Consider the following 105,439-nt stretch of genomic DNA (forward strand, 5'->3'; position numbering starts at 1 on the left):
GCAGGATTCATTTTAGAACCAATTGTACAAGGTGCAGGTGGTATGAGAATTTATAATCCATTATTCTTAAAAAAAGCTAGAGAATTATGTACTAAGTATGATATTTTATTAATAGCTGATGAAATTGCTACTGGATTTGGACATACTGGAAAAATGTTTGCTTGCCAATGGGCAGGTATAAAACCAGATATTATGACTGTTGGAAAAGGTTTAACTGGTGGTTATATGACAATGGCTGCTATGATTACTTCAAAAGAAGTATCAGACACTATTTCTAATTCAAACTTAGGTATTTTAATGCATGGACCAACTTTTATGGGAAATCCTTTAGCTTGTAGCGTTGCAATTGAGAGTTTAAATTTATTAGAAGATAATTCTTGGAAAAAAAATGTAGATAAAATTGAAGAAATTTTCACATATGAATTAGAGAAAGCAAAGCAATTAGAATTAGTAAAAGATATACGAAATATAGGTGCAATTGGAGTAATAGAATTAAAAGATGAATCTTATGCTCAAAGAATACAAGATTATTGTGTTAAAAATGGAGTTTGGATTAGGCCTTTTGGGAAACTTATATATTCAATTGTTTCATATAATATAAAAGAAGATGATTTAAGAAAAATAGTAAAAACAATGATTGATGCAATTAAAGAAATAAAGACAAAATAATGAAAAAAGAAAATTTAAAAAAATTATCAAATAACTTACCAAAAACTCCAGGTGTATTAGGACGAAAAAGATTTTTTAATTCAGCAGTTTTAATCCCACTTATTAAAATAAAAGGTGAGTATTATTTACTTTTTCAAAAAAGAGCAGCGCATATAAGACAAGGTGGTGATATTTGTTTTCCTGGTGGTGGTTTTGAACAAGAACTTGATAAAAATTTTGAAGATACAGCACTTAGAGAAACTTATGAAGAACTAGGGATAAAAGCAGAAGATATAAAAATTATAGGAAGACTTGACACATATGTAGCACCAATTGGTGCAGTAATTGAACCTTTTGTTGCAAAGATAAAAAAAAACGTACTAAAAACTATGGTAATTGATAAAAATGAGGTTGAAAAAACACTTCTAATTCCAGTTTCTTTTTTTAAAAATACCGATCCTGTTGAATATACATTAGCACATGAAATTCAGCCATATAAAATAAATGAAGAAGGGAAAAAAGAGATTCTTTTTCCTGCTGATGATTTAGGTTTACCTGATACTTATAAAAAACCTTGGGGAAATAAAAGACATAAAGTTTGGGTTTACAAATATGAAGATGAAATTATTTGGGGTATTACTTCTGTAATTATTAATGACTTATTAGAAAAATATTAAACCAAGATTGACTACACAGTAACTAAATATTCTTTGTATATACTTTGAAATATTAAATAACACAAGGATAAGTTATGATTAACAAAATCAACAATATTTCACAGAAGTTTTTAGAGAACTTCCAAAGTTTTTTTCTTCTACTAGCTAGACTTACTATTGCATATGGATTTTTAGATCCAGCATTAAATAAATGGAATGCAATTGAAGATACTGCGTCTTGGTATGAAAGTTTAGGAATTCCCTTTCCTTTATTAAATGTTTATATTTCAGCATCTGTTGAGTCTTTAGGTGTGGTTTTATTAGCACTAGGTTTATTAACTAGAGTTATTAGTTTACCTTTAATTGGAACAATGGTGGTGGCTATTTTAACAGTACATATTGGAAATGGGTTTAGTTCAGGTGATAATGGCTTTGAAATACCATTATATTTCTTACTACTTTTAGGAATTTTTGCTTCATTTGGTGCGGGAAAATTCTCACTTGATAATTATTTTTCAAAAAAATAATCTATTTTAGAGTTTAACTCTTATTAATAATGACAATTTTGATAAAATAGTCAAAATTAATTTAAAGGGTTAAACTTGAAACTTATATACACATTATTACTAACAACACTTATTTTTACAGGTTGTTCTCAAAGTAATTTAAATCAAACAACAAAATCTTCTAATGTATCTACTTGTAAAGCATTAACAGATGAGAAAGAAAAATTTAATTGTCATTTAGAAAAAGCAGAAGATGGTAATATAACTTCTCAATCATGGGTTGCATACTATTATAATGTTGGAAAAATAGTTCCAAAAAATAAAGAAAAAGCAGACTTTTGGTTTACAAAAGCAGCAATGCAAAATGACAAATATTCTCAAAGAGAATTAGGGCTTAATTATTTAGAAAAAAAAGATTATAAAAACTCTTTTTTATGGCTTGAAAAAGCTGCAAAGCAAGATGATAAAATTGCACTAAGAGAGCTAGGTTATTTTTATGATCGTGCTTATGGTGTAAAAAAAGATTACAAAAAAGCTTTTAATTTATTTGAAAGAGCTGCTTTTCAAGATGATGTTTTTGCTCAAAATGAAATTGGATATTATTATGAACAAGGTTGGGGTGTAGAAAAAGATTATAAAAAAGCAATGCACTGGTATAGAAAAACGGCAAGTAAAAATAATACTTATGGTTTAGAAAAAGTTGGTTATCTTTACGCTAAAGGTTATGGTGTTGCTAAAGATTATAAAGAATCGTACAAATGGTTTAAAAAATCTGCACTAAAAGGCAGTAAATATGCAATGTCATGGTTAGGATATCAATTTGAAATGGGCTATGGAGTTGAAAGAAACTATGAAAAAGCGAAGACTTTTTATGAAAAATCAGGAAGTGATTATTCAAAAAGTAGATTAGAATTAATGAGAAAAAAGAGATTAATAAAATAGATGAATAAAATATTAATTGAAAATAAAGAAATAATTCCATCAAAAGTTTTTTGTATTGGAAGAAATTATACTGAACATATTGCAGAGTTAAACAATGAAACACCAGATGAGATGGTTTTTTTTATTAAACCAAATTCAGCTATTAGTGATACTTTGGTTTTCCCAAAAGGAAATGAATCTTGCCACTATGAAGCAGAAATTTCTTTTGTAATAGAGCAAAATAAGATCACTGCTGTTGGTTTTGGTTTAGATTTAACACTAAGAGAAGTTCAATCAAAACTAAAAGGCAAAGGTTTACCGTGGGAGAGAGCTAAGTCATTTGATAAGGCAGCAGTTTTTTCAGAATTTAAAGCCTTTGAAGGTGATATTAATGAGCTTCAAGTTCAATTATTCATCAATGATGAATTAAAACAAGATGGTAATGTCTCTATGATGATAAATAAACCAAATGATATTATAAAAGAAGCAAATACTTTTTTAAGTTTTGAAGATGGAGATATTATAATGTCAGGAACACCAAAGGGTGTTGGAAAATTTGAAATTGGTGATAAATTTATTGGAAAGATATTATACAAAAATGAAGTATTAATTCAAAAAGAATTTATAGCTTCATAAAGGAAATAAAATGGAATTTAATAAATTAAGTGATGAAGAAATAAGAGTTATTGAAAAAAAAGGTACAGAAAGACCATTTTCTGGAAAATTTAACGATTTTTATGAAAAAGGTATTTTTACTTGTAGAAAATGTAATACTGCATTGTATAAATCAGATAGTAAATTTTCATCAGGTTGTGGTTGGCCAAGTTTTGATGATAATTTAGAAGGTGCAGTAAAAAGAGTACCTGATGCAGATGGAAGAAGAATAGAAATAGTATGTAATAATTGTGGTGGTCATTTAGGTCATGTTTTTGAAGGTGAAGGGTTAACTTCAAAAAATACAAGACACTGTGTAAACTCAGTTTCTATAGATTTTGAAAAAGAAAAATAATATATCAGATAATTTTAAATATTAAAGACACCAAAAGGTGTCTTAATTATTATAGTTATAAAAAATATTTTAAACTGTTCCTAAAATATAATAAATAGGTTTTTTATCTAATTGTTGAAGTTTTACATTGTATTTATCTGCCCAGTGTGAAACTTCATCATGAAACTCTTTTAAAATAGCATCCGCATCATTCTCATCACATTTAATTTTTAGATAGTCTGTTTTATTTGATAAACCAACATAAGCGTTCATCTTTTTTAAATGATCATTTAGTGAAAAAATATGTTTAGAAAATTTATCAAAATTATCTGTAGATGAAATCATCTTTTCTGCTTGTTGTACTGAAGAATCACTTTTTGAATAACCAAGTTGAGATAGTATTACCTCAGGTGATACATTTAATTGCATTTATATTCCTTTTAATTTTTATGTATATATTTTATCAAATTTTCTTAAAAAATAGTTGAAATTAACTCTTATAATTTATACAATCATATACACTTTTATATATATTAATGTTAAAATAATTATAAAAGATTTATTTAAAATATTAGGAGAATTATGGTTAAAAATTTGTTTCTTTTATTAACTCTTACATTTACTTTTTTATTCTCAAATGAATTATCATTAACAAAACTTGAAAAAGAATACCTATTAAATAAAAAGTCATTAAATCTTTGTGTTGATCCTAACTGGATGCCTTATGAAATGATTAAGGATACTAAGCATATTGGAATGACAGCTGATTATATTAAGATATTAGAAAAGAATATTAATATTGAAATAAAACTTGTTCAAAGTAAAACATGGAGTCAATCTTTAGAGTTAGGGAAAAAAAGGAAATGTGATATGTTCTCTTTAATAATGCCTACTAAATCACGTTTAAAATATTTAGATTTCACAAAAGCTTATTTCGATATTCCTTTAGTAATAAGTACCCAAATTCATGAATTATTTATAGATGATATTTCGCATTTAAAGGGTAAAAAGATTGGGATTGTAAAAGATTATGCTTACACAGAAATTATCAAAACAAAATATCCCTTTATTAATCTTGTATATGTAGAAAATGTAAAGGATGGATTAACAAAATTACAAAATAATGATTTTTTTGGTTTTATTGGAACTTTATATACAGTAGGATATCAGATTCAAAATGACTTTGTAGGTAAGCTTAAAATTGCAGGTAAATTTGATGAAAGATGGGAATTAGGAATTGCTACAAGAAATGATGAACCCTTATTAAAATCAATTTTAGATAAGGCAATTTTAACAGTTCCAAAAAAAGAAAAGCAGGAAATTTTTAATAAATGGCTTTCTATTGTATATGAAAAGAGTTATTTCTCCTCAATGCTAAGCATACTTGTGATTTCTTTCTTTATTATAATATTTGTACTGTTAATTAATAGAAAACTAAATTCAGAAATTAGAAAAAGAAAAGAAGCTAAGAAACTTTTAAACCTTACAATTTCAAGTGCAAAACTTGGAACTTGGAGTTGGAACCCAAAAACAAATAAAAATGAAACAAATGATATTTGGGCACAAATCATAGGATATAAAAAAGATGATATCAAAGATTTATCTGATTTTTTTACTTTAATACATAGTGAAGATATACCTTTAATAAATGAGGAATTTAAAAAACATGAAAATAGAGAAAAATCACAATATGAAGTAGAATTTAGAATGCTTTGTAAAGATGGTAATTATAAATGGATATATAGTAATGGCTCAATTGTAAAAAGAGATAAAGATGATAAACCTACATTAGTTGTAGGAATTCATCAAGATATAGATCAAAGAAAAAAATTAGAACAAGAAGTATTAAAACAAAAAGATTTATTTATTCAAAAATCAAGACAAGCTGCAATGGGTGAAATGTTAGAAAATATTGCACATCAATGGAGACAGCCTTTATCAGTTATCACAACAGTAGCAAGTGGATTAAAAATTTCAAATAATTTAAATATGACAAAAAAAGAAGATATAGATGATTCAATGGAACAGATTATCAAAAGTGGTATGTATTTATCTCAGACCATTGAAGACTTTAGAAACTTTTTAAATAAAGACAGAGTAAAAAGCAAAGTTAATATTAAAAAATTAATACATAGTGCAACATATTTTTTTAAATCACAAGTCCAAAATAAAAAAATTGATTTAGTATTAAATATTGATGATATTATCATTGAAGTTTATGAAAATGAATTACTTCAGTCTTTACTAAATATTATAAACAATGCTTTTGATGCATTAAATGAAAAAGATATTGAAAAGAAATGTATTATTATTGATGCTTATAAGGATGAAGAAAACTGTATTATTTGCATTAAAGATAATGCTTTTGGAATAGAAAAAGAAAATTTATTAAAAATATTTGAGCCTTATTTTACAACTAAGCACAAATCAGTTGGAACTGGTATTGGATTATATATGACTCATGAAATTATTACAAAACATTTATTTGGAAAAATTGAAGCTTCAAATGTAGATTTTAAATATTTAGGAAAAGATGTAAAAGGTGCTTGCTTTAAAATTACCTTAGCAAAAAAGATGAAAAAGAACTAAAATAAGTTCTTTTGAACACCAATTTTTTCTTCACCTAAAGCTTTTAATCTAAATGTGTATCTGTGCTCAGAGCATCTTCCAAACTCTTTAATTTTTTCTACGTGAGCTTTTGTACCATAGCCTTTGTGTTTATCAAAATCATAGTTTGGATATAAAGGTGCAATTTTTTTCATATATCTATCTCTAGACACTTTGGCTAAAATTGAAGCTGCACTAACTTCTTTTACTGTTGCATCGGCTTTTATTTTATGTTGTAAGGTATTTATTCCAAAAGATGTATTCCCATCCATTAAATATTCATCTGCTTTTACATTTTGCATGATTTCTTCAATTGCTGTTTTTAGACAATAACTTAAGCCTTTTTCATCAATTTGCTTTGCACTTTTAAAAACTATATGATAATCACTGTCTTCAATTATAAGTGGAAATAGTTCTTCTCTTTTTTTTTCACTTAATTTTTTTGAATCATTTAATTCTTTAATCTCTTTTTTAAGTCTTAATCCAGCAACAACTAAAGGCCCACTCAAAGGCCCACGACCTGCTTCATCAATACCACATAACATATATAATCCAATCTTTTTTCAAATAGTATATTATCTTTAATAAAAAGAGGCTTTATAATTTCTTTTTCAAATTACTTGACAAACATACACTCAAGGTGCTATAATTTTATTAGCAGTTAAACTAAAGGAGTGCTAATATGAATAAATTATTTGAAAAACTAACAAACCAACTAAGTGAAACAATAGATTCGTCTGTTGCATTAGCTTTACATAATAAAAATCAGGAAGTAGAAGTAATACATTTACTTTGGGCTTTATTAACAAATACAAACTCGGTATTAAACCAGTTATTAAATAAGATGAATATTGATAAAGCTGCAATTGAATTAGAAGCTAAATCATACGCAGGAAAATTGCCAGCAGTTTCATCAGTAACAAAAGAGAATATAAAATTATCAAGAAACGTAGTTCAAAGTCTAGAAAAAGCAGAAGGACAAGCAGCAAAACAAGGAGATAAGTTTATTGCTATTGATACTTGGCTTATTTCAAATTTTGACTCAAAAGAGTTAAAAGAAGTATTAGGTAAATATATTAATCTAAGAGATGCTACAAAAGAACTAGAAGCTATGAGAGCTGGAAGTACAATTGATTCAGCAAGTAGCGATGATAATCTTGAAGCTTTAGGAAAATATGGAATTGATTTAAACAAAATGGCTATTGATGGGGAACTAGATCCAGTAATTGGAAGAGATGAGCAAATTAATAGAATGATGCAAATTCTAATAAGAAAAACAAAAAACAATCCAATACTTCTAGGAGAACCAGGAACTGGTAAAACAGCAATTGCCGAAGGACTAGCTCAAAGAATTGTAAACAAAGATGTTCCAACTTCTTTACTTAATAAAAAAGTAATAAGCTTAGATATGAGTTCTCTAATAGCAGGTGCAAAATATAGAGGTGAATTTGAAGATAGATTAAAATCAGTAATTGATGAAGTAAAAAAAGCAGGAAATATAATACTATTTATTGATGAAATCCACACAATCATTGGAGCTGGTGCATCTGAAGGCTCTATGGATGCAGCAAATATTTTAAAACCTAGTCTTGCAAGGGGAGAATTACATACAATAGGTGCAACAACATTAAAAGAGTATAGAAAGTATTTTGAAAAAGATACAGCAATGCAAAGAAGGTTCCAACCTGTAAATGTTGATGAACCAACAGTAAATGAAGCATTATCAATTCTTAGAGGAATAAAAGAAAAACTAGAAACGCATCATAATGTTACTATTAATGATTCAGCACTAATAAGTGCAGCAAAGTTATCAAATAGATATATAACAGATAGATTTCTACCTGATAAAGCAATTGATTTAATTGATGAAGCAGCAGCTGAACTTAAAATGCAAATAGAATCAGAACCAACTGTTCTTTCAACATTAAAAAGAGAAATTCAAACTATTAATGTAGAAAAAGAAGCTTTAAAAATGGAAAAAAGCAAAAAGAATGAGGATAGATTAGAAGAAATTGAAAAAGAACTAGCTAATTTAACAGAAGAAAAACAAAACCTTGAAGCTAGATTTGAAAATGAAAAAGAGACTTTTAATGCTACAAGTGAATTAAAAGCAAAAATTGATGAATTAAAAACAAAAGCAGAACGTGCAAAAAGAGAATCTAAATTTGAAGAAGCAGCATCTATTGAATATGGTGAAATTCCAGCATTAGAAACAAAAATAAAAGAAAATGAAGAAAAATGGAATAGAATGCAAAAAGAAGGAACACTTCTTCGAAATTCTGTAGATGAAGACGCAATTGCAGGAATAGTTTCAAGATGGACAGGAATTCCTGTTAATAAAATGATGGATTCAGAAAAACAAAAAGTATTACAAGTTGAGTCTGTGTTAAAAGAAGATGTAGTAGGGCAAGATGAAGCTTTAAAAGCTATATCTAGAGCTATTAAAAGAAATAAAGCAGGATTAAGTGATGATTCACGTCCTATTGGTTCTTTTATGTTCTTAGGACCAACAGGAGTTGGTAAAACAGAAGCTGCAAAAACTCTTGCTAAGTTTTTATTTGATGATCCAAAATCACTAATTAGATTTGATATGAGTGAGTATATGGAGAAACATGCAGTATCTAGACTTATAGGAGCTGCACCTGGATATGTTGGATATGATGAAGGTGGACAGTTAACTGAAGCAGTTAGAAGAAAACCTTATTCTGTAATATTATTTGATGAAATTGAAAAAGCTCATCCTGATGTATTTAATATTTTATTACAAGTATTAGATGATGGACGATTAACTGATAATAAAGGTGTTACAATTGATTTTAAAAATACTATTATAATTTTAACATCTAATATTGGTAGTGCTAAAATTATTGATATATCAGATAAAGAACAAAGAAGAAAAGAAGTATTAGATGATCTAAAAGCATACTTTAAACCAGAGTTTTTAAATAGACTTGATGATATTGTAATATTTGAGCAACTTGGACTTGAAGCAATTACAAATATTGTTGATATTATGTTTAATACTATAAAAGAGAAATTAGAGCAAAAAGATATACATATTTCATTAAGCGAAAACGCAAAAGCTTATGTAGCTAAAGCTGGATATGATCCAGTATATGGGGCAAGACCATTAAAAAGAGCTATTTATGAAATAGTTGAAGATAAACTTGCAGATTTAATATTAGAAGATAAAATTTTTGAAGGTTCAAAAGTAGAGTTTGATGTAGTAAATGATGAGGTAATTGTTAATATTTCTTAAATAAGTATATAAAACTAAAGAAATTTTAAGCTTGGTTTAACTATAATCCCCAACTTAATTAGTGAATATAGAGGAATAACTAACATGAAAAGAACATATCAACCACATAACACTCCTAGAAAGAGAACGCATGGTTTTAGAATCAGAATGGCTACTAAAAATGGTAGAAAAGTTATTAAAGCAAGAAGAGCTAAAGGTAGAAAAAGATTAGCTGTTTAAGCAAAAGACATCGACTAAATAGCTCGAAAGATTTTAATAAACTATATAAAAGCGGCAAAAGATGGCATACGTCATCATTTGTCGCTTTTTTTGGTTCTAACGATACATTAAACGCTGCTTTTGTAACTTCAAAGAAGGTAGGAAACGCAGTATTAAGAAATAAAGCAAGACGTAGAATGAGAGCTTTATTTGCTACTTACGAAAATCAAATCAAATCCGGTAAATATATTTTTGTTGTTAAAAATACAATACACGATAAAAGCTTCTCACAGCTAAAAAAAGATTTTGATTTTGCATTAAAAAGACTTGAATTACTACAATGAAAACAATTTTTAAATACTTTATTAGGTTTTACCAGAGGTATTTGAGTGTGATTTCATTTGGATCGTGTAGATATTATCCAACTTGTTCGCAATATGCCCTATGGCAACTAGATAATAATACGTTTTTTAAGGCGATTTATTTTACAATATCACGCGTATTAAAATGTAATCAACTTTTTTCTGGTGGAATAGATTATCCAGTTATAAAGTTAAAAAAACTTCAAAATGTAAATTTTGAAAAAATCAAAATAGTTTATTGGTATGTTCCAACAAAAAACAATAAATATTTTGTAGTTAAAAACCGACAGTGGAAAAACAAGGATGAACAATATGAATCAAAATAACGGAATGCAAAAACGAATGCTTATAATGACAGTAGTCGTTTTTGTATTTTTTATAGCTTATGAGTTTTTAGTATTAAAACCACAGCAAGAAGCTAAAGCTGCTCAAGCTAAAGTAGAGCAAACAACACAAGAAAACAGTGCTCCAGATGTAAAAACGTCTACTACGCAAATGGTATCAACAGATGTAAATGGCAATCCAATTGATATGTCGAACCAAGTTGCAGCCTTATCTCCAAAAACAATTGCAAGTTCACAAATAGTTTCTGTTATTAAAACAGCAAAAAATATTATTGAAATTGATACTTTAGGTAGAGTTGCGCAAGTTACTTTAACTCAAGAAAAATATAAAGATGAAGATTTAAATCAAATCAAATTATTTGAAGTTAATCAATTAAGACCTTTAGAAGTTAGATTTGCAGATGCAAACTTAAATGCTGAAGCTTTCAAAGTTGCAACTGTTGCAAGTTCTGCTAATATTGATGCTACAAGTAATGTTCAAGAATTAGTATTAACTCAGACATTAAGTAATACAGTTTTAACTAAAAAGTTTACAATCTATCCTGATGGACACTATGATTTAAAAGTTTCTTCTACAAACAATCAGCAATTTTTTATTACAAATGGATACAGACCAAATGTTTTAGCTGATATGTATGCAGTTCATGGTTTTATCGCAAAATTAAATGACAGTACTTTAGAAACAATTGAAGATGGTGATTTAGATAAAAATAAAGACATAATTGGTGCAAAATTTATTTCTAGTTTTGATAGATATTATACAAGTTTAATTTATAATTTTGAAAAGTCATTAAGTGTTTCTTTAATGCCTGACTCAAATTCTGATGTTCAAGCTTTTGTTCATGGTGGAAGTAATATCTCTTTCTCAGGTTTCATGGGTCCTAAAAATCATAGAGATTTAGAAGCCTTAAATCCTGAATTAATTGATGTAATTGATTATGGTTGGTTTACATTTATTGCAAAACCTATGTTCTTATTACTTCAATTTATTCAAAGTTATGTTGGAAACTGGGGTTGGACAATTGTTATATTAACTATTTTAATTAAATTAGTACTTTATCCTTTATCATACAAAGGTATGGTATCTATGCAAAAATTAAAAGATTTAGCACCAAAAATGAAAGATATTCAAGCTAAATATAAAGATGATAAACAAAAACAATCTATGCATATGATGGAATTATATAAAAAACATGGTGCAAACCCAATGGGTGGATGTTTACCATTAATTTTACAAATTCCTGTATTCTTCGCAATATATAGAGTTTTATTAAATGCTATTGAGTTAAAAGGTGCACCATGGATGCTATGGGTACATGATTTAGCTGAAATGGATCCATACTTTGTATTACCAATTTTAATGGGTGCTTCAATGTACTTACAACAAAAAATTACGCCAAATACAATGCAAGATGAAATGCAAAAGAAAATATTCCAAATGTTACCAATTATTTTCACATTCTTCTTCTTATGGTTCCCTGCAGGACTTACATTATACTGGTTCGTAAATAACGTGTTTACAATTTCACAACAGTATTACATTAATAAAATGTTTGAAAGAAAAAGAGCGGAAAAACAAAAAGCAGAATAATAGGGATTTACAATGAAAAAATTTGAAGCTAAATGTTTAGAAGAAGTTTACGAATTAGCAACAGCTGATTTTAAGTGTTCAATTACAGATTTAGAAATTGATGTAATTCAACAGCCAAGCAAGGGTTTCCTTGGGCTTGGTAAAAAAACTGCTATTATTCAAGTTTGTTATAAAGATAATTGTAATAAATATGAAAAAAAATCAGCATCACAAACATTTAGAAAAAAAGATGTAAAAATTGAAGATGTTTCTAAAAGAATTGAAGATTCAAATAAAAGTGATGAAATAGTAAAAAAAGCTAAAGAGTTAAAAGAAGAGCCTATTTTAAATGAAGTTCCAAAAGATACTTCAAAAGATAAAATTTTTGATAACTTTTACAATGAAGATGAAGCTTCAAATGAACTTTCTTCTTTAGTGGTAAAAAAAGATAAACAAGATATTATCAACGAAATAAAAGCTGGAATGGATTTACTTTTTTCAAATACTTGTTATAAAATCGATAATATTAAAGTAGATTTCTATGATGAAGAAACTTTATATGTTGAATTTACAGGTGATGATTCTGCTTTATTAATTGGAAAAGAAGGTTATAGATATAAAGCCTTATCTTATATTTTATTTAATTGGATAAATGAAAAGTATGGATTAATGCTAAGATTAGAAGTAGCAGAGTTTTTAAAAAATCAAGAAGCTTCAATCTATACTTATTTAGAACCTGTAATAGAAGTAATTAAAGAAAAAGGTACTTTTAAAACTAAACCTTTAGATGGTATTTTAGTTCATATTGCACTTAAAAAACTAAGAGATGAATTTCCAAATAAATATGTTGCTGTAAAAACAAATGTAAGAGGCGACAAATATGTACTTGTAAATGAGTACAGAAGCAAAGACTAATAAAGTGTTTGATGATAATACTATTGTTGCAATAGCAACAGCCAATGGAATTGGTTCAATCTCAATAGTTAGACTTTCAGGAGTAAATGCTCTTGAAATCGCTCTAAAAATTTCTAAAAAATCAAACTTTCAACCACGATTAGCAACACTTTCTTCTTTATATTCTAAAAAAGATGAAGTTATTGATGAAGCTTTAGTTCTATATTTTAAAGCACCATTTTCTTTTACAGGTGAAGATGTAATTGAATTTCAATGTCATGGTGGAGTTGCAATTGCAAATATGATTGTAAATGAAACTATTAATCATGGAGCTAGGTTTGCAAGCCCTGGTGAGTTTTCAAAAAGAGCTTTTTTAAATAATAAAATAGATTTATCAAAAGCTGAAGCAATTTCTAAAATTATTGAAGCTAGAAGCGAAGATGCAGTTAAATTATTAGCAAGACAATTAAAAGGTGAACTAACATCTTTTGTAAATGATATTAGAGAAGATTTACTATTCATGCTAGCTTATACAGAAGTTTCAATTGATTATGCTGAAGATGATTTGCCATCAGATATTTTTGAGCAAATCAAAAATAAAATGGATAAAATTATTGTAAAACTATCAAATACTCTTGATGCTAGTAAAAGACGTGAGGGAATGATAGAAGGCTTTAAAGTGGCAATCATTGGAAAACCTAATGTTGGAAAGTCATCGCTACTTAACAAGCTTCTAAACTATGATAGAGCGATTATATCAGATATTGCAGGAACTACACGGGATACTATTGAAGAGTCTGTAAAAATTGGTACTCATATAATTAAAATAGTTGATACTGCAGGAATTAGAGATGCAAGTGATGTTATTGAAAAAATAGGAATTGAAAAATCAATTGAAGCGATTAACGAAGCTGATATTGTAATTGCATTATTTGATAATAGTAAAACTTGTGATAGTGAAGATGAAAAAATTATAGATTTAATATCTTCAAATAAAGAAAAAGAGATCATAAAAGTTTTAAATAAATCTGATTTAGAAAATAGCTTTGATAAATCTTTAATAAGTGATTTTATTGAATTATCTACAAAACAAGATATAAATCCACTTATAAAAAATATTGAAACAATATTAGATTCAAATACACATAGTGATGAAATGACTCTTGTTTCAAAAAGACAAGTATCATCAGTTGAATTAACGCTATCTCATATAGAGCAATCTATTATGCCACTTGATAGTGGCGAGTTAGAATTCTTTGCTCATCATATAACAGAAGCTTTAGAAAATATATCAAATATTACAAGACCATATGAAAATGACCAAATGTTAGATGTAATGTTTGGAGAGTTTTGTTTAGGTAAATAGTTTTAAAGATTTGAGATAAAAGTAAATTTACTTTTATCTTTTGTTTTATTCTTCAGGATATATATAAGAAACCAATTTTGCATTTTCTTTTGATATATCAATCCATGAATTGCAATCAAACTCAATTTCCATAATTCCACCTATTTCAAATTTCTCTTTAAAATCTACAAGAGTAATTGCAAGCGCAGTTAAAGATGGGTTGTGTCCAATTAATATCATATTTTCAACTGTATCAAATGTATAAGATATTGTCTCAAGAAGTTCATTTACAAATGCCATATATAAAACTTCATTATACATTATTGATTTATCATAATTTAGCACTTCTGCAAATATTTCAGCTGTTTGCTTAGTTCTGTGTGCAGGACTTGATACAATTAAATCAGTAGTAACATTTTTATCTACAAACTTTTGAGCTATTTTTCTAGCTTCTTCAATACCTTTTTGACTTAATTCTCTATCATAATCATCTTGACCAGGTTTTTCATTAGCTTTGTTAGTGTGTCTTACAATATATAGTTTTTTCATTTATTACTCTTTATTCTTATTAATTATGATTTTAAAAGAAAAATCCTTTTTTTATTATAAAATTATAACCTTATTGTATATAATCAATATCAATGTGTAATTTTTACAAGTTTTTATTAAAAAATATCAATATTATTTTATTATTTACAAATAATATTTTTATTGCTTTTAAATAGGGCTCTTAAAAATTAAATAATTATTATGTCGTTAAACATATAAAATATCAATATTTTGAATTTTTCTTTTGTATTTTATAGAAAAAATTTATTTTATAGTTTAATATTTGTATAATAGAAAAAAATTAAGGTTAATTAAAGTGGGATATGATTTAAACAAAAAATTAGTAATTGCAATTTCTTCAAGAGCATTATTTAATTTAGAAGATGAAAATAAAATATTTGAAGAAAAAGGTTTAGATGATTATTATAAATATCAAATTGAAAATGAAGATAAACAAATAGATGAAGGTACAGGTTTTAGACTAGTAAAAAATCTATTAAAAATAAATGAAGATTTTCCTGATGATAAACAAGTTGAAGTTATTATCATGTCTAGAAATAATTCAGCAACTTCATTACGAATTACAAAATCAATAGAAAAATACAAACTAGATATTCAACGTTCAGCTTGGACAGGAGGAAACGATATTGCAAAATATTTAAAACCTTTTAAAGTAGATTTATTTTTATCAGCAAATGAACATGATGTTCAAAATGCAATTAATGAAGGAATAGCCTCTGCTAGAATTTTACCATATGAAAATAAAAATAATGAATTTTCAAACCAAGTAAAAATTGCCTTTGATGGGGATGCAGTTTTATTTTCAGAAGAATCAGAAGTTATATATAAAACTCAAGGTTTAGAAGCCTTTTTAGAGCATGAAAAAGCAAATGTATCAAATGCAATGCAAGATGGGCCTTTTGCTCAGCTATTAAGAGTAATATCAAATATTCAAGCAAAATATCAAGAAGAGCAAACACCAATTAGAACAGCGCTAATAACTGCAAGAAATTCACCTGCACATGAAAGAGTAATTAGAACACTTTCTCATTGGAATGTAAGACTTGATGAAGCATTTTTCCTAGGGGGAGTTGATAAATATGAAGTAGTAAAAGCTTTTGGTGCTGATATTTTCTTTGATGATCAAGATGTTCATTTAGAGAGTACTTCAAAGCAAACACCAAGTGCAAAAGTTTTATATAAAGAAGAATCAATTTTAAATAGAATTTAGTTTAATATTTATTAACTATTTTTTTATATAATTACTAAAATTATGAAAGGAATATTATGGAACAAGCAAAAACAGTATTTTTATTAACTTCTTTAACAGTTTTATTTGTGTTTATTGGTTTTTCTTTTGGAGGAACAACCGGTATGTTAATCGCATTTTTAATAGCAGGTGGTATGAACTTTTATGCATATTATTATTCAGACCAACAAGTATTAAAGCATTATGATGCAACACCTCTTGAAGATAAAAGACATCCTGTTTATCAAATTACTCAAAAACTTGTACAAAAAGCTGGATTACCAATGCCAAAAGTATATTTAATTCCAGATCATACTCCAAATGCATTCGCAACTGGAAGAAATCATGAAAATGCAGCAGTTGCAGTTACAATGGGTTTATATGAAATGTTAAATGAAAAAGAGCTTGAAGGTGTAATTGCACATGAATTATCTCATATAAAGCATTATGATATTTTAGTGGGAACCATTGCAGCTGTTTTTGCAGGTGCAATAGCAATGATAGCAAATATGATGCAATTTGGTGCAATGTTTGGAAGTAATAGACAAAATTCAAATCCAATAATGATGATATTAATGGCACTTTTATTACCTCTTGCAGCTTCAATTATTCAAATGACAGTAAGTCGTAGTCGTGAGTTTATGGCTGATGAGGGAGCTGCTAGAATGACAGGTGATGCAAGTGGCTTGCAATCTGCATTATCAAAATTAGAAAATTATGCTAGAAATGGTCATCAAGTTCATAATGCAACAGAACAAACAGCACATATGTTTATAATAAATCCATTTTCAGGTTTAAAGTCTACGTTTGGAGGATTGTTTAGAACTCATCCTACAACTGAAGATAGAATTGCAAGACTTGAAGAATTAAAAAGTGAACTTTAAAAAATAAGTAAATTTAAAAGAGTAAAAGTTTACTCTTTTATTTTGAGTAAACTTTTTTTACATTTTCTATTTTAGATGACATATTAAGTAATGCCATATCAGCTAATACTAAAGCCATCATAGACTCAGCAACAACAGAACCACGAACTGCAACACAAGGATCATGCCTTCCTTTTAGTTCGCAATCAACTTCATCATTGTGAATATCAACTGTTTCTTGTTTAATAAAAATAGATGGAGTTGATTTAAAATAAACTTTCACATTAATATCATCGCCATTTGAAATTCCACCAAGAATTCCACCACTATGATTTGTTTTAAAGCCATCTTTTCTTATTTGGTCATTATTATCATAACCTTTAACTTTTGAGCTTAGTGTTCCATCTCCAATTTCAACAGCTTTAACTGCGTTTATACTCATCATCGCATTTGCAATTTGTGAATCAAGTTTAAAATATAATGGTTCACCTAAACCTATTGGAGCATTTTTAACATTTACAAGAGCAACACCACCAACAGAGTTATGCTTATTTTTTGCAGCTAGTATTGCATCTTTTTGTGCTTGCTCAACATTTTTATCTAGGGCAAATATTTCAGAGTCACTTACACTTGAAAAGTCATATTCACTAGCTTCAACTCCATCAATTGCACAAATACCACTTTGAACTTCAATCTCAAGCTCTTTTAGCATTAATTTTGCAATTGCTCCAGCTGCTACTCTAGCAGCTGTTTCTCTAGCACTTGAACGTCCACCACCTCTATAATCTCTTGTTCCATATTTATTAAAGTAAGTAAAATCTGCATGACCTGGTCTAAATAGATCTTTTACATTAGTATAGTCTTTAGATTTTTGGTTTTCATTAAAAATTACCATTGAAATTGAAGTACCTGTTGTAATTCCTTCAAATACACCTGAAAGTATTTCTACTTTATCGCCTTCTTTTCTAGCAGTTGCGTATTTGTTTTTTCCAGGTTTTCTTCTATCCATTTCATTTTGAATAAACTCTTCATCAATTTTTATTCCAGCAGGAACTCCATCTACAATACATCCAAGAGCTTTTCCATGACTTTCACCAAAAGTTGAAAATCTAAATCTATGTCCAAATGTATTCATTATTCGCTACCTTTTAAAATATCAATTGCAATTTTTGCAACTGCTTGTTGAGCTAATTTTTTACTTTTACCTTTTGCTTTTCCATAAGTTTTATCATCAATCCAAATTGATACTTCAAACTCTTTTTTATGGTCAGGACCAAATGAAGCTTCAATTTTATACTCAGGAATTGAACCAAATCTAGCTTGTGTAATTTCTTGAAGAGCAGTTTTATAATCAGAGAATAAAACATCTAGATTAATTTTGTCATATGATTCATCTAGAAGTTTTAGAATAATTGGCTTTAAAGCTTCAAGTCCTGATTCTAAATAAATAGCACCCATTATTGCTTCAAAAGCATCTGAAAGAATAGAAGCTTTTGTTCTTCCTTTGTTTCTTTCTTCTGCACTTGATATAAAAATAAAATCACCTAATTTAATATCATTTGCTAATCTAGTAAAGCCAGTTTCATTTACTAATGATGCTCTTATCTTTGATAGTTCACCTTCATTAGATTTTGGAAATTTTAAAAATAAAAATTCTCCTACTATTAGGTTTAAAACTGCATCTCCTAAAAATTCTAATCTTTCATTATTATATGGTTTTTTAAAACTTTTATGTGTAAGTGCTTCGATTATCAGGTTTTTATCTTTAAACTGATAATCCAAACACTTTTCTAACTTTGAATAATCACTCATTATCTTACTTTCCTTAAAATTTTTACATTAATATAATTATTTATAATTAATGCACGAGATTATATCACATCTTTTATTATTGTAAAGATTGTGTAGCTTGGTCTAAAGATTTACTTAGTGTATGACTAACATTAAATGTTAATATACTATGACAATGTGGACATCTATTGTCATAAATTGGATGTGAATGTTTACAAGATGAACAAATAAATTCAAAATCTAAAGTTGCATTTACCTCTTTTGAATATTTATGAAGTAATATTAAAATATTAAAAACAAAGTCTTCACTATGTTCTAAATTATCTAAGTAGCCTTTTGCATTATATAATTCAAGCAAAAATTCATTTGAAGCAACTTTCTCAAAATGAATATCGTCAAAATTTAAATACCACATTAAATCAATAAACGATTTGGCATCAAATTTTTCTACATTTTCCCAAAAAAAGTCTTTATTAAATTGTAATAAAAACTGTACAAACAATCTTTGAATACTTTTATCTTTTTTATAAATTTCATTTAGAAGTTGGGTTCTTTTCTCATAAGAATAAATTGGATCGTTTAATATAATAAGTGCATCTAGATAAGTTTGATCTTTGCTAACGTTTTTATTTAATTCTTCTAAACAAGTTGTTATTTCTTTAGCTTTTTTAAAGTCTTTAAGTTTTTCATGAATTATTAATAAATATGTTAAAGCTTGTTTGTTTCTAGGTGAGAATTTAAGTATTCTCATAAATACATCTTTTGATCTTTGTAAAAAACCACCTTTAAAATAAGTAGTTCCTAAAAGTTCTAATAACTCTTCTTTTTTTACTCTATCACTTACATGTTCAAGTAGTGTTAAGTATACATTTATTGCTTTATTATAATCACCTTTATGTAAAAAAGATGAGGCTAATAAAAGTATTGAATCAAAAGGTAGATTATATGTTTTATATAAATGAACATAGTCGTCTTCTTTTAGTTTCCCAAGTTCAAACCTACGTGATAATTTTCTATAATCTTTTCGTGCAAGTCTTTCTCTATATATTCCATAAGAATAAGCGATAAAAGATATCACAAATACAAGTGCTACAAGTATTATAATACTAAACAACGGGTCTCTATACTCTAAAACTATATTATCCACTTTTGGCCTTGTTTATATCTTGAAATAGACAATAATATTATCATAAAAGTTCATATAAAAAAATAAAGTGCTATAATCGCAAATGATTAAAAAAGAGTCGATTGAAAATTTAAAAAACAACCTTGATATTGTTGATGTAATTTCACAGTTTTTAGAAGTTAAAAAATCAGGTGCTAACTTTAAAGCTTGTTGTCCTTTTCATGGAGAATCAACTCCTTCTTTTGTAGTAAGTCCTGCAAAGCAAATATATCATTGTTTCGGCTGTTTAGCTCCTAATGAAGAAATCAGAACAAAAGATGGTATAAAAGAAATTCAAAATATAGAAGTTGGAGATTACGTATATGCCTCTAATGGAAAAGAAACAAAAGTAATTGAATCCTTATCTCATAAACCTCAATATGGAATGTTGAAATTTAAAACTGATTTGTTTGATGAATGGTCATATTTTACTCAAAATCATGACATGATAGTTTTAACTCAAGATGATGTAAAAAAGAATTTGCCTTATATTCGAGTTGAGAAAAATAGACCTCTTAAATTTTATGGAAGAATTAAGAAAAATAAAAAAGAAATTAATATCAAGACTCAAGTCTTATTTGCAAAAGAAGTTAAAAAAGGTGATTATTTCTTATATCCAATAGATAGGGAAATAATTACAAAAAAAACATTTGATTTTTCTGAATTTTGGGAAAAGAATAAATTGGGTCCTTCTGTAGATATTATAAAAAAAGTAAAAATCACAAAGGATTTAATGTGGTTATTTGGTATGTACATAGCAGAAGGAAGTACATATCGAGGGGGAATTAAATTTTCATTACATTCTAAAGAAATTAATTATGCTGAGAAAATAATTGAAACATTAAAGAAATCTTTTAAAAAAGAAGCCTCTTTATTTTATCCAAAAAATAGAAAAAATTCTTTAGAAGTTACTTGCTCAAGTACTAATTTAGAATATATTTTTAAAAAGCTTTTTGCAAGTGGTGCTCAAAATAAAGAGTATCCATATTATTTTAACTACTTAAAAAAATCATTTAAGAGTTCACTTTTTGAAGGATTGATGGATGGAGATGGTTGTTATTCTAGAAGAACTTATAAAACAATAAGTAAAAAATTATCTTATCTTTTATTTGATTTAGCAATAAGTTTAGAACTTATCCCTTCTCTTTATAAAGGAAAAACATATAAAGATAAAAAAAATGTTAATCATAAAAAATGTTATACAATTCTTTTTCATAAAAGAGAGTCCTTAAAAGCTTTTTTTGAGAATATTAATGATGTTAAGTATCTTTTTATGAGAGTAAAAAGTATTAAAGAATCAGAAGATGAAGAATTGGTATATGATATTACTGTAGAAGATAGAAGTCATACTTTTTTAACAAAAAATTTCATTGTAGGTAATTGTGGAGTAGGTGGCGATTCCATAAAATTTATGATGGAATATGAAAAACTTTCATATCCAGAAGCTATTGAAAAACTAGCATCTATGAATAATGTTACTTTAGAATACGATAATGTAAATACAAAAAAACAAGATATAAGAATATTAGAAGATGTTAATAAATTTTATCAAAGACTTTATGTAAATAATAATACTACAAAAGAATATATTGCAAGTAGGGGAATTTCAGAATTTTCAGTTGAAAAATTTGAAATTGGTTATGCACCAAGTTCAGGTGATACAATTAATTTTCTAAAATCAAATCATTATAATTTAAGTGATGCAATAGATTTAGGTGTAATTGATACAGGAACTAATGGTTTATACTCGAGGTTTATTGAAAGAATTACTTTTCCAATTTATGGAATAAATGGGAAAATGGTTGGTTTTGGTGGACGAACAATTACAGGACATAATGCAAAATATGTAAACTCACCGCAAACAAAAGTATTTAATAAATCAAGACTACTATATGGATATCATTTAGCAAAAGAGCATATTTATAAAAAAAATCAATTAATTGTTTGTGAGGGTTATTTAGATGTAATAATGCTACATCAAGCAGGATTTAATACAGCAGTTGCAACATTAGGAACTGCACTTACAAAAGATCACTTGCCACTTATAAGAAGAGGTGAACCTAAGATTATTTTAGCCTATGATGGAGATAAAGCAGGTCTTGCTGCTGCTTTTAAAGCTTCTGTTATGTTATCTCAGAGTGAATTTGAAGGTGGAGTTGTTATTTTTGGTGAAGGCATTGATCCTGCTGATATGGTTAAAGATGGAAAAACTGAAGAGTTAAATAAGATATTTGCAAGTCCAATGTCTTTTATTCCTTATGCAATTGATTATATTATTTCAAAATATGAAATAAATAACCCAGCCCAAAAACAAAAAGCATTAATTGAAGCAAATGATTATTTAAAATCTTTAGGAGTAATTTATCAAGATGAATATAAAAGATATATTGCTCAAAAATTAAATATACGTGAAAACTTAGTAAAAGTAAGTGCTGATATACAAAAAAGACCAGAAGAATCTAATTTATCAAAAATAGATATAGCTGAACTATGTATAATCAAATCAATTTTAGAAAAGCCTTCAAGATTAGATTCAGTTTTAGACATAGTTGACTCATCTATGTTTGAAGCACACAAATATGAATTTGAACTATTATTAAATGATATTACAAATATTTCATTAAATTCAATTACTTTAAATGAGAAACTAGAAAATTATGATGATGAGAGATTAAATAAAGAGTTATTAACTTTACTTTACAAATTTTATACAAATAAATTAACATCAACAAAATTTAATGACAAGCTGTCTTTAAAAGAGAAAAGTTTAAATCTTAGAAAAATACAAGATGCCTTAAGACAGTTAAAAAGCGGAAAACTAGTTAGCTATAATTTATAATTGGAAATTAATTTTAATGTTTAATTTTTATTCTAGATTATTTCTTGTAGAATACAAAAAAAGTTTTATAGATTATAAAGAGGAAAAAAAATGAAATTAATACAAAGTGATAATTTACCAGCAGCAATTGGTCCATATTCGCCTGCTGTGAAAATAAATGGTTTAGTTTATACATCTGCACAGGTTCCTATTACTCTTGATGGTACTATGGTTGAAAGAGATATTAAAGTTCAAACAAGACAAGTATTATCAAACTTAAGAACATTATTAGAAGATGCTGAAAGTGGAATGGAACAAGTTATTAAAGTATCTGTATACTTAGAAAATATTGAAGACTTCGGTGTTGTAAATGTTTTATTTGCAGAAGCATTTGGTGAACACAAGCCTGCTAGAAGCACTATATCAACTAATGGATTGCCAATTGGTGCAATGATTATGGTTGATTGTATTGCAACTGCATCAGATTATAGATAAAAAACTTATTGTCTTAAAGAAAGTTTAAACTAACTTTAGATAATATTCCCGTTCAAAATAAAGTTAGCATTAATAAAATGAAGTTAACACAAGAGAAGTTAATTTAGAGGAATAAAAATGTACGCAATTATCAAATGTGGTGGAAAACAGTATAAAGTTTCTGAGGGTGATATCTTAGACATTGATTATACTGGTAAAGCTGCAAAAGAAACATTAGAGATTACTGATGTATTAGCTGTAAATAATGGTGAATTAGTTACAGGTGATGCTGTATCAAAAGCAACTGTTCAAGCAGAAGTAGTATTAGATGGTACAGGTGTAAATAGAGACAAAAAAGTTATCATTTACAAAAAAAGAAGAAGAAAAGATTCTAAGTTAAAAAGAGGTTTTAGAAAAAGCTTCACTAAAATTAGAATTACTAAAATCGCTGCATAAGCACAACACAGTTAAGGAGATAAACTATGGCACATAAGAAAGGTCAAGGTAGTACACAGAATAATAGAGATTCAGCTGGTAAAAGACTTGGTGTAAAGAAATATGGTGGTGAAGTAGTTAGATCTGGTAATATTATTATCAGACAAAGAGGTACTAAGATCCATGTTGGACAAAATGTTGGTATCGGAAAAGATCACACAATTTATGCTTTAATTGACGGTGTTGTTAAATTTGAAGTTAAAGATAAAAAAAGAAAAAAAGTTTCAGTTTACGCTTCGTAATTCTGGACTTATTTAGTTTTTTAAGAAGGGTGTTGGCAAATTTGCTAGCACCCTTTTTTTATTTATACAAAATGGAAAATAAAAAGTTAATATAGAGTTGATTTTTTATTTTTCACAAAAGTGAGGTTAAAATGTTTATAGATAGTGCTAGATTTGTAGTTTATTCTGGAAAAGGTGGACAAGGTTGTTCATCTTTTAGAAGAGAAAAATTTGTTGTTAAAGGTGGTCCTGATGGTGGAGATGGTGGAAAAGGTGGAGATGTTTACTTTTTAGTAGATTCTAATACTGATACATTATCTAACTATAAAGGTAGAAAAGTTTTCAAAGCTGATAATGGAAAGCAAGGAATGGCATCAAGAATGACTGGAAAGTCTGCGGATGAGCTTGTATTAATTGTACCTCCAGGAACTCAAGTTATTGATGATGATTCAGGTGAAATTTTACTTGATTTAGTAACAGAAGGCCAAAAAGTAAAAATTCTTGAAGGTGGAAAAGGTGGACTTGGAAATGTTCACTTTAAAAATTCAAGAAACCAAAGACCAACATATTTTCAACCAGGTCTTCCAGGTCTTAGTAAAAATATTAGATTAGAGTTAAAATTAATTGCAGATGTTGGACTTGTTGGATATCCAAATGTTGGAAAATCAACATTGATTTCAACTACATCAAATGCAAACCCAGAAATTGCAAATTATGAATTCACAACTTTAACACCAAAATTAGGTGTTGTTGAAGTTGGAGATTATAACTCTTTTGTTATGGCTGATATTCCAGGAATTATTGATGGAGCGGCAGATGGTAGAGGTTTAGGACTAGAATTCTTAAAACATATTGAAAGAACAAAAACTTTACTATTTATGGTTGATGTTGCTAATTATAGAACTATGATTGATCAATATAATGTTTTAAAAGAAGAAGTTTCAAAATTCTCTGGTGAGTTAGCTGGAAGAAATTATGCAATTGCATTAAGTAAAATTGATGGATATTATGGTGAAGATTTAGAAGCTGATATTAAACAATTTATTACTGATATTGGATTAGAATGTTCATCTTCTAACGAATTTGGATTTGAAAAAGAGTATCCATATTATGTTCAAGACTTAACTTATTCAAGATTTGATAATTCTAAACCATTTTTTGTATTACCAATTTCTTCTGTTACTAGAAAAAATACAAAATCTATTACTTTTGCACTTTACAATTTATTGGAGCAAAAATAGTGAAACGTTTGGTTATAAAAGTTGGTAGTGCAGTACTTAGAGAAGGTACTGATTTAGCTATTAATAGACTAAATAATCTAGTTGATTTTATAGCTAAACTTAAACAGGAAAAAAACCTTCAAGTAATTTTAGTATCTTCAGGAGCAGTTGCTGCTGGAAATACAAAATTAAACTTAGATAGAACAAACATTTCAAATAGGCAAGCTCTTGCTGCAATTGGGCAACCATTATTAATGAAGTATTATAAAAAAAGATTTGCAGAATATAATATGACTTGTGCTCAAATACTTTTAGTTGCAGAAGATTTTGACTCAAGAAAACGTTCGCAAAATGCAAAAGAAGTTATGGAAATATTACTTCAAAATGATGTAGTTCCAATAATAAATGAAAATGATGTAATTGCAAATGATGAGCTATTATTTGGTGATAATGACCAAATGGCAGCACATGCAGCTTTCTTTTTTGATGCAGATATGTTAGCAATATTAAGTGATATTGATGGTTTTTATAATTCAAATCCTCATGAGAACCCTGATGCAAAAATGTTAAAATTTGTAAATGAAATTGATGAAGAAGAACTTCAAATGAAACATACTCCTAATTCAGAATTTGCAACAGGTGGAATTGTTACAAAATTAAAAGCAGCAAGTTTTTTAATGAAACGAAATAAACCAATGTACTTAACATCTGGTTTTGATTTAAAAAATGCATATGATTTCTTACTTTATGATAATCATAAAAGTGGAACAATCTTTCAATCAAATAAATAAAATAAAGGTAAGCTTATGAGTAAAAAAATACTTTTTATGGGAACTCCTGATTATGCGACAAGAATTTTTGAAGAATTATTAAATAGCCCTTATGAAATAGTAGGTCTTTTTACTCAACCTGATAAACCAGTTGGACGAAAACAAGTTCTAACTGCACCTCATATTAAACAATTTTGTCTTGATAAAGATTTAGATTTTCCAATTTTTCAACCAGAGAAACTAAGAGGAAATGAGGAAGCTGCATCTGATATTAAAAAATTAAATCCAGATTTTATAATTGTTGCAGCTTATGGTCAAATATTACCAAAAGAAATTTTAGATATTGCACCTTGTATTAATCTTCATGCTTCTCTTCTTCCAAAATATAGGGGTGCCTCTCCAATTCAAGAATCACTTTTAAATGATGATTATTTTACAGGTGTTACATCTATGTTTATGGAAGAAGGTTTAGATTCAGGTGATATTTTAGCTTGGCAATATTTAAAAATCACTCCTACAATGGAAGTTGCACAGGCCTTTGATGCATTATCTGATATTGCTGCAAAATTAACTATTACAACTTTAGATAATTTTGAAAATATAAATCCTAAAAAACAAAATGAAAGTGAAGTAAGCTTTTGTAAAAAAATAAAAAAAGATGATGGTTTAGTTGATTTTAAATCTGCAAAAAGTTTATTTTTAAAATATAAAGCATATTCATATTGGCCAGGAGTGTTTCTCTCTTCTGGATTAAAACTTAAAGATATTGAATTGATTGAAAATACTTCAAATAATAAAGAAGGAACTATTTTAGAAATTGATGATAATTTTATTTTAATTGGATGTAAAAAGGGAAGTATAAAAATAAAAACACTACAAGCCCCATCAAAGAAAGCATTAGATTCATCTATTTATATCAGAGGGCAAAGATTAGAAAAAGGTGATACTTTAAAATAACTTATGATATCATGACTAAAAATTATTAAAGTTGGGACTATGGCTAGTGATGATTTAAAACATATATATGATATAAGTTTGTTTAATATAAGTGATCTAGATGTATTGTTGCACGAAATACTTAAGTATACTAGAGAATTACTCCAAGCAGAAGCTGGAACAATTTATATAAAAGATAAAAACTATCTTAAGTTTCATGTTTTCCAAAATGATGCCTTGTCTTATGAAAATATTTATAGATTCTACCACTCTACAAATGAATATAAACTCTCTTTAGATGAAAAAGACAAATACTTAGCTGTCGATTCATTTTTAACAAAAAAAATTATTATGATTGATGATGTTTACGATGCTCCTGAATATGAGTTTATTGGTGCAAAAGAGTTTGACAAAAAATTCAATTATAAAACTCATTCTACTATTTCAGTTCCCTTAATACACCCTATTAATCAAAAAGTTATTGGTGTGGTTCAACTATTAAATAAAAAAGAAAATGATAAATATTCTATATTTACTGTTAAAGATAAAGAAGTGATTTCAACTATTAGTGCTTTTATTTCCTTGTCAGTTTCCAAAGCACAAGATGACGTATTAAAACTTCAAGAACTAAATAAAAAACTAGAGGAATCAAATGAAGAACTAGAAAGAAGAATTGAAGAAAAAATTATTGAAAATCAAAATAAATCTGCAATTATTTTTCATCAATCAAAAATGGCTTCAATGGGTGAGATGATTGGTAATATTGCACATCAATGGAGACAACCACTTTCTACTATTTCAACACTGGCAAGTGGAGTTTCAATTAATTTAGAAGTTGGTGAACCTGATATTAAAAGGGATATTACTCAACTAAGACAAATTGTTGATACAACAAAAGTATTATCAAAAACTATAGACGATTTTAGAGACTTTTATAACGTAGATACAATGGATGAAAATTTTAACATAGCAGATTCGATTAAAAAAAGTATTGAAATAGCAGAAACTGAAATAACAATTAATGATATCAATGTTGTAATGAATTTAGATAGTAGTTTATATATTTATGGTTTAAAGAATGAATTTACACAATGTATTTTAAACTTGTTAACAAATGCTAAAGATACTTTAATAACAAAAGTTCCAATGTCAGAGCAAAGATATATATTTATAGATTTATTTGAAGAAGAGAATAATCAAATCACTTTACATATAAAAGATAATGGAAGAGGTGTAGATTCTTCTTTCAAAAAGAGTATTTTTGAAGAGCATTATTCTTCAAATAAAAAGAAAGAAGCTTCTGGAGTTGGATTATATTTAACAAAACTCATTATTGAAAAACATATGAAAGGTTCTTTATGTGTAAAAAATAAAGAGTTTATTTATAGAGATAAACATTATTTTGGAGCATTTTTTACAATAAACTTACCAGGCTAAATTAGCCTAAATAAGTTGTATATGCTGTAATTGTAAATAAACTTAATAAAACTCCAAGTACTAAGGAGTTAATTGCAACTTTCTCATCTAATCCACCTTTAATTGCTAAAACAGTTGCCATAGTCATTGGTGGCATTGCAACTTCAATTATTGTAACTTTAACCCAAGTTTCATTAATGCCATAAAAAATCTGAAACCCAATTAGTATAATAATTGGAACAATCACCATTTTTAAAATCATAGCCATTGAAACTATATGAAATTTGACAAAAATATGTTTAAGTTCAAGTTTCATACCAATTGCAATCATAGCAATTGGAACTAAAGTTGCTCCTAATGTTTGGCTTGTTAAAAGCATAAAATTTGGAACTTCAAAGTTTTTAGCAACTATTGTAATAAAAAACATTAAACTTGGTGGAAATAAAAATACACTTTTAAATATAGATTTTGTATCGTTTTTTCTTCCACTTCCCCAAGTAATTATAAACATACCCAAAGAAACTAAAAGTAAAAAAGAACCAAATAAATCATAAATTAATCCATAAACAATAAAGTCTTGTCCATAAAAGGCATCAATATAAGAAAAACCAATAAAAGATGTATTTCCAAAAGTAGCCATAATCATAAACGTAGCAAGTAAAAGTTTATTTAATTTCATCATTCTACCAATGAAATATGCAAGTGCTAAGTTAAAAAGTATAAATCCAATAAACATAATAATAAGACCAAATATTTTTGCATCTAAAGTTAATGGATATATTTTGGAAAATACAATTGCAGGAAGTGAAAAATATATTACAAATTCAATTAATTGTTTTGAATTATCATGATATATAATTTTGAATAAATATCCTAATAAAAGATATATAGCAATTGGTAAAACTGGATCTAACATAATGACCTTTTTAAAAAGATTATATTTAATATAATCTTGTAAAGTAATTATGTATACTTCGATTATGAGAATAATAAAACTAGACGAAGTTGATTCAACACATACATATTTAAAAGATTATATAAAAACAAATGGATATAGCGAAGCTATTTGTATAACAAGTGATTATCAGACTAATGGTATAGGAAGTCGTGGAAATTCTTGGACAGGAACAAAAGGAAATTTATTTTTCTCTTTTGTTTTAAATAAAAATGAATTACCAAAAGATTTACCAATGCAAAGTGCCTCAATATATTTTTCATTTATTTTAAAAGGCATTTTAAAAACTATTGGTTCAGAAATTTGGCTTAAATGGCCAAATGACTTTTATATTAGTGATAAAAAAATTGGTGGTACAATTACAACAGTTTCAAATGATTTAATTTATTGTGGAATAGGATTAAATTTAATAAATGTAAATGAAGAATTTGGAAAACTTGATATTTCAATAACTAGCGATAATATTTTAAAAAGTTACTTTAATAAATTAAAACTAAAAGATTCATGGAAGCAAATTTTTAGTGAATTTAAGATAGAATTTCAAAATAGTCGAAAGTTCCAAGCTAGCGTTGGTGATGAAAAAGTTTCACTTGAAAACGCTTTATTAAATGATGATGGTTCTATACAAGTTAACAATAAAAAGGTATTTAGTTTAAGATGACAGAGATAATAGCAATAGCTAATCAAAAAGGCGGAGTAGGGAAAACTACTACTGCTGTTAATTTAAGTGCTGCATTAGCAATAGAAGGTAAAAGAGTATTATTAATTGATGCTGACCCACAAGCTAATGCTACAACATCTTTAGGTTTCCATAGAGATACTTATGAATACAATATCTATCATGTAATGTTAGGAACTAAAGAGTTAAATGAAATTATTTTAGATTCAGAAATTGAAAACTTAAAAGTTGCTCCCTCAAATATTGGATTAGTTGGAATTGAAAAAGAGTTTTACAAAAATACTAAAGAGCGAGAATTAGTTTTAAAAAGAAAAATCGACCCAATAAAAAAAGATTTTGATTATATTATTATTGATTCACCACCAGCACTAGGTCCTATTACTATTAATACATTAAGTGCTTCAAATTCAGTACTAATACCAATTCAATGTGAATTCTTTGCACTTGAAGGTTTAGCACAATTACTAAGCACTATTAAATTAGTAAAACAAACAATTAATAAAGGCCTTTTAATTAGAGGTTTTCTTCCTACAATGTACTCATCACAAAATAATTTGTCAAAGCAAGTATTTGCAGATTTAGCACAACATTTTGAAAATAAATTATTCAAAATTGATGAAAGTTCTTATGTAGTAATTCCAAGAAATATTAAACTTGCAGAAAGTCCAAGTTTTGGAAAACCAATTATGTTATATGACGCAAGTGCTAGTGGTACTAAAGCATATACAAATCTTGCACGTGCAATAACTGCATAATTTACACAAAATATATATTATAACTAGGAAAACTTATGGCATTAGGTAGAGGATTAGGAGAATTATTAGGTGAAGTTGAATCAGCTTATGAAAGCAATAATACAGATGATTATAATTCAAAAGTTGTAGATTTAGACCTTTCTTTAATACAAGCTAATCCAAATCAACCTAGAAAAATCTTTGATGAAGAAAAACTACAAGAATTAAGCTCTTCAATTGTTGAGCATGGATTATTACAACCTATAAGTGTAATACAAAATGAAGACGATACTTTTACTCTAATTTCAGGAGAAAGAAGATTAAGAGCACATAAATTAGCTAATTTAAAAACGGTAAAATCAATTGTTTTAGATATTGATACTTTAAAATTAAGAGAATTAGCTTTAATTGAAAATATTCAAAGAGATGACTTAAATGTAATTGAATTAGCATATTCATATGCACAATTAATTAACGAACATAATCTTACACATGAAGAATTATCAAAAAAAGTGTTTAAAAGCAGAACATCAATTACAAATACTCTAAGATTATTACAGCTAAGCTCTTATGTTCAACAATCGCTTGCAAGTAATAAAATTTCAGCAGGTCATGCTAAAATTATGTTAGGTTTGAGTGACAATGAACAGAAAATGGTATGTGATTCAATAATTGGACAAAAACTGTCAGTTAGAGAAACTGAAAAGCTTGTAAAAGACTTAAAAGAAAAGATTAATCCTAAAGTTAAAACAAGTAAAAAGCCTACAGATTTTGATTTCAAACCTTTATCAAACTTACTAACACAACTACAGTCAAGTGACCTAAAAGTCAAGGCTGAGAAGAATTATTTTAAAATTGAAATCAACTCACAAGAAGATATAGAAAAAATTTCTTCTTACTTTAAGTTACAATAGTAACAAAATCTAAAAATTATCAATCTAATTTTTTCTTTTAATATAATTTTATAGTTAACTTTGCTAAAATATATGAGTTTTAGTTAAACTAAACTGTAAAAAATATGGAGGAATGAATGTTAGACATAAGTCCTGTATTATTGCTTAGCTCTGGTGTTATCTTTCTATTAGTTCTTGCTAGACTAAACAGCTGTTTATTCAAGCCATTACTTAAGCACATGGATGATAGATCAGCTTCTATTTCTAAAGATTTAGAAGATGCAAAATCAAACGGTGCGAACGTTGATGGAATGATTGCAGAAGCAAACAATGCGATTGCCCAAGCAAAAAAAGAAGCAACTGCTATTAGGGAACAAGCCTATAAGGAAGCCAAAGAGAGTGCTGATGCAAAACTTGCGAGTGCTAAATCTAATTTAGAAGCAAAATCTGAAGAATTTGCTAAAAACTTACAAGATGAAACTAAAGCTCTAAGAGATTCTTTAGTATCTACAATGCCTCAATTTAATGAGAGCCTAAAAGCTAAGCTTAGCTCAATTTAAAAGGGAAATGGATATATGAAAAGAATTGTATTACTTGGATTAGCTTTAGCTCCTCTTGCATTATTTGCAAGTAGCGAAGGTGCGGTAGAAACAGATATTGTTCAAAGAACCGTTAACTTTATTATATTTGCTGGAATTTTATGGTATTTACTTGCCGATAAAGTTAAAGCATTTTTCGCCGATAGATCTTTATCTATTCAAGCAGAACTTGACAAAGTACAAGATGCTTTAAAAGCTTCTGAAGATAAAGTAAATGCGGCTAAAAAACAATTAGAAGATGCAAATAAACTTGCAGCTGAAATTGTAGAAAACGCGAAAGCTGATATTGATTCTGTAAAAGAAAAAGTATCTGCAGCTGTTAATTCTGATATCACTAACTTAGAGAGAAATCTTGAAGAAATGATTAAAGTTGAAACATCAAAAGCGAAAAGAGAAGTTGTTGCAGAAGTTCTTGAAGAGTTATTAAAATCTGACAATATTAAATTATCTCAAGATGAGTTAGTAAATATTGTTTTAAAGAAGGTAGCTTAATATGAATGATTTAGTAGCAAAAAAATATGTTAAAGCATTAGTTGACGGAAGAGATGCTAAGAGTATTGCTGTAATTAGTAATAATCTTAATAGTATTTCTTCAGCATTTTCTAATGAAAAATTTAACTCAATTATTTCTTCACCTGAAGTTAATGATAGTAAAAAAGTTGAATTAGTAATTTCATTAGTGAAAAAAGCTGATCAAACTTTAACAAACTTCATCAACTTACTTGGTGAAAAAAGAAGACTAGAAATATTACCATTTATCGCATCAGAACTTAATGTTCAAATTGCAAAAATGAATAATACTTATGTTGGAGTTGTTTACACAAACGAAGAATTATCGAAAGATTACGTTTCTTCAATTGAAAAACAATTTAGTAAAAAATTTGATGTTAAATTATCGTTATCACAAAATGTTTGTGATTATGATGGTATCAAAGTAGATATTGATGGATTAGGTGTTGAAATTTCTTTCTCTAAAGAAAGATTAAAAACGCAAATGATTGATCATATTCTACAAGCAGTTTAGAACTTAACAAAGGAGAAATTGAATGGGTACAAAAATTCAAGCTGATGAAATCAGTTCGATCATAAAAGAAAGAATTGATAACTTTGAATTAAACGTAGATGTAAATGAAACTGGTAAAATCATCTCTTATGCAGATGGTGTTGCTCAAGTTTACGGTCTAAAAAATGTTATGGCTGGAGAGATTGTTGAGTTTGAAAATGGAGACAAAGGTCTTACATTAAACTTAGAAGAATCTTCTGTTGGTGTTGTTGTTCTTGGAAAAGGTAATGGTTTAAGAGAAGGAAGTTCTTGTAAAAGACTTGGTTCTTTATTATCTACTCCTGTAGGTCCTGCAATGGCTGGTAGAGTTGTTAATGCTCTTGGTGAACCAATTGATGGTAAAGGTGCTATTGAAGCAACTGATACTAAATTAGTTGAAGAAAAAGCACCAGGAATCATGGCTAGAAAATCAGTTCATGAACCATTACAAACTGGTATTAAAGCAATTGATGCACTTGTTCCAATCGGAAGAGGGCAAAGAGAACTTATTATTGGTGATAGACAAACTGGTAAAACTACAGTTGCTATTGATACTATTCTTAACCAAAAAGGTGAGAATGTTCAATGTATTTATGTAGCAATCGGACAAAAAGCATCAACTGTTGCAACAGTTGTTAGAACATTAGAAGAAGCTGGAGCAATGGAATATACTACTATTGTAAATGCTGGCGCTGCTGATTCTTCTGCATTACAATTCTTAGCACCATATACAGGTGTTACAATTGGTGAGTACTTTAGAGATAATGGTCAACATGCGTTAATCGTATATGATGATTTAACTAAACATGCCGTTGCATATAGAGAAATGTCATTATTATTAAGAAGACCTCCAGGTCGAGAAGCATTCCCAGGGGATGTATTCTACCTACACTCAAGATTACTTGAGAGAGCTGCTAAAATGTCAGATGAAAATGGTGCTGGGTCTATGACTGCATTACCAATCATTGAAACACAAGCAGGGGATGTTGCTGCATATATTCCAACAAACGTAATTTCAATTACTGATGGACAAATCTTCTTAGAAACTAACCTGTTTAACTCAGGAATTAGACCTGCAATTAATGTTGGTTTATCAGTATCTAGAGTTGGTGGAGCTGCACAAATTAAAGCTACTAAGCAAGTTGCTGGTACTTTAAAATTATCTTTAGCACAATTTAGAGAGCTTGAAGCATTCGCACAGTTTGCATCAGATCTTGATGAAGCTACAAGAAAAGAGCTTGAGCTTGGTCAAAGAATGGTTGAAGTATTAAAGCAAGGTGTTAGTGCTCCTTTAGTAATTCAAAAACAAATTGTTATTCTTTATGCTGGTGTAAAAGGTTATTTAAATGATGTTGCTGTTGGTGACGTTGTTAGATTCGAAGCTGAATTACATGCATTCTTTGAACAAAAATATACTAATATTTTAGATGCAATTAAATCTAAGAAAAAATTAGACGATGAAACTGAAGCAGAATTAAAAGCTGCATTAGAAGAATTTAAAACTGTATTTAGTGCAAACTAAGGATTAGTTAATGGCTAACTTAAAAGAGATTAAATTACAAATTGGTAGTGTGAAAAACACTCAGAAGACAACTAAAGCTATGAAGCTTGTATCTTCTGCAAAACTTACTCGAACTAGACAACTGTCTGATCAAGCGAAAAGTTATGCAGGTAAGATAAATGATGTTCTTTCTGATATCGCTACTAGAGTTAGCAAAGTTCAAGACGACGGAAACATCGGTAAAGCATTTATCGCCAACGATAATCCAAAAACAGTGGATATTGTTTTTGTAACTGCTGACAAAGGACTTTGTGGTGGTTTTAATATGGCAACAATTAAGACTGTTAGTAAAATGATGGATGAATATAGTGCAAAAGGAACAACAGTTAGATTAAGAGCTGCTGGAAGAAAAGGTGTTGATTACTTTAACTTCCAAGGTGTAGATTTACATCAATCAGTTTCAGATTTATCTTCAGCTCCTGAGTACGATAGAGCAGCAGATTTTATTAATGATGTTGTAGAAGACTTTAATAATGGTACTACTGATAAAGTAGTAGTTGTTTATAATGGATTCTTAAACATGCTAACTCAAGAAATTAGAGTTAGAGAATTGTTACCAATTAGCTTAGAAAATGCGGATTTAAGTGAAGCAAGTTCTATGTTAAATATTGAACCAGATGATGATGAAGAAGTATTAAATGAATTAACAGGTAAATATATTGATTTCAATATGTATTACGCTCTTATTGACTCTTTAGCTGCTGAACATTCTGCAAGAATGCAAGCAATGGAAGCTGCAACTAAAAATGCAAAAGAGAAAGTTGATTCTTTAACAGTAGAATATAACAAAGCTAGACAAGCTGCAATTACAACAGAGTTAATCGAAATTATCTCTGGTGTAGAATCATTAAAATAATTTAAAGGAGCATCGCGTATGAAAGGTAAAGTTATTCAGGTAATGGGTCCTGTTGTTGATGTAGAATTCGACGGATACCTACCAGAAATAAATGAAGCTATTGACGTAGTATTAGCAGACGCTAATGCTGACAGATTAGTATTAGAAGTTGCTGCACACATTGGTGATAGTAGAGTAAGAACTATTGCAATGGATATGACTGAAGGTTTAACTAGAGGTCAAGAATGTAACGCAACAGGAGGTCCTATTAAGGTTCCTGTTGGTGAAGCTGTATTAGGAAGAATCTTTAACGTAATTGGAGACCCTGTTGATGAGGGTGCTGCTGTTGCTGAAGATACTCCAAGATGGTCTATTCACAGAGACGCTCCTGCATTTGAAGAGCAATCAACTAAAACAGAAATGTTTGAAACTGGAATCAAGGTTGTTGATTTATTAGCTCCTTATTCAAAAGGTGGAAAAGTTGGACTGTTCGGTGGTGCCGGTGTTGGTAAAACAGTTATTATCATGGAATTAATCCATAACGTTGCTTTCAAACATTCAGGATACTCAGTATTCGCAGGTGTTGGTGAAAGAACAAGAGAAGGTAATGACCTTTACTTCGAAATGAAAGATTCTAACGTACTGGACAAAGTTGCATTATGTTATGGTCAAATGAGTGAGCCTCCAGGAGCAAGAAATAGAATTGCATTAACTGGTCTTACAATGGCAGAATACTTCAGAGATGAACAAGGTCTTGACGTATTAATGTTCGTTGATAATATCTTTAGATTTGCACAATCAGGTTCTGAGATGTCAGCATTATTAGGTAGAATTCCTTCAGCTGTTGGTTACCAACCAACACTTGCTTCAGAAATGGGTAAATTACAAGAAAGAATTACATCTACTAATAAAGGTTCAATTACATCTGTACAAGCTGTATATGTTCCTGCGGATGACTTAACAGATCCAGCTCCTGCTTCTGTTTTTGCTCACTTAGATGCAACTACAGTACTTAACAGAAAAATTGCTGAAAAAGGTATTTACCCAGCAGTTGATCCATTAGATTCTACATCAAGAATTTTAAGTGCAGAAGTTTTAGGACAAGAGCATTACGATACTGCAAGAGGTGTTCAATCAGTTCTTCAAAAATACAAAGATTTACAAGATATTATTGCAATTCTTGGTATGGATGAATTATCTGAAGCTGACAAACTTGTTGTTTCTAGAGCTAGAAAAATTGAGAGATATTTATCTCAACCATTCTTCGTTGCAGAAGTATTCACAGGTTCACCAGGTAAATATGTTGAATTAAAAGATACTATTGCTGGATTCCAAGGAATCTTAGAAGGTAAATACGATGATATCCCAGAAATGGCATTCTATATGGTTGGTGGAATCGACGAAGTTTTAGCTAAAGCTGAAAGCTTAAAATAATTAACCATTAAGGCATAACATGGATACAATTAAATTATCAATAGTTACACCTAATGGAGAAATCTTTAACGATGATGTAAAAACCGTAACTCTTCCTGGAAAAGAGGGAGAGTTCGGAGTTTTACCTGGACACTCATCGTTAGTTTCTTCTCTAACAGTTGGCGTAATTATTATTGAAAAAGCTGATTCTACTGAAGCTGTTGCCATAAATTGGGGACATGTTAAAGTTGATGAAAAGTCAGTTGACGTTTTAGCTGATGGTGCAATTGCACTTACAGCTGGACAAGATTCTGAAATTGCTAAAAATATTGAAGCTGCAAAAGATTTAGTTAACTCTGTTAAAGATTCTAAAGTCTCTGTTGCCTCAGTTGAAGCAAGAATTAACTCATTCGCATAATAGCTTATGACTGATACAATACTAAATTATTTGACGAATAGTAGTGCTATAACTTATATAGTTTTAGCGCTATTGTCAATCTACTTAATCATTACGATATGGATTTTCTTATATAGATATTTTTCTATAGTTGCTTTAATTAGAAATGAAGAAAAATCATTAGAATCTTTAACTTCAAGAGAAGCTACATTTTCACCATTATCTGCACTTAATAAATGTGCAAATAGTACGAACTCAAAAGAATTACTTTATGCTTGCGAAATTAATATTATTAAAGAAGCTAGTTCTGGAATTTCTTGGTTAGCTATTATCTCATCTACATCACCATTTATTGGTTTATTTGGAACAGTTGTAGGAATACTAGAATCTTTTGCAAAATTTTCAACTCATTCTAAAGTTGCTTTTTCAGTGATTGCACCAGCGATTAGTGAAGCATTAGTTGCAACAGCTGCAGGTATTTTTGTAGCAATTTTTGCATATACTTTTCACCAAATTTTAGTTAGAAAAGTTTATGAGTTAAATACTTATATCAAGGCTCAATCTCAAATATTAATTGCTAAAGGGTAATTAAAATGTATGATTTTAATCAAAAACCAGATTTAAATATTACTCCTTTAGTTGATATTATGTTAGTACTTTTAGCAATATTAATGGTAACTGCACCAGTAATAGAATTTGAAGAACCTATAAATCTTCCAAGTGGAAGCAAATCAAAACAAGTTTCAGATTTCAAAAAAATTGATATTTTAATTAATAAAGATAGAATTGTTTTTATTAATAAAAAGAAATATGAAATTAACAATTTCCCAGATAGTTTTTTATTATTTGTTAATGGTAAAGATAAAAATACACCAGTACATATACGAGCTGATAAAACATTAAAATATGATGATATTATATTTGTTTTAAAATCAGTAAAAGAGTCTGGATTTTTTAAAGTTGCTTTAGTAACAGATGGTTAATTTATGCAAAATAAATCCTCTTTTTTAATTTCAGGAATAATATCTTTTTCTTTTTACATTTTTATTTGTGCTTTAGTAGTTTACTATGTTACAAAACCACCAGTGAAAAAATATACTACAAAAACAACAGCAACAGTTTTAGAACTTGATGTAATAGTTGAAAAAAGTGATAAAAAAAGAATAGAAAAAAAAGAAGATAAAAGAATAGAAAAAAAAGAAGAAGTTGTAGTTGAAAAAGCTGCATCTAAAGCTGCTGAAAAAAAACCTGATTTAAAATCATTATTTGCAAATGTTAAAACAAAAAGCAAAACAGTTGCAAAAAAAGAAGTTAACAAAGTTGTAAAATCTATTGACCCAAAAAGATTTAAATCAAAATTCGAAAAACAAAAAAAATCATCAAATGTAAAACTTGATAAATTATTGAATGATAAAAAAACTACAACAAATGTTAGAAGTTCAAGCAAAAGTAAAAGTAAAGAAAGTAATGAATACTTTTCACAAGTTTCTGCCTTACTTGATGCTTGGGTTCCACTAATTAGACAAGATAATTTAACTGCTACTGTTCTTGTAATTATAAGTCCAAATGGAAACTTTGATTATAGATTTTCAAAATATTCAGGAAATAGTGATTTTGATATTTCTTTAAAAGCTTTTTTAGAAGAACAAAAAAGTATAATGTACCCAAAACCTAAAAGAGGTAAAAAAGTTCAAATAAATGTTGACTTTAAATCAAAAGGATAAATATGAAAAAAATATTACTAATAACACTACTAATAATAAGCACAGCTTTTGCAGCAGTAGATGCAAAACTTGAAATTGTAAAAAATGCAAACACACTACCAAAAATTTTAATATCAGTTGCAAGTGACACTGTAGAAATATCTACACTTTCAAAAATAAAAGATTTACTTTCTAAAGATTTAGAAATAAGTGGACATTTTGAAGTTTTAAATATTCAAAATATTATTAAATATGAAGAACTACCTGATATAAATACATTATCAACTCAAGGTGTTGATTTATATTTAAACTTATCAGCTGTTAAAAATATTTCAGGTGGATATTCACTTCTTACAAAGCTATATGATATAAATGCACAAGCTATGATTTTAGAAAAAAGTTTTACAACTTCAAGAGAGAATAGGTATCCATTTTTAGCGCATAGAACAGCAATATCTATTAATGATCATTTCAAGGCTCCAAGTATTAAATGGATGGATAAATTTGTGATTTACTCTGTATATCAAGGTGCTGGAAAAGCAAATATTATGATTGGTGATTATACTTTAACTTATAGAAAAACTATTGTTCAAGGTGGATTAAATATTTTCCCAAAATGGGCAAGTTCTGATCAAAAAAGTATTTATTACACATCTTATAACTATGCAAAACCTACACTTGTAAAATTAAATATTTTTACAAGAGAAAAGAAAGTTATTATGAATTCAGATGGTATGATTGCAGCTTCAGATGTTAGTAATGATGCATCAAAAGTATTAATAACAGCATCTCCATCAGGACAACCTGATATTTATTCTTATAATGTAAATACAGGATCTAAAACTAGAGTTACAACTTACAGTGGTATTGATGTTGGTGGACAATATATAGAAGATGATAGTAGAATTGTATTTGTTTCAGATAGACTTGGAAGTCCAAATATTTTTGCAAAAAGTATTAATTCTCGTGGTGTTGAAAAATTAGTTTACCATAGTAAAAACAACTCTTCAGCAACTGCATTTAAAGATAATATTGTTTATGCAAGTAAAGATAAAAATAATGAATTAGGAACAAGAGCTTTTAATTTATATTTAATGTCAACAAAATCTGATGATTTAAAAAGATTAACTTCTAGTGGAACAAACCAATTTCCAAAGTTTTCACCAGATGGTGAATCACTTTTATTTATAAAAAACTATAATGGTGTAAGTTCAATAGGAATTATTAGATTAAATTTCAATAAGTCTTATTTATTTCCATCTAAAAATGGTAGAATTCAATCAATTGATTGGTAATTAAGTTTTGATTTTGTAAAATCAAGGTAATTTTTAATTTAAGGATAAATTTATGAAAAAAATTAGTATTTACTCTTTTCTAGTAGCATCTGTTTTATTTACAACAGGTTGTAGTGAAAAAAATGTTGACATGACTGTTGACAATACGCCAAAGCAAGTTGTTGATAATTCAGAATCAGCGTTAAACACAATTCCAGATACAACTATCAATGAAATTACTGACGGTTCTTTCTCAATGGCTGGTGAAGCTGATAATGGTGTTTATTACATTATTAATGGTAAAAAAGTATTAATTGAAAATGTATACTTTGGATTTAATAAATATGACTTAACATCTTCAATGAAAGATGTAGTAATGTCAAATGCAAATAAATTATCAGCAGTTAATCCTACTTCAACTATTAAAGTTACAGGTAATACTGATGAGTGGGGAACTGATGAGTATAACTATGCTTTAGGTTTAAAAAGAGCAAAAGTTGTTAAAGATGTATTAGTAAACAATGGTGTTGCTGCAAATGTTTCTTTAGTTACATTAGGTGAAAGTAATCCAACTTGTACTTCTAAAACTACAGCTTGTTGGCAAAAAAACAGAAGAGTTGAACACGCTCTTAGTAAATAGTTCTTATGAATAAATATATTTTATCTTTTTTAATCACAAGCACTTTAGCTGTAGCCCAAGAGGTTTCAGTTTTTGGTGCAGGTGATTTAAATGCTAAAAATCCTTATGGATTAAACTCTTCTGAAAAACACATTTTAAAGAATCAAAAAAATTTAAATTCTCTAACTTCAAAAGTAAGCGATGTAAAATTGTTAATTGATTCTTTAAATAAAAGAATAGAAGGTTTAGAATCTATTTATGAAGGTGATTCTTCAAAGTTAAATTCAACAGTTTTAAAAATGAATCAATTGATGCAAAAAGTTGATATGTCTTCTGATGTAGCTTCTAAAAATAGTGCAGATACTGAAGAAATTAAAAATGTTTCAGAACAACTTCTAAATATGAAAGAAGAGACTGATAAAGAAGTTAAAAAAAGTATTTCTACTTTAAAACGAGCAGTTTCTAAACTTTCTAAATTAGTTAACAAAATTAATTCTCAGTATGTTTCTGAAAATGAATTAAAAACTAATATGAATCAGTTTGTTACAAGAGCAGAATTTGAAGCTTTAAAAAAAGCTGTAGGTGTTAAATCTACTAGTTCTTCTAAAGTATCTTCAACTCCTGTAACTGTAGCTAAGGTTGAAAAAAAAAATAAGAAATTAACTGCAACAGATAGAAAAAATTTATCTGCTAGCGCAAAAGAAGATTACAAAAATAGAAACTTTACAAAAGCTATTCCAAAATTCGAACAGCTTGTAGAGTTAAACTATAAACCAGCTGAGGGTAATTATTACCTTGCTGAAATGTGGTATGTAAGAAAGAAATATGATCTTGCAATAAGTCATTTTAAAAAATCTGCGATTCTTTATGATCAAGCAGCTTATATGCCTACATTATTATTGCACAGTGCTATCTCATTTGAGAAAACAAACGATAAAGAAAATGCAAAAAGCTTTTACAGTACTTTAATAGATCTTTATCCTAGTTCATCTGAGTCTAAAACAGCAAAGAAAAATTTATCAAAATTATAAAAAAATTATAAAAAAGGAAGACTTATGTCAAAAGTTATAGGTATTGAATATAATTTAAAAGATGCAAAGACAGGTGAGCAATTAGACTCAAATGTTGGTGCTGCACCTTTAGAATTTATCACTGGAAAAGGTCAAATCATTCCAGGTTTAGAAGCAAAAGTAGAAACAATGGCTGCAAATGAATCTGCAGACGTTTTAGTTGAGCCAAAAGATGGTTATGGAGAATATAACGAAGAAGCAATTCAAACTTTACCAACTGAGCAATTTGCTGGTATTGAGTTAGCTGAAGGTATGTCTTTATACGGAACTGGTGAACAAGGTGAAACTGTTCAAGTTCTAGTTAAATCATTCAATGATCAAGAAGTTACAATTGATTACAATCACCCAATGGCTGGAAGATCTTTAATGTTCTCAGTTACGATTCTTTCATTAAGAGACGCAAGTGAAGAAGAAGTTCAAACTGGTGTTGTTGGTGGAATGGCTGCTATGAGTGGTGGTGGATGTTGTGGTGGTGGTTCTTCTGAAGCTGCACCTCAGTCTGGTGGATGTGGTTGTAATTAATAGTTGCTAGGTTAGCAAAATGTTTAGATAAACATACGATTTATATTACAACTTGCCCAAGTGTATTCTTACACTTGGGCAAAACTATTTTTTAGGGTTATGAATTTTAACTTTAAAAAATAGTTTTAAAATTTAATTATAAGAAGGTATTACAATGAAAAAAGTTGCTTTTATTTTTCCAGGACAAGGTTCTCAAACTGTTGGAATGGGAAAAGATTTTTTTGAAAATAGCGATATAGCAAAAGAGATGATTTCTAAAGCAAGTGAGCGATTAGGAGTTAATTTTGAAGAGTTATTATTTACAGAAAATGACAACTTAGGTAAAACTGAATTTACACAGCCTGCAATTTTATTAGTTTCTTCAATTGCAAATGCAATCTTTAAAGAAAAATGTGATGTTCAAGCAGAATTTGTTTTAGGCCACTCACTAGGTGAATTTTCTGCATTAGTTGCAGCTGGTGCAATTGATTATTTAGATGCAATTGAATTAGTTCATAGACGTGGATTATTTATGGTTGATGCTTGTTCTGGTGGAGGTGCTGGAATGATGGCACTAGTTGGAATGGAAGATAAACTTGTAGAAGATATTTGTGAAGAGCAAAGAAATGCTGGAAAACAAGTTTGGCCAGCAAACTATAATATGGATGGACAATTAGTATTAGCAGGTCTTAAAGCTGATTTAGAATCACTTGTAGATACATTTAAAGATGCAGGTGCAAAAAGAGCTATTGTTTTAGATATGTCTGTTGCTTCTCATTGTGAGTTATTAACAGCTGCTGTTGAGAACTTAAAACCATATTTAGAAGAGTATTTAAAAGATGAATTCTCACCTGTTATTTCAAATGTAACAACTGAAAGTTATACTACAAAAGATGAAGCAATTGAATTATTGTCTTCACAACTTACTTCACCTGTTAAATATAAACAATCAATATTAGCTCACAATAATGTAGATGCATTTATTGAGTTTGGAAATGGAATCGTTTTAAAAGGTTTAAATAGAAAAATTTGTAAATCAATCCCAACATTAAATGTAAGTGATTTTGCATCACTAGAAAAAACAATTGAGGCTTTAAATGACTAAATTAGCAATAATGGGAGCAATGGAAGAGGAAATAGAACCTCTTTTATCTCACTTTGAAAACATAAATATTGTAGAGTTTGCAAATAACAAATACTATGAAGTAAATCATAATGGTTTAGATATCGTAATAGCTTATTCTAAGATAGGAAAAGTTTTTGCTAGCTTAACTGCTACAACTATGATTGAAAAGTTCGGTTGTGATACTTTACTTTTTTCAGGAGTAGCAGGTGCAATAAATCCAGATCTTAAGATTGGTGATTTGATTATTGCTGATAAATTATGTCAACACGATTTAGATATTACAGCTTTTGGTCATCCACATGGTTTTGTTCCAGGTGGAAGTGTTTTTGTTGAAACATCAGAAGAATTAAGGGCAGCAGCTAGACAAGTAGCTGATGAAAATGATTTAAAAGTAATTGTTGGAACTATTGCAACAGGTGATCAATTTGTTCACTCTACGCAGCGAAAAGATTTCATCGAATCAACTTTTAAAGCAGATGCCCTAGAAATGGAAGGTGCAAGTGTAGCAGTTGTTTGTGATGCTTTAGATATTCCATTTTTTGTATTACGTGCTATTTCTGATAGTGCTGATATGGATGCAGGTTTTGATTTTGATGAGTTTTTAAAATCAAGCGCAGTTAATTCTGCAAACTATTTAATTAAAATAGTTGATAAGTTAAATAAATAAGTTCAATTAATTCTTTAAAGTAGAAGCTAATGAATTAATATCTAATATTAGCTTTTACTTTATTCTCTTCAGAACTATTTACTTTTTAGTTTGTCTTTTAGAATGATTTTACCTGCTTCAACGCCAGGCTGATCGTAGGTATTAATTTGTACGAAGCTTCCAACTATTGAAGTTAGTAATTCATAAGAATACATTAATTTTCCTATATTATATTCATCTTGTGCTTCTATTGTGATAATATCACATGGAATATCTTTCAGATTTTGTATAGCTTCTATTGTTGCATCTGCTTGTTCATTTATTATATTCTTAAATTTAATATTATTTATATAATCAAGTTCTTCAAGTCCAGGAAGTGTAATATCTGGAATAGTAAGTTCATTCTCAAAATCTTCTACTTTTATAAAAGTAACAGTCTTATCTCTTTTACCTTCCATTATTAGTTGCAAGAATGAGTGTTGATCTATTGGTCCTGTTAAGCCTACAGGAGTTAGTCCTTGTTTTGTAAGGTTTATATTTTTTTTACCAAGTGATTCACCCCAAAGTTGAACATACCATTTATTAAAACCTTCAAGTAATGAAGAGTAAGAGAAAACTACATTTATATTAAATCTATTTTTATTCTCTACGATAAATCTAGCTTTTTCCATAATAGAAAGGTAGTAGTCACCTTTATTAAAGTAGTCATTGTAAATAGTCTTACATCCTGTTAAAATCTCATCGATATTTAAACCCATAATAGCCATAGGTACTAATCCTACAGCTGTAAATACAGAAAATCTTCCACCTACGTTTTGTGGTATTTCGAAAGTTTTCATTTCATTTGTTTGCGCGTATGTATTTAGTTTACTATCACTTTCTGTGATACAGATAGTATTTGATTTATCAAGAGTAGTGATACTAGATAAATATTTTAAAATACTTACAGTTTCTATTGTAGTACCTGATTTAGAGATGATTATAAAAAGGGTATCATTTAAGTCTACTTTACTTATACGTCTTTCTAAATCTAGTGGATCAGTTGATTCTAAGAAGTGAAGCTTTTTCATATTTTCTTTATGTTGTAAAAACTTATGAATAGCATAAGTTCCTAAAGAACTCCCACCAATACCAACTACAACAATATCTTGCTGACGTACAGTCTTAGCATACTCTTTTATCTCTTCTGTGTCTTGAAAAGGAAGGTTATAGTAACCTACAGTTTCTTTTTCTCTTGATATCTTATAAAAGATATCTTCATTTGATTTGATTTGATAAAAGTTTTTTGAATAGTCCATTACTTCTTACTCTCTTTTTTAGCATTCTCTTTTGATTTTGCTTGTGATTTATTATAAAAGTGATTAGTAGCTTGAACAAAGCCATCAATACTACCACAATCAAATCTCTCTCCATCAAACTTAAAAGCTAATACCATACCTTTTTTTGCTTGTGTAAGAAGTGCATCAGTGATTTGAACCTCTCCACCTTTTCCTGGTTTTGTATCTTTGATAATTTCAAAAATATCAGGAGTTAAAATATATCTTCCAATAATAGCAAGATTTGAAGGAGCATCTTTAGGATCTGGTTTTTCTACCATATCTTTGATCATAAAAATACCAGGTTCGATTTCATTTCCATCAATTACACCGTATTTATATGTTTCTTCTTTTGGAACTTCTTCTATAGCTACGATTGAACATTGGTATTTTTTATAAAGCTCACACATTTGTGAAAGTACACCTTTTTTTGCATCACATAAATCATCTGCAAGAATTACAGCAAATGGCTCATGACCTATTAGTGTTTCACCACCTGTTAAGATTGCATGACCAAGACCTTTCATTTCTATTTGCCTAGTATATGAAAAAGTACATTTTGTAATAACATCTCTAATCTCTTTTAAAAGTGGTTCTTTACTACTTCCTTGGATTTGATGCTCTAACTCATAAGAGATATCAAAGTGATCTTCAATAGCACGTTTACCACGACCTGTAACTATTGCCATAGTAGTCATACCAGCTTCGATAGCTTCTTCTACTCCATACTGAATAAGTGGTTTAGTAAGTACTGGTAACATCTCTTTAGGTGTTGCTTTAGTTGCTGGTAAAAATCTTGTACCATATCCTGCTGCTGGGAATAAACATTTTTTAATCATTTTAATTTTCTCCTTGGTTTTTTAGTAGTTTTATTAACATTTCTTCATATTTTTTTGCGTTTTCTTTTGTATTTGCTTCAAATCTTGTTACAAGTTTTGGAGTAGTATTACTAGCTCTTACTAATCCCCAACCTTTATCAAAAATTACTCTTACACCATCTACTTCTATTATGTCTTTAATAGGTTCAAAATATGATGGAGGATTTTTTAAAGCTTCTTTTAAATCATTAATGATTTGAAATTTAGTCTCTTCAGTTACTGTTATATTTATCTCAGGTGTTGAGAAAACTTTTGGAAGTGCTTCATACTCTTTATCATAATCAAAGCCATTATCTATAAGCTCTAAAGCTCTAAATGTCGCATAAATAGCATCGTCATATCCAAAATATCTGTCATTAAAAAACAGATGCCCAGATACTTCAGCAGCAAAAGATGCATTTTCTTCTTTGATTTTTACTTTTAAGTTTGAGTGACCTGTCTTATACATGATAGCTTTTCCGTAAGAATTGATAGTATCATACATAACTTGACTACATTTTACTTCACCAATTACTGTAGGATTTTTTATAAATCTTGAAAAGAATATTGCTAAAATATCACCTTTAAAATTGTTTTCTTTTGAAAGTAGGGCGATTCTATCTGCATCTCCATCATAAGCAAAACCAAAATCAAACTCACCAGAAGAGAGCTCTTTTTTAATATCTTCTAAAGTATGCTCATCACTTGGATCTGGGTGGTGATTTGGAAAGTTTCCATCAGGTTGTTCAAAAAGAATATGATGTTTGATATTTAATTTATCAAGAATCTCTCTTATTACAACTCCCGCTACACCATTTCCACAATCAAATACAAACTTTTTATCCTCAAGTTTTAAGTCTTTAAAATGATTTACAATATAGTCAATATACTTAGCTCTAGCATCTATTTCAATAGTTGTAGTATTATCAGGAATAATACTTTCATCTTTTAGTATATCTCTACCCATTGAATATATTTGTTCACCAAAAAATGGATCTTTGTTTATAGTGATTTTAAAACCATTATATTCAGGTGGATTATGTGAACCTGTAATCATAATAGAACCATCACACTCTAAACCATCAAAATTAACAAAATTAGAGAAATAATTCACAGGAGTAGGAACAAGTCCCATATCAAGTACTTCTAATCCTGCATGATTAATTCCAGAAGCTAACCAATATTTAAGTTGTGGAGAGTGAAGTCTAGCATCGTATCCTACAGAAACAAATGTAGCATCAGGAATTTTTACTAAAAGTTCTTTTGCAAAATAGTAACCAATCTTTTTTACGATGTTCTCATTTAATTCTTTTTCAAAAATACCACGTATGTCATACTCTCTAAATATAGATGCACTCATTAAATCTTTTTTTCCCATTCTAATGCTGTTTTACAAATAAGTTCCAAATCATTGTATTTAGGAACCCAATTCATTTTTGTCTTTATTTTTGTATTATCAGAGATAAGTGTAGAGGGATCACCCGCACGTCTTGGAACTATATCTACATGAAAATCAACACCAGATACTTTTTTCATAGTTTCAATTACTTCTTTAACACTATATCCATAACCATAACCACAGTTAAAAGTATCACTAGGATTTAATTCTAAATATTCTAAAGCTTTTAAGTGTGCATCAGCTAAATCTTGAACATGAATATAATCTCTAATACAAGTACCATCTTCTGTATCATAATCATCACCAAAAATAGCCATTTTTTCTCTTTTGCCTAGTGCAGCTTCAGCCGCAACTTTTATTAAATGAGTAGCATTTAATGTAGATTGTCCGATTTTTTCTCTTACATCAGCACCTGCAACATTAAAATATCTAAGTATTACGAACTTAAAGTCTTCATTTGCAAAAGCCGTATCTTTTATAACTGATTCTGAAAATAGTTTAGAATTCCCATAAGGATTTATAGGACTAGTAGGACAAGTTTCATTTACAGGAATAAACTTTTTATCAGGCTCCCCATAAGTAGCAGCAGTAGAAGAGAATATAAACTTCTTAATACCATATTTAACAGCTAAACTTACAAGGTTAGAAGTATTAGCAGTATTATTAAGATAATACTTCAAAGGCAACTCAACAGATTCGGGAACAACTAAAGATGCAGCAAAATGAATAATTTCTTTTATTTCGTTTTCTTTAAATACTTCTTCAACTTCATTCCAAATAGATAAATCTTGATTATAAAACTTTATTCTTTTATGATTAGCATCTAAACTATTTAGTGTTTTAATAGTGTCTTCAAAACCAGTACATAAATTATCAATAATAATTATTTCATAATTTGTTTCTTCTATTAATTGCTTTACTACATGAGATCCAATGTATCCTGCAGCTCCAGTTATAAGTATTTGCATTATTTTCCTTGTTGCATAAAATTTATCAAAAAATTATAATATAAACTTTCTTATTCTATTGTAAAAAAGTAATTTATAGATTTCTAACTGTATAAAAATTAACCAGTAGTATAAGTTTAATACTAAAGAATAAAACCCAAAGAAAAGCTAGTAATAACATATAAAATGGGAAACTTTCCAAATTTAAGCCAGATATAAGAAAAACCCCTTGACAAGAGTAGAATAATACCCTATAATTCCCGTCCAAAAACAGAGGAACGACATCAAAAACAAATGATGGAAGACCGATGAACTGGATGATCTTTAACAATGTAATGAAGTTTGTAAAGTAATCTTTATAAACTGAATATAATACTCTAATATATAATCTAAATAAAATAGATTTAAAAAAAATAAAATATTATAACAAGAATTAATTCTTGTCTATAAATTTGAGTGATAATTTTGTATAACAATACAAATTTGTCAGTATCAAACAACGTGTATGTAAAACTTAACTTAGGTTAACTTTGTATCACACTTCATTTATGGAGAGTTTGATCCTGGCTCAGAGTGAACGCTGGCGGCGTGCTTAACACATGCAAGTCGAACGAGAACGGATTAAAGCTTGCTTTAATTGTCAGCTAAGTGGCGCACGGGTGAGTAATATATAGGTAACGTGCCTTCAAGAAGGGGATAACAATTGGAAACGATTGCTAATACCCTATATGCCTTTAAGACTTAAGTCTGCAAGGGAAATATTTATAGCTTGAAGATCGGCCTGTACAGTATCAGTTAGTTGGTGAGGTAATGGCTCACCAAGACAATGACGCTTAACTGGTTTGAGAGGATGATCAGTCACACTGGAACTGAGACACGGTCCAGACTCCTACGGGAGGCAGCAGTGGGGAATATTGCACAATGGACGAAAGTCTGATGCAGCAACGCCGCGTGGAGGATGACACATTTCGGTGCGTAAACTCCTTTTATATAGGAAGATAATGACGGTACTATATGAATAAGCACCGGCTAACTCCGTGCCAGCAGCCGCGGTAATACGGAGGGTGCAAGCGTTACTCGGAATCACTGGGCGTAAAGAGAATGTAGGCGGATAGAAAAGTCAGAAGTGAAATCCAATAGCTCAACTATTGAACTGCTTTTGAAACTTTCTATCTAGAATATGGGAGAGGTAGATGGAATTTCTGGTGTAGGGGTAAAATCCGTAGAGATCAGAAGGAATACCGATTGCGAAGGCGATCTACTGGAACATTATTGACGCTGAGATTCGAAAGCGTGGGGAGCAAACAGGATTAGATACCCTGGTAGTCCACGCCCTAAACGATGCACACTAGTTGTTGTGAGGCTAGACCTTGCAGTAATGCAGTTAACACATTAAGTGTGCCGCCTGGGGAGTACGGTCGCAAGATTAAAACTCAAAGGAATAGACGGGGACCCGCACAAGCGGTGGAGCATGTGGTTTAATTCGACGATACGCGAAGAACCTTACCTGGACTTGACATAGATAGAATATAACAGAGATGTAATAGTGCTAGCTTGCTAGAACTATCATACAGGTGCTGCACGGCTGTCGTCAGCTCGTGTCGTGAGATGTTGGGTTAAGTCCCGCAACGAGCGCAACCCTCGTCATTAGTTGCTAACAGTTCGGCTGAGAACTCTAATGAGACTGCCTGGGTAACCAGGAGGAAGGTGAGGACGACGTCAAGTCATCATGGCCCTTACGTCCAGGGCTACACACGTGCTACAATGGGGTATACAAAGAGCAGCAATACCGTGAGGTGGAGCAAATCTCAAAAATATCTCCCAGTTCGGATAGCAGTCTGCAACTCGACTGCTTGAAGTTGGAATCGCTAGTAATCGTAGATCAGCAATGCTACGGTGAATACGTTCCCGGGTCTTGTACTCACCGCCCGTCACACCATGGGAATTGAACTCATTCGAAGCGGGAATGCTAAAGTAGCTACCCTCCACAGTGGATTCAGTAACTGGGGTGAAGTCGTAACAAGGTAACCGTAGGAGAACCTGCGGTTGGATCACCTCCTTTCAGAGATATGAACTTAGATTCGTTTCTAAGTTCGTCAAGAAAAACAATAAAGAGTATTATGTTCGGTTTATAAAGATTATTTATTTAATAGGTAATAGGGGCCTATAGCTCAGCTGGCTAGAGCGCTCGACTGATAATCGTGAGGTCCCAGGTTCAAGTCCTGGTAGGCCCACCATTCTTAAATAATCTATAACTTAATAAAATAATATACTACGATGGGGAATTAGCTCAGCTGGGAGAGCGCCTGCCTTGCACGTAGGAGGTCAGCGGTTCGATCCCGCTATTCTCCACCATCATATAAACCAAATTACACTGATAAATGTTTGCTATTCAAACTAAATATAAGTACTTATTAAAAGTATTTATATTTGGTTTAATTACCAATACGATATTTAAAAATATAATGTTAAAGTCTTTTAATTTTTTCATTAATGAAAACTGATTTGTCAGTTATTAATTAATAAACAATTTAAAAAACTATCTAAGAGATTAGATAGAACACAATTTATTATTTTAATAGATATACAGAGATGTATGTTTAATAAGATAGTAGCCAAAGAATAATTATCAAATGCGATAGATTAAATTCTATTTATTATAAGCTATTAAGGGCTAATGGTGGATGCCTAGACTGTAAGAGGCGATGAAGGACGTACTAGACTGCGATAAGCTACGGGGAACTGTCAAGAAGTTTTGATCCGTAGATTTCCGAATGGGACAACCCAGCATGGAGTGATTCATGTTACACGAAAGTGGGCAAACCTGGTGAAGTGAAACATCTCAGTAACCAGAGGAAGAGAAATCAAAAGAGATTCCCAAAGTAGCGGCGAGCGAAATGGGATTAGGACAAACCCTATGCTTGCATAGGGGGTTGTAGGACCAAGATGTGAGACTAGAGAATATAGATGAAATAGCTGGAAAGCTGTAGCGTAGAAGGTGATACTCCTGTAATCGAAATGTTCAATAGCTCTATTGGTATCCTGAGTAGGACGGAACACGTGATATTTTGTCTGAATCTAGGGGGACCACCCTCTAATCCTAAATACTACTTACAGATCGATAGTGAACAAGTACCGTGAGGGAAAGGTGAAAAGTACTCCAGCGAGGAGAGTGAAATAGAACCTGAAACCATTAGCTTACAATCATTCGGAGCCCTATGATTTATCAGGGTGACGGACTGCCTTTTGCATAATGAGCCTGCGAGTTGTGGTGTCTGGCAAGGTTAAGCCAAGTGCGAAGCCGTAGCGAAAGCGAGTCTTAATAGGGCGACTTAGTCAGATGCTGCAGACCCGAAACGAAGTGATCTATCCATGAGCAGGTTGAAGCTGGTGTAAGAGCCAGTGGAGGACCGAACCGGTGTGCGTTGAAAAGTGCTCGGATGACTTGTGGATAGGGGTGAAAGGCCAATCAAACTTCGTGATAGCTGGTTCTCTCCGAAATATATTTAGGTATAGCCTTGCGTAGTAGCATATAGGGGTAGAGCACTGAATGGGCTAGGGCTGCTTACCGCGGTACCAAACCCTATCAAACTATGAATACTATATGTGTAATCGCAGGAGTCAGGCGTAGGGTGATAAAATCCTATGTCGAGAGGGGAACAACCCAGACTAACAGCTAAGGTCCCAAAGTCATATCTAAGTGGAAAACGATGTGGAGTTACTGTGACAACCAGGAGGTTGGCTTAGAAGCAGCCATCCTTTAAAGAAAGCGTAACAGCTCACTGGTCTAGTGATTCTGCGCGGAAAATATAACGGGGCTAAGATATGCACCGAAGCTTTAGATTCAATATTTATATTGAGTGGTAGGAGAGCGTTCTATTCAGCGTTGAAGATGTACCGGTAAGGAGCGTTGGAGCGGATAGAAGTGAGCATGCAGGCATGAGTAGCGATAATTGAGGTGAGAATCCTCAACGCCGAAAACCCAAGGTTTCCTACGCGATGCTCGTCATCGTAGGGTTAGTCGGGTCCTAAGTCGAGTCCGAAAGGGGTAGACGATGGCAAATTGATTAATATTTCAATACCAACAAACAAGCGTGATGTGGGGACGCATAGAGTTAATCGAGCTCACTGATGGAATAGTGGGTCGAAGGACGTAGGTCGTAATTTAGGCAAATCCGGATTACATGAGACCGAGATCTTACAGGCTCCTGACACTCTTCGGAGGAGATGGAGAATCGATGATACTGTCGTGCCAAGAAAAGCCACTAAGCATATTGTTTGTTGCCCGTACCGTAAACCGACACAGGTGGGTGGGATGAGTATTCTAAGGCGCGTGGAAGAACCCTGGTTAAGGAACTCTGCAAACTAGCACCGTATCTTCGGTATAAGGTGTGCCTACTTTGGTATAGGAATTTACTTCCGAAAGCTAGAGAGGTTGCAACAAAGAGTCCCTCCCGACTGTTTACCAAAAACACAGCACTTTGCTAACTCGTAAGAGGATGTATAAGGTGTGACGCCTGCCCGGTGCTCGAAGGTTAACTGATGATGTTAGATTTATCGAAGCATTTGATTGAAGCCCGAGTAAACGGCGGCCGTAACTATAACGGTCCTAAGGTAGCGAAATTCCTTGTCGGTTAAATACCGACCTGCATGAATGGCGTAACGAGATGGGAGCTGTCTCAACCAGGGATCCAGTGAAATTGTAGTGGAGGTGAAAATTCCTCCTACCCGCGGAAAGACGGAAAGACCCCGTGCACCTTTACTACAGCTTGACACTGTAGCTTGGATATTCATGTGCAGGATAGGTGGGAGGCTATGAAACTAGGATGCTAATTCTAGTGGAGCCATCCTTGAGATACCACCCTTGAATATTTGAGTTACTAACTGGGACGAGTTATCCTCGTTCAGGACAATGTCTGGTGGGTAGTTTGACTGGGGCGGTCGCCTCCTAAAAAGTAACGGAGGCTTACAAAGGTTAGTTCATGGCGGATGGAAATCGCCAGTTGAGTATAATGGCATAAACTAGCTTGACTGTGAGACATACAAGTCGAACAGAGACGAAAGTCGGTCATAGTGATCCGGTGGTTCTGTGTGGAAGGGCCATCGCTCAAAGGATAAAAGGTACGCCGGGGATAACAGGCTGATCTCCCCCAAGAGCTCACATCGACGGGGAGGTTTGGCACCTCGATGTCGGCTCATCGCATCCTGGGGCTGAAGCAGGTCCCAAGGGTATGGCTGTTCGCCATTTAAAGCGGTACGCGAGCTGGGTTCAGAACGTCGTGAGACAGTTCGGTCCCTATCTTCCGTGGGCGTAGGAAAGTTGAGGAGATTTGTCCCTAGTACGAGAGGACCGGGATGAACGTACCACTAGTGTACCAATTGTTCTGCCAAGAGCATCGTTGGGTAGCTACGTACGGATGAGATAAGCGCTGAAAGCATCTAAGCACGAAGCCAACTCCAAGATTAACTTTCCCTGAAGATCCCAGCAAGACTAGCTGGTTGATAGGCTAGATGTGTAAGCGTTGTAAGACGTTTAGCTGACTAGTACTAATAGATCGTTTGGCTTATTTATAATTCAAATTTAGTATTCTTTGGTTTACTATCTTATTAAGTGTACGCAATGTATGAATAAAAAATAAAATGTGTTGACTTTAACATTATTAATATCTTTACTCACAGATTAAGTTGAGTAATGAGTATACTTCTATAGTATATTGATTACTCAGTTTTGCTGGTGGTTATAGAGAAGAGGAAATACCCAGCTCCATTTCGAACCTGGAAGTCAAGCTCTTCATCGCTGATAATACTGCAGGGTCCCCTTGTGGAAACGTAGGCCGCTGCCAGCTCTTGAGTATTTATTCAATTAGCTTATCAACTAACAATCTTTATTGTTATTTGGTAAGCTTTTTTTTTAGCCTCTTTTTCGGGTTTTAGCTTTTTACTCTAATTATATGAACTCTTATTAAAATATATCCCTAAATTAAATCTTATTGCGTATCTTGGTTTAAAATTATTATCATAGCTATAATAATTCTCAGGAATTGTATCTACGTATAACCATTTCTTTATAAAGTGTCTATAATGGATTTGTAGTGTATTTCTTTTTATTCTTAGGTTTGTATCTTGATTATCTATATTTGTTGATACAGTATATATAAGATAGTTCTTTGAATTGATTTGTTGGTTTAAATAAGTTGAGTTAATTATTTGACTATTTCTACTTTCTTCTGACTGCCAATAGTATTCACTATAATTATGTAATGAATAGTAATCATTTAGACTTTTATCAAATCTCATATATGAAGTAGATTCAAGTTTCTTAATAACTGATTGCTTTAATGTTTGACCTAAAGTATAATCTACATCATAATAAATATCTTCCCATGTTCTGTTTAAACTAAGTTTTAAAAATGGGTCAAGTTTACTTCTTAATTTTAATCCAACTTTTGCTTTAAATTTATAATCTTTCTTTAAAGCCTCATAAGATAAACCTAAATTAAAATCATCATTATTATTAGTTTTATGGTCTTCAACAAAATCTTTATTTTCATCTATTTCATCACTTTCAAATACTAATCTAAATCTATCTTTTAGTTTTGGAAGTTTTAATTTTAATTTAACTTTTTGATCAAATTTTACACTTCCATGTTGGTCTTGAAATGCTGAAAACTGAATTAACCCATAAGTTGAAGAGTACTGGTTCATATCAATTTTGCTATTATCAACATAATTATCTAAGTTAGTTGATATAGCAATTAAATAGTTGTGAATATCTTTTCTTTGATCATTTGTACTTGTAAGAAAATTCTCTAAATATGAGTTGTTATCTTGTGCAAATAGATTTACACTATTTGCTAGAAGTAAAGGTAATAATACTCTTTTCATAATTGATTTGCCTTTTTGTTTAAGATTGCTTTTAAATTTAGTTTATGACACATTTTTATTCCATATAAATAAATAATCCAAGAAATATAAATCCAAAAAAATGTAAATAGTAGTGTTGCTAGTGAGCCATAAATTGTTGTGTATGTTTTATTATAAATTACATAGTATATAAAGAGATTTTTTGTAAGAGAAAGACTTAGAAGTGTTACTAAAGAAGATATTAGTGCTGCTTTATTATCTATTTTACGATTCACGCTAAATTTGAATAGAGCATAAAAAATTAACCATGAAAATAAATATGATATAAATTTATCAAATATAGTATTATTATAAAAAGATACAATTATATTAAGTGCTATAAAAATTATAGGAATTAATACTAAAAAAATTGAATAAAAGATAAAAGAAATATGAATTGATTTTCTTTTTGTTTTATGAATTTTATTTACTATATATTCGTAATCTTTAAAAAACATTATAAATACAAAAAGCATATATACAATTCCAATGGTTCCTAATTCATTAGAGTTTGAAATATAATTTTTTAGTGAACTTATAATATCTTCTGAGTGCGTTGGGTTTATAATATCAAATATATATGAAGTAAATATTTCGAGATAGCTTTCAAATTCTTGAAAGTTAGATATTATTGCTATTAATAATGCAATTATAGGCAGAATTGAAAATATAGTAAAAAAGCTTAATGATGCTGCATAATATGTTGTATCATCATTGAAAAAAGAATCTAATAAATCTAGAGTCTTTTTTGCTAAACTTTTTTCACTATTGTTTTCATTCATATTTACATTATAATCCCATTTTATTTGGGTTTAAAATATTCTTTGGATCGAAAGCCTTTTTAATACTTCTAAATAGATTCATTTCTTCATCATTAAATGCAATTGACATAAATGGTGCTTTTGAAGTACCAATACCATGCTCACCACTTAAAGTTCCACCCATATCTACAACAAATTGGAAAATATCTTCAATGGCTTTATGACCATCTTCCATTTCTTTTTCATTGTCTTTATCTTTTACCATAACATTAACATGGATATTACCATCTCCTGCATGACCAAAACAAGGAACTTGGAAACCATATTTTTCACCAATTTCATAAATACCTGCTAAGGCTTCTGGAAGTTTTGATCGTGGAACTGAAATATCTTCATTAAGTTTTTTTGTTCCATAAATTGTAACTGCTGGTGATGCATTTCTTCTTGCAAACCAAAGTTTATTACCTTCTTCTTCATTTTCTGCAATTATAAAATCAGTAGAACCATTTTCTAAAAAAGATTCTTTTAGAGTATCTAATTGAAAAATTACTTCATCTTCTAAGTTACCATCTACATCACCAATTAAAATAGCACCTGCTTCTTCTGGTAAATCAACATTTAACTTATCTCTTAAGGCTTTAATTACAAGTGAATCTAAAAATTCCATAGCAACAGGATTTGCGCCTTTTGCAAGTGATTTAAATACTGCATTCATAGCATTTTCAACACTTGGAAAAATTCCCATATAAGTTTTTTTATGTCTTGGTTTTGGAATTAATTTTAGAGTAATTTCAGTAATAACAGCTAGTGTTCCTTCACTTGCTATTAAAATTCCTGCAGTGTTATAACCTGCAACATCTTTAATAGTTTTTTTACCAGCTTTTATAATATCACCATTTGGTAAAACAGCTCTTAATGCCATTACATAATCTTTTGTAATTCCATATTTAGCAGCTCTCATTCCACCAGCATTTTCAGAAACATTTCCACCTAAAGTAGAGTAGTTTTCACTAGCTGGATCTGGCGGATAAAATAATCCAACAGCTTCAACAGCTTTTTGAAAATCCATATTAATAAGACCTGGTTGAACAACTCCAACCATATTTTCCATATCAATTTCTAAAAGCTTATCCATATGTCTCTCTAGTGAAAGTGAAATCCCACCATTTGCAGGTAAAGCTCCACCTGTAAAGCCTGAACCTGCACCTCTTGGAACAATTACTACTTCATGTTCATTACAATATTTTAATATCTGTGAGATATCTTCTTCATGTCTTGGAAATACAACAGCATCTGGTTCAAATCTAGTTTTAGTTGCGTCATAAGAATAAGCAATTAAGTGTGCTTTATCACTTTTTATATTTTCACTTCCTACAATATTTGTAATGAAGTCTAAATGTCTTTGTTCTATCATTATTTTAACCCTAATAATTGTTTGTAGTATTGATCATAACTTAGGTTTTCTTTACTAGTAAATACATTAAAATCTATATCTAAATTAGATTTTTCAATATCAGTAACTCTTGTATAAAATGGCATCTCAGTTTTACTTGTGTCATAAGCAATATCGTAACTTGTTAATATTTTTAAAGTTTTTGTATCTAATACATTAACTTTTTGATTGGCAACTAAAAATATAGTTCCTAAATTTTGATTAATAGCATAGTTTTGAATATATTTTTTTGTTAAAAAAGGCATATTATCTATTTTTAATTTAGTAGCAAAAATGTCTGAATGTAAAAAGTTATTGTATTTAAAGCTTCCTCTTACAGTTTGGAATGTTTCTAAATTAGGAGCAATTAGTAATGATGCTGTATATAAATAGTTTAAAACTAAAATATCATCTTTTTGTACAGTTCTATTTGATGTAGGAATTGCATCTTGTTTTATATCTTTAAATTCAGAAAATTTAACAACAGATGATGTTTCATTTGATTCGATAACTTCTGCATTTGCTACAATTAATCTTTTGTCATTATCATAAATATGAATAACTATACCACTTTGACCAATAATTAAATTACCAATATCAATAGTAGTTTTGTTATCTTTTACATCAACAATTTTTGCACCAATTGCTTTAAATGATAATTGATTATTTGTATTTGAAGCAACTTTTACTTCTTGAGTGCTGTTTGTATTGATTGCATCATTTGTTAAAAGATACTGATAACTTAAATTATTTTCAGAAGAATCTATTTTAATATCTAATACATTCCATCCCATATCTTTCATTTGTTTTATTGAATATTTACTTGCACATTCTCCACCATCTAATGAAGTTGTTTCAATTGTAGAAGGAGAATTCCAATCTTTTTTATAACATACTGTAGTTTTTGCATTAGCAATTGTCATTGATAGTAATGTTGTTACTGCAATTAGTAAAAATTTATTCATTTTTTAGTCCTTAGTTTGCTTGTAGTTCTTGAAGTTTTTCTTTTACTTCATTTACGTGTAAGATTTCTATTTTCTCACCTTTTACAGTTTTCTTCTTTCGTACACTTACTTTTTCCCAAACAGCAGCAATTTTACCCTCAGGTGATATTATAAAAGTACTTCTAACAACTCCCATATATTCTTTACCCATGAATTTTTTTAGTTGCCAAACACCATAATCTTCACACATTTTTTTATTTTCATCTGCTAATAGCGTGATTGATAAATCATGTTTTTCAATAAATTTTCTATGCTTTGCTGCATCATCAGGTGAAACACCTAAAATAACTGCATCTAAGTCGTCAAACTCTAAATGTGAACTTGTAAAATCACAAGCTTGAGTAGTACATCCTGGAGTTAAATCTTTTGGATAAAAATATAATACTATCCATTTACCGTCTAAATCTCTTGAACAAATCTCAACATCATCTTGATTTGGTGCACAAAAATCTGGTGCTTTATTTCCTATTTCTAACATATAATTAAATCCTTCATCTTCTATTTTATTGCAATAAATGTGGCAAAATTTACCCATTTAAAAATTGTCTCACAATGTGAGAATCCTGCATCTAATATCATTTTTCTATTTTCTTCTTCTGTATATGGTATTAAAACGTTTTCTAAAGCTTCTCTTTTTTGAGAAATTTCAAACTCAGAATAGCCCTGTGTTTTTTTAAATTCATAATATTCGTCTATACTTTGTTTGTTTAATTTTGAATTTGAAGATATTACTTTTTCACTAAAAATAAAAATACCTTCTTCTTTTAATGAATCAAAAACTTTTTTTACTAATTTTTCTCTTTGTAAGGGTCTTATAAATTGTAATGTATAGTTTGAGAGAATTAGTTTTGCATTTGCGTATTCGACATCGTGTAAGTCTGCATTTATTAGTTCTATATCAACACCAAAAGCTTTTGCTTTTTTAGCTGCTCTATTTAACATAGCACTTGAGTTATCAATACCAATTAACTCTAAGTTATGTTCACAGTGTTTACTTAATTCAATTAAAGTTGAAGCTGTTGAACAACCTAAGTCATATACTTTATCATTTTCTTCTAAAAAATTACATGCAAAATTTATTGATAATCTTTGCATCTCTTTATAAAAAGGAACTGATCTATTTAACATATCATCAAATACTGATGCAACTTCTTCATCAAATTCAAATTGTTTTATTATTGATTTTTCAAATACTTTATCTACCATAAGTATTATTTTATCTAAATGCTTATTAATATGTATTAATTAATTAAACAAAGTAGTAAATTTTATTTTTTAAGAATTATAAAATTATAACTTGTAAAATATATAATTTTTTTATGTTTTATTACAATTAATATGTAAATAATAAATAAATATAAGTTTTACAGATAAAACATAGTAAATAAAGCTTATTTTAAGTGAGAATAATAAGCTTAATTATGTAATAATTATGTAGTTTTATTATAACAAATAATTATAATTAAGGAGAAAGTATGAATAAAAGTGTAAAAAATGTTGTCTTATCGACTGTTGCTGCAACTTTGCTTGTAGGTTGTTTTGGTTCAGGTAGTGGAACGTCTTCTAGTTCTTTAAGTGGGTTAAGTGGATCTGTAATTGATGGGTATATTAAAAATTCAAAAGTTTTTCTTGACCTTGACTTAGATGGTTCTTTTACTTCTGATTTAGAACCTTTTGCGATAACAGATGAAAAGGGTAGTTATTCTATTTCTCTTACTTCTGAACAAAGAAGTCACACGAATTTTAATATTGCACCATTAATTGCGACTGGAGGTATTGATACTGACACTAATCAAGCCTTTGAAGGAAAACTTGAAGCACCTAATAATGGTTCAAGTAATAATCTTACTCCTATGACTACAGTTGTATCTAAAATGGTTCAAGCTGAAGATCTATCAAATAAAACTGAATCAGAAATTAAAGATATTGTTAACACTAAAAAAGAAACATTGAAAAAAGTACTTGGTATTTCTTCTGATGTAGATATTTCTGATGACTTTATTTCGAAGAAAAATACAGAATTGAATAAAGTAGCTTTACAAGTTCAAAAAACGGTTGAGCTTATTTCTAAGGCCTTAGATGATGGTTCAACTTCAAATGATGAAATTCAAGAGAAAGTAATCCAAACACTTGCAAAAAAAGTTGAAGCATTAAAAGATGACACAACTGCTAATATTGAAAAAGTTGTTGACGAGACAACTAAAGAAGCAGAAAATAATACTTCTGAATTATTTACATTAACAGGAAAAATTCTAACTACAGAAGTTACAAAAAGTATTAAAACTGTATCAGATAATATTGATAAAGCCTTTGAGCAAATTGATTTAAATAAAGAATCTGGCGAAACTTTTGAGGATATTGTTGAAAAAGTAATTATTGTAGTTGAAGAGCAAACTTCAAAACTAGAAGAAGCAATAGAAAAAGATGAAGTAACTGATGGTTATGTAGAAGTTTTAGATGAAAACTCAGCTATTTTAAAAAAATCTAAAAGTGAATTAAGAAAAATAGGTATTGTAAATGAATTAGATATTCTAGGTGTGAGTGGAGATATTGATACAATTGCAAATGAATTAGTAGCTATTACTGATCCTGTAATTGAATTTAACAATTTTTATGAAGTTATAAATTCAGATTTTATTACTACTTATCCTAAGTACTCAGAAATTCTAGCAAAAATTAATGAAAGAAAAGTTTCGAAAGTTTCAATTCCTAAAGTAAATGTATATCAAGGTATGAAAATAGAATTATCTTTATCAGATGCTTTTAATAATATAGAAGGAAGTGAAGATTTTATTTATTCAGTTACAGGTTTGCCTACTTGGGTTTTTGATGATAGCGAAGAAAAAGAACTTGTTTTTGACAATCCATCAAATTCAGATGTAGGCTCTTTTACTTTTGATATAGAAGTAAACAGTGGAAATACTACTCTTGGAACTAAAAAAGTATTTGTTGAAGTATTAAATATAAATGATGCTCCTACTGTTTCAAGTGAAATTAAAGATGCCTCAATTAATCAAGGAGATAATACTCTTTCAATTGATGTAAAACCAAACTTTGCAGATATAGATATAGACGACGAATTAACTTATTCTGCAACTTTAGAAGATGGAACAATATTACCTTCTTGGGTAAGTTTTGAAAATGGAGTACTAAGTGCAACTCCTACAAATACAAATGTTGGAAATATAAGTTTAAAAGTTACTGCAAGTGATATAAAAGGTTTAATGGTTAGTGATATTTTTACATTAACTGTAAATAATCTAAATGATGCACCAAAAGTTAAGACACCTATTTTGGATACAGCGGCAGAACAAACTGTATTATTTAGTCTTGACATAAAGTCAAATTTTGAAGATATAGATGCAAATGATACTTTAACTTATACAGCTACACTTGAAGGGGGAGCTTCTCTTCCTTCTTGGTTAAGTTTTGAAGATGGAATATTTAATGGTACACCAGGTAATGCAGATATTAATATGTTAACAATTGTAGTAATTGCTAGTGATGGTTTAATTGATATCTCTGATACATTTACATTAGACGTTAGAGATAGAAACGATTCTCCTACAGTATCTACACCTACAATCCCTGGAAATATTACTTTTATAGAAGATACTCCAACTAATATCAATTTAAATGACTATTTTGCAGATGTAGATGCAAATGATACTTTATCATTTAAAGCTACTTTATCGGATGGAAGTGTTTTACCTACATGGATTACATTAAACGAAAATATTCTTAGCGTAGTAGGAGAAAATGAGAATGTTGGTGAGATTGATATTAAAGTAATAGCAACAGATAAATTAGGATTAAGCGTTTCTAATACATTTGAAATTGTTATTGAAAATTCAAATGATGCACCAACATCATCAAATCAATCATTTAACTTAGATTCATCTACTTCATTAACTTTAAATGGAACATTAACTGGAAATGATATTGATGTTGGAGATACTATTACTTTTGAATTTGGAGCAATTAATGGTGGAACATTAACATCTAATCTTGATGGAACATTTACGTATACAACTGATGAAGGATTTACAGGAACTGATACTTTTGAGTTTAGTGTTAAAGATACTGCTGGTGCATCTTCTCAAATGTACACAGCTAGTATAAATGTTACTGATGGAAGTCTTCCTTTAAATAAAGATGTAGATGATGCTATTGAAAAAATTAAATCAATTGATCTAGAAACAGAAAATATTGATATTAAATTAAATGAAGCAAAAGATTTATTAAATGAAAATACAAATCCTGAAGCTGAAATTGTAAGATTATCCATTTCACTTGCAGAAATTGCAAATGATGATGATATTGCTTCTTTATTAAATTTAGATGATGGTTCAGCTATTAGCTCACTTTCTACACTTAATACAATTGTAAGATCAACTGTAATGAACACAGTTACTGTATCGGTTAAAGATGATGCTACAAACTTAAGTTCAGTATCAACACAAAAATTAAATAAAGTTGCTGATGAATTAAAGAAAATTAGTGATGAATTTGGAAACTTATTTAGTTCAGATGATGATGTATATACTTACGATGGTGAAAATATGAATTATAATGATTCTTTAGCCTTAAGAGCGGGTATTTTAAGTTTCGCTGCACAGTTAAAACAGCAATCATCTTATCAGTGGGGAAGTAATGCTGATATTGAAATAAGAGATTATGAAGGTAACGAATATAGAAATATTAATGTTGATCTAGCAGCTGTTTTAAACGAAGGGACTGTTTATAAATTAACTTCAGATGCAAGTTCTAGATTACCAGAAGCAAAAGCATTTCTATCTCAAGCTGCTGATTTATTATTAGAATTACCTCTTGGTTATGATGGTGATATTGAAGATGAAGAAACAGGTTTAACTCAAGAAGATAAAGATGAGATAACTTCAATTAAATTATCATTAGCTGGTACAACTGCATATACTTTAGAAGTAGATGATGATGAAGATATTAAGGAAGTGAAAGTTGATTTATCTAAGATGTATGATGTATCAACAGCTTTAGATATTACAAGTTTTGGAACAAACTGGCAAAACTTATGTTATGAAGGTGATATTATAAGTGTTGAAGAAGCTAAAATTGAAGGTACTTTAGATTGTAAAGTAGTTGATTGGTATGATTCATATTCAGGAGTAACTTATGCACATTTTGAAAGTGCAGAAGCAGAACCTCAAACTATGCCAACTGCTGATAATTCAAAAATTGATGATATTGTTTTAAGTATTACAAAAATTGATGATACTATTTTAACAGGGCAAGAAATGATTGATTTTGTGCTTGAAGATGAAACAAAAGTTGAAGCACTAGGTACAACATGGGGGAATAGTAAATATTCTAGTGATTATTTAGTAAATGGAAATGATGTAAAGGTTAGTGAAGAATATGGTACTTTAAAAGTTAATGCTTATAAAGCAGATGGGATTTCTTCTAAAGCTCAAGCTAAAAGAAGTTTTAATATACCTAAATCAGAAATTAAAGCAAAAATTAGATTACGAGATGTTGATGAGGTAGATTCAACTACAAGTAGAGGTTCTTTCCAAGCTGTAATGAATAATATTAATTCAGCTGATGAAAGAATTTATGCACATATTCAACTTAGAAATAATCGAATACAATATTATGTAGGAAGATATGATTCAACAGGGAATACAGAGGCAGAAGATTATACTGATTATACAAATGGCAATCATAAATTTGCAGAAACTTCAACTGCAAATGATGATGCTTCTGTGAAGTTTGCTGTAAGCATTGCAACAAGTGGAGCAGATATTATTTTTAATGTAAGTAAAATTGATGGTTCAGGTGCGGTAATTGAGAATTATGATGAAAAAGTTATTACAACTGATTCTTCTTTTGATTTAGGTATTGATGAAGCTAGATTTAGAGCTGAAGTTAGACTAAGTGATGATGATGGTACATTATATGATCAAATTACAACTCCAACAAAATTAAGAGTTCATTCATTTAGTACTGTTAACGCATATCCTATTGCTTCTTTAGCTACACTATCAGTTGGTGACACAGCAATATTAACAGGTAAGAATCCATGGTATGATATTATGACGGTTAATAATGGTTCTATTACATTAAAAATGTATGATAATGATGATGGTACTTATGCTTACTCTGAATCTGAAACATTTAGTACAGATTTAACTACAACATCTAGTACTTTTAATATTACTCAAGCAGGGGAAGAAGGTAGTGCTGAAATAATGAATACAGTACAAGTAGGAGAAAATTTATTTAAAAGTGATATTAAGTTTACAAATACTGTTGAAACAAATGAGTCTGATACATGGGGCTGGGATGATCATGGTGCTACAGATATTGATGAATTAGTTACACTATTTACAAATGGTGGCACATATTTTCAAACTGCAAATACTACATTTATGTTGAAGCCAAATGGTATTGTGGTTAAAGGTATGTTTAGTGGTTCAGATGAGTATGGGGATCACTTCAGCTATGGTGCAGAAGTATCAAGTGCAAGTTGGGAAAAAAAGGATGGTAAAATTAATGTTAATTTATCAACTGATTACAAAGTACTAATGTCATTTGAGCTTAATGGGAATAATGAAATTGTTGAATCTGAAATTAATCAAATTGGATATGAAGATTCTGATTATTTATATACAGGTAGTGGTGCATTACAATATTTTGAAAATCAAACGGGTATAAATCCAAATGATTAATATAAAAAGAGAGGCTTAACTCTCTTTTTATAAAATAATAAAAAATTAGGTCTTAAATGTACAAGAAAATTATATTCTTCTTACTTCTCTCTTTTTCAATTTTAAACTCTAGAACAATTAACTTATATGATATAAAAGAATATAAAATTACAGAAGAAAAAATCGCATATAAAATTACTGCAGAATCAAAGAACATAAATCTAAAAAAATTAAAGAAATTCAAATTCTATAATAAAGAAAAAGTAATAGCTGAATCTTCTTATTATCTAAATGGTAATTTATCAACTAAAGAATTAGAAATAGATTTTAATAAAGGCTATTTCTTAGAAGGAAATTTTATTATGTATGCTTTGATTGGTAGATATAAAAACATAAAGTTTAAAGCAGAAAAAGCAATTTTTACAAAAAAAAGATTAAAACTTGATAAGGTATTTATTATTTCTAATCATAAAAAATATAGAAAAATAAGATATACTTTCGAAATAAATAATTAATTTAAAAAGTAATCTTTAGCCTCATTAATATCTGATAATATTTGCTGTTTTAGTCCTTCAAAAGATTCGAATTTTTTATTATCACGAATTTTTTTAAAAAACTTAATTTGAATCTCATATTCATCATCTTTTATATCACTATAGAGAATATGTGTTTCAATTGCATAAGAGCCATCAGTTGTAACTCTATGACCTAGAAATGTAATAGAATCATATTCTTTTTCATCTAAAATAGTCTTAGTAATATAAACACCAGCTTGTGGTAATAAAAAATCATCAACTTTTAAATTTATTGTTGGTACAAAACTTTTAGAACCTAAACCTTGACCTTTGATTTGTGTTCCATAAATTTTATATTCTTTATTTAATAGTTTATTTGCAATTGTTAACTCACCATTTGATATATATTCTCTAATTGTTCTAGAATGAACAGGAATATTATCAATTTTAAACTCATCAACTACAACTACCTCTCCTTCAAATATCTCTTTTAATTGAGGAATACAATATCCTCTATTTTTACCAAAACAAAAATCAAAACCTACAACTATTTTTTGAAGTTTTGGGTATTGCTCTTTTAAAAGTTTTATAAACTCATCACCTGCAAGATGTTTTATATCTTTTAAAACATAATAATAAATAGGATATTTAGAATACTCTTGTCTATATTTTTTAGGAGTTAATGTAGCATATCCTGATTCAATAGATAAAATTGCCCCGTTTTCATCTAGATGTTTAAATAATTCTTGATGTGCACAATGCATTCCATCAAAACCACCAATAGCAAGTGATGTTATTGTATTTTTACTTACTAAAGTAGAAAAGTTCTTCTTCATTTCCATCTTTTCCTTGTAGTTTACTCATTGAGTTATATTTTAGTTCCCAGTTTAAAAATTGTGTTTTATCAAGAAAAATATTTCTTGCTCTTGTAATAGCTTTTTTATCTTTTACTACACCTTTTTTATCTCTTTTGACATTTGTTCCAACCTCAAATTGAGGTTTGAATAAAATAATTATTTCTTTTGAAGATAGTCTATTTATATCTTCAATGATATTTAATATAGAAATAAAAGAAACATCACAAGTTACTATTTCAAAAGGTTCTTTGCTTTTAAAAATTCTAATATCAGTATTTTCAAAAAAAGTTATTTTATTATTATCTTTAATTCTTTCATGTAACTGATTAGAACCTACATCAACACATGTAACACTGTTAATATTTTTTTCTAAAAGTATTTGTGTAAAACCACCTGTACTACTTCCAATATCAAGTGCTTCTTTACTTTTAAAGTCTAAGTTTGTTATTTCATCTAAAAAGTATTTTAGCTTATAAGCTGCTCTTGAAACATAGAAATCTTCTTCTAATATTTCAACATTATTTTCATCATTAACTTCAAATGATGCTTTAGTAATTATTTTATTATTTACTTTTATTTTATTTGCTTTTATAAGCTCATTTGCTTTATTTCTACTTTGAATATTAAAGTGCTCTTTTACGTATTGATCTAATCTCATGGCGGAATTATAGTAAAAGTTTTATCAAAAACTAATTATTAAATTTTTTATAAAAATTATTTTTTTGATATTTATTTAAAAAAAATCTTTATAGAATTGTGATACTCAGTATTCTTAAGTCAGATTATGTTATTATAAAGTATATAACACTATTACAAAGAGGATAAACAAGTGGCAACTAAAGATTCTAAGTTTGTTAAATATTTAAACAAAAAAGTAGCAATAAAAGGTAAACCTGAAAACGGCGACAATATAGCCGTTTATGTAAGGCCTGGAGATAAAATTGATTTTGAATTATTAGGGTTTGATTTAGAAAACGCTAATTTTAAATTAGTAGGAGGAGATATTGTATTAGAAATACCAGATGCTGGTTCTTATACTTTTGTATCAATGGCTTTAATGGCCTATGGTGATACACCTCCATCATTTTTAACAGGAGGCAAAACAATTTCTTTATCAAATATTCTATCAAATATTGATGAAGTAAATGCCCTACCTATAACTTCTGTTGCTACAAATGAATTTATTAATATCCCTGACGCCACATCAGATGAAGAAAAAAAGAATAAAACTACAGAAGAAAACGAAGATAAAGCCCCTCAAGTAATAGTTATAGAAAATGAATCAGTTGCCGAGAATGATTTTATTAGTGAAAGTATAAGTGAAAGTGAAAGTACAGGAGAATTTGATACACCAGCTGAAAATATCGATGTCGTAGAAGTCGAATTTACTTCAAATGATTCAGATAGCTCTTCAAGTTCTAGTTCTGAAGAATCAGTTATTGAAGGTGCAACTCCCACTTTAAGTTTTGATATTGATATTCAACATATAGGAATTTCTTCTGATACTTCAGTTTCAAACGCAGGTATTAAAACTCTTACAGTTGAAGGTGGTGGAGGTAGTGGATATAGTAATATTTATCCTGAAACAAATACTACTGTAGATAGAACTGAAATTATAAAACAAACAGATTCTGAACTTATTGATTATTCTACAGTAACAAGTATCCAAGCCTCAAGTGTTGTTATTAATGCAGATAATAGTGAATATTTTGATGAAAATACTATCGGTAGAACAATTACAATTAGTCCAGAACAGCCTGAAGGTTATGCAGTTGAATCAGTTACTTTAAGCGCTAGTGATAATATAGATGATTTTGTTGCAAATTATGGAACAGTTGAAAATAATCAATGGGTAATCCAAAAAGATAATCCTGATACAGATGAAATTGATGGGTTTACTTTTGATTCGGAAGGAAATATTCAAATTGAATTTTCTATGAATAGATCTCAAACTAATCCAAATCTTGAGATTAATATTCAAGCACAATCTGAATTTAATATTGATAATGTTTCAGAAGAAAATAAAGCAACTGTAGAAATTCCTGTTGAAACAACATTAGAATTTGAAAAAAGCTATGGAATAAATGTCAAAGAAGTTGGGAATATAAATGATCCTGATGAATATCTTTTTGAATCATTTACTAATTCAGAAGGTCAACTTGTAGAATCTGGTTTTGTAGTAACTACAAATATAAATGATAATATTATTTATGGATCAGAAACGGTTGAAAATACTATTAATGGTGGTTTTTCTAATGATACAGTTATATCAGGAATAGAAAATGACACAATTTATGGAAATTCTGGTGATGATATTATTACTTCAGGTCTTGGTGATGATACAGTTGATGGTGGAGTTGGAAATGATACTTTAGACTTTTCAACAATTGATGACCAAGATAACATAGGTATAGATGCTAATTTAATAAGTGGAACTGTAACAGGTGATGGAACAGATACTGTTTCTAATATTGAAAATATAACTGGAACACAAGATGATGATATCTTAACAGGAAACTCAGAAGTAAATATTTTAATTGGTGAATCTGGAGCTGATACTCTTTATGGTAATGAAGGTGATGATACATTAGAAGGTGGAGATTTTAATGATATATTAGAAGGTGGATTAGGAGAAGATTTACTTAAAGGTGATTCAGGAATAGATACAGTTTCTTATGAAAATGCAGTAAGTTCTGATAATAATGGTGTTGTAGTAACTTTAGAAGACGATCCTAATATTTCTGGATTAGGAAGTGCTACTGGAATTGATGGTACTGATGTTTTATGGGACTTTGAAAATGTTACAGGTTCTAACTATGATGACATTATTGAAGGTGATTCAAATGCCAATATTGTTAATGCTTTAGATGGTGATGATTTAATTATTGGGAATACTGGGAATGATACAATTGATGGAGGAGAAGGTACTGATACTGTAGATTTTTCGGATGCTTCTTCTGCTGAAGAAATTGATTTATCTATTAATCGTGCTAAAGGTGGAGATGGAATTGACAGACTTTACAATGTTGAAAATGTAATAGCTTCAAATTTTGATGATGAGATTATTGGAGACTCTAATAACAACGTTCTAGATGGTAATGAAGGAAATGACGTTATTGATGGAGCTGCAGGAGATGACACATTACTTGGTGGATTAGATGATGATACTTTAACTGGTGGATTAGGTGATGATACTATTGATGGTGGTGAAGGTGAAGATATTGCCAATTATAGTGATGCTTTAGGTGGAGTTGCTGTTTCTTTACTTGAACAAGAGGCTCAAGACACTGTAAATGCCGGTATTGATACTATTACAGGAATTGAAAATGTTATTGGTTCTGCATTTGATGATACACTTAGTGGTGATGTTAATGACAATACCTTATTAGGTGGAAGTGGAAATGATACTCTAACATCAAATGGAAGTAGTGTTCTTGGAAGTGACTACTTAGATGGTGGTTCTGGAAGTGATGATTTATTAACTTTTAAAGATGAAACAGAAAGTATTACGGTTGATTTAGATGATGATGAAGAACAAAATACTGGATTAGGAAATATTCAAATTAAGAATATTGAAAACTTAGAAGGTGGTTTAGGAAGTGATGTATTAACAGGTTCATCTTTAAAAGATAATGAATTATATGGACTTGCAGGTGATGATATTCTTTCAGGGCGTTCTGGTAATGATTCTTTATTTGGTGGTGAAGATTCTGATACTTTAATTGGTGGAGAAGGAAACGACCTTTTAGATGGGGAAGAAGGTATTGATACAGTTGATTATAGTGATTCAGATGCAGTTAAATTAATACTTGCTGATACTGGTTTAGAAGCTATTTCAACAATTGGAATTGAAGAAGATACTGTAAAAAATATAGAAAATATTACAGGATCTGAATATTCAGATACTTTTGGTGGAAATAATGAGGATAATATTCTTGATGGAAACCTTGGAGATGATACATTATTAGCAAGTGATGGAAGTGATACCTTAATAGGAAATACTGGAACTGATACTATTGATTATAGTCTAAGATCTAATTCTATTGATGTTACTTTAGATGAAAATAATTCATCAATATTAAAAGAATCTGGAATAGAAAAAGATACTATCTTTGAAGTTGAAAATGTAATAGGGTCGCAAGCTGATGATACAATTAGTGGAGATTCAAATAGTAATGTATTAAAAGGTCAAGAAGGTGATGATACTTTATCAGGTGGTAAAGGAAATGACTATATTGATGGTGGTGAAGGCAATGAAACAAAGGGTGATACAGTTGACTACTCTTATATAGATGAGGTATTAACAGATAGTAAGGGTGTTAATGTAGATTTATCAGCTAATAGTGGAATAGATTTAAATAATAATAACACAGATTATATTGAGAATATTGAAAATGTAATTGGTACTAAAAATGCAGATACAATCAGTGGTGATTCACAAGATAATATTTTAGATTCTGGATTTGGGAATGATACCTTAAAAGGTGGAGCAGGTGATGATACTTTCTTAGGTGGAGATGGAACAGATTCTGTAGATTATAGTGATGTTTCAGAAGATTTATATGTTGATTTAAAATCTTTAACGCCAACAGAAGTTGCAACTGGCCAAGGAACTGATACTTTTGATTCAATCGAAGGTGTAATTGGTGGTAGTGGAGATGATACTTTAATTGGTACAACAGATGCAAATATCATCAGTGCAGAAGCAGGTGATGATACACTAATTGGCTATGGAGGAGATGATACATTAGATGGTGGAACAGGTAACGATTTAGTTAGTTTTGGATTTACTTCAAATGATATTACTCTAGATTTATCTGACTCTAATTCTCAAACTAGTGGTATTGGTGAAATTGTTGTTACAAATGTTGAAAATATTGATGGTGGATTCGGTGATGATATTTTAACTGGTGATGATAATGATAATATTTTAAAAGGTGGATTTGGTTCAGATACTCTTATTGGAAATGGAGGAAATGATACTTTAGATGGAGGAAAAGACTCTCAATCTCATAGAGTAAATATTTCTAACACAGCTAGTACTTTCACTGTTGTTGTAGGAACAATAATTTTATCAACTACAAATGCAAGTGCCAATGATGAAACTGCAATGCTTGATGAAATACTTACTCAATTTAATGAAAATAATTTAGATGGAAGTTTAGGTTCTTTAGTTGTAGATGGAAATGAATTATTAATTCAATCAGAAGAAACAATATCTATTACAAATGGTACTGATACTGTTTCTAATTTTATTGATGTTGTTGATTACTCATCTTTATCAGATGAATCAATAGATGTTGATTTAACAAAAAATGAAGAACAAGTAAATCTTGAAGATGGTTCTAAAGATACATTAAATGATATTGAAAAAATTATAGCAACAAATCAAGATGATAATATTGTTGGAGATTCTAATGATAATATTTTTGAAGGTAGAGAAGGTGATGACACTTTAATTGGTGCTGCTGGGGATGATACTATTTTTGGAGAAGCTGGAAATGACATTATCGATGGTGGAGAAGGTAGTGATATATTAGATGGTGGAACTGGAAACGACACTTTTATCTCTTCACTAAATGATGGAATTGATACTATAGATGGTGGTGCTGATAATGATACTATTGATTATAGTACAGAAAATGATTCTGTTGTAGTAACTTTAGATAGTACAGCTCAAACAAGAGTTCAAATAGATGGCACTGATAATGATTATATAGAGAATATTGAAAATATTATATCAGGTAGCGGTGATGATATTTTAACAGGTGATAATAATGACAACACATTTGTTTCAAATGATGGAGATGATACTTTATCTGGTGGTTCAGGAAATGATTATCTAGATGGTGGAGATAACACAAGTGTAGGTGATAGTGTTGATTATACTTATATAAATAATGAAGCTACATATGACAAAGGTGTTAATGTAGATTTAGAAAATGAAACTGCAAATGATATGACGGATGGAACCTTAGTTGGTCTTGATATTCTTAAAGATATAGAAAATGTTACAGGTACTAAGAATGATGATTCAATAGTAGGTAATACATCAGATAATTCTCTTCATGGTGAAGCTGGAAATGATATTTTAGAAGGTGCGGAAGGTGATGACTTATTAGATGCTGGTTTAGGAGATGATACACTAAAAGGTGGAGCTGGAGATGATATATTAGATGGTGGTGATGGAATTGATACTGCTGATTTCTCTGATGCTAATGCCTCTGTAAATATTGATCTTTCTTCTACTTCTACAACTCCTATTTCTATAGGAGCAGGATTAGGAAATGATACTTTTATTTCAATTGAAGGTGCTATTGGTGGAAATTATAATGATAGTATTACTGGTACAGACGAAGCAAATACTTTAATAGGTAATGCCGGAGATGACACTTTAGCTGGAGGGGGAACAACTACTGGTTATGATTATCTAGATGGTGGAACTGGTGAGGATTTTGTAAGTTATAAAGATGAAACTGGTGATGTAAATATTAATTTAGGACTTACTTATACTGACACTGATAATGGACATTTATATAATGATGAAGATGGTTCAGTAGATACTTATCAAGATGCTGGTGCTGCTGGAAATATCCAAATTGTAAATATTGAAAATATTGAAACAGGCGCAGGAAATGACACTTTAATAGGTAATACTTCTTCAAATACACTTTTATCAGGAAGTGGAGATGATTGGCTAATAGGAAAAGCTCAAAGTAATGTCTTAGATGGAGAAAGTGGAATTGATACTGCCGATTATTCTCATATTACAAGTGGAGTAGGTCTTGTTGCCAATATGAATGCAGGGACTGATGGAAGTGATTTACTTGGTGAAGTTACTTACGAAGCAAATTTCGTTGATGATTTAAAAAATATTGAAAATATTAGAGCTACTAAAAATGATGATGAAATAATTGGTGATACTGATGATAATGTTGATAACTTATTTGAAGGTATGGCTGGTGCTGATACTATAGATGGTGGTTCTGGGAATGATACTTTATATGGTAATAACATTACTAATAATAATTCTTCAGATGATGGTGCTGATACTTTAAGTGGTGGATTAGGTGATGATAGTCTTTATGGACAAAGTGGGAATGACACTCTTATTGGAAATGAAGGAATTGACACACTAGATGGTGGAGCAGGAAGTGATACTGCTGATTACTCATACTTAAATACTCAAGCTAATGGTGTAACAGTTGATTTTAATTCATCAACAGCAAATGATAGTACAGATACAGATATATTAGTAAGTATAGAAAATGCAATAGGAAGTTTAAACAGCGATACTTTTATTATGAAAGAAGAAAATATTTCTAATACTGTTGATGGAAAAGCTGGAGTTGATACTGTTGATTATTCAAATTATACTGCTTCAACTGATATAACAGTTGATTTAAGTGACTCTTCTTCTCAGGAAATTACAAGTGGCGATAATGATACTCTATTAAATATTGAAAACTTAACAGCAGGGTTAGGTGATGATAAGATTACAGGTTCATCAGAAGATAATATATTAGATGGAAATGAAGGAAGTGATACTTTCTTTTCAAGTGATGGAGATGATACTATAAAAGGTGGAGTTGATGCAACTTCAAATGATATAGATTTAGTTGATTATTCAAATGAATCACAAAAAATTGTTCTTACTACAAATTCTGGGACAAATGAATATACTGTAAATAAACTTGCTTCAGGAAAAACAGATTCTTTATCAGAAATTGAAGAGGTTCAAGGTTCTGATTTTGCTGATACTATGACAGGTGATAGCCAAAAAGATGTATTTAAAGGTGGAAACTCTGATGATATATTAAGTGGTGCTGCAGGTGAAGATTCTTTATATGGTGAAGAAGGAAACGACACTTTAAGTGGTGGTTTAGGTAATGACATAATTGATGGTGGAGATAATACGGCAAGTGGAGATTATGTTGATTACTCTTCACGAACAGATGGTGTAAATATTGATCTATCTAATAGCCAAGCAATTGTTGATATAGATAATAATGATACTTTTGATGCAAATGATGAAATAGATAGTATTTTAAATATTGAAAATGCCAAAGGGTCTGAAGATAATGATGATATTAAAGGTTCTAGCTTAGTAAATACATTATATGGAAATACAGGAGATGATACACTTGATGGTGGAGCAGAAGATGATTATCTTCGAGGTGAAGATGGTGATGATACTTTAATAGGTGGAACTGGCTCGGATAACTTATATGGAGATGCAGGAGATGATACTTTTAAGTTTGGAAGTGTTGCTAATGAATCAAAAGATGATTTTATTGATGGTGGAGAAAGTAGTGAAATAAATGGTGATACTGTAGATTATAGTTCATTAACTTCTGCTATAAATGTAGATCTTGATGATACAGATTCTGTTTATGTTGAAGTTGGTTCTAGTAATGAAAACCATCAGATTAAAGATATTGAAAATATAATTGGTACTGATTTAGTTGATAGTATAACAGGAAATAGTGATAAAAATACTCTTGAGGGTAGAGATGGAAATGACGTTTTATCTGGAGAGTCTGGAAATGATGAACTTATTGGTGGAAGTGGAAATGATACACTAAAAGGTGGAAGTGGAGATGATGTACTAAAAGGTGGAAGTGGAACTGATACTGTTGACTATAGCGAAGCTAGTGAAGATTTAACTGTAGATATTTCTGATGGAATTAAGACTATTAGTGCTTCACAAGGTACAGATACTTTTGAATCAATTGAAGGAGTTATTGGTGGAAGTGGAGATGATGAACTAACTGGAAATAGTAGCGAAAATACACTAATTGGTAATGCAGGTGATGATACTTTAGATTCAGGTGGAACAACTAATTCTGGTGAAATTGATTATCTTGATGGTGGAGAGGGTAGTGATTTTATTAGTTTTAAAAATAACACAAATGATATTACTATTGATTTATCAAATTTAAATGAACAAAATACTGATAATGCTAATGGTAATGATTTAATAATCAAAGATATTGAGAATGCTGAAGGTGGAACAGGTGATGATAAGATTACAGGTAATAGCTCAGATAATATACTAAAAGGTGGAGAAGGTAACGATATCTTTGTAGGATCATTAGGGGATGATACCATAGATGGAGAAGGTCATAGCACAGGAGATAGTGTAGATTATTCAAAACTAACAGCAGGTGTAACAATAACAGCAACAGGAGCTAGTGCATATACTGTAGAAAAAGAAGATGGTACAGATAGTTTAACAAATATAGAAAATATAAACGCAACAGACTTTGATGATATATTATATGGTGATGCCTCAAGTAATACATTATATGGTGGAAATGGTGATGATTATATCGATGGAAAAGCAGGAGATGATTTTCTATATGGTGAAGCAGATGATGATATATTAATAGGTGGAGCAGGAAATGACCTGCTTGATGGTGGAACAGGGAATGATACAGCTGATTATAGTGATGCTTTAAGTGAAGGTGTAACAGTTGACTTAAATACAGCAGGCTACAATGATGGAAGTACAGGACAAATAGTAAGTACAGAGTTAGGAACAGATACATTAAACTCTATTGAAAATATAAAAGGTAGTGACTTTGCTGATGTGTTAACAGGTGACTCAAATGCAAATATTATTAATGCAGGATCAGGTGATGATGAAATCACAGGAAATGGTGGAGCAGATACTTTAAGTGGTGAAGATGGAGATGATACATTTAAAGGTGATGAATTCACAGATTCAAAAATAGATGGTGGCTCAAATACAAGTGTTGGAGATACAGTTGATTATTCAACATTAGGAGCAACAGAAAATATTAAAGTTACTCTAAATGATATAGGCTTTGCAGATGTTGAGATTAATGATACACAAGATCATGAAATTGCAAATATTGAAAATATTATAGCAGGATCAGGAGCTGATATTATTCAAGGGAATTCTTCTGATAATACACTTGATGGTAATGGTGGAGAAGATACTATTTCATTTGAAGACTCTACAAATAGTGTATATGTAAACCTAGGTAATGCAATATCTAATATAGATATAGATGGTGATAATGATGCAGATATAAGTGAAGATGATATAGATGCACAAACAGCAAGAGGATCTGATATTGGTACAGATACTTTATACGGCTTTGAAAATATATTAGGTGGAAATGCAGCAGATACACTAGTTGGAAATGAACAAGATAATATTATTGATGGTTCTTCTGGAGATGATATCCTCGTAGGTGGAGATGGATCAGATGCAATAATTGGTGGAAGTGGAAATAATACAGTTTCATATGCTACAGATAGTTCAGGGATAAATGTAAGTTTAGATCAAGGTAATGGAATAGATGGATATGGGAAAACAGATACATATACTGATATAGATAATGTATTAGGAAGCTCAGAAAATGATATTATAGAAGGTGATAGTAATGATAATATTCTAGATGGATCAGCTGGAATAGATACTTTAACTTATGAAAATTCAAATGCAGGTGTAACAGTAGATTTATCAATAACAACACAACAGAATACTGTAAATGAAGGCCTAGATACTATTAGTAATTTTGAGAACTTAACAGGTTCGGGTGGAAATGATTCATTAACAGGTGATGATAATGTAAATGTTATAACAGGAAATGTAGGTAACGATTATATAGAAGGAAAAGCTGGAGCAGATTTATTATATGGTGGAGTAGGTAATGATACTTTTATAATAAATGAAGGTGATGGAAATGATACTATTGATGGATATATTGATGGCCAAGATGATGGGAATACAGACGGAAGTTTAAATAGTGATACAGTAGATTTTTCTTCATTAAACTCAACAGTAACAGTAGATTTAGAAACAAATAATAATGCAGTAATTTCAGATGGAACAACAGTATCAATAGCAAATATAGAGAATATAATAGGTACAGATGGAAATGATGTATTAATAGGGAATGATGAGATAAATACCTTAACAGGTGGAACAGGTGATGATGAGATCACAGGTAATAGTGGAGCAGACAAACTTGAGGGTGATGAAGGAGATGACACTTTTAAAGGTAATGACTTTACAGGAGATGACATTGATGGTGGTACTGGAGAAGAATCTCTTGGGGATACTGTAAATTATCAAGATATTACATCTTCAGTAATTGTTGACTTAGAAGATAATGGTACAACTACAACTGTTCAAATTGGAAGTAATTCTACAGATCATACAATAACAAATATAGAAAATATTACTGGTGGAACAGGTGATGATAAGATTACAGGTAATAGCTCAGATAATATACTAAAAGGTGGAGAAGGTAACGATATCTTTGTAGGATCATTAGGGGATGATACCATAGATGGAGAAGGTCATAGCACAGGAGATAGTGTAGATTATTCAAAACTAACAGCAGGTGTAACAATAACAGCAACAGGAGCTAGTGCATATACTGTAGAAAAAGAAGATGGTACAGATAGTTTAACAAATATAGAAAATATAAACGCAACAGACTTTGATGATATATTATATGGTGATGCCTCAAGTAATACATTATATGGTGGAAATGGTGATGATTATATCGATGGAAAAGCAGGAGATGATTTTCTATATGGTGAAGCAGATGATGATATATTAATAGGTGGAGCAGGAAATGACCTGCTTGATGGTGGAACAGGGAATGATACAGCTGATTATAGTGATGCCTTAAGTGAAGGTGTAACAGTTGACTTAAATACAGCAGGCTATAATGATGGAAGTACAGGACAAATAGTAAGTACAGAGTTAGGAACAGATACATTAAACTCTATTGAAAATATAAAAGGTAGTGACTTTGCTGATGTGTTAACAGGTGACTCAAATGCAAATATTATTAATGCAGGATCAGGTGATGATGAAATCACAGGAAATGGTGGAGCAGATACTTTAAGTGGTGAAGATGGAGATGATACATTTAAAGGTGATGAATTCACAGATTCAAAAATAGATGGTGGCTCAAATACAAGTGTTGGAGATACAGTTGATTATTCAACATTAGGAGCAACAGAAAATATTAAAGTTACTCTAAATGATATAGGCTTTGCAGATGTTGAGATTAATGATACACAAGATCATGAAATTGCAAATATTGAAAATATTATAGCAGGATCAGGAGCTGATATTATTCAAGGGAATTCTTCTGATAATACACTTGATGGTAATGGTGGAGAAGATACTATTTCATTTGAAGACTCTACAAATAGTGTATATGTAAACCTAGGTAATACAATATCTAATATAGATATAGATGGTGATAATGATGCAGATATAAGTGAAGATGATATAGATGCACAAACAGCAAGAGGATCTGATATTGGTACAGATACTTTATACGGCTTTGAAAATATATTAGGTGGAAATGCAGCAGATACACTAGTTGGAAATGAACAAGATAATATTATTGATGGTTCTTCTGGAGATGATATCCTCGTAGGTGGAGATGGATCAGATGCAATAATTGGTGGAAGTGGAAATAATACAGTTTCATATGCTACAGATAGTTCAGGGATAAATGTAAGTTTAGATCAAGGTAATGGAATAGATGGATATGGGAAAACAGATACATATACTGATATAGATAATGTATTAGGAAGTTCAGAAAATGATATTATAGAAGGTGATAGTAATGATAATATTCTAGATGGATCAGCTGGAATAGATACTTTAACTTATGAAAATTCAAATGCAGGTGTAACAGTAGATTTATCAATAACAACACAACAGAATACTGTAAATGAAGGCCTAGATACTATTAGTAATTTTGAGAACTTAACAGGTTCGGGTGGAAATGATTCATTAACAGGTGATGATAATGTAAATGTTATAACAGGAAATGTAGGTAACGATTATATAGAAGGAAAAGCTGGAGCAGATTTATTATATGGTGGAGTAGGTAATGATACTTTTATAATAAATGAAGGTGATGGAAATGATACTATTGATGGATATATTGATGGCCAAGATGATGGGAATACAGACGGAAGTTTAAATAGTGATACAGTAGATTTTTCTTCATTAAACTCAACAGTAACAGTAGATTTAGAAACAAATAATAATGCAGTAATTTCAGATGGAACAACAGTATCAATAGCAAATATAGAGAATATAATAGGTACAGATGGGAATGATGTATTAATAGGGAATGATGAGATAAATACCTTAACAGGTGGAACAGGTGATGATGAGATCACAGGTAATAGTGGAGCAGACAAACTTGAGGGTGATGAAGGAGATGACACTTTTAAAGGTAATGACTTTACAGGAGATGACATTGATGGTGGTACTGGAGAAGAATCTCTTGGGGATACAATAGATTATACTAATTTAGTAACTACAAATATAAATGTAATTTTAGGTGAAAATGGTGCAAGAACTGATGTTACAGTTGGAAATCAAATTGCTGACCATTCAATAGCTAATATAGAAAATATTACTAGTAGTGATGTAGGAAATGACTCTATTATAGGAAACAGTTCTATTAATACTATAAAAGGTATGGGTGGAGATGACATTATTGATGGTGGAGATGGTGATGATAATTTAGATGGAGGAACTGGAAATAATACTTTAGAATTTAATGAAGTAAGTTCTGGTGTAAATGTAAATTTATCTGGGACTGATTACACATATAACACAACAACAATAGCATCAAATAGTGCTATATCTGTTTCAACAGATACTGATTTAGATGGTACAAATGATACAGATACTATTACAAATTTTAGTAATATTTCTGGTTCATTATATAAAGATATACTAATTGGTGATCTTAATTCTAATACTATAAATGGTGGCGATGATAGTGATACTATTGATGGACTAGATGGAAATGATAATCTTCAAGGTGGAGCAGGAAATGACTTATTCATTATGGGTGCTTCTGATGGCGATGATACTGTTGATGGTGGAAGTGGAAGTGGAGATACTATCTCTTACGAAAATAATGCATCAAATCAGGCTATTAACGTAACTTTAAATGCAGATACAAATGCCCAAGTAACAATTGCAAATGGGACTAATGATTCAAATATTAAAAATGTTGAAAATGTAATTGGTGGTGCTGGTAATGATATTGTTGATGGAGATATTTATAAAAATATTTTAACTGGAAATGATGGTGATGATCAGTTCTCAGGTAATGTAGGAAATGATACACTTTATGGAAATTCAGGAGAAGATACATTAAAAGGTGATTCAGGTGATGATGAATTATTTGGAGGAGCTGATGATGATTTACTACGAGGTGGAGATGATAATGATATCCTTTATGGTGGTGATTTAAGTAATATCGAAGCAGATGCGGATACAGGCGAAACTGGAACTGGAAATGATGAATTAAAAGGTGAATCAGGAGAAGATACTTTATACGGAAGAGATGGCGATGACATCTTAGAAGGTGGAGATGATAATGATGAACTTTATGGTGGAACTGGAGATGATGAGTTAAGTGGTGGAGATGGTGATGATATTATTGATGGTGGAGAAGGATCTGAAGTAGATGGAGATACCGTAGATTATTCTTCAAAAACAGGGTCTATTTACTTAGATGTAAATCTTATGAATCAAGATAGCTCAGGTTATGCAAGTGCTACTATTGGATCAGAAGAAGATAGTTTAAAAAATATAGAAAATATTACAGGAACAACAGGTGCTGATTATATTGGTGGAGATAATGACAACAATTTAATTGATGGTTTCCAAGGTGATGATACAATTGTTGGAGCAGGTGGAAGTGATACTTTAAAAGGTGGAGATGGAGATGATACTTTTAAAGCAGGACTTGATGATGATACAAGCACATTACAAGATAAAATACTTGAAGATGGAGATGATGGTGTTGATTATATTGTTGGTGGTGAAGGTCAAGAAGATGGCATTGGAGATACTGTTGATTACTCTGCTTTTGGAACAAGTCATAATATAAGTATTGATTTAAATGAAACACCTGATACAAATGGCTATGTTACTGTTAATGTTGCTAATACAAGTTCAAATGATTTATTAAAAGAAATAGAAAATATTACAGGTTCAAAAGGTGATGATATTATCAAAGGTGATGATGATAATAATATACTTGATGGAGATGAAGGTGATGATACTTTAAGTGGTGCCGATGGAATTGATACTATTAAAGGTGGTTTAGGACAAGATACAATTACTTTCATTGATTCTACTAATGCAGTAACTGTAGACTTAAGTGATACTGATGGAGATGGTTACGAAGTTTCAAATGATGGGTTTGGAAATAAAGATGATTTATCAAGTATAGAAATTGTAATTGGTTCTACACATGATGATAGTTTAACTGGTTCAAGTAATACTGATACTTTAATTGGTGACCTTGGTGATGACAAATTTTATGCAACTGCAGGAAGTGATGATATTTATGCAGGAAGTATTGATAGTAATGGAATTCATTCAGTAGAAAATGGTGAATATAATAAAGTATATTATGATAATGCTTCAAAAGTATATGTAGATTTAAGCACTACTCTTACAGATGCACAGGGAAATGTATATTCAGAAGCATTAAAATCAAATACAATTTTAGATGATGGTTTTACAAATCTTGAATCAACAGATCATTTATATGGAATGATAAATGTTGCAGGTTCTAGTAGTTTTGATACATTAATTGGTGATTCACAAGGAAATAAACTTGAAGGAAAAGCAGGAAATGATTTAATTCAAGGAAATGACGGTATAGATATTCTAGAAGGTGGTTCTGGAAATGATACTTTTATTGCAACGAGTGCAAGTGATGGGGCTGATATAATTTATGGAGCTTATGAAGAAAGTACTTCTTCTGATGGTAGTGATACAGTAGATTATAGTGCTTTATCTTCATCAAATCAAATTACTGCATCTCTTGAAGATGGGATTACTTCATCTAATATATTAGTTAACGACGGAGATACAGATTGGGTTACAAATATAGAAAATATAATTGCAACGCAAGGTGATGATAATGTTACTGGTAATAGCAGTTCAAATATATTAAGTGGACAAGCAGGAAATGATATATTAAGTGGACAAGCAGGAGATGACATTCTTTATGGTGAAATAGGTGATGATATTTTATCTGGAGGATTAGGTAATGATTCTCTTTATGGTGGAGATGAAGATGGGAATGATACTTCAACTTCTGATACTGTTACTTATGAAGATTCAGCAACAGCTGTAATTGTTAACTTAGAAGATGGTACAGCAACGGGTGAAGGTAGTGATACTTTAATTGGAATTGAAAATGCTATTGGTTCTGATCTTGATGATACTTTCAAATCAAAATTTGATACAGATAACTCTTTTGATGGTGGAGCACATAATTTAGGAGATACAGTTGATTATAGTGATTTAACTGTAAATGTCATAACAGAAGATAAAATCGTTTCAGATGGTTCAAGTGTTCAAGTATATCAAGGTGGAAATGTAACTGCAACTGATACTTTAATAGATATTGAGAATATTATAGCAACAGATGGAAATGATACATTAACTGGGGATAATAGTGACAATACTCTAAAGGGTTTAGATGGAGATGACTTATTAGAAGGTAAATCAGGAAATGACTATCTTGATGGTGGAACTGATGGTGAAACTAATGGTGATACTGCAAATTATTCATATTCTAATAGCTCAGTTACAGTTGATTTAGAAGCTGGAACTGGAATAGTAGATGCAAATGATAGTGATACTTTAGTAAATATAGAAAATGTAATTGGTTCAACACAAGCAGATAGTTTTAAAGGTGATAATGCAGTTTCAAATATTTTTAATGGGGGAACTACTAGTTTAGATGATGCTTTAAATTCAACAATTGGTGAGCATGCTAATGATGAAGATGATACAGTAAGTTATGAAGATTCTTCAAATGCAATAGTTGCGAATTTAGATACAAATCAAGTAGTAATAAATGGTTTAGTTACAGATTATTTATATAATATTGAACATGTAACTGGTAGTGATGAAGATGATGAGTTTACTGGAAATAGTGATGATAATTCACTTGTAGGTGGTTCTGGTAATGATACTTTCTATATCATCGATGTAGATAATGGGAATGATGTTATAGAAGGTGATACAAGTGCTGGTAATGATGGTTTAAGAGATACTATTGATTATAGTGCAATTTCTAATTCATATAATCTAAATGCAAATTTAATAGATAATACATTAGATATTAGAAATGCTAGTGATAATTCTCTTGCTGATAGTGATACTGTTAGAAATATAGAAGATATTACTGGAACAGCAGGTGAGGACACAATTAGAGGTAATTCTGATAAGAATATTCTAAGTGGTGCAGATGATACTGATACAATATATGGTGAAGCTGGTAATGATGAAATATATGGTGGTTCAAACACTGTTACAGACACTACAGAATATGAATTATTAGATGGTGGTTCAGGTAATGACACTATTTATGGTGGTTCTGGGAATGATTCTATTCTTGGTGCTGGAGACCTTGATACCTTATATGGTGAAGAAGGTAATGACCGTATAGAAGGTGGTTCAGGAGCTGACTCTATTTATGGTGGGATAGGAGTTGATACTATAAAAGGTGGAAGTGAAGCTGATATTATTCATGGAGATGATGAAGCACATTCTACAAGTGATGGTAATGATTACTTAGAAGGTAATGATGGTACTGATACTTTATATGGTGGAGCAGGTGATGATACTATAAGTGGTGGAGCTAATGATGATAAAATCTATGGTGGAGATCAAGCTGGAACAGATTCATCAAATAATGACACAGTAACTTATGAAGGTGCAATAAATGGAGTTACTGTAGATTTTGTTAATGATGTAGCAACAGGTGAAGGTACTGATGAGTTAGATGGTATTGAAAATGCTATAGGTTCAACTTATGATGATACTTTTATCTCAAAACTAACTGTTTCAAATAAATTTGATGGAAATGAAGGCAATGAGACAAATGGAGATAGTATCTCTTATGTTGGAGTAAATGTTGACAGTTCTCAAGAAGATCAAGATAATGTAGTTATTGACTTATCAAGCGCAGCGGATGCAGATGGCTATTATGAAGCTAATATATATCAAGATGGAGTAATAGTAACAACTGATTATTTAAAAGATATAGAAAACTTAACAGGTTCTGCTGGAAATGATGTTTTAACTGGTGACTCTGATGTAAATACATTAACAGGTCTTGATGGAGATGATATCTTAAGTGGTCAAGGTGGAAGTGATGTTTTAGTCGGTGGTGAAGGTTCTGATACTGCATCATATGTTGAAAAAACAATCGGAGTAACAGTAGATTTCACTAATAATACAGCAACAGTTGGTTCTGGTCCAGAAGTTGATACTTTAGATTCTATTGAAAATGCAATTGGTGGTACAGGAAAAGACATCTTTATTATGAATGAAGATGGAGTAGAAAACAAGATTGATGGATCAGGTGATGATGATACTATTTCTTATGAAAATTATACTTCAAACGCTGTTAGAGTGAATCTAAGTTATGAAGATGAACAAGATGTAGTAACAAATGATGGTGATACTATTATTTCAGTAGAAAATGCAATTGGTTCAACAAAAGACGATACTTTTATTGGTTCTGACTCAACAAACTCTTTTGAAGGTGGAGCAGGAAATGATACCTTTATAGCAGGGACAGATACTAATAATGATGATTCTATTGAGAATGTAGATGATGGTGCAGATTATTTTGATGGTGGTGTAGGTACAGCAGATTGGGCAGATTATTCTGTTATAGAAGATGATGGTATTGAATCAACAAAAGGTATTGAAGTTACACTTGATGGTGCAAATGAAACTACTGTTACTGTAAATGGACAAACAGGAACAGATACAGTATTAAATGTAGAACATATAAAAGGTACTGCTGATAGTGATAGTATACAAGGTGATGTTCAAAATAATTCGCTTGTAGGTAATGCTGGAGATGATGTATTATCAGGTGAAGATGGAAAAGATATCCTTCTTGGTGGTTTAGGTAATGATAGTTTACTTGGTGGAGCTGGTGATGATACTCTTCAAGGAAATGAAGGAGATGATTATTTAACTGGAAGTTTAGGAAATGATAAAATCTATGGAGGAACATTTGATGGAACTACTCATGTGGATGATGCATTAGATATTGATACTGTTGATTATACAAATGCCTTAGAATCACTTACAATAGATTTAGATTTAGCTGCTGCTGGTGGATTAGCTGTTGATGGGACGATAGAAGGTAAACTTGTTGGTTCTACAGGTGATGATGGGCAAGGTATTGATGAATTATATGGAATTGAAAATATTATAGGTTCTAACTTTACAGGTGATATTATTTATGCTAATTCTTCAACAAATGTTATTGATTCTCAAAGTGGAAATGATGAAATTGAAGCTAGAGAAGGTGATGATACTGTATTAGCAGGAAGTGGTGATGATACAATTATTGCTTCAAGCGCTACAGATGGAGCTGATTATATTGATGCAGATACAGGAAATGACACTTTAGATTATTCAGTACTTACTTCTTCTAATAATATTGAAGTAGATTTAAGTCAAGTTGCAACACATGATTTTGATGGAAGTGGCGGAAATGACTCTTGGGAAGTTAATATTACAGGAACAACTGGAAATAACGATATTGTAAAAGGTATTGAGAATATTATTGGTGGAGCGGGAACTGATACTATTATTGCTAATGCTCAAGAAAATGTAATTCAAGGTGGAGCGGGAACTGATACTTTATCTGGTGGAGATGGTATTGATACTATTTATGGATTTAAAAAAGGTGAAACTGAAAGCTCAGTAGAGTTTGATACAGTGTCTTATTCTTATCTTACATCAAAAGCTGTAAGTGTTGATTTAGAAGCAGGAACTGCAACAGTTGATTCAAATGATAGTGATACTTTAGTTTCTATTGAAAATGTAATCGGTGGAGATTTAAATGATGAAATTACAGGAAGTTCTCAAGTAAATTCATTAGAAGGTGGAGATGGTAATGATACATTTATAAGTTCTCTTGGTGATGATTTCCTTTATGGTGGAAATGTTACAAGTGGGACTCATACTGATTCTCATACAACAGGTGATACAGCTGATTATAGTAATAGTATTAACACAGATAATAATTTAGTAGTAAATTTAAGTAATACTTTAAATGATGGAAATGATTATACAAGTGCACAAGTACGTCTTAATAGTGATAATTCAACTGTTTATACTGATAAGTTATATGCAATTGAAAATATTTCAGCTACTGCAAATGATGATACCTTAACAGGTAGTGATTTATCAAATACATTAAGTGGGAATGATGGTAATGATATTCTTCAAGGTTTAGAAGGTGCTGATAAACTTGATGGTGGAGATGGTGATGATATATTTATAGTTGATGAAAATGATATTAGTGACACTGGTAATGATGTTATCATAGGTGGAGATGGATCTGATACAATTAATTACAATGGTATTACGTCAAGTGGTGTAACAATTGACTTTGGAACTGGTAGTACAGCAACTGTTAATATTGGTTCATATTCTCATACTTTAGAAGAAGTTGAAAATATTATAGGTACCGAACAAAATGATGATTTAACTGGAAATTCAAGTGTTAATACTATCCAAGGTATGGGTGGTGATGACTCAATTTATGGTCAAGAAGGTGCTGATTTCCTTTATGGTGGAAATGATCAAGTAGATGCAACATCATCTGGTAATGACTATATCGATGGAAAAGAAGGTGATGATAAAATCTATGGTGGAGATGGAACTGATGAACTAATTGGTGGATCAGGAAAAGATACTATTTATGGAGAAGACGGCGCAGATATTATCAAAGGTGAAAATGATGATGATATTATTTATGGTGGAGATGGAGCTGATGATATAAATGGTGGTTTAGGTGCAGATACAATTTATTCAGGAGCTGGAGATGATGTAATCACATTTGAACAAGCTGATAATAAAACTGACATTGTTTATGGTGGTGATGCATCAGCAGATAGTGGTATTGATACAGTTGATTATACTCAAGCAATTAAAGGTATGACTGTAAACTTAGCAAATGGAAATGCTCAAGGAACTGCAACTAGTGCTGATCAAGGAACAGACAGTTTATATGGAATAGAAAATATTATTGGCTCTGATTTAGAAAAAGATGTAATTACTGGAAATGATGATGTAAATACACTAAGTGGACAAGGTGGTAATGATACATTATACGGTGGAGCAGAAGCTGATACACTTTTAGGTGGAGCTGATGATGATGAACTTCATGGTGGAACTGAAAATGACTCAATTGATGGTGGAATTGGAGATGATGTAATTTATGGAGATGAAGGTTCAGATACTCTAGTAGGAAATGGAGGTTCAGATACATTTATTGCTACAAGCGCAAATGATGGAATCGATACTATTACAGGTGGAACTGGTAGTGATACAATTGATTATAGCGTTATAACTGATACTTCAAATAGTGTTACAGCTACACTATTAGCAAGTGGAGATTCAACTGTAACTTTAGCAAGTGGAGATAATGATACTATTAATACAATTAATAATATTATTGGAACTTCAGGTGATGATGTATTCACAGGTAGTTCTTTAGTAAACACTTTTGAAGGTGGAGATGGTATTGATGAAGTACGATATGACTATGATAATACATCTGGAGTTGATGTAGATTTAGAAGCTGGAACTGCAAGTGAAAATGGTGGAAGTGTAGATACATTAACAACTATAGAAAATATTGTAGGATCTTCATATGATGACTCTTTTGTAACTTCAAGTACAGTTTCAAATGTAATAGATGGTGGAGAGAGTGATGTAAATGGAACAGAATCAAAAGGTGATACTATTGATTATAGTTCAAGAAACGATGCTATTACAGTAACCTTAAATGGTGGAGTAGATACTACAGTTGATATAGCTGATACTACATTTGATGATACAATCAGTAATATTGAAAATGTTATCGGAAGTACTGTTGCTGATAATATTACTGGTGATAGTGATGAAAATACATTATTTGGAATGTCAGGGGCTGATATTTTAGATGGTGGAGCTGGTGATGATTATATTAAAGGTGGAGATAATGATGACCAAATCACAGGTGGACTTGGAGCTGATAAGTTATTTGGAGATGCTGGTAATGAAACTTTTACAGGTACAGAATTATTAGACTTTACAGGTGATGAAATAGATGGTGGAGATGACACAGATACAGTTGATTATAGTTTAGTTACAGGTATAACAGCAGGTGTAAATGTTACATTAAATGATGCAACTATTGCTCAAGTTAATTTAGATGCAAATGCAAATAATCATACTATTGTAAATATAGAAAATATCACAGGTACAAATTTTGTTGATACTATTACAGGTGATTTAAATAATAATACACTATTTGGAAATGATGGAACAGATGAAATATCTGGTGGTGCAGGTGACGATTATATTGATGGTGGAGATAATAGTGATAATGATGAAAATTCTACTGTATATGAAATATTAGATGGTGGAACTGGTGCTGATACTATTTACGGAAGAGCTGGAAATGATTCAATAATTGGTGGAGATGATTCAGATAAGTTATATGGTGGAACTGGAAATGATATTCTTGATGGTGGAGCTGGTGAAGATACTTTAACTGGTAATGCTGGAGATGATACATTCTTCGGTGGCGCAGGTAATGACCAGTTTATAGGTGGTTCAGGTAGTGATACTGCTGATTATACTGGTGTAGCTTCTGATATTATTGCAAATGTTTCTACAAATGCTACAGGTACAGATATTGGTATAGATATTTATTCTGGAATTGAAAATATTACAGGTGGTGTAGGTAAAGATACATTAACAGGATCAGATGGTGAAAACACTTTATTAGGTAGTGAAGGTGATGACACTATCTCTGAGTTAGCTGGAAACGATGTTGTTGAAGGTGGAGATGGAAATGATTATATTTACGCTGGAGAAGGTGATGATACTATTGATGGAGATGGCGGAACTATAGATGGAACATCAGATACTTTAGATTATAGTTCAATAGATGTTAATGATGATAGTAGAATATATAATACACAAGCAATTACAGGTATTTCAGTAGATTTAAATGATAATAATGGCCAATATATTCATAACGAATTTGGAACAGATACTATTACTAATATAGAAAATATTGTAGGTTCAAATAAAGCTGATTATATATTAGGAAATACAGGTGACAATACTTTAGATGGTGGAAATGGTAATGATTATCTTGTAGGTGGAGAAGGTTCTGATAAATTAATAGGTGGAAATGGAACAGATACTGTTAATTTCACAGATGCTAGTGGAACTGTAATTGTTGATATGACAAAATCTCAAACAGATGGAAGTGAAGATACATATAAGATTGAAAATGACGGATATGGAAACAAAGAGTTTTTAGATGGTGTTGAAAATATTTTAACAGGAGATGGTGCTGATACAATTTATGGAGATGCACAAGCTAATATTATTGAAACAGGTGCCGGTAATGATACAATCCGAGGTGGAGAAGATGCAGATGTTATTGACGGTGGAGCTGATGAAGATACAGCTGATTTCTCAGATTTAGCTTATGGTGTAACAGTTGATTTAGATACTAATGATGATGGTTCAAAATCTGGAACTGCTTCTTCAAACTCTAAAGTTGATACTTTAAGAGATATTGAAAATGTTATAGGAACTAATAGGTCTGATAATATCTCAGGAGATGAATATTCAAATACATTATTTGGTGGAGCTGAAAACGACATCTTAAAAGGTTTAGATGGACAAGATTATATTGATGGTGGAGAAGGAACATCTGATACTATAGATTTTAGTGATGGTACAGAAGGAATAATTGTTGATTTATCAACTACACAAACATTGGATACAGAAAGTACATATAGAGTACAAAATGATGGATTTGATAATAAAGAGTTTGTTACAGGTATAGAAAATATTACTGGTACAGACTATGCTGATGATATTACAGGTGATGATGAAAATAATTTACTTGATGGTGGAGCTAATGATGATATTATCAAAGGTGGAGCTGGAAGTGATATTCTTATTGGGCAAACAGGAGCAGATATATTCTCAGGTGGTTCAGGAGATGATTATATTTATGGTAATGAAGAAAATATATTAAGTGAAGATTCTAGTAGAGATGTTGTTGATTATTCGAATGCTTCAAATATAATCTCATTAAATCTTTCTTCTTCAGATAGTACAATTGAGTTATCTGAAGAATCTTCAACAACACTTAGCACTCAAACTGCTGTTGGTGAAGGAACAGATAAATTATATGATATTCAAGATGTAATAGGTTCAAATCTTGCAGATACTTTAATAGGTGATGAAAATATAAATTCAATTTCTGGAAATGGTGGAAATGACTTATTAAGCGGTGGATTAGGAGCAGATGTTCTACAAGGTCAAGGAGATAATGACACTATTTTAGGTGGCTTAGATGGAGATTATATTTATGGTGGAACATATGATGGTTCTACTCATATTGACAGTGGAATCGATACTGCTGATTATAGTTATATCACAGACACAACTGCTATTAATGCAGATTTATCATTAAGTGCAGAGCAAGTTAAAGATAGTGTAACTACTACAAATGCTGATAATTTATTTGGAATAGAAAATGTTAAAGGTACTAAAAATATTGATACTCTTAAAGGAAGTGATGACTTCACTGAAATAAATGTTTTAGATGGTTATAAAGGAAATGATACTTTCTATGCTTCAAAAGGAGTTGATACATTTATAGGTGGAGATGGAACGGATACTTTAGATTTTAGTACTATTGATGTCGCAAATGCAGATGAAAATAGAGTTATTGTTGATTTAGGTTTAGAACAAGTAACTGATGATGGATATCAAAATTCATCTGTTGCGGTTATTGATGTAGTAAAAAGTATTGAAATTGTTTTAGGTACTAACGGTGATGACCAATTAAGAGGAAGTAGTGAGGCTAATACTTTAATAGGTGGAGATGGTAATGATACAATTACAGGTATCGCAGGAAGTAACTTACTTCAAGGTGAAGCAGATAATGATTCTATTTTAGGAGGATCAGAAACTGATACTATTGAAGGTGGAACAGGTGATGACATTCTTGATGGTGCTGTTGGAGATGATAGCATTAGTGGTGGAGATGGTGTTGATACTATCAATAAAAGTGCTGGTGAAGGAAATGATTCTATAGATGCTGGAATTGGAAATGATATTATTTATTCTGGAGTAGGAAGTAATCTTATTACAGGTGGAGATGATAGTGATACTTTAACTTACGAACAAATTACTAGCTCAAAAATTATTGCAAACCTTGGAAGTGGAGTAGATGGAGATTTTGGAACAGTAACTATAGGAAGTAATATAGATACTTTAGAAGACCACATCGAGATTTTAAAAGGTTCTGCAAGTACTGATACAATTTATGGATTTAATGATTCTATTAATACTTTAGCTGGAGCTGATTATAGTGACACTTTATATGGGCAATCAAATAATGATAGCATTTATGGTGGTATTGGAAATGATACTATTTATGGTGGAAGTGGAAATGATACTATTAGTGGACAAGCTGGTGATGATGAAATAGATGGTGGAACAGGAACTGATACTTTAGATTTCAATGATGCTTTAAAAGCTGTTGAGGTTTATTTAGATGCTAAAGATGAAGATGGTAATGATACTGTAAATTCTGTTGAAGTTGTACAAGATGGATTTGATGGGCAAGACCAAGTTGTATCTATATCAAATATTATAGGTTCAGAATATGGAGATACAATTAAAGGAAATTCTTCTTCTAATAATATAAAATCAGGAGAAGGTGACGATACTATATTTGCAACTTCTGGTACAGATATTATTGATGGAGGGAATCATAATTCAGGTAGTGGAGGAGGAGACTGGTTAGATTATCGAACATTTACTTCTGGAATTGATGTAGTTGTAAATGGAACAAATATTTCAAATATAGAAAACCTATTTGGAACAATAGAAAATGATAGTTTAACAGGAGATAGTCTTAATAATACTCTTGATGGTAATGAAGGTAACGATGAATTAAATGGAGGAGATGGTAATGATCATCTTCTTGGTAATGATGGTATTGATATATTAATAGGTGGCGATGGTATTGATACTTATGATGGTGGAGCTGACGATGATTCAATTAGTTTCTTTGATGTAGAAGCTAGTGTTGATGTTGATTTATCTACATCATCAGTAAATGAAGATGGATATGGAAACGAAGAATTATCTTCAATAACAGATATTGAGAATATTATTGGTACTTCAGTTTATGGTGATACATTAAGTGGAGATGATGATACTAACACTATTTTTGGACATGGTGGAGGTGATACTCTAGATGGTAATGGTGGAACTGATACTTTATATGGTGGAACAGGTGAAGATACATTAATCGGTGGAGCTGGTGTTGATGAGTTAGATGGTGGCGAAGATAATGATACTTTATACGGTGGAGATGGTGCAGATATTATTAATGGTGGAGATACAGGTATTGATACTATAGCTTTTGATAATACTTGGGGTGATGCTGCATTTGATGATACAGTAAATAAAATTGATGTAGATTTAACAAATAATATTGTAAATAATGATGGATATGGGAATATTGATACTTTAACTAATATTGATCAAGTATTAGGTTCAAATCAAGATGATATTATAAGAGGTGATGATGCTGCTAATGATACTTTATATGGTGAAGAAGGTGACGATACAATTTACTTATCAAGTACAGGAACAGATTACTTAGATGGTGGAACTGGTGGTGAAACTAATGGTGACTGGCTAAGCTTAGAATATGCATATATTTCTACAGTAGATTTAAATTCTAGTACAGATAATTTACATAATTTTGAAAATGTATCAGGAAGAGAAAGTTCTGCAAGAAATGAATCTGTTTGGGGAACTACAGGTGATAACACATTTATTATGTATGATGGAAATGATACAGTTTTAGGTAGAAATGGAAATGATGTATATGACTTAGGTGATGGTGCTGATAGGGCATATGCTGGTGATGGAAATGATACTTTAATTGGTGGAGTAGGAGAAGATATTCTAGATTATCGAGGATATTCTACTGGGTCAAGTACTAATATTATTTTACAAGATGCGAATATTGATACAAATGATGATGGAACAGCAGATACTTCTGTAACTAGTACAACACAAACAGTAACAATAAGTGGTTTAAAAACACTTAGCGATGGAGATTATACTTTCTTTAGTGTTACTGACTCAAGAGGAGATACTGATCTTATTTATCAAGAAGATGATGGAACAGCTGATTTTGAAAGATTTTCATTAAGTAATGTTGCTGATGTATTTGTGGGAGATAATGCAAATAATACAGTAAATGGAAATGAAGGAGCAGATACACTTCTTGGAATGGATGGAAATGATACCTTAAATGGTGGATCTGATAATGATTTAATATACGGTGGAATTGGAGATGATGTTATTGCTGGTTCTTCTGGAGATGATAGATTATATGGTGAAGCTGGTGATGATGATATTGATGCTGGTGATAATGATGATACTATTTGGGGTGGAGCTGGAACGAATAACTTATCAGGAGATTCTGGAGAAGATACTATTCATGATGAAGAAGGTACTGATACTATAGATGGTGGAGCAGCAGAAGATACTGTTATTTTTAAAGAAGGAACACAAGGTGTTGTTGTTGATTTAGGAAGTAATACAAGTACTGATGCATTTGCAAATGATCAAACAATTACAAATGTAGAAAATATTACAGCAACATCATTAGATGATGTAATTATTGGAGAAGATGGAGTTACAAATATTCTTTATGGTTTAGATGGTGATGATACTTTTACTGTTACTACAAATGAATCTGGAGATTCTGATTATATTTATGGTGGTGATGGTGATGCAGATAAAATAATCTTAAGCAGTAATGTTGATGGTACAGTAAATGATGCAAATAGTGACATTTTAATTAACCCAGATTCTAGTCCAGCTACATATGAAAATACAGTTGATATGACAACTGATAATAATATCGAGTTTATTTCTTCAGGGGCAAGTAATTCAACTAAGTTTTATGATATTGAGAATATTGATGGAAGCGATAAAGATGATTATATTAAAGCTGATGGAGAGAATAATACTATTGATAGTGGTGCTGGTAATGATTATATTCAAGGTTTAGGTGGAGATGATGAATTAACATTAGGTGCTGGTGATGATATAGTTGAAGGTGGAACAGGAGATGATATCTTAGATGGTGGATTAGATATTGATACTTTAGTTTATTCTTCTTCGACTTCAGGAGTTACTGTAAACTTAGAAACAGCAGTTTCTACAGGGGTAAATATTGGTACAGATACAATTTCTAATTTTGAGAATATTGTAGGAAGTGCTTCAGGGGATACTTTAACAGGAGATACGAGTACAAGTATTGGTAATACTATTTATGGTCAAGGTGGAGCAGACTTTATTTATGGTTTAGACGGAGATGATGAACTTCATGGTGGAGATAATGATGACTATATAGATGGTGGAGTTGGTGCAGATGTTATGTATGGTGACGCAGGAAATGATATTTTTATTACTAGTGCGGGAGATGATACTATTGATGGTGGAGCAGATGATAGCGATACTGTTGATTATAGTACGGCAACTGGACCATTAAATGTAACATTAGTAGATGGAGCTGCAACTGTTACTATTGATGGAACAGATACTTTAACAAATATTGAAAACCTTACTGGAACTAGTTCAGCTGATTTAATCACTGGTGATTCAAATAATAATACACTTATAGGAAATGCAGGAGATGACATCTTAACTGGTAATGCAGGAGATGATGACCTTCAAGGTGGAGCAGGTGATGATAGAATCTTTGCAGGACTTGGAACAAATACTATTGATGGTGGAGAAAGTAGTGAATCAACTGGAGATTGGCTAGATTATTCTGATTTATCATCTACTGATGTAACAATTAATTTAACAGCAGGAACTGCTACGGCAACAGGTCTTAGTGATACTATTTCAAATATTGAACATGTAAAAATGGGTGATGGAAATGATAATGTTCAAGGAGATATTTACAATAATAGTTTAATAGGTGGAGAAGGAAGTGATACCTTAGATGTATCTCAAGCAACAAGTAGTGTAATTATTGATTTGACAGATACAACAAATAAAAATGGTACAACATCAGGTTCAAATATTGGTACAGATACTTTTGAAAGTTTTGAAAACTTTATTGGTTCTTCACAAGCTGATACTTTAAATACAACTGATGTAAGTGGTATTTCTTTTGATGGTTTAGGCGATACGGATAAAATTGATTATACTACAATGACAACGGCTGTTACTGTTGATATTAATGGTATAAATGATATAACTATAGATGACACAAGTTCTATTGATACTCTTTCAAATGTAGAGCATATTATTACAGGAAGTGGAGATGATACATTTAATTATACTGGAAGTTCAAATGTAACAACTCTAGATGCAGGAGCAGGAACTGATACATTAAGTTTAAGTGGAACAGTTGATTTATCTGGAGTTACACTACTTAATTTTGAAACAATTATTGTTCCTGAAAATGAAACAGCAACTTTAAGTGCGGCAAACTTAGATGATGAAGATTTTGAAATTCAGATTTTAAATGGTGGAACTTTAATTATAGAAACAACTTCTGATGAAAATGACCATGACTTTGATAATATTACATTTAATAAAACAGGAACAGGAAGTGTTCAATTAGATGTAATAACAACAGTAGATTTAACATCACATGATATTCATGGTACAGGTAATATTGATGTAATAAATGTAAGTGGTGATGTAACATTAACTGAAACACAAGCTACAACGGCAACTTCTATTACAGGAAGTGGAACAGCAACAATAGAAGTTAGTACAAATAGTAGTACTGATTTTGCAACACTATTAGATGATTCAATAGAATCTGATACAACAGTTCAGTTTACAGCTGATTCTACTTTTGATGGAGATTTTGGTAATTCAAGTATTTTAGTTGATTCAAGTGTTACTTTAACTACAACTTTTGATAAATTAGATAGTAAAACTTCTAATTTAAGTGGTGCAGGAAATATTACATTAACTGATACAAATGTAGATGCTAGTGATGTAGATGATGTTGCTACTGCTATTAGTGGAACTTTAACTGCAACTATTACAACAGGAGCAGTCGATACAACATTAGCAACAATAACAAATGTAAATGCAAGTGATGATATAACATTTACAACAAATGATCCAAGTGCAGATGCTTCAGATATAGTTGATTTAAAAGTAAAAGTAGATAACTTTAATGTAGATACAATTGATTTAATAACGGAAAATGCTACTAATATTGGAGCAAATGCCACAACTGTTACACAAGCCTTAACAATAACTGGCGGAACAGAAGCTGTAACAATAACAGGAGCTATTAGTGCAAGTGATACAAACACAATAGCAAACGCAACAAGTGGAGTAGTAACAGCAACAATCACAGCAGGAGCAGTAAAAGCAACATTAGATGCAATTACAGATGTAGATGTAGGCGTAGATGATGTAATAACATTTACAACAACAGATACAAGTGTAAATGCGAGTGATTTAGTTAATTTAAATGCAAAAGTTAATAACTTTACAGTATCAACAATTGAAGAAGTAACACAAGATGATGGAACAATTACAGATGTAGTAACAGGTTTAGTATTGTTAGATGGAGATGAAGATGTAACAATAACAGGTGGAGATATTTCAGTAACAGATATAAATACAATATCTTCAACAAGTGGAGTAGTAACTGCAACAGCAAATACAGGGGTTGCTGGAACATTAACTGGATTATCAACAGATGATAATGATGACATCACAGTAAATATGGCAGCGGCAGATACATCAGCATCAGATTTAAAAACAATCGATTCAAAAACAGGAATAGCAATAAATGCAACAGTAATTACAAAATTAACTGGTAATGCAACAGATGTAAAAGATGTACTAGCAACAGATTCAACAATCACAACAGTAACAGATGGAAGTTTAGCAGTAGATGTAAGTGGAAGTGTAAGTGTTGCAGATATAAATACAATAAATGCAGACTCTGCAACAGGTGTAGTAACAGTAGGAACAGTAGATACAGGAAATGCAACAACGTTAGCAGGATTAACAACAAGTAATACAGATATGATTACAGTTGAATTAGAAGCAGCAAGTACAGATGCTGCAAATATAAATATAATTAACGGTGCAACAGGTGTTGCAGTAGATGCAGGCAGTATTACTGAATTAACAGGAACAGCAACATCTATACAGACAGCACTAGCTGCAAATACAGCAGGAACAATAACAGGACTTGGAACAAAAGCAATAAATGTAGATGATACAGTAGCAGCTTCAGTAATAAATGATATAGCTGGAGATACAAGTGGAGTAGTAACAGCAACAATCACAGCAGGAGCAGTAAAAGCAACATTAGATGCAATTACAGATGTAGATGTAGGCGTAGATGATGTAATAACATTTACAACAACAGATACAAGTGTAAATGCGAGTGATTTAGTTAATTTAAATGCAAAAGTTAATAACTTTACAGTATCAACAATTGAAGAAGTAACACAAGATGATGGAACAATTACAGATGTAGTAACAGGTTTAGTATTGTTAGATGGAGATGAAGATGTAACAATAACAGGTGGAGATATTTCAGTAACAGATATAAATACAATATCTTCAACAAGTGGAGTAGTAACTGCAACAGCAAATACAGGGGTTGCTGGAACATTAACTGGATTATCAACAGATGATAATGATGACATCACAGTAAATATGGCAGCGGCAGATACATCAGCATCAGATTTAAAAACAATCGATTCAAAAACAGGAATAGCAATAAATGCAACAGTAATTACAAAATTAACTGGTAATGCAACAGATGTAAAAGATGTACTAGCAACAGATTCAACAATCACAACAGTAACAGATGGAAGTTTAGCAGTAGATGTAAGTGGAAGTGTAAGTGTTGCAGATATAAATACAATAAATGCAGACTCTGCAACAGGTGTAGTAACAGTAGGAACAGTAGATACAGGAAATGCAACAACGTTAGCAGGATTAACAACAAGTAATACAGATATGATTACAGTTGAATTAGAAGCAGCAAGTACAGATGCTGCAAATATAAATATAATTAACGGTGCAACAGGTGTTGCAGTAGATGCAGGCAGTATTACTGAATTAACAGGAACAGCAACATCTATACAGACAGCACTAGCTGCAAATACAGCAGGAACAATAACAGGACTTGGAACAAAAGCAATAAATGTAGATGATACAGTAGCAGCTTCAGTAATAAATGATATAGCTGGAGATACAAGTGGAGTAGTAACAGCAACAATCACAGCAGGAGCAGTAAAAGCAACATTAGATGCAATTACAGATGTAGATGTAGGCGTAGATGATGTAATAACATTTACAACAACAGATACAAGTGTAAATGCGAGTGATTTAGTTAATTTAAATGCAAAAGTTAATAACTTTACAGTATCAACAATTGAAGAAGTAACACAAGATGATGGAACAATTACAGATGTAGTAACAGGTTTAGTATTGTTAGATGGAGATGAAGATGTAACAATAACAGGTGGAGATATTTCAGTAACAGATATAAATACAATATCTTCAACAAGTGGAGTAGTAACTGCAACAGCAAATACAGGGGTTGCTGGAACATTAACTGGATTATCAACAGATGATAATGATGACATCACAGTAAATATGGCAGCGGCAGATACATCAGCATCAGATTTAAAAACAATCGATTCAAAAACAGGAATAGCAATAAATGCAACAGTAATTACAAAATTAACTGGTAATGCAACAGATGTAAAAGATGTACTAGCAACAGATTCAACAATCACAACAGTAACAGATGGAAGTTTAGCAGTAGATGTAAGTGGAAGTGTAAGTGTTGCAGATATAAATACAATAAATGCAGACTCTGCAACAGGTGTAGTAACAGTAGGAACAGTAGATACAGGAAATGCAACAACGTTAGCAGGATTAACAACAAGTAATACAGATATGATTACAGTTGAATTAGAAGCAGCAAGTACAGATGCTGCAAATATAAATATAATTAACGGTGCAACAGGTGTTGCAGTAGATGCAGGCAGTATTACTGAATTAACAGGAACAGCAACATCTATACAGACAGCACTAGCTGCAAATACAGCAGGAACAATAACAGGACTTGGAACAAAAGCAATAAATGTAGATGATACAGTAGCAGCTTCAGTAATAAATGATATAGCTGGAGATACAAGTGGAGTAGTAACAGCAACAATCACAGCAGGAGCAGTAAAAGCAACATTAGATGCAATTACAGATGTAGATGTAGGCGTAGATGATGTAATAACATTTACAACAACAGATACAAGTGTAAATGCGAGTGATTTAGTTAATTTAAATGCAAAAGTTAATAACTTTACAGTATCAACAATTGAAGAAGTAACACAAGATGATGGAACAATTACAGATGTAGTAACAGGTTTAGTATTGTTAGATGGAGATGAAGATGTAACAATAACAGGTGGAGATATTTCAGTAACAGATATAAATACAATATCTTCAACAAGTGGAGTAGTAACTGCAACAGCAAATACAGGGGTTGCTGGAACATTAACTGGATTATCAACAGATGATAATGATGACATCACAGTAAATATGGCAGCGGCAGATACATCAGCATCAGATTTAAAAACAATCGATTCAAAAACAGGAATAGCAATAAATGCAACAGTAATTACAAAATTAACTGGTAATGCAACAGATGTAAAAGATGTACTAGCAACAGATTCAACAATCACAACAGTAACAGATGGAAGTTTAGCAGTAGATGTAAGTGGAAGTGTAAGTGTTGCAGATATAAATACAATAAATGCAGACTCTGCAACAGGTGTAGTAACAGTAGGAACAGTAGATACAGGAAATGCAACAACGTTAGCAGGATTAACAACAAGTAATACAGATATGATTACAGTTGAATTAGAAGCAGCAAGTACAGATGCTGCAAATATAAATATAATTAACGGTGCAACAGGTGTTGCAGTAGATGCAGGCAGTATTACTGAATTAACAGGAACAGCAACATCTATACAGACAGCACTAGCTGCAAATACAGCAGGAACAATAACAGGACTTGGAACAAAAGCAATAAATGTAGATGATACAGTAGCAGCTTCAGTAATAAATGATATAGCTGGAGATACAAGTGGAGTAGTAACAGCAACAATCACAGCAGGAGCAGTAAAAGCAACATTAGATGCAATTACAGATGTAGATGTAGGCGTAGATGATGTAATAACATTTACAACAACAGATACAAGTGTAAATGCGAGTGATTTAGTTAATTTAAATGCAAAAGTTAATAACTTTACAGTATCAACAATTGAAGAAGTAACACAAGATGATGGAACAATTACAGATGTAGTAACAGGTTTAGTATTGTTAGATGGAGATGAAGATGTAACAATAACAGGTGGAGATATTTCAGTAACAGATATAAATACAATATCTTCAACAAGTGGAGTAGTAACTGCAACAGCAAATACAGGGGTTGCTGGAACATTAACTGGATTATCAACAGATGATAATGATGACATCACAGTAAATATGGCAGCGGCAGATACATCAGCATCAGATTTAAAAACAATCGATTCAAAAACAGGAATAGCAATAAATGCAACAGTAATTACAAAATTAACTGGTAATGCAACAGATGTAAAAGATGTACTAGCAACAGATTCAACAATCACAACAGTAACAGATGGAAGTTTAGCAGTAGATGTAAGTGGAAGTGTAAGTGTTGCAGATATAAATACAATAAATGCAGACTCTGCAAACAGGTGTAGTAACAGTAGGAACAGTAGATACAGGAAATGCAACAACGTTAGCAGGATTAACAACAAGTAATACAGATATGATTACAGTTGAATTAGAAGCAGCAAGTACAGATGCTGCAAATATAAATATAATTAACGGTGCAACAGGTGTTGCAGTAGATGCAGGCAGTATTACTGAATTAACAGGAACAGCAACATCTATACAGACAGCACTAGCTGCAAATACAGCAGGAACAATAACAGGACTTGGAACAAAAGCAATAAATGTAGATGATACAGTAGCAGCTTCAGTAATAAATGATATAGCTGGAGATACAAGTGGAGTAGTAACAGCAACAATCACAGCAGGAGCAGTAAAAGCAACATTAGATGCAATTACAGATGTAGATGTAGGCGTAGATGATGTAATAACATTTACAACAACAGATACAAGTGTAAATGCGAGTGATTTAGTTAATTTAAATGCAAAAGTTAATAACTTTACAGTATCAACAATTGAAGAAGTAACACAAGATGATGGAACAATTACAGATGTAGTAACAGGTTTAGTATTGTTAGATGGAGATGAAGATGTAACAATAACAGGTGGAGATATTTCAGTAACAGATATAAATACAATATCTTCAACAAGTGGAGTAGTAACTGCAACAGCAAATACAGGGGTTGCTGGAACATTAACTGGATTATCAACAGATGATAATGATGACATCACAGTAAATATGGCAGCGGCAGATACATCAGCATCAGATTTAAAAACAATCGATTCAAAAACAGGAATAGCAATAAATGCAACAGTAATTACAAAATTAACTGGTAATGCAACAGATGTAAAAGATGTACTAGCAACAGATTCAACAATCACAACAGTAACAGATGGAAGTTTAGCAGTAGATGTAAGTGGAAGTGTAAGTGTTGCAGATATAAATACAATAAATGCAGACTCTGCAACAGGTGTAGTAACAGTAGGAACAGTAGATACAGGAAATGCAACAACGTTAGCAGGATTAACAACAAGTAATACAGATATGATTACAGTTGAATTAGAAGCAGCAAGTACAGATGCTGCAAATATAAATATAATTAACGGTGCAACAGGTGTTGCAGTAGATGCAGGCAGTATTACTGAATTAACAGGAACAGCAACATCTATACAGACAGCACTAGCTGCAAATACAGCAGGAACAATAACAGGACTTGGAACAAAAGCAATAAATGTAGATGATACAGTAGCAGCTTCAGTAATAAATGATATAGCTGGAGATACAAGTGGAGTAGTAACAGCAACAATCACAGCAGGAGCAGTAAAAGCAACATTAGATGCAATTACAGATGTAGATGTAGGCGTAGATGATGTAATAACATTTACAACAACAGATACAAGTGTAAATGCGAGTGATTTAGTTAATTTAAATGCAAAAGTTAATAACTTTACAGTATCAACAATTGAAGAAGTAACACAAGATATGTCATCATTATCATCTGTTGATAATCCAGTTAATGTTCCAGCAACCCCTGTATTTGCATGTATGAAGATGTAACTAACTAACAGTTGTGGAGATATTGTCATTTAATCTGTATACTGACAATATCTCCAACCTGTTATTGTTACATCTTCACATCATCCATGCTAAACATACTAAACCTGTTACTACATCGATGATAATTGTTGCATCATCTTGTGTTACTTCTTCAATTGTTGATACTGTAAAGTTATTAACTTTTGCATTTAAATTAACTAAATCACTCGCATTTACACTTGTATCTGTTGTTGTAAATGTTATTACATCATCTACGCCTACATCTACATCTGTAATTGCATCTAATGTTGCTTTTACTGCTCCTGCTGTGATTGTTGCTGTTACTACTCCACTTGTATCTCCAGCTATATCATTTATTACTGAAGCTGCTACTGTATCATCTACATTTATTGCTTTTGTTCCAAGTCCTGTTATTGTTCCTGCTGTATTTGCAGCTAGTGCTGTCTGTATAGATGTTGCTGTTCCTGTTAATTCAGTAATACTGCCTGCATCTACTGCAACACCTGTTGCACCGTTAATTATATTTATATTTGCAGCATCTGTACTTGCTGCTTCTAATTCAACTGTAATCATATCTGTATTACTTGTTGTTAATCCTGCTAACGTTGTTGCATTTCCTGTATCTACTGTTCCTACTGTTACTACACCTGTTGCAGAGTCTGCATTTATTGTATTTATATCTGCAACACTTACACTTCCACTTACATCTACTGCTAAACTTCCATCTGTTACTGTTGTGATTGTTGAATCTGTTGCTAGTACATCTTTTACATCTGTTGCATTACCAGTTAATTTTGTAATTACTGTTGCATTTATTGCTATTCCTGTTTTTGAATCGATTGTTTTTAAATCTGATGCTGATGTATCTGCCGCTGCCATATTTACTGTGATGTCATCATTATCATCTGTTGATAATCCAGTTAATGTTCCAGCAACCCCTGTATTTGCTGTTGCAGTTACTACTCCACTTGTTGAAGATATTGTATTTATATCTGTTACTGAAATATCTCCACCTGTTATTGTTACATCTTCATCTCCATCTAACAATACTAAACCTGTTACTACATCTGTAATTGTTCCATCATCTTGTGTTACTTCTTCAATTGTTGATACTGTAAAGTTATTAACTTTTGCATTTAAATTAACTAAATCACTCGCATTTACACTTGTATCTGTTGTTGTAAATGTTATTACATCATCTACGCCTACATCTACATCTGTAATTGCATCTAATGTTGCTTTTACTGCTCCTGCTGTGATTGTTGCTGTTACTACTCCACTTGTATCTCCAGCTATATCATTTATTACTGAAGCTGCTACTGTATCATCTACATTTATTGCTTTTGTTCCAAGTCCTGTTATTGTTCCTGCTGTATTTGCAGCTAGTGCTGTCTGTATAGATGTTGCTGTTCCTGTTAATTCAGTAATACTGCCCTGCATCTACTGCAACACCTGTTGCACCGTTAATTATATTTATATTTGCAGCATCTGTACTTGCTGCTTCTAATTCAACTGTAATCATATCTGTATTACTTGTTGTTAATCCTGCTAACGTTGTTGCATTTCCTGTATCTACTGTTCCTACTGTTACTACACCTGTTGCAGAGTCTGCATTTATTGTATTTATATCTGCAACACTTACACTTCCACTTACATCTACTGCTAAACTTCCATCTGTTACTGTTGTGATTGTTGAATCTGTTGCTAGTACATCTTTTACATCTGTTGCATTACCAGTTAATTTTGTAATTACTGTTGCATTTATTGCTATTCCTGTTTTGAATCGATTGTTTTTAAATCTGATGCTGATGTATCTGCCGCTGCCATATTTACTGTGATGTCATCATTATCATCTGTTGATAATCCAGTTAATGTTCCAGCAACCCCTGTATTTGCTGTTGCAGTTACTACTCCACTTGTTGAAGATATTGTATTTATATCTGTTACTGAAATATCTCCACCTGTTATTGTTAC

Annotated in this window: 68 protein-coding genes, 2 tRNA genes and 3 rRNA genes (1 of these 73 cut by a window edge); 52 read left to right on the forward strand and 21 right to left on the reverse strand. The window is 30.6% G+C overall.

The features are described from left to right. The 6 genes from bioA to D3Z07_RS13460 form a co-directional block, all read left to right on the forward strand. On the forward strand, positions 1–669 hold the 3' portion of the coding sequence (gene bioA / locus D3Z07_RS13435) for an adenosylmethionine--8-amino-7-oxononanoate transaminase (protein ID WP_076087885.1). It extends 600 nt beyond the left edge of the window; the window shows 669 of its 1,269 coding nt (coding positions 601–1,269); its start codon lies beyond the left edge, outside the window; its stop codon occupies positions 667–669. After that, positions 669–1,325 (forward strand): NUDIX hydrolase, encoded by a 657-nt coding sequence (locus D3Z07_RS13440; RefSeq protein ID WP_076087882.1) that lies wholly within the window; start codon positions 669–671, stop codon positions 1,323–1,325. Before bioA ends, D3Z07_RS13440 begins: the two co-directional genes overlap by 1 nt. 74 nt (positions 1,326–1,399) lie before the next feature. Further along, positions 1,400–1,831 carry an HvfX family Cu-binding RiPP maturation protein gene (locus tag D3Z07_RS13445; protein WP_076087880.1) on the forward strand — a complete coding sequence of 144 codons (432 nt, stop codon included), beginning with the start codon at positions 1,400–1,402 and terminating at the stop codon, positions 1,829–1,831. A 75-nt stretch (positions 1,832–1,906) separates the two neighbouring features. Then, a complete protein-coding gene (locus D3Z07_RS13450; RefSeq protein WP_076087878.1) occupies positions 1,907–2,752 on the forward strand; it encodes a tetratricopeptide repeat protein in 846 nt (281 codons plus the stop codon). Next, positions 2,753–3,367: a fumarylacetoacetate hydrolase family protein gene (locus tag D3Z07_RS13455; RefSeq protein ID WP_076087874.1), complete on the forward strand. Its 615-nt coding sequence runs from the start codon at positions 2,753–2,755 to the stop codon at positions 3,365–3,367. It abuts the gene before it with no gap. Positions 3,368–3,377: 10 nt separating this feature from the next. Next, entirely contained in the window at positions 3,378–3,740 is a 363-nt protein-coding gene (locus D3Z07_RS13460) for a methionine-R-sulfoxide reductase (RefSeq protein ID WP_076087872.1), read from the forward strand. Positions 3,741–3,809: 69 nt separating this feature from the next. Here the strand turns inward: D3Z07_RS13460 and D3Z07_RS13465 are convergent, their stop codons facing one another. Beyond that, on the reverse strand, positions 3,810–4,148 hold the full coding sequence (locus tag D3Z07_RS13465) for a hypothetical protein (protein ID WP_076087870.1): 339 nt from the start codon (positions 4,146–4,148) through the stop codon (positions 3,810–3,812). Between the two features lie 153 nt (positions 4,149–4,301). On the opposite strand from D3Z07_RS13465, the gene D3Z07_RS13470 reads away from it, so the two are divergent. Next, positions 4,302–6,308, forward strand: coding sequence for a PAS domain-containing protein (locus D3Z07_RS13470; protein ID WP_076087866.1), 2,007 nt, complete (start codon positions 4,302–4,304; stop codon positions 6,306–6,308). Here the strand turns inward: D3Z07_RS13470 and D3Z07_RS13475 are convergent. Continuing rightward, positions 6,305–6,871, reverse strand: a complete 567-nt coding sequence (locus D3Z07_RS13475; protein WP_076087864.1) for a ribonuclease HII — start codon at positions 6,869–6,871, stop codon at positions 6,305–6,307. The genes D3Z07_RS13470 and D3Z07_RS13475 overlap by 4 nt on opposite strands. Before the next feature lie 137 nt (positions 6,872–7,008). On the opposite strand from D3Z07_RS13475, the gene D3Z07_RS13480 reads away from it, so the two are divergent. The 7 genes from D3Z07_RS13480 (at position 7,009) to mnmE (ending at position 14,319) form a co-directional block, all read left to right on the forward strand. After that, on the forward strand, positions 7,009–9,585 hold the full coding sequence (locus tag D3Z07_RS13480; protein ID WP_122894143.1) for an ATP-dependent Clp protease ATP-binding subunit: 2,577 nt from the start codon (positions 7,009–7,011) through the stop codon (positions 9,583–9,585). Positions 9,586–9,669: 84 nt separating this feature from the next. Beyond that, positions 9,670–9,804: a 50S ribosomal protein L34 gene (gene rpmH / locus D3Z07_RS13485; protein ID WP_076087857.1), complete on the forward strand. Its 135-nt coding sequence runs from the start codon at positions 9,670–9,672 to the stop codon at positions 9,802–9,804. Then, positions 9,792–10,127, forward strand: coding sequence for a ribonuclease P protein component (gene rnpA / locus D3Z07_RS13490; RefSeq protein ID WP_122894144.1), 336 nt, complete (start codon positions 9,792–9,794; stop codon positions 10,125–10,127). The genes rpmH and rnpA overlap by 13 nt, the downstream gene beginning before the upstream one ends. Further along, positions 10,124–10,471, forward strand: a complete 348-nt coding sequence (yidD, locus tag D3Z07_RS14400) for a membrane protein insertion efficiency factor YidD (RefSeq protein ID WP_076087853.1) — start codon at positions 10,124–10,126, stop codon at positions 10,469–10,471. Before rnpA ends, yidD begins: the two co-directional genes overlap by 4 nt. After that, a complete protein-coding gene (gene yidC, locus D3Z07_RS13500; protein ID WP_076087851.1) occupies positions 10,449–12,080 on the forward strand; it encodes a membrane protein insertase YidC in 1,632 nt (543 codons plus the stop codon). The genes yidD and yidC overlap by 23 nt, the downstream gene beginning before the upstream one ends. A 12-nt stretch (positions 12,081–12,092) precedes the next feature. After that, on the forward strand, positions 12,093–12,974 hold the full coding sequence (locus tag D3Z07_RS13505; protein ID WP_122894145.1) for a Jag N-terminal domain-containing protein: 882 nt from the start codon (positions 12,093–12,095) through the stop codon (positions 12,972–12,974). Between the two features lie 4 nt (positions 12,975–12,978). Further along, positions 12,979–14,319, forward strand: coding sequence for a tRNA uridine-5-carboxymethylaminomethyl(34) synthesis GTPase MnmE (gene mnmE, locus D3Z07_RS13510; protein ID WP_122894231.1), 1,341 nt, complete (start codon positions 12,979–12,981; stop codon positions 14,317–14,319). Between the two features lie 45 nt (positions 14,320–14,364). On the opposite strand, the gene D3Z07_RS13515 is transcribed toward mnmE, so the two are convergent. After that, complete coding sequence (locus D3Z07_RS13515) at positions 14,365–14,847, reverse strand: SixA phosphatase family protein (RefSeq protein WP_076087845.1); 483 nt, start codon at positions 14,845–14,847, stop codon at positions 14,365–14,367. 316 nt (positions 14,848–15,163) lie between these two features. Here D3Z07_RS13515 and D3Z07_RS13520 point away from each other — a divergent pair, with 316 nt between their 5' ends. Next, complete coding sequence (locus D3Z07_RS13520) at positions 15,164–16,078, forward strand: 5'-nucleotidase (RefSeq protein ID WP_076087842.1); 915 nt, start codon at positions 15,164–15,166, stop codon at positions 16,076–16,078. Between the two features lie 56 nt (positions 16,079–16,134). Beyond that, positions 16,135–16,980, forward strand: coding sequence for a zinc metalloprotease HtpX (gene htpX / locus D3Z07_RS13525; RefSeq protein ID WP_076087840.1), 846 nt, complete (start codon positions 16,135–16,137; stop codon positions 16,978–16,980). Positions 16,981–17,017: 37 nt separating this feature from the next. Here htpX and aroC read toward each other — a convergent pair whose 3' ends face one another. The 3 genes from aroC to D3Z07_RS13540 form a co-directional block, all read right to left on the reverse strand. Then, a complete protein-coding gene (gene aroC, locus D3Z07_RS13530; RefSeq protein ID WP_076087838.1) occupies positions 17,018–18,094 on the reverse strand; it encodes a chorismate synthase in 1,077 nt (358 codons plus the stop codon). Then, complete coding sequence (rnc, locus tag D3Z07_RS13535; protein ID WP_076087836.1) at positions 18,094–18,771, reverse strand: ribonuclease III; 678 nt, start codon at positions 18,769–18,771, stop codon at positions 18,094–18,096. Before rnc ends, aroC begins: the two co-directional genes overlap by 1 nt. Positions 18,772–18,847: 76 nt before the next feature. Then, the gene (locus tag D3Z07_RS13540) at positions 18,848–19,864 is read right to left on the reverse strand and encodes a tetratricopeptide repeat protein (protein ID WP_228200557.1); all 1,017 of its coding nucleotides are present in this window, start codon (positions 19,862–19,864) and stop codon (positions 18,848–18,850) included. A 115-nt stretch (positions 19,865–19,979) separates the two neighbouring features. On the opposite strand from D3Z07_RS13540, the gene dnaG reads away from it, so the two are divergent. From dnaG to D3Z07_RS13585, 8 genes are all read left to right on the forward strand, one after another. Beyond that, a complete protein-coding gene (gene dnaG, locus D3Z07_RS14375; RefSeq protein WP_322898831.1) occupies positions 19,980–22,754 on the forward strand; it encodes a DNA primase in 2,775 nt (924 codons plus the stop codon). A gap of 90 nt (positions 22,755–22,844) precedes the next feature. After that, the gene (locus tag D3Z07_RS13555; protein ID WP_076087832.1) at positions 22,845–23,228 is read left to right on the forward strand and encodes a Rid family detoxifying hydrolase; all 384 of its coding nucleotides are present in this window, start codon (positions 22,845–22,847) and stop codon (positions 23,226–23,228) included. A 117-nt stretch (positions 23,229–23,345) separates the two neighbouring features. Then, the gene (gene rplU, locus D3Z07_RS13560) at positions 23,346–23,663 is read left to right on the forward strand and encodes a 50S ribosomal protein L21 (protein ID WP_076087830.1); all 318 of its coding nucleotides are present in this window, start codon (positions 23,346–23,348) and stop codon (positions 23,661–23,663) included. A gap of 26 nt (positions 23,664–23,689) precedes the next feature. Beyond that, the gene (gene rpmA / locus D3Z07_RS13565; protein WP_076087828.1) at positions 23,690–23,944 is read left to right on the forward strand and encodes a 50S ribosomal protein L27; all 255 of its coding nucleotides are present in this window, start codon (positions 23,690–23,692) and stop codon (positions 23,942–23,944) included. A 131-nt stretch (positions 23,945–24,075) separates the two neighbouring features. Continuing rightward, positions 24,076–25,164 (forward strand): GTPase ObgE, encoded by a 1,089-nt coding sequence (gene obgE / locus D3Z07_RS13570; protein WP_076087826.1) that lies wholly within the window; start codon positions 24,076–24,078, stop codon positions 25,162–25,164. Beyond that, a complete protein-coding gene (gene proB / locus D3Z07_RS13575; protein WP_076087823.1) occupies positions 25,164–25,934 on the forward strand; it encodes a glutamate 5-kinase in 771 nt (256 codons plus the stop codon). Before obgE ends, proB begins: the two co-directional genes overlap by 1 nt. Positions 25,935–25,949: 15 nt before the next feature. Then, on the forward strand, positions 25,950–26,870 hold the full coding sequence (gene fmt, locus D3Z07_RS13580; protein ID WP_122894147.1) for a methionyl-tRNA formyltransferase: 921 nt from the start codon (positions 25,950–25,952) through the stop codon (positions 26,868–26,870). A gap of 39 nt (positions 26,871–26,909) precedes the next feature. Then, a complete protein-coding gene (locus tag D3Z07_RS13585) occupies positions 26,910–28,286 on the forward strand; it encodes a GAF domain-containing sensor histidine kinase (protein WP_122894148.1) in 1,377 nt (458 codons plus the stop codon). Position 28,287: 1 nt separating this feature from the next. On the opposite strand, the gene D3Z07_RS13590 is transcribed toward D3Z07_RS13585, so the two are convergent. After that, positions 28,288–29,181 carry an AEC family transporter gene (locus D3Z07_RS13590; RefSeq protein WP_122894149.1) on the reverse strand — a complete coding sequence of 298 codons (894 nt, stop codon included), beginning with the start codon at positions 29,179–29,181 and terminating at the stop codon, positions 28,288–28,290. Positions 29,182–29,245: 64 nt separating this feature from the next. Here D3Z07_RS13590 and D3Z07_RS13595 point away from each other — a divergent pair, with 64 nt between their 5' ends. From D3Z07_RS13595 to D3Z07_RS13685, 19 genes are all read left to right on the forward strand, one after another. After that, positions 29,246–29,881, forward strand: a complete 636-nt coding sequence (locus D3Z07_RS13595) for a biotin--[acetyl-CoA-carboxylase] ligase (protein ID WP_122894233.1) — start codon at positions 29,246–29,248, stop codon at positions 29,879–29,881. Next, positions 29,878–30,654, forward strand: a complete 777-nt coding sequence (locus D3Z07_RS13600; RefSeq protein ID WP_076087814.1) for a ParA family protein — start codon at positions 29,878–29,880, stop codon at positions 30,652–30,654. The genes D3Z07_RS13595 and D3Z07_RS13600 overlap by 4 nt, the downstream gene beginning before the upstream one ends. Positions 30,655–30,689: 35 nt before the next feature. After that, the gene (locus D3Z07_RS13605) at positions 30,690–31,547 is read left to right on the forward strand and encodes a ParB/RepB/Spo0J family partition protein (RefSeq protein WP_122894150.1); all 858 of its coding nucleotides are present in this window, start codon (positions 30,690–30,692) and stop codon (positions 31,545–31,547) included. Between the two features lie 116 nt (positions 31,548–31,663). Further along, complete coding sequence (locus tag D3Z07_RS13610; protein ID WP_076087809.1) at positions 31,664–32,086, forward strand: F0F1 ATP synthase subunit B family protein; 423 nt, start codon at positions 31,664–31,666, stop codon at positions 32,084–32,086. Positions 32,087–32,101: 15 nt separating this feature from the next. Beyond that, on the forward strand, positions 32,102–32,617 hold the full coding sequence (locus tag D3Z07_RS13615; RefSeq protein ID WP_122894151.1) for a F0F1 ATP synthase subunit B: 516 nt from the start codon (positions 32,102–32,104) through the stop codon (positions 32,615–32,617). Position 32,618: 1 nt separating this feature from the next. After that, on the forward strand, positions 32,619–33,149 hold the full coding sequence (locus D3Z07_RS13620; RefSeq protein ID WP_076087805.1) for a F0F1 ATP synthase subunit delta: 531 nt from the start codon (positions 32,619–32,621) through the stop codon (positions 33,147–33,149). A gap of 22 nt (positions 33,150–33,171) precedes the next feature. Continuing rightward, positions 33,172–34,689, forward strand: a complete 1,518-nt coding sequence (gene atpA, locus D3Z07_RS13625) for a F0F1 ATP synthase subunit alpha (RefSeq protein WP_076087802.1) — start codon at positions 33,172–33,174, stop codon at positions 34,687–34,689. Between the two features lie 10 nt (positions 34,690–34,699). After that, positions 34,700–35,584: an ATP synthase F1 subunit gamma gene (gene atpG, locus D3Z07_RS13630; RefSeq protein WP_076087800.1), complete on the forward strand. Its 885-nt coding sequence runs from the start codon at positions 34,700–34,702 to the stop codon at positions 35,582–35,584. Between the two features lie 18 nt (positions 35,585–35,602). Continuing rightward, positions 35,603–36,997, forward strand: a complete 1,395-nt coding sequence (gene atpD / locus D3Z07_RS13635) for a F0F1 ATP synthase subunit beta (protein ID WP_076087798.1) — start codon at positions 35,603–35,605, stop codon at positions 36,995–36,997. 19 nt (positions 36,998–37,016) lie between these two features. After that, positions 37,017–37,394, forward strand: a complete 378-nt coding sequence (gene atpC / locus D3Z07_RS13640; RefSeq protein WP_076087795.1) for an ATP synthase F1 subunit epsilon — start codon at positions 37,017–37,019, stop codon at positions 37,392–37,394. 72 nt (positions 37,395–37,466) lie between these two features. Continuing rightward, the gene (locus D3Z07_RS13645) at positions 37,467–37,961 is read left to right on the forward strand and encodes a MotA/TolQ/ExbB proton channel family protein (RefSeq protein WP_228144662.1); all 495 of its coding nucleotides are present in this window, start codon (positions 37,467–37,469) and stop codon (positions 37,959–37,961) included. 5 nt (positions 37,962–37,966) lie between these two features. Next, entirely contained in the window at positions 37,967–38,356 is a 390-nt protein-coding gene (locus tag D3Z07_RS13650) for a biopolymer transporter ExbD (RefSeq protein WP_076087791.1), read from the forward strand. A 3-nt stretch (positions 38,357–38,359) separates the two neighbouring features. Next, positions 38,360–39,097 carry a TonB C-terminal domain-containing protein gene (locus tag D3Z07_RS13655; protein WP_122894152.1) on the forward strand — a complete coding sequence of 246 codons (738 nt, stop codon included), beginning with the start codon at positions 38,360–38,362 and terminating at the stop codon, positions 39,095–39,097. A 2-nt stretch (positions 39,098–39,099) separates the two neighbouring features. Further along, the gene (gene tolB, locus D3Z07_RS13660; protein WP_122894153.1) at positions 39,100–40,371 is read left to right on the forward strand and encodes a Tol-Pal system protein TolB; all 1,272 of its coding nucleotides are present in this window, start codon (positions 39,100–39,102) and stop codon (positions 40,369–40,371) included. 52 nt (positions 40,372–40,423) lie between these two features. Beyond that, a complete protein-coding gene (locus D3Z07_RS13665) occupies positions 40,424–40,990 on the forward strand; it encodes an OmpA family protein (protein ID WP_076087784.1) in 567 nt (188 codons plus the stop codon). A gap of 5 nt (positions 40,991–40,995) precedes the next feature. Further along, complete coding sequence (locus tag D3Z07_RS13670) at positions 40,996–42,000, forward strand: tetratricopeptide repeat protein (protein ID WP_122894154.1); 1,005 nt, start codon at positions 40,996–40,998, stop codon at positions 41,998–42,000. A gap of 24 nt (positions 42,001–42,024) precedes the next feature. Next, positions 42,025–42,561, forward strand: coding sequence for an FKBP-type peptidyl-prolyl cis-trans isomerase (locus tag D3Z07_RS13675; protein ID WP_122894155.1), 537 nt, complete (start codon positions 42,025–42,027; stop codon positions 42,559–42,561). 154 nt (positions 42,562–42,715) lie between these two features. Beyond that, a complete protein-coding gene (fabD, locus tag D3Z07_RS13680; protein WP_122894156.1) occupies positions 42,716–43,645 on the forward strand; it encodes an ACP S-malonyltransferase in 930 nt (309 codons plus the stop codon). Beyond that, a complete protein-coding gene (locus D3Z07_RS13685; RefSeq protein ID WP_122894157.1) occupies positions 43,638–44,333 on the forward strand; it encodes a 5'-methylthioadenosine/adenosylhomocysteine nucleosidase in 696 nt (231 codons plus the stop codon). The genes fabD and D3Z07_RS13685 overlap by 8 nt, the downstream gene beginning before the upstream one ends. Before the next feature lie 74 nt (positions 44,334–44,407). Here the strand turns inward: D3Z07_RS13685 and D3Z07_RS13690 are convergent, their stop codons facing one another. Genes D3Z07_RS13690 through galE form a run of 4 tightly spaced genes read right to left on the reverse strand, consistent with a single transcriptional unit; the run spans position 44,408 to position 48,852 of the window. Beyond that, the gene (locus D3Z07_RS13690) at positions 44,408–45,610 is read right to left on the reverse strand and encodes a glucose-6-phosphate isomerase (protein WP_122894158.1); all 1,203 of its coding nucleotides are present in this window, start codon (positions 45,608–45,610) and stop codon (positions 44,408–44,410) included. Next, positions 45,610–46,467 carry a UTP--glucose-1-phosphate uridylyltransferase GalU gene (gene galU, locus D3Z07_RS13695; RefSeq protein ID WP_122894159.1) on the reverse strand — a complete coding sequence of 286 codons (858 nt, stop codon included), beginning with the start codon at positions 46,465–46,467 and terminating at the stop codon, positions 45,610–45,612. The genes D3Z07_RS13690 and galU overlap by 1 nt, the downstream gene beginning before the upstream one ends. Position 46,468: 1 nt before the next feature. Continuing rightward, positions 46,469–47,845, reverse strand: coding sequence for a phosphomannomutase/phosphoglucomutase (locus D3Z07_RS13700; RefSeq protein WP_122894234.1), 1,377 nt, complete (start codon positions 47,843–47,845; stop codon positions 46,469–46,471). Next, complete coding sequence (gene galE, locus D3Z07_RS13705; RefSeq protein WP_122894160.1) at positions 47,845–48,852, reverse strand: UDP-glucose 4-epimerase GalE; 1,008 nt, start codon at positions 48,850–48,852, stop codon at positions 47,845–47,847. The genes D3Z07_RS13700 and galE overlap by 1 nt, the downstream gene beginning before the upstream one ends. A gap of 524 nt (positions 48,853–49,376) precedes the next feature. Here galE and D3Z07_RS13710 point away from each other — a divergent pair. The 5 genes from D3Z07_RS13710 (at position 49,377) to rrf (ending at position 54,677) form a co-directional block, all read left to right on the forward strand. After that, positions 49,377–50,893 (forward strand): 16S ribosomal RNA (locus D3Z07_RS13710). A 98-nt stretch (positions 50,894–50,991) separates the two neighbouring features. Next, a tRNA-Ile gene (locus tag D3Z07_RS13715) sits at positions 50,992–51,068 on the forward strand. 42 nt (positions 51,069–51,110) lie between these two features. Continuing rightward, a tRNA-Ala gene (locus tag D3Z07_RS13720) sits at positions 51,111–51,186 on the forward strand. Positions 51,187–51,488: 302 nt separating this feature from the next. Further along, a 23S ribosomal RNA gene (locus tag D3Z07_RS13725) occupies positions 51,489–54,403 on the forward strand. Positions 54,404–54,561: 158 nt separating this feature from the next. Beyond that, positions 54,562–54,677 (forward strand): 5S ribosomal RNA (gene rrf, locus D3Z07_RS13730). Together the 16S, 23S and 5S rRNA genes with 2 tRNA genes alongside form the textbook arrangement of a ribosomal RNA operon. Before the next feature lie 97 nt (positions 54,678–54,774). On the opposite strand, the gene D3Z07_RS13735 is transcribed toward rrf, so the two are convergent. From D3Z07_RS13735 to cmoA, 6 genes are read right to left on the reverse strand one after another with little or no spacing between them, the layout of a single operon-like run. Beyond that, positions 54,775–55,716: a hypothetical protein gene (locus D3Z07_RS13735; RefSeq protein WP_122894161.1), complete on the reverse strand. Its 942-nt coding sequence runs from the start codon at positions 55,714–55,716 to the stop codon at positions 54,775–54,777. After that, positions 55,713–56,516, reverse strand: a complete 804-nt coding sequence (locus tag D3Z07_RS13740; protein WP_076087704.1) for a YihY family inner membrane protein — start codon at positions 56,514–56,516, stop codon at positions 55,713–55,715. The genes D3Z07_RS13735 and D3Z07_RS13740 overlap by 4 nt, the downstream gene beginning before the upstream one ends. Positions 56,517–56,523: 7 nt before the next feature. After that, a complete protein-coding gene (locus D3Z07_RS13745) occupies positions 56,524–57,909 on the reverse strand; it encodes an FAD-binding oxidoreductase (RefSeq protein WP_076087702.1) in 1,386 nt (461 codons plus the stop codon). Further along, positions 57,909–58,892, reverse strand: coding sequence for a plasminogen-binding N-terminal domain-containing protein (locus D3Z07_RS13750; RefSeq protein WP_076087698.1), 984 nt, complete (start codon positions 58,890–58,892; stop codon positions 57,909–57,911). The genes D3Z07_RS13745 and D3Z07_RS13750 overlap by 1 nt, the downstream gene beginning before the upstream one ends. A gap of 10 nt (positions 58,893–58,902) precedes the next feature. Further along, positions 58,903–59,409, reverse strand: coding sequence for a thioredoxin-dependent thiol peroxidase (gene bcp / locus D3Z07_RS13755; protein WP_076087696.1), 507 nt, complete (start codon positions 59,407–59,409; stop codon positions 58,903–58,905). 20 nt (positions 59,410–59,429) lie between these two features. After that, a complete protein-coding gene (gene cmoA / locus D3Z07_RS13760; RefSeq protein ID WP_076087694.1) occupies positions 59,430–60,137 on the reverse strand; it encodes a carboxy-S-adenosyl-L-methionine synthase CmoA in 708 nt (235 codons plus the stop codon). 269 nt (positions 60,138–60,406) lie between these two features. Between cmoA and D3Z07_RS13765 the strand changes: the two genes are divergently transcribed. Next, entirely contained in the window at positions 60,407–65,638 is a 5,232-nt protein-coding gene (locus D3Z07_RS13765; RefSeq protein WP_122894162.1) for a putative Ig domain-containing protein, read from the forward strand. A 56-nt stretch (positions 65,639–65,694) separates the two neighbouring features. Next, positions 65,695–66,132, forward strand: a complete 438-nt coding sequence (locus D3Z07_RS13770) for a hypothetical protein (RefSeq protein ID WP_076087689.1) — start codon at positions 65,695–65,697, stop codon at positions 66,130–66,132. On the opposite strand, the gene D3Z07_RS13775 is transcribed toward D3Z07_RS13770, so the two are convergent. Together D3Z07_RS13775 and tlyA are read right to left on the reverse strand one after the other, a co-directional pair. Then, on the reverse strand, positions 66,129–66,968 hold the full coding sequence (locus tag D3Z07_RS13775) for a bifunctional riboflavin kinase/FAD synthetase (RefSeq protein WP_122894235.1): 840 nt from the start codon (positions 66,966–66,968) through the stop codon (positions 66,129–66,131). The two genes, D3Z07_RS13770 and D3Z07_RS13775, sit on opposite strands and share 4 nt — an antisense overlap. After that, on the reverse strand, positions 66,937–67,647 hold the full coding sequence (tlyA, locus tag D3Z07_RS13780; protein ID WP_122894163.1) for a 23S rRNA (cytidine-2'-O)-methyltransferase TlyA: 711 nt from the start codon (positions 67,645–67,647) through the stop codon (positions 66,937–66,939). Before tlyA ends, D3Z07_RS13775 begins: the two co-directional genes overlap by 32 nt. A 171-nt stretch (positions 67,648–67,818) precedes the next feature. Between tlyA and D3Z07_RS14380 the strand changes: the two genes are divergently transcribed. Together D3Z07_RS14380 and D3Z07_RS13790 are read left to right on the forward strand one after the other, a co-directional pair. Further along, entirely contained in the window at positions 67,819–101,997 is a 34,179-nt protein-coding gene (locus D3Z07_RS14380) for a hypothetical protein (protein ID WP_122894164.1), read from the forward strand. Continuing rightward, positions 101,912–103,465, forward strand: coding sequence for a beta strand repeat-containing protein (locus D3Z07_RS13790; protein ID WP_122894165.1), 1,554 nt, complete (start codon positions 101,912–101,914; stop codon positions 103,463–103,465). The genes D3Z07_RS14380 and D3Z07_RS13790 overlap by 86 nt, the downstream gene beginning before the upstream one ends. A gap of 75 nt (positions 103,466–103,540) precedes the next feature. Here the strand turns inward: D3Z07_RS13790 and D3Z07_RS13795 are convergent, their stop codons facing one another. Together D3Z07_RS13795 and D3Z07_RS13800 are read right to left on the reverse strand one after the other, a co-directional pair. Further along, positions 103,541–104,905 (reverse strand): beta strand repeat-containing protein, encoded by a 1,365-nt coding sequence (locus tag D3Z07_RS13795; RefSeq protein WP_122894166.1) that lies wholly within the window; start codon positions 104,903–104,905, stop codon positions 103,541–103,543. Between the two features lie 327 nt (positions 104,906–105,232). Beyond that, positions 105,233–105,439: hypothetical protein (locus D3Z07_RS13800; RefSeq protein WP_164707236.1), on the reverse strand; the 207-nt coding region annotated here is incomplete at its 5' end.

The organism is Arcobacter peruensis (genome assembly GCF_003711085.1).
GTDB lineage: Bacteria > Campylobacterota > Campylobacteria > Campylobacterales > Arcobacteraceae > Poseidonibacter > Poseidonibacter parvus.

What these genes read in the sequence shown, in the direction of transcription:
- D3Z07_RS13440 (WP_076087882.1), top strand. Translation starts at nt 669, where the DNA reads ATGAAAAAAGAAAATTTAAAAAAATTATCAAATAACTTACCAAAAACT.
- D3Z07_RS13445 (WP_076087880.1), top strand. Translation starts at nt 1,400, where the DNA reads ATGATTAACAAAATCAACAATATTTCACAGAAGTTTTTAGAGAACTTC.
- D3Z07_RS13455 (WP_076087874.1), top strand. Translation starts at nt 2,753, where the DNA reads ATGAATAAAATATTAATTGAAAATAAAGAAATAATTCCATCAAAAGTT.
- D3Z07_RS13460 (WP_076087872.1), top strand. Translation starts at nt 3,378, where the DNA reads ATGGAATTTAATAAATTAAGTGATGAAGAAATAAGAGTTATTGAAAAA.
- D3Z07_RS13465 (WP_076087870.1), bottom strand. Translation starts at nt 4,148, where the DNA reads ATGCAATTAAATGTATCACCTGAGGTAATACTATCTCAACTTGGTTAT.
- D3Z07_RS13470 (WP_076087866.1), top strand. Translation starts at nt 4,302, where the DNA reads ATGGTTAAAAATTTGTTTCTTTTATTAACTCTTACATTTACTTTTTTA.
- D3Z07_RS13475 (WP_076087864.1), bottom strand. Translation starts at nt 6,871, where the DNA reads ATGTTATGTGGTATTGATGAAGCAGGTCGTGGGCCTTTGAGTGGGCCT.
- D3Z07_RS13480 (WP_122894143.1), top strand. Translation starts at nt 7,009, where the DNA reads ATGAATAAATTATTTGAAAAACTAACAAACCAACTAAGTGAAACAATA.
- rpmH (WP_076087857.1), top strand. Translation starts at nt 9,670, where the DNA reads ATGAAAAGAACATATCAACCACATAACACTCCTAGAAAGAGAACGCAT.
- yidD (WP_076087853.1), top strand. Translation starts at nt 10,124, where the DNA reads ATGAAAACAATTTTTAAATACTTTATTAGGTTTTACCAGAGGTATTTG.
- yidC (WP_076087851.1), top strand. Translation starts at nt 10,449, where the DNA reads ATGAACAATATGAATCAAAATAACGGAATGCAAAAACGAATGCTTATA.
- D3Z07_RS13505 (WP_122894145.1), top strand. Translation starts at nt 12,093, where the DNA reads ATGAAAAAATTTGAAGCTAAATGTTTAGAAGAAGTTTACGAATTAGCA.
- D3Z07_RS13515 (WP_076087845.1), bottom strand. Translation starts at nt 14,847, where the DNA reads ATGAAAAAACTATATATTGTAAGACACACTAACAAAGCTAATGAAAAA.
- htpX (WP_076087840.1), top strand. Translation starts at nt 16,135, where the DNA reads ATGGAACAAGCAAAAACAGTATTTTTATTAACTTCTTTAACAGTTTTA.
- aroC (WP_076087838.1), bottom strand. Translation starts at nt 18,094, where the DNA reads ATGAATACATTTGGACATAGATTTAGATTTTCAACTTTTGGTGAAAGT.
- rnc (WP_076087836.1), bottom strand. Translation starts at nt 18,771, where the DNA reads ATGAGTGATTATTCAAAGTTAGAAAAGTGTTTGGATTATCAGTTTAAA.
- dnaG (WP_322898831.1), top strand. Translation starts at nt 19,980, where the DNA reads ATGATTAAAAAAGAGTCGATTGAAAATTTAAAAAACAACCTTGATATT.
- D3Z07_RS13555 (WP_076087832.1), top strand. Translation starts at nt 22,845, where the DNA reads ATGAAATTAATACAAAGTGATAATTTACCAGCAGCAATTGGTCCATAT.
- rplU (WP_076087830.1), top strand. Translation starts at nt 23,346, where the DNA reads ATGTACGCAATTATCAAATGTGGTGGAAAACAGTATAAAGTTTCTGAG.
- rpmA (WP_076087828.1), top strand. Translation starts at nt 23,690, where the DNA reads ATGGCACATAAGAAAGGTCAAGGTAGTACACAGAATAATAGAGATTCA.
- obgE (WP_076087826.1), top strand. Translation starts at nt 24,076, where the DNA reads ATGTTTATAGATAGTGCTAGATTTGTAGTTTATTCTGGAAAAGGTGGA.
- fmt (WP_122894147.1), top strand. Translation starts at nt 25,950, where the DNA reads ATGAGTAAAAAAATACTTTTTATGGGAACTCCTGATTATGCGACAAGA.
- D3Z07_RS13585 (WP_122894148.1), top strand. Translation starts at nt 26,910, where the DNA reads ATGGCTAGTGATGATTTAAAACATATATATGATATAAGTTTGTTTAAT.
- D3Z07_RS13590 (WP_122894149.1), bottom strand. Translation starts at nt 29,181, where the DNA reads ATGTTAGATCCAGTTTTACCAATTGCTATATATCTTTTATTAGGATAT.
- D3Z07_RS13595 (WP_122894233.1), top strand. Translation starts at nt 29,246, where the DNA reads ATGAGAATAATAAAACTAGACGAAGTTGATTCAACACATACATATTTA.
- D3Z07_RS13600 (WP_076087814.1), top strand. Translation starts at nt 29,878, where the DNA reads ATGACAGAGATAATAGCAATAGCTAATCAAAAAGGCGGAGTAGGGAAA.
- D3Z07_RS13605 (WP_122894150.1), top strand. Translation starts at nt 30,690, where the DNA reads ATGGCATTAGGTAGAGGATTAGGAGAATTATTAGGTGAAGTTGAATCA.
- D3Z07_RS13610 (WP_076087809.1), top strand. Translation starts at nt 31,664, where the DNA reads ATGTTAGACATAAGTCCTGTATTATTGCTTAGCTCTGGTGTTATCTTT.
- D3Z07_RS13615 (WP_122894151.1), top strand. Translation starts at nt 32,102, where the DNA reads ATGAAAAGAATTGTATTACTTGGATTAGCTTTAGCTCCTCTTGCATTA.
- D3Z07_RS13620 (WP_076087805.1), top strand. Translation starts at nt 32,619, where the DNA reads ATGAATGATTTAGTAGCAAAAAAATATGTTAAAGCATTAGTTGACGGA.
- atpA (WP_076087802.1), top strand. Translation starts at nt 33,172, where the DNA reads ATGGGTACAAAAATTCAAGCTGATGAAATCAGTTCGATCATAAAAGAA.
- atpG (WP_076087800.1), top strand. Translation starts at nt 34,700, where the DNA reads ATGGCTAACTTAAAAGAGATTAAATTACAAATTGGTAGTGTGAAAAAC.
- atpD (WP_076087798.1), top strand. Translation starts at nt 35,603, where the DNA reads ATGAAAGGTAAAGTTATTCAGGTAATGGGTCCTGTTGTTGATGTAGAA.
- atpC (WP_076087795.1), top strand. Translation starts at nt 37,017, where the DNA reads ATGGATACAATTAAATTATCAATAGTTACACCTAATGGAGAAATCTTT.
- D3Z07_RS13650 (WP_076087791.1), top strand. Translation starts at nt 37,967, where the DNA reads ATGTATGATTTTAATCAAAAACCAGATTTAAATATTACTCCTTTAGTT.
- D3Z07_RS13655 (WP_122894152.1), top strand. Translation starts at nt 38,360, where the DNA reads ATGCAAAATAAATCCTCTTTTTTAATTTCAGGAATAATATCTTTTTCT.
- tolB (WP_122894153.1), top strand. Translation starts at nt 39,100, where the DNA reads ATGAAAAAAATATTACTAATAACACTACTAATAATAAGCACAGCTTTT.
- D3Z07_RS13665 (WP_076087784.1), top strand. Translation starts at nt 40,424, where the DNA reads ATGAAAAAAATTAGTATTTACTCTTTTCTAGTAGCATCTGTTTTATTT.
- D3Z07_RS13670 (WP_122894154.1), top strand. Translation starts at nt 40,996, where the DNA reads ATGAATAAATATATTTTATCTTTTTTAATCACAAGCACTTTAGCTGTA.
- D3Z07_RS13675 (WP_122894155.1), top strand. Translation starts at nt 42,025, where the DNA reads ATGTCAAAAGTTATAGGTATTGAATATAATTTAAAAGATGCAAAGACA.
- fabD (WP_122894156.1), top strand. Translation starts at nt 42,716, where the DNA reads ATGAAAAAAGTTGCTTTTATTTTTCCAGGACAAGGTTCTCAAACTGTT.
- D3Z07_RS13685 (WP_122894157.1), top strand. Translation starts at nt 43,638, where the DNA reads ATGACTAAATTAGCAATAATGGGAGCAATGGAAGAGGAAATAGAACCT.
- D3Z07_RS13690 (WP_122894158.1), bottom strand. Translation starts at nt 45,610, where the DNA reads ATGGACTATTCAAAAAACTTTTATCAAATCAAATCAAATGAAGATATC.
- galU (WP_122894159.1), bottom strand. Translation starts at nt 46,467, where the DNA reads ATGATTAAAAAATGTTTATTCCCAGCAGCAGGATATGGTACAAGATTT.
- D3Z07_RS13700 (WP_122894234.1), bottom strand. Translation starts at nt 47,845, where the DNA reads ATGAGTGCATCTATATTTAGAGAGTATGACATACGTGGTATTTTTGAA.
- galE (WP_122894160.1), bottom strand. Translation starts at nt 48,852, where the DNA reads ATGCAAATACTTATAACTGGAGCTGCAGGATACATTGGATCTCATGTA.
- D3Z07_RS13735 (WP_122894161.1), bottom strand. Translation starts at nt 55,716, where the DNA reads ATGAAAAGAGTATTATTACCTTTACTTCTAGCAAATAGTGTAAATCTA.
- D3Z07_RS13740 (WP_076087704.1), bottom strand. Translation starts at nt 56,516, where the DNA reads ATGAATGAAAACAATAGTGAAAAAAGTTTAGCAAAAAAGACTCTAGAT.
- D3Z07_RS13745 (WP_076087702.1), bottom strand. Translation starts at nt 57,909, where the DNA reads ATGATAGAACAAAGACATTTAGACTTCATTACAAATATTGTAGGAAGT.
- D3Z07_RS13750 (WP_076087698.1), bottom strand. Translation starts at nt 58,892, where the DNA reads ATGAATAAATTTTTACTAATTGCAGTAACAACATTACTATCAATGACA.
- bcp (WP_076087696.1), bottom strand. Translation starts at nt 59,409, where the DNA reads ATGTTAGAAATAGGAAATAAAGCACCAGATTTTTGTGCACCAAATCAA.
- cmoA (WP_076087694.1), bottom strand. Translation starts at nt 60,137, where the DNA reads ATGGTAGATAAAGTATTTGAAAAATCAATAATAAAACAATTTGAATTT.
- D3Z07_RS13765 (WP_122894162.1), top strand. Translation starts at nt 60,407, where the DNA reads ATGAATAAAAGTGTAAAAAATGTTGTCTTATCGACTGTTGCTGCAACT.
- D3Z07_RS13770 (WP_076087689.1), top strand. Translation starts at nt 65,695, where the DNA reads ATGTACAAGAAAATTATATTCTTCTTACTTCTCTCTTTTTCAATTTTA.
- D3Z07_RS13775 (WP_122894235.1), bottom strand. Translation starts at nt 66,968, where the DNA reads ATGAAGAAGAACTTTTCTACTTTAGTAAGTAAAAATACAATAACATCA.
- tlyA (WP_122894163.1), bottom strand. Translation starts at nt 67,647, where the DNA reads ATGAGATTAGATCAATACGTAAAAGAGCACTTTAATATTCAAAGTAGA.
- D3Z07_RS13790 (WP_122894165.1), top strand. Translation starts at nt 101,912, where the DNA reads ATGCAGACTCTGCAAACAGGTGTAGTAACAGTAGGAACAGTAGATACA.
- D3Z07_RS13795 (WP_122894166.1), bottom strand. Translation starts at nt 104,905, where the DNA reads ATGCAGGGCAGTATTACTGAATTAACAGGAACAGCAACATCTATACAG.